The 115,343-nt window shown below is 61.5% G+C and carries 102 protein-coding genes and 4 pseudogenes (1 of these 106 running past the window's edge); 38 read left to right on the forward strand and 68 right to left on the reverse strand.

Annotated features, from left to right (window positions below):
- Positions 1–295 precede the first annotated feature (295 nt).
- The 3 genes and pseudogenes from F561_RS29480 to F561_RS0107340 form a co-directional block, all read right to left on the reverse strand.
- Positions 296–991 (reverse strand): annotated as a pseudogene (locus tag F561_RS29480) (IS6 family transposase).
- 27 nt (positions 992–1,018) lie between these two features.
- A complete protein-coding gene (locus F561_RS25060; protein ID WP_019009302.1) occupies positions 1,019–2,440 on the reverse strand; it encodes a cation diffusion facilitator family transporter in 1,422 nt (473 codons plus the stop codon).
- A 422-nt stretch (positions 2,441–2,862) separates the two neighbouring features.
- The gene (locus F561_RS0107340) at positions 2,863–3,801 is read right to left on the reverse strand and encodes a DUF808 domain-containing protein (RefSeq protein WP_019009303.1); all 939 of its coding nucleotides are present in this window, start codon (positions 3,799–3,801) and stop codon (positions 2,863–2,865) included.
- Positions 3,802–5,273: 1,472 nt separating this feature from the next.
- Between F561_RS0107340 and F561_RS28735 the strand changes: the two genes are divergently transcribed.
- Positions 5,274–5,444 carry a hypothetical protein gene (locus tag F561_RS28735; RefSeq protein WP_157451644.1) on the forward strand — a complete coding sequence of 57 codons (171 nt, stop codon included), beginning with the start codon at positions 5,274–5,276 and terminating at the stop codon, positions 5,442–5,444.
- A gap of 4 nt (positions 5,445–5,448) precedes the next feature.
- Here the strand turns inward: F561_RS28735 and F561_RS0107355 are convergent, their stop codons facing one another.
- The 10 genes from F561_RS0107355 to F561_RS0107400 all read right to left on the reverse strand — a co-directional run bounded on the left by F561_RS0107355 (position 5,449) and on the right by F561_RS0107400 (position 15,057).
- Positions 5,449–5,703 carry a hypothetical protein gene (locus tag F561_RS0107355; RefSeq protein WP_019009306.1) on the reverse strand — a complete coding sequence of 85 codons (255 nt, stop codon included), beginning with the start codon at positions 5,701–5,703 and terminating at the stop codon, positions 5,449–5,451.
- A 455-nt stretch (positions 5,704–6,158) separates the two neighbouring features.
- A complete protein-coding gene (locus F561_RS0107360; protein ID WP_019009307.1) occupies positions 6,159–8,069 on the reverse strand; it encodes a peptidylprolyl isomerase in 1,911 nt (636 codons plus the stop codon).
- Between the two features lie 242 nt (positions 8,070–8,311).
- Positions 8,312–8,734, reverse strand: a complete 423-nt coding sequence (locus F561_RS0107365; protein WP_019009308.1) for a hypothetical protein — start codon at positions 8,732–8,734, stop codon at positions 8,312–8,314.
- The gene (locus F561_RS0107370) at positions 8,731–9,105 is read right to left on the reverse strand and encodes an ArsR/SmtB family transcription factor (protein WP_019009309.1); all 375 of its coding nucleotides are present in this window, start codon (positions 9,103–9,105) and stop codon (positions 8,731–8,733) included. Before F561_RS0107370 ends, F561_RS0107365 begins: the two co-directional genes overlap by 4 nt.
- Positions 9,106–9,122: 17 nt before the next feature.
- Positions 9,123–9,767 carry an SCO family protein gene (locus tag F561_RS0107375; protein ID WP_019009310.1) on the reverse strand — a complete coding sequence of 215 codons (645 nt, stop codon included), beginning with the start codon at positions 9,765–9,767 and terminating at the stop codon, positions 9,123–9,125.
- A 12-nt stretch (positions 9,768–9,779) separates the two neighbouring features.
- Entirely contained in the window at positions 9,780–10,667 is an 888-nt protein-coding gene (locus F561_RS0107380; protein WP_019009311.1) for a cation diffusion facilitator family transporter, read from the reverse strand.
- Positions 10,660–11,277 carry a DUF305 domain-containing protein gene (locus tag F561_RS0107385; RefSeq protein ID WP_342662268.1) on the reverse strand — a complete coding sequence of 206 codons (618 nt, stop codon included), beginning with the start codon at positions 11,275–11,277 and terminating at the stop codon, positions 10,660–10,662. Before F561_RS0107385 ends, F561_RS0107380 begins: the two co-directional genes overlap by 8 nt.
- Positions 11,247–11,747: a thioredoxin-like domain-containing protein gene (locus F561_RS0107390; RefSeq protein WP_019009313.1), complete on the reverse strand. Its 501-nt coding sequence runs from the start codon at positions 11,745–11,747 to the stop codon at positions 11,247–11,249. The genes F561_RS0107385 and F561_RS0107390 overlap by 31 nt, the downstream gene beginning before the upstream one ends.
- Positions 11,747–12,310, reverse strand: coding sequence for a signal peptidase II (locus tag F561_RS0107395; RefSeq protein WP_245556462.1), 564 nt, complete (start codon positions 12,308–12,310; stop codon positions 11,747–11,749). Before F561_RS0107395 ends, F561_RS0107390 begins: the two co-directional genes overlap by 1 nt.
- Positions 12,311–12,573: 263 nt before the next feature.
- On the reverse strand, positions 12,574–15,057 hold the full coding sequence (locus F561_RS0107400) for a heavy metal translocating P-type ATPase (RefSeq protein ID WP_051096850.1): 2,484 nt from the start codon (positions 15,055–15,057) through the stop codon (positions 12,574–12,576).
- Between the two features lie 121 nt (positions 15,058–15,178).
- On the opposite strand from F561_RS0107400, the gene F561_RS0107405 reads away from it, so the two are divergent.
- The 5 genes and pseudogenes from F561_RS0107405 to F561_RS0107425 all read left to right on the forward strand — a co-directional run bounded on the left by F561_RS0107405 (position 15,179) and on the right by F561_RS0107425 (position 21,418).
- Positions 15,179–15,424: a DUF2171 domain-containing protein gene (locus tag F561_RS0107405; protein ID WP_019009316.1), complete on the forward strand. Its 246-nt coding sequence runs from the start codon at positions 15,179–15,181 to the stop codon at positions 15,422–15,424.
- Positions 15,425–16,003: 579 nt separating this feature from the next.
- Positions 16,004–17,335, forward strand: a complete 1,332-nt coding sequence (locus F561_RS0107410; protein ID WP_019009317.1) for a replication initiator protein A — start codon at positions 16,004–16,006, stop codon at positions 17,333–17,335.
- Positions 17,336–18,131: 796 nt separating this feature from the next.
- On the forward strand, positions 18,132–18,590 hold the full coding sequence (locus tag F561_RS0107415; protein WP_245556463.1) for a hypothetical protein: 459 nt from the start codon (positions 18,132–18,134) through the stop codon (positions 18,588–18,590).
- Positions 18,591–18,816: 226 nt separating this feature from the next.
- Positions 18,817–19,565 (forward strand): annotated as a pseudogene (locus tag F561_RS27810) (IS5 family transposase); the annotation flags it as partial.
- 137 nt (positions 19,566–19,702) lie between these two features.
- Positions 19,703–21,418 carry a WD40 repeat domain-containing protein gene (locus F561_RS0107425; RefSeq protein WP_157451645.1) on the forward strand — a complete coding sequence of 572 codons (1,716 nt, stop codon included), beginning with the start codon at positions 19,703–19,705 and terminating at the stop codon, positions 21,416–21,418.
- Between the two features lie 224 nt (positions 21,419–21,642).
- Here F561_RS0107425 and nucS read toward each other — a convergent pair whose 3' ends face one another.
- On the reverse strand, positions 21,643–22,398 hold the full coding sequence (gene nucS / locus F561_RS0107430; protein WP_019009321.1) for an endonuclease NucS: 756 nt from the start codon (positions 22,396–22,398) through the stop codon (positions 21,643–21,645).
- Positions 22,399–22,605: 207 nt separating this feature from the next.
- On the opposite strand from nucS, the gene F561_RS27150 reads away from it, so the two are divergent.
- Both F561_RS27150 and F561_RS0107440 read left to right on the forward strand, forming a co-directional pair.
- On the forward strand, positions 22,606–23,139 hold the full coding sequence (locus F561_RS27150; RefSeq protein WP_211214802.1) for a hypothetical protein: 534 nt from the start codon (positions 22,606–22,608) through the stop codon (positions 23,137–23,139).
- A gap of 410 nt (positions 23,140–23,549) precedes the next feature.
- A complete protein-coding gene (locus F561_RS0107440; RefSeq protein WP_019009323.1) occupies positions 23,550–23,756 on the forward strand; it encodes a hypothetical protein in 207 nt (68 codons plus the stop codon).
- A 692-nt stretch (positions 23,757–24,448) separates the two neighbouring features.
- Here F561_RS0107440 and F561_RS0107445 read toward each other — a convergent pair.
- From F561_RS0107445 to F561_RS0107455, 3 genes are all read right to left on the reverse strand, one after another.
- Positions 24,449–25,078 (reverse strand): DUF6766 family protein, encoded by a 630-nt coding sequence (locus F561_RS0107445; RefSeq protein ID WP_026298684.1) that lies wholly within the window; start codon positions 25,076–25,078, stop codon positions 24,449–24,451.
- 261 nt (positions 25,079–25,339) lie between these two features.
- Positions 25,340–26,116, reverse strand: coding sequence for a peptidoglycan DD-metalloendopeptidase family protein (locus F561_RS0107450; protein ID WP_245556464.1), 777 nt, complete (start codon positions 26,114–26,116; stop codon positions 25,340–25,342).
- A gap of 474 nt (positions 26,117–26,590) precedes the next feature.
- Complete coding sequence (locus F561_RS0107455) at positions 26,591–27,094, reverse strand: hypothetical protein (RefSeq protein WP_026298685.1); 504 nt, start codon at positions 27,092–27,094, stop codon at positions 26,591–26,593.
- A gap of 193 nt (positions 27,095–27,287) precedes the next feature.
- Between F561_RS0107455 and F561_RS0107460 the strand changes: the two genes are divergently transcribed.
- The 16 genes and pseudogenes from F561_RS0107460 to F561_RS0107540 all read left to right on the forward strand — a co-directional run bounded on the left by F561_RS0107460 (position 27,288) and on the right by F561_RS0107540 (position 44,911).
- Positions 27,288–27,863, forward strand: a complete 576-nt coding sequence (locus F561_RS0107460; protein WP_019009327.1) for a TlpA disulfide reductase family protein — start codon at positions 27,288–27,290, stop codon at positions 27,861–27,863.
- Positions 27,864–28,124: 261 nt separating this feature from the next.
- Positions 28,125–29,570, forward strand: a complete 1,446-nt coding sequence (gene lnt, locus F561_RS25070) for an apolipoprotein N-acyltransferase (protein WP_083922369.1) — start codon at positions 28,125–28,127, stop codon at positions 29,568–29,570.
- A 228-nt stretch (positions 29,571–29,798) separates the two neighbouring features.
- Entirely contained in the window at positions 29,799–30,530 is a 732-nt protein-coding gene (locus tag F561_RS0107470; protein ID WP_019009329.1) for a ZIP family metal transporter, read from the forward strand.
- A gap of 124 nt (positions 30,531–30,654) precedes the next feature.
- Positions 30,655–30,882 carry a hypothetical protein gene (locus F561_RS0107475; protein ID WP_157451646.1) on the forward strand — a complete coding sequence of 76 codons (228 nt, stop codon included), beginning with the start codon at positions 30,655–30,657 and terminating at the stop codon, positions 30,880–30,882.
- A gap of 172 nt (positions 30,883–31,054) precedes the next feature.
- Positions 31,055–31,537 carry a peroxiredoxin family protein gene (locus tag F561_RS0107480; RefSeq protein ID WP_019009331.1) on the forward strand — a complete coding sequence of 161 codons (483 nt, stop codon included), beginning with the start codon at positions 31,055–31,057 and terminating at the stop codon, positions 31,535–31,537.
- An 825-nt stretch (positions 31,538–32,362) separates the two neighbouring features.
- Positions 32,363–34,729 carry a heavy metal translocating P-type ATPase gene (locus tag F561_RS0107490; protein ID WP_019009333.1) on the forward strand — a complete coding sequence of 789 codons (2,367 nt, stop codon included), beginning with the start codon at positions 32,363–32,365 and terminating at the stop codon, positions 34,727–34,729.
- 140 nt (positions 34,730–34,869) lie between these two features.
- Positions 34,870–35,121 (forward strand): glutaredoxin family protein, encoded by a 252-nt coding sequence (locus tag F561_RS0107495; protein WP_019009334.1) that lies wholly within the window; start codon positions 34,870–34,872, stop codon positions 35,119–35,121.
- A complete protein-coding gene (locus F561_RS0107500) occupies positions 35,118–35,498 on the forward strand; it encodes an ArsR/SmtB family transcription factor (protein WP_019009335.1) in 381 nt (126 codons plus the stop codon). The genes F561_RS0107495 and F561_RS0107500 overlap by 4 nt, the downstream gene beginning before the upstream one ends.
- A 33-nt stretch (positions 35,499–35,531) precedes the next feature.
- Entirely contained in the window at positions 35,532–36,335 is an 804-nt protein-coding gene (locus F561_RS0107505) for an undecaprenyl-diphosphate phosphatase (protein ID WP_019009336.1), read from the forward strand.
- Positions 36,326–36,865, forward strand: a complete 540-nt coding sequence (gene lspA, locus F561_RS0107510; protein WP_026298688.1) for a signal peptidase II — start codon at positions 36,326–36,328, stop codon at positions 36,863–36,865. Before F561_RS0107505 ends, lspA begins: the two co-directional genes overlap by 10 nt.
- A 14-nt stretch (positions 36,866–36,879) precedes the next feature.
- A complete protein-coding gene (locus tag F561_RS0107515; RefSeq protein ID WP_019009338.1) occupies positions 36,880–38,142 on the forward strand; it encodes a cytochrome P450 in 1,263 nt (420 codons plus the stop codon).
- A gap of 473 nt (positions 38,143–38,615) precedes the next feature.
- The gene (locus F561_RS0107520; RefSeq protein WP_019009339.1) at positions 38,616–39,227 is read left to right on the forward strand and encodes a cation efflux transmembrane domain-containing protein; all 612 of its coding nucleotides are present in this window, start codon (positions 38,616–38,618) and stop codon (positions 39,225–39,227) included.
- Between the two features lie 312 nt (positions 39,228–39,539).
- Positions 39,540–40,286 (forward strand): DUF4386 family protein, encoded by a 747-nt coding sequence (locus F561_RS0107525; protein ID WP_169389496.1) that lies wholly within the window; start codon positions 39,540–39,542, stop codon positions 40,284–40,286.
- 290 nt (positions 40,287–40,576) lie between these two features.
- The gene (locus F561_RS0107530) at positions 40,577–43,417 is read left to right on the forward strand and encodes an NPCBM/NEW2 domain-containing protein (RefSeq protein ID WP_019009341.1); all 2,841 of its coding nucleotides are present in this window, start codon (positions 40,577–40,579) and stop codon (positions 43,415–43,417) included.
- A gap of 300 nt (positions 43,418–43,717) precedes the next feature.
- Positions 43,718–43,999, forward strand: a pseudogene (locus tag F561_RS27815) (transposase domain-containing protein); the annotation flags it as partial.
- A 183-nt stretch (positions 44,000–44,182) separates the two neighbouring features.
- Entirely contained in the window at positions 44,183–44,911 is a 729-nt protein-coding gene (locus F561_RS0107540; RefSeq protein WP_019009343.1) for a YibE/F family protein, read from the forward strand.
- Positions 44,912–45,264: 353 nt separating this feature from the next.
- Here the strand turns inward: F561_RS0107540 and F561_RS0107545 are convergent, their stop codons facing one another.
- The 4 genes from F561_RS0107545 to F561_RS0107560 form a co-directional block, all read right to left on the reverse strand.
- Entirely contained in the window at positions 45,265–48,855 is a 3,591-nt protein-coding gene (locus F561_RS0107545) for an NPCBM/NEW2 domain-containing protein (RefSeq protein WP_019009344.1), read from the reverse strand.
- Positions 48,856–48,918: 63 nt separating this feature from the next.
- Complete coding sequence (locus F561_RS28740) at positions 48,919–49,200, reverse strand: hypothetical protein (RefSeq protein ID WP_157451649.1); 282 nt, start codon at positions 49,198–49,200, stop codon at positions 48,919–48,921.
- 634 nt (positions 49,201–49,834) lie between these two features.
- Entirely contained in the window at positions 49,835–51,124 is a 1,290-nt protein-coding gene (locus F561_RS0107555; RefSeq protein WP_019009346.1) for an Nramp family divalent metal transporter, read from the reverse strand.
- The gene (locus F561_RS0107560; RefSeq protein WP_019009347.1) at positions 51,121–51,795 is read right to left on the reverse strand and encodes a metal-dependent transcriptional regulator; all 675 of its coding nucleotides are present in this window, start codon (positions 51,793–51,795) and stop codon (positions 51,121–51,123) included. Before F561_RS0107560 ends, F561_RS0107555 begins: the two co-directional genes overlap by 4 nt.
- 374 nt (positions 51,796–52,169) lie before the next feature.
- Here F561_RS0107560 and F561_RS0107565 point away from each other — a divergent pair, with 374 nt between their 5' ends.
- Both F561_RS0107565 and F561_RS0107570 read left to right on the forward strand, forming a co-directional pair.
- On the forward strand, positions 52,170–53,324 hold the full coding sequence (locus F561_RS0107565) for a multicopper oxidase domain-containing protein (protein ID WP_019009348.1): 1,155 nt from the start codon (positions 52,170–52,172) through the stop codon (positions 53,322–53,324).
- A complete protein-coding gene (locus tag F561_RS0107570) occupies positions 53,321–54,508 on the forward strand; it encodes a ZIP family metal transporter (RefSeq protein ID WP_019009349.1) in 1,188 nt (395 codons plus the stop codon). Before F561_RS0107565 ends, F561_RS0107570 begins: the two co-directional genes overlap by 4 nt.
- Positions 54,509–54,752: 244 nt before the next feature.
- Here the strand turns inward: F561_RS0107570 and F561_RS0107575 are convergent, their stop codons facing one another.
- The 3 genes from F561_RS0107575 to F561_RS0107585 are packed head-to-tail and all read right to left on the reverse strand — an operon-like array spanning position 54,753 to position 55,798.
- A complete protein-coding gene (locus F561_RS0107575) occupies positions 54,753–55,037 on the reverse strand; it encodes a hypothetical protein (protein ID WP_157451650.1) in 285 nt (94 codons plus the stop codon).
- Positions 55,003–55,458, reverse strand: coding sequence for a MerR family transcriptional regulator (locus F561_RS25075; RefSeq protein ID WP_019009351.1), 456 nt, complete (start codon positions 55,456–55,458; stop codon positions 55,003–55,005). Before F561_RS25075 ends, F561_RS0107575 begins: the two co-directional genes overlap by 35 nt.
- The gene (locus F561_RS0107585; RefSeq protein ID WP_019009352.1) at positions 55,451–55,798 is read right to left on the reverse strand and encodes a hypothetical protein; all 348 of its coding nucleotides are present in this window, start codon (positions 55,796–55,798) and stop codon (positions 55,451–55,453) included. Before F561_RS0107585 ends, F561_RS25075 begins: the two co-directional genes overlap by 8 nt.
- A 161-nt stretch (positions 55,799–55,959) precedes the next feature.
- Between F561_RS0107585 and F561_RS0107590 the strand changes: the two genes are divergently transcribed.
- Positions 55,960–56,289, forward strand: a complete 330-nt coding sequence (locus F561_RS0107590) for a YnfA family protein (protein WP_245556466.1) — start codon at positions 55,960–55,962, stop codon at positions 56,287–56,289.
- Positions 56,290–56,394: 105 nt separating this feature from the next.
- A complete protein-coding gene (locus F561_RS27825; RefSeq protein ID WP_083922373.1) occupies positions 56,395–56,850 on the forward strand; it encodes a putative iron-sulfur cluster-binding metallochaperone in 456 nt (151 codons plus the stop codon).
- A gap of 158 nt (positions 56,851–57,008) precedes the next feature.
- Here F561_RS27825 and F561_RS0107595 read toward each other — a convergent pair whose 3' ends face one another.
- From F561_RS0107595 to F561_RS0107625, 6 genes are all read right to left on the reverse strand, one after another.
- Positions 57,009–58,196 (reverse strand): MFS transporter, encoded by a 1,188-nt coding sequence (locus F561_RS0107595; protein WP_019009354.1) that lies wholly within the window; start codon positions 58,194–58,196, stop codon positions 57,009–57,011.
- Positions 58,196–58,744 (reverse strand): DUF6428 family protein, encoded by a 549-nt coding sequence (locus F561_RS25080; protein WP_019009355.1) that lies wholly within the window; start codon positions 58,742–58,744, stop codon positions 58,196–58,198. The genes F561_RS0107595 and F561_RS25080 overlap by 1 nt, the downstream gene beginning before the upstream one ends.
- Before the next feature lie 211 nt (positions 58,745–58,955).
- Positions 58,956–59,282: an ArsR/SmtB family transcription factor gene (locus tag F561_RS0107610; protein WP_019009357.1), complete on the reverse strand. Its 327-nt coding sequence runs from the start codon at positions 59,280–59,282 to the stop codon at positions 58,956–58,958.
- A gap of 31 nt (positions 59,283–59,313) precedes the next feature.
- Positions 59,314–60,390 (reverse strand): flavin-containing monooxygenase, encoded by a 1,077-nt coding sequence (locus F561_RS0107615; protein ID WP_019009358.1) that lies wholly within the window; start codon positions 60,388–60,390, stop codon positions 59,314–59,316.
- Complete coding sequence (gene arsN2, locus F561_RS0107620; RefSeq protein ID WP_019009359.1) at positions 60,387–60,845, reverse strand: arsenic resistance N-acetyltransferase ArsN2; 459 nt, start codon at positions 60,843–60,845, stop codon at positions 60,387–60,389. Before arsN2 ends, F561_RS0107615 begins: the two co-directional genes overlap by 4 nt.
- Complete coding sequence (locus F561_RS0107625) at positions 60,830–61,282, reverse strand: MarR family winged helix-turn-helix transcriptional regulator (protein ID WP_019009360.1); 453 nt, start codon at positions 61,280–61,282, stop codon at positions 60,830–60,832. The genes arsN2 and F561_RS0107625 overlap by 16 nt, the downstream gene beginning before the upstream one ends.
- Positions 61,283–61,374: 92 nt before the next feature.
- Between F561_RS0107625 and F561_RS0107630 the strand changes: the two genes are divergently transcribed.
- Positions 61,375–61,854 (forward strand): arsinothricin resistance N-acetyltransferase ArsN1 family A, encoded by a 480-nt coding sequence (locus F561_RS0107630; RefSeq protein ID WP_019009361.1) that lies wholly within the window; start codon positions 61,375–61,377, stop codon positions 61,852–61,854.
- Positions 61,855–61,966: 112 nt separating this feature from the next.
- Here F561_RS0107630 and F561_RS0107635 read toward each other — a convergent pair whose 3' ends face one another.
- The 9 genes from F561_RS0107635 to F561_RS0107675 all read right to left on the reverse strand — a co-directional run bounded on the left by F561_RS0107635 (position 61,967) and on the right by F561_RS0107675 (position 71,406).
- Positions 61,967–62,686 (reverse strand): metallophosphoesterase family protein, encoded by a 720-nt coding sequence (locus tag F561_RS0107635; RefSeq protein WP_019009362.1) that lies wholly within the window; start codon positions 62,684–62,686, stop codon positions 61,967–61,969.
- The gene (locus tag F561_RS0107640) at positions 62,683–63,123 is read right to left on the reverse strand and encodes an arsenate reductase ArsC (RefSeq protein WP_019009363.1); all 441 of its coding nucleotides are present in this window, start codon (positions 63,121–63,123) and stop codon (positions 62,683–62,685) included. The genes F561_RS0107635 and F561_RS0107640 overlap by 4 nt, the downstream gene beginning before the upstream one ends.
- Before the next feature lie 92 nt (positions 63,124–63,215).
- A complete protein-coding gene (locus F561_RS0107645) occupies positions 63,216–64,523 on the reverse strand; it encodes an arsenic transporter (RefSeq protein ID WP_019009364.1) in 1,308 nt (435 codons plus the stop codon).
- Between the two features lie 2 nt (positions 64,524–64,525).
- Positions 64,526–64,987 (reverse strand): arsenate reductase ArsC, encoded by a 462-nt coding sequence (locus F561_RS0107650; protein ID WP_026298691.1) that lies wholly within the window; start codon positions 64,985–64,987, stop codon positions 64,526–64,528.
- A gap of 9 nt (positions 64,988–64,996) precedes the next feature.
- A complete protein-coding gene (locus tag F561_RS0107655) occupies positions 64,997–65,317 on the reverse strand; it encodes an ArsR/SmtB family transcription factor (protein ID WP_040380115.1) in 321 nt (106 codons plus the stop codon).
- A gap of 214 nt (positions 65,318–65,531) precedes the next feature.
- Complete coding sequence (locus F561_RS0107660; protein WP_019009367.1) at positions 65,532–67,319, reverse strand: N-acetylmuramoyl-L-alanine amidase family protein; 1,788 nt, start codon at positions 67,317–67,319, stop codon at positions 65,532–65,534.
- A gap of 182 nt (positions 67,320–67,501) precedes the next feature.
- Entirely contained in the window at positions 67,502–68,110 is a 609-nt protein-coding gene (locus tag F561_RS0107665) for a DUF305 domain-containing protein (RefSeq protein ID WP_019009368.1), read from the reverse strand.
- Between the two features lie 353 nt (positions 68,111–68,463).
- Entirely contained in the window at positions 68,464–68,880 is a 417-nt protein-coding gene (locus F561_RS0107670; RefSeq protein WP_019009369.1) for a hypothetical protein, read from the reverse strand.
- An 18-nt stretch (positions 68,881–68,898) separates the two neighbouring features.
- Positions 68,899–71,406 carry a heavy metal translocating P-type ATPase gene (locus F561_RS0107675; RefSeq protein ID WP_040380120.1) on the reverse strand — a complete coding sequence of 836 codons (2,508 nt, stop codon included), beginning with the start codon at positions 71,404–71,406 and terminating at the stop codon, positions 68,899–68,901.
- A gap of 140 nt (positions 71,407–71,546) precedes the next feature.
- Between F561_RS0107675 and F561_RS0107680 the strand changes: the two genes are divergently transcribed.
- Both F561_RS0107680 and F561_RS0107685 read left to right on the forward strand, forming a co-directional pair.
- Positions 71,547–71,759 carry a CopZ family metallochaperone gene (locus tag F561_RS0107680; protein ID WP_019009371.1) on the forward strand — a complete coding sequence of 71 codons (213 nt, stop codon included), beginning with the start codon at positions 71,547–71,549 and terminating at the stop codon, positions 71,757–71,759.
- 34 nt (positions 71,760–71,793) lie between these two features.
- The gene (locus tag F561_RS0107685) at positions 71,794–72,057 is read left to right on the forward strand and encodes a metal-sensitive transcriptional regulator (protein ID WP_019009372.1); all 264 of its coding nucleotides are present in this window, start codon (positions 71,794–71,796) and stop codon (positions 72,055–72,057) included.
- A gap of 191 nt (positions 72,058–72,248) precedes the next feature.
- Here F561_RS0107685 and F561_RS0107690 read toward each other — a convergent pair whose 3' ends face one another.
- The 13 genes from F561_RS0107690 to F561_RS0107755 all read right to left on the reverse strand — a co-directional run bounded on the left by F561_RS0107690 (position 72,249) and on the right by F561_RS0107755 (position 89,237).
- Positions 72,249–73,364, reverse strand: coding sequence for a sensor histidine kinase (locus F561_RS0107690; protein WP_019009373.1), 1,116 nt, complete (start codon positions 73,362–73,364; stop codon positions 72,249–72,251).
- On the reverse strand, positions 73,365–74,030 hold the full coding sequence (locus F561_RS0107695) for a response regulator transcription factor (protein ID WP_019009374.1): 666 nt from the start codon (positions 74,028–74,030) through the stop codon (positions 73,365–73,367). It lies immediately after the preceding gene.
- Between the two features lie 22 nt (positions 74,031–74,052).
- The gene (locus F561_RS0107700; protein ID WP_019009375.1) at positions 74,053–74,550 is read right to left on the reverse strand and encodes a thioredoxin-like domain-containing protein; all 498 of its coding nucleotides are present in this window, start codon (positions 74,548–74,550) and stop codon (positions 74,053–74,055) included.
- Positions 74,547–75,476, reverse strand: a complete 930-nt coding sequence (gene lgt / locus F561_RS0107705) for a prolipoprotein diacylglyceryl transferase (RefSeq protein ID WP_019009376.1) — start codon at positions 75,474–75,476, stop codon at positions 74,547–74,549. The genes F561_RS0107700 and lgt (F561_RS0107705) overlap by 4 nt, the downstream gene beginning before the upstream one ends.
- A gap of 358 nt (positions 75,477–75,834) precedes the next feature.
- A complete protein-coding gene (locus F561_RS0107710) occupies positions 75,835–76,917 on the reverse strand; it encodes an ABC transporter ATP-binding protein (protein WP_019009377.1) in 1,083 nt (360 codons plus the stop codon).
- On the reverse strand, positions 76,914–78,548 hold the full coding sequence (locus F561_RS0107715; protein ID WP_019009378.1) for an ABC transporter permease: 1,635 nt from the start codon (positions 78,546–78,548) through the stop codon (positions 76,914–76,916). Before F561_RS0107715 ends, F561_RS0107710 begins: the two co-directional genes overlap by 4 nt.
- A gap of 168 nt (positions 78,549–78,716) precedes the next feature.
- Positions 78,717–79,715 carry an extracellular solute-binding protein gene (locus F561_RS0107720; RefSeq protein ID WP_019009379.1) on the reverse strand — a complete coding sequence of 333 codons (999 nt, stop codon included), beginning with the start codon at positions 79,713–79,715 and terminating at the stop codon, positions 78,717–78,719.
- Between the two features lie 597 nt (positions 79,716–80,312).
- Positions 80,313–83,114: a tyrosinase family protein gene (locus F561_RS0107730; protein WP_019009381.1), complete on the reverse strand. Its 2,802-nt coding sequence runs from the start codon at positions 83,112–83,114 to the stop codon at positions 80,313–80,315.
- Between the two features lie 507 nt (positions 83,115–83,621).
- Positions 83,622–85,439, reverse strand: coding sequence for an N-acetylmuramoyl-L-alanine amidase (locus tag F561_RS0107735; RefSeq protein WP_019009382.1), 1,818 nt, complete (start codon positions 85,437–85,439; stop codon positions 83,622–83,624).
- Between the two features lie 171 nt (positions 85,440–85,610).
- Positions 85,611–86,240, reverse strand: coding sequence for a DUF305 domain-containing protein (locus tag F561_RS0107740; protein ID WP_019009383.1), 630 nt, complete (start codon positions 86,238–86,240; stop codon positions 85,611–85,613).
- 295 nt (positions 86,241–86,535) lie between these two features.
- Positions 86,536–86,976: a TlpA family protein disulfide reductase gene (locus F561_RS27155; protein ID WP_019009384.1), complete on the reverse strand. Its 441-nt coding sequence runs from the start codon at positions 86,974–86,976 to the stop codon at positions 86,536–86,538.
- Between the two features lie 61 nt (positions 86,977–87,037).
- Positions 87,038–87,814, reverse strand: coding sequence for a peptidoglycan DD-metalloendopeptidase family protein (locus F561_RS0107750; RefSeq protein ID WP_026298695.1), 777 nt, complete (start codon positions 87,812–87,814; stop codon positions 87,038–87,040).
- A gap of 124 nt (positions 87,815–87,938) precedes the next feature.
- On the reverse strand, positions 87,939–89,237 hold the full coding sequence (locus F561_RS0107755; RefSeq protein WP_245556467.1) for a peptidoglycan D,D-transpeptidase FtsI family protein: 1,299 nt from the start codon (positions 89,235–89,237) through the stop codon (positions 87,939–87,941).
- A 174-nt stretch (positions 89,238–89,411) separates the two neighbouring features.
- On the opposite strand from F561_RS0107755, the gene lnt (F561_RS0107760) reads away from it, so the two are divergent.
- Both lnt (F561_RS0107760) and F561_RS0107765 read left to right on the forward strand, forming a co-directional pair.
- On the forward strand, positions 89,412–90,962 hold the full coding sequence (gene lnt / locus F561_RS0107760; RefSeq protein WP_019009387.1) for an apolipoprotein N-acyltransferase: 1,551 nt from the start codon (positions 89,412–89,414) through the stop codon (positions 90,960–90,962).
- A gap of 178 nt (positions 90,963–91,140) precedes the next feature.
- On the forward strand, positions 91,141–91,596 hold the full coding sequence (locus F561_RS0107765; protein ID WP_019009388.1) for a hypothetical protein: 456 nt from the start codon (positions 91,141–91,143) through the stop codon (positions 91,594–91,596).
- Between the two features lie 159 nt (positions 91,597–91,755).
- On the opposite strand, the gene F561_RS0107770 is transcribed toward F561_RS0107765, so the two are convergent.
- The 5 genes from F561_RS0107770 to F561_RS0107790 all read right to left on the reverse strand — a co-directional run bounded on the left by F561_RS0107770 (position 91,756) and on the right by F561_RS0107790 (position 97,740).
- Positions 91,756–92,190, reverse strand: coding sequence for a DUF6210 family protein (locus F561_RS0107770; protein ID WP_019009389.1), 435 nt, complete (start codon positions 92,188–92,190; stop codon positions 91,756–91,758).
- Positions 92,191–92,345: 155 nt separating this feature from the next.
- Positions 92,346–93,641 (reverse strand): hypothetical protein, encoded by a 1,296-nt coding sequence (locus tag F561_RS0107775; RefSeq protein ID WP_019009390.1) that lies wholly within the window; start codon positions 93,639–93,641, stop codon positions 92,346–92,348.
- A gap of 205 nt (positions 93,642–93,846) precedes the next feature.
- Entirely contained in the window at positions 93,847–94,764 is a 918-nt protein-coding gene (locus F561_RS0107780; protein ID WP_019009391.1) for an NAD(P)/FAD-dependent oxidoreductase, read from the reverse strand.
- A 40-nt stretch (positions 94,765–94,804) separates the two neighbouring features.
- Positions 94,805–95,224, reverse strand: coding sequence for a hypothetical protein (locus F561_RS0107785; RefSeq protein WP_019009392.1), 420 nt, complete (start codon positions 95,222–95,224; stop codon positions 94,805–94,807).
- Positions 95,221–97,740: a heavy metal translocating P-type ATPase gene (locus F561_RS0107790; RefSeq protein ID WP_019009393.1), complete on the reverse strand. Its 2,520-nt coding sequence runs from the start codon at positions 97,738–97,740 to the stop codon at positions 95,221–95,223. Before F561_RS0107790 ends, F561_RS0107785 begins: the two co-directional genes overlap by 4 nt.
- Before the next feature lie 164 nt (positions 97,741–97,904).
- On the opposite strand from F561_RS0107790, the gene F561_RS0107795 reads away from it, so the two are divergent.
- The 3 genes from F561_RS0107795 to F561_RS0107805 all read left to right on the forward strand — a co-directional run bounded on the left by F561_RS0107795 (position 97,905) and on the right by F561_RS0107805 (position 100,708).
- The gene (locus tag F561_RS0107795; protein ID WP_019009394.1) at positions 97,905–98,108 is read left to right on the forward strand and encodes a CopZ family metallochaperone; all 204 of its coding nucleotides are present in this window, start codon (positions 97,905–97,907) and stop codon (positions 98,106–98,108) included.
- A gap of 92 nt (positions 98,109–98,200) precedes the next feature.
- On the forward strand, positions 98,201–98,464 hold the full coding sequence (locus F561_RS0107800) for a metal-sensitive transcriptional regulator (protein WP_019009395.1): 264 nt from the start codon (positions 98,201–98,203) through the stop codon (positions 98,462–98,464).
- Between the two features lie 165 nt (positions 98,465–98,629).
- Positions 98,630–100,708, forward strand: a complete 2,079-nt coding sequence (locus F561_RS0107805) for a DUF4396 domain-containing protein (RefSeq protein ID WP_019009396.1) — start codon at positions 98,630–98,632, stop codon at positions 100,706–100,708.
- Between the two features lie 619 nt (positions 100,709–101,327).
- Here the strand turns inward: F561_RS0107805 and F561_RS29935 are convergent.
- The 11 genes and pseudogenes from F561_RS29935 to F561_RS0107875 form a co-directional block, all read right to left on the reverse strand.
- Positions 101,328–101,923: pseudogene (locus F561_RS29935) on the reverse strand (transposase family protein); the annotation flags it as partial.
- Positions 101,924–102,247: 324 nt separating this feature from the next.
- Positions 102,248–104,338 carry an Agd3-related carbohydrate-binding protein gene (locus tag F561_RS25090; protein ID WP_019009399.1) on the reverse strand — a complete coding sequence of 697 codons (2,091 nt, stop codon included), beginning with the start codon at positions 104,336–104,338 and terminating at the stop codon, positions 102,248–102,250.
- A 1,644-nt stretch (positions 104,339–105,982) separates the two neighbouring features.
- Entirely contained in the window at positions 105,983–106,795 is an 813-nt protein-coding gene (locus F561_RS25095) for a TlpA family protein disulfide reductase (protein ID WP_019009402.1), read from the reverse strand.
- Between the two features lie 8 nt (positions 106,796–106,803).
- Complete coding sequence (locus F561_RS0107840; protein WP_019009403.1) at positions 106,804–107,694, reverse strand: urease accessory protein UreH domain-containing protein; 891 nt, start codon at positions 107,692–107,694, stop codon at positions 106,804–106,806.
- A 144-nt stretch (positions 107,695–107,838) separates the two neighbouring features.
- Positions 107,839–108,948, reverse strand: a complete 1,110-nt coding sequence (locus F561_RS0107845; protein WP_019009404.1) for a sensor histidine kinase — start codon at positions 108,946–108,948, stop codon at positions 107,839–107,841.
- Complete coding sequence (locus F561_RS0107850) at positions 108,949–109,614, reverse strand: response regulator transcription factor (RefSeq protein ID WP_019009405.1); 666 nt, start codon at positions 109,612–109,614, stop codon at positions 108,949–108,951.
- Between the two features lie 22 nt (positions 109,615–109,636).
- Positions 109,637–110,134 (reverse strand): thioredoxin-like domain-containing protein, encoded by a 498-nt coding sequence (locus F561_RS0107855; protein WP_019009406.1) that lies wholly within the window; start codon positions 110,132–110,134, stop codon positions 109,637–109,639.
- Entirely contained in the window at positions 110,131–111,060 is a 930-nt protein-coding gene (gene lgt / locus F561_RS0107860; RefSeq protein ID WP_019009407.1) for a prolipoprotein diacylglyceryl transferase, read from the reverse strand. The genes F561_RS0107855 and lgt (F561_RS0107860) overlap by 4 nt, the downstream gene beginning before the upstream one ends.
- 148 nt (positions 111,061–111,208) lie before the next feature.
- Positions 111,209–112,315, reverse strand: a complete 1,107-nt coding sequence (locus tag F561_RS0107865; protein ID WP_425386917.1) for a LysM peptidoglycan-binding domain-containing M23 family metallopeptidase — start codon at positions 112,313–112,315, stop codon at positions 111,209–111,211.
- A 17-nt stretch (positions 112,316–112,332) separates the two neighbouring features.
- Positions 112,333–113,295 (reverse strand): alpha/beta hydrolase family protein, encoded by a 963-nt coding sequence (locus F561_RS0107870; protein ID WP_019009409.1) that lies wholly within the window; start codon positions 113,293–113,295, stop codon positions 112,333–112,335.
- A 207-nt stretch (positions 113,296–113,502) separates the two neighbouring features.
- Entirely contained in the window at positions 113,503–114,555 is a 1,053-nt protein-coding gene (locus F561_RS0107875; RefSeq protein ID WP_019009410.1) for a peptidase C39 family protein, read from the reverse strand.
- Positions 114,556–114,819: 264 nt separating this feature from the next.
- Between F561_RS0107875 and F561_RS0107880 the strand changes: the two genes are divergently transcribed.
- Both F561_RS0107880 and F561_RS0107885 read left to right on the forward strand, forming a co-directional pair.
- Entirely contained in the window at positions 114,820–115,242 is a 423-nt protein-coding gene (locus tag F561_RS0107880; RefSeq protein WP_019009411.1) for a four-helix bundle copper-binding protein, read from the forward strand.
- Positions 115,239–115,343 carry the 5' end (the start) of a DUF305 domain-containing protein gene (locus tag F561_RS0107885; RefSeq protein WP_026298700.1) on the forward strand. Its footprint extends 477 nt past the window's final position, so the window shows 105 of its 582 coding nt (coding positions 1–105); the start codon lies at positions 115,239–115,241; its stop codon lies off the right edge, out of view. The genes F561_RS0107880 and F561_RS0107885 overlap by 4 nt, the downstream gene beginning before the upstream one ends.

The raw sequence follows: 115,343 nt of genomic DNA on the forward strand, positions 1-115,343 counted from the left end.
ATCGGCCTCGGCGTGGGTCTGGTGGCCGGATACGTGGTGATCTGGGTGGTGCAACAGGCCATTCGCCTCTGGAGCAGTTACGGTACGCGCCGCGCGGTGCAGGCATGAAGGTGACCGTCAGCGGCTATTACGGCTTTGGCAACACGGGCGACGAGGCCATGCCATTAACCCAAGCGCCGGGGCCAAACCCGGCCTGTACAGGACGAAGCGTTCTAGCGTGTCCCGTGCAAGAAGACCGGGGGGACTGTGTTGCCTTAACTTGCGCCGAGGCGGCTGGAGGGCAAGGGTGGCCTGGTCAGCAGGCCACTCCTGCGGCAACCGTTGACTCCCTCCGAAAGACGGCTCGTTGGTTGCCTCGTTTGATCAAGGCAGAGACGCTGGTGCGGGTGGGCAGGTTCAGAAGTTTCAGAAATTCTTGAGTGCGTCTTCGCCGTCGGAAGCCTTGGTGCACTCGCTCTTCACGCCCTGTGGGACGGTGGGACTGCAAAGTGACGTTGTGATAGCGGGCTGCAGAGATCACCGCTCAGTCATCGACCTCTGCCAGGCTCGCGCTTTGCCGGATCGCCGCTCCAGAGCTGGCGAGCTTGTCTGTTCACCTCCTTGCAGGGACGTCCTCCTCACCCAGAGGCCCGGTGAGAAACATCTTGGCTGCATCCGTAGCGCGGTGACGCGGAAGCAAACTCCCCTGCACAAGCCCGTGCTCGTCTACCGCCCACCAGAACCAATGGCGGAGGCCATCGACGGCCGTGCAGACCGTATCAAGAAGCCAGTGGGAACCCCGTGGGGGGTCGTGTTGACGCCGCTCCTCGGGAATGAGGGGCCGCATGTCATGCACCATTCGCGGAGGGTTTCATGGCTGTCTTCAGTCCCGCGCTGGTGCAGCAGTTCTTGAACATCACAGGAGCTGAGTGGGGAACGGTGAGACAGCTTGACGGGCACGTTGGATGATGCTCATCGGGAACCGGTGTCTGTAGGGCGTTCCATCGGTCACGGACGGGGGCAGCCTCCCCTCACCCCATTAAGGCAACACAACCGTTTGCGGAACTGGCTCTGCCAGTTCCGGATCTATTCGCACTTGGTTTAGTCCGGGTACCTGCACGCGAAGCTGACGCTCAAGCATACTCATCTCCGCATGCACCGCCGCCAGAGACAGTTCGGGCGCGAACAGCACGCGGACGTTGACCACTGCACCTTCCTCGGTCAGGGCTGCCTCTACCCTGAGGATCCGATCCACTGCGATCTGTTCTTGCAAGGCCAGGCGCACTGCCCGGGCGGTCTCCTGATGCCGCACCGCTGGTCGGGGATGCTCATGGCGTGGCTCCAGATGCACCGCCACCCGCCGAACCTCGGGCAGCATCTGCACCATGTCGGCTTCCAGCGTTTCAGATTGCCGGTGGGCTTCCGCGAGTGTGATAACCGATGACAGTTCGAGATCCACATCTACCTGGAGGCCGTCCGCCATCAGCAGAACATTGACATGATGAACGTCCAACCCCAGTCGGGCTGCAACTGCGCGAACGGTGCGGGTTTGCGTCTCGTACTCGGAACGGCCAGGCCGCACTTCCACGACCACATCCGCCTCCGGGTGTGCCGCTTTGACTGCTTCCTCCACCTGGCGCGACAGGGTATGGGCCCCAGCCAAGGAGGCCGCATGGTCGGTAGTGACAGTCACGTCGACATAGGGCATCTCGCCCACCAAGCGGCTGCGAACTCGAGTTGTTCCAGGCAGCACCCCGGGAACAGCCTCAATCAGCGCGAGCAGTTGGGCACCCAGCTCCTTGGGCACGGCGTCCATCAAATTGTTCACTGCTCGCCAGGCTAGCGTCAGGGCGACTCGGAAAGCCAGGAGCGCGACAACAACCGCGGCCACCGCGTCTACCCGGGACGTGACTGCGGGGGGGATGAACGGCAGGGAGGGCGCCAGGACGATGATGCTCAGCGCAATCAGCACCAATGTCGAGGACAGCAGGTCATTGGAGAAATTGGCAGCGTCAGCTTCGAGGGCTGCGCTCTTATGCGCCCTCGCTGCGGCCCGCAATGCGCGCACGCGGACAAGATCTACCACAATGCTGCCCGCCATCACCACGAAGGACCAGACCCCAACCTCCGGAAGTTCTGGCCGAATGAACAGTCGGCGATACGCCTCGGTCATCACCAGCGTGGCTGTGATGGAGAGGAGGGCCGTCTCCGCGAGTGCGCCGAGTTGTTCTGCACGCGCATGTCCGTAAGGATGGTTGGCATCGGCCGGTTGATCTGAGATGCGCACCACGAAAAAAGTGATAACAGCAGCAATGAAATCAAGCAGGGAGTGCAACGCCTCGGAGAGGATGGACAGAGAACCTGTGGTGAGACCCACGACCAGTTTGGCCAGCGTGAGCCCTGCTCCAGAGGCAATGCTGAGCACTGCCGCCTGCGTCTTGCTGGGGGGTGGCCGCGTCATGAGGCGTTCCAAACGGTCAACCGGGGGAGCAGGAGAAACATGATGCGCTCAGCCTAGCAGTGGGTCTGCGCGCTGGCGCGCGCCGTTGTCTTTCAGAGGGTGACACACCAGCGGTGTCATTGTTCATCAGGATTTTCCCACTCCTCGAGTGAACTCAAAGTGCTGGCTCTGCGTCACTGTGGATGATCGCCTCCAAAACTGAGGAGCAACACACCATACACAGGAGACACCGGGTTCATCACTCCCCAATAGGCTTGCGAGATTCCACGTCTACCACGCCTCTGGCGGGCACAACTGCCGTGATTACTGTCAGCGTCGACTGGCCTCTGCTTGTTCAACACCATGGGCCTCGGGAGGTGTGACCGGCGATCATCCACCATGCTGGAGAACCGGCACTTTGGGTTCAGTTTACAATCTGGCTCTCAGTGATTGCTCTTGCGGGGCAGGAGATGCATGGCGGCGACGAGAATGCCCCCGATCACCACACCGACAAACGCCGAGCCGAGCGTTTGTACCAGCCAGTCAACGACAGCCTCTAAGGCAGGCAACGCACGACCTGCTGCCACGGCCAAGTCATGCAGAAGAGCCGCAGGCTCACCCCAGCCAAACGTTTTCAGCCCAACGACAATGATGTGGCCGCCGACCCACAGCATGGCTGCCGTGCCGATCACTGACAATGCCGACATGACGACGGGCATGCCTTGCACCAAGTTGCGTCCGATGCGGCGCGCTGCACTAGACCTGCTCCCTGTGAGTTTCAGGCCTAAGTCGTCGGTTTTGACGATGAGGCCGACCAAGCCGTACACCAGCGCAGTGATCATCAGGGCCACCACGACCAAAATAAGGGCGCGGGAAATGAGAGGTTGATCCGCCACCTCGGCCAACGAGATGGCCATAATTTCTGCGGACAAAATAAAGTCGGTGCGAATGGCTCCGGCCACCATCGTCTGCTCATGCGCCGCACTGCCGAGGTTGGAGGCTGATTCTGCCGGAGCATCCTGTTGGCCTGCCACCGCTTCGTACAGTTTTTCAGCCCCCTCATAGCACAGGTAAGCCCCGCCCAGCATCAACAACGGTGTCATCGCCCAAGGGAAAAATTGACTCAACAGCAAAGCTGCAGGCAAGATAAAAACAATCTTGTTGCGCAACGAGCCCTTAGCGATCCGCCAAATAATCGGCAACTCCCGGTCCGGACTAAAACCCGTGACGTAGCGTGGGGTGACTGCCGTATCGTCGACCACAATACCGAGAGCCTTGGTGCCCGCCTTACCCGCTGCCGCCGCAATGTCATCCAAAGATGCAGCGGCAAGTTTGGCAATGGCTGCGACGTCATCCAGGAGAGCAATCAAACCCCCGCTCATTGCACTGCACCCGAAGTTTGAGGTGAGGCAACAGACGGCCTGGTGTTGCCAGCAGCGGTGCAGCCAGGTCGAGCAGCTGACAGACGGAAGGAAAGCCGTGGCAAGGTCATCAGACCCACAGCCTAGCAATCTGTAGCCCATGAGGGACATCGCCCTTGCTCACAGAAGGGACTGTTCTGATGCCACATCCTCGAGTGGCCGGGGGTGATGGGGAGTCCGTTCAATTGTCTTGCTCCCCCAGAACCACGTTGTTCTTCGTCACTTGGATCGGTGGACATGGGCGATGAGCACAGGCCCTGAGCTGTTCACCAAGTGACGTCTTGGGAGTCAGTGCTCTACACGCGGTTCTCGGCCATCCAGACGATGGCTGTGCTTGCGTGCTGGACATTTTTTTGCTCAAGAGCCGACGGACTCCCCAGAGAAAGCGCTCCAAGACCTCGCGAAGGTGGTTCAACAGGTGCCACCGATCCAGCACTTGAATGGCCTGTAGGAGGGCCGATGTGATGGCACAGGCAACTTCAGTGGAGGGATGCCGCGTCACCAGCGTGATCTCGCCTGGCTCCTTGAGCCACGCCTCGACGACCGCGGCCGTTCGATCTGGAAAACTTCAACTGGGCAGTGTGATTCCAAGTTGACGATCACCGGGCCATACCGATGCCCCTTGCGAAACGCGACATCATTGATTCCAACGAAGCGCAAGAGGCCAATGACTGGAAGTTCAATCCTGTGAAGGCCGCGCAACAACGTGGCCGCGCTGGTGCGGAGCCCCAACAGGAGGCTGAGTCGGACGCCATTTCGGTCACCCAGGGTTGAAGCTCCCTGTCCTCAAGCCAAAGATGTTCGGCACGTGGCACGAACGTACGGACCGGCCAACGTCGGGACAGGTTCGCCACCGCTGTACTGGGAACAGGGCGGAAGTGAACATCGAAAGCGACAAAGGGTCAAGTGAAGCACGCCCGGCAAACCCCGCAGAGGCGTATCGTGCAGCAGCCAGTCATCATGACTGTAAATGCGTCCGTTAGACTGCCTGGAACAGGTTTCGGGCACCCAGGAGCTCGGCAGGATCAAGGGGAACACGCTAGCCCGCTCTCAACTCTACCCCTGCACCAACTTTAACTCAGAACCGAGAAATTGGGGTCACATCACTCCGGATCCCCGACTGTTGCTACTGAACAATTGCTGCCCCTGCCAAATGGCCAAGCGATGACCACGCTTTACGCTGACCGGAAGTTCATTGGTTGGGCTTGGATTCAAAGGTTGACGGAGTCGGTGTGCCGCTCCCGGTTGGACTCCACATGGAGGCCCGTTTGGATAAGCTGCTCGCGGGAAAGAGGTGTCTAGCCACTGCCACGGTTTTGCTCCGCCTTTTGAGATTATTATTTTGTCTGGGAGTGAGTCCCCCACAGGTCTCCACCCGCGACGACAGGCGCACGTAATCTACTCTCCCCGCACCAGCTCACCAAGGAGCGCCTATGAACGACGAACAGCGACCGTTACCTCAGGAGCCTCAAGAAGAGCGCATTTCGGATGCCGATTCTGATCTCATTCAAAACCCAGCTGAGAACGAGACACCCACTGACCTCTTGGCACGGTTGCATCAAGCAGGCGATTCGCGGTCTGAACCTGACAATGAGGACGGCTAGACCCTCACGGAGCGCCCGCTGCATCCTCAGTTGCGTCCTCCAACGGCGCGTTGACCGCATCTTGAGCCGTTTCGGCAGCCACCCGTGCGGCTGAGGTGTTCCCATCTTCAGGTGTGCCAGCGGCAAACTGGGCGTGGTAGGCGGCGATGGCCCGCTTGATGACACTGGCCTCATCCCCTCCAATGCTGCCGCAGAGCTCATCAAGAAAATGGCGGGTCAGAGAATCTAGGCTGAGCGAAAGGGAATGGGCGTCGGTCATTGGAAGAGCATGACACAAGAACTCACCCAGCAAACCTGCGCCGCTTCACCTCCAGGATCTGGTAACGCCGCTTTCAACCCAGTTGTAAGCGGATGGATGGCGTTATAGCCTCCTCCCTCTTGCACTGCCACGCTGACTCTCATCCTTCCAAGACACGCTGATCACACGGGAGCAGAGGCTCAACGGAAAACAGAAGGGAAATCTGCTCGAGAGATCAAGGTGTATATCCGCTCAGGACAGGATGCCCAGCGCCGCTTTTGGATCACATCCTTTGAACCCATATCAAGCTGTACCTGGATGATCCAAGGCGACAGAGGTTAGACTTTAGGCTTGCGAACTTACGCTGTCGTGAAAGCGCTTGACGCTCAGGTAGGGCTTCTTGGCCAGTGATCACGTGGATAGGAAGCAGGAAGAGGGCGACCCCTCATGAGGGGCCGCCCTCTTGGGACAGGAAGCTATTGGTCTGCGGGTTGCACAGGCGTTTCGGTGGCGGAAGCGGCTGGTGTTTCCTTTGCCGGAGTGCCCGCTGCGGGTGTCGTCGTTCCGCTGCCTGCTGCGGGCGTCGTGGCCGGAGTCGCGGGCTTAGGCGTCACCACCGTGACACGCTTTTCCTGCGCGGCCAAGATGGTTTTCAGGTTGTCGGTGGGCTTCAGGGCAGCCACCTGCTTGGCGACAAAAGCCGATCCGACTTCGTTCTTTTTGTTGCCCAGCACTTGCTGCTCGATCTGGCTGCGAACGGCGCTCAGGGGCTGGGTGGTCGCACGCTTCAGGTCGGGGACATAGGCCACCGAGTAGCGCGACCCGACCTGGACCACGTCGGTCAGGCTGCCTTCTCCGGCAGTCTTGAGGGTCTTGGCCGTGAACACGGCGGCGTTCAGTTCTGTACTCAGTTTGCCGTCGCCGCCTGCTATGGCTCCGCGCTCGCTGACAGTGGCGCCCGCTTTGGTGGCGGCCTGCGTAAAATTGCCACCAGTCCAGCTGTCGCGGAAGGCTACAGCCTGCGCCTTATCCTTAAAGCTGGCTTCGTTGACGGTGCCGCTGGCGGCTGTTTCAAACTGCTTGATGTTTTCCTGGTAGTACTTCTGCACCTCGGCGTCCGTGACCTGAACATCACGCGCACCGTAGGCAGCCAGGGCGGCGGCCAATTCCTGGCGCGTTCCGGCCAGGGGCAACTTCTGATCCTGCGCCACTTTGCGGGCGGCGTAGCCCTGAATCAGTTGCTGAACCACCTGTGGTTTCAGGATGCCGTTGACCAGCTGCGCGGCCTGATCGGCGGGCACCTGCTGCAACAGGCCCGTAAATTGCTGGTTGCCCACCACTTGCCCGATCACTTCCGAGTAGGGGATGTTCTGTCCAGCCACTTTGGCGACCGTGGGGTCTTCAGCTTTCCAGTTGATGTCCACGTACTCCAGCTTCATGTCATTGGCGAGTTTGTCGCCCCACGCTTCTACGGCAGCGTTCTTTTTCTGCTCGTTTACAGCCGTCATGACGTCGGTTTTGGCGTCAGCAAAGGGCTTGGGCGCAGGCGCGAGGTACTTCTCGACCTTCACGATGTAAAACTTGTCGCCGCTTTTGATCACGTCGGTCACGCCGCCCTTGGTCAGGGCAAATGCGGCGGTGCCAACTTCGGTGGGCAGAGCCACCTGCGCGACGGGGCGGGGCGCGCCGTTTTCGATGGGGCCAAGGGCGCCCCCACGGTCTTTGCCTTCGGTGCTGTTGGCGGTGGCCAGTGCAGCAAAGTCACCGCCTGCTTTGACCTGTGCCAACAGGCTTTTTGCTTTGGCTTCGTCGGTCACGACGATCTGGCGGCCCACGATACGGGCATCGCTCTGAAAGTTGGCCTTGTTCAGCGTGTAGTACAGCTGCGCTTCGGCGTCGGTGGCGGGTGCGGCGCTTTTTTGGATGGATTCCACCTTGCGCTGCACGGCCAACCCGTCACGTACCTGCTTGCGGAAGGCGGCGTCGGTCAGGCCCGCGCCTTGCAGGGCGTCCGTCCACTTCTTGTTGTCGGTCAGCTGGTTCTGCTCGCGGACCTTGGTCACTTCGGCATTCACGTCATTTTTGCTGACGTTGATGTCTTTGGCGGCCTGAATGTAGAGCACCTGACGGGCTTTCTGGGCCACGATATAGGTCTTGAAATCGTCGCCCAGCAGGCCCGTATCGGTGCTGCTCAACACGGGATTACTGCGGCGCAGGGCTTCAAGTTCCTCGACGGTTACGGTCTCGCCGTTGACCTTCAGGGCAGGGGTTCCAGTCTGACGGTTAAAGAGGCTGCCGAGGTTCGGCGTGAACTGGTAGGCCATGCCCACCACCAACATCAATGCCAGAACGCCCAGCAGGACGTTCACGACCTTCTTGTTCTTCACTTGATCTCCTTGGGATTGAGTTAAAGATGGTGACCTTTGTGCAGGTTCTGTGCGGCGTTTATGCTTCACCCAGTACAGCAGAGCCGTGGAGTCCGGTTGAATTGAAGCTTCCCGGATGAAACAGTGTTGAGTGAAAGCATACGTTCCAGGGGAACTCCAATCTGATCCCAGAGTCTCTCCTCTACCGGATCAAGGCATCTATCTCTGGTGAAGAACTTCGAGCTTGTCCTTCAGGCGTTGCCTCACGGTTTCCCGCTGATGGTGATCAATGTTGTTGCCCCTTCCTGGGTGGCTAGATACTGCAGCTCCGCTGCGCCCTGTCCTAGGAAAGCGGCGTAATTGCCCGGTGCGATAGGATCGTCGGTCAGTTGACGGTACCCCGCGTCACGGAACAGGGGCAGTAAGGCTTGAGGCTGCCACCCCGGCACCCGGTACATCTCCACCCGGCTGAAGCCCGACCGAATTTCATCCCGGTAGCTGGCGCTGTAGGTAGGGCATTCTGGCGCGAACCCTTCGGGCAGCGGGGTCATGCCGTTCCATAACGTTCCAGGACGCTCGATACAGAACAGCGGGCTTTGCCAGCGGCGCTCATTGATCATCCACCAGCCACCGAGAGCTGCCAGGGCGGTGGTGGCGGCAGCAATCACGATCAGGACCGCCTTCATTCCCGGGCGTGTTCCAGAGCATTTTGGATGAGTCCAGTGACATGATCATCCAGCAGGCGGTAGTACACGACCCGGCCTTCTTTCCGGAAGGTCACCAGCCGCTGAGTACGCAGCAGGCGTAACTGATGGCTGACTGCGCTTTCAGACAACTCAATCACAGCCGCCAGGTCGCCGACACACAGTTCCTGTACCTGCAGGGCGCTGAGCAATTGCAGGCGGGTGGGATCGGCCACCATTTTGAGCAGTGCGCTGGCGTCAGCGACGCAGCTGGGGTCGGGCAACTGTTGGCGCAGCCGCGCCACCGCACTGGGCGGCAGGCGACCGTCTTCAACAGATTGAGAATTGGTTCTCACCTGCACACCATAGCGCACGGGCCAGAGAGCCAAAGTCACTTCATCACCGCCCGGACATCGCGTGCCACGCGCTCGACGTCCGTGAGCTGGGTGTAATCCCAGACCACCCGGCGCTGACCGGCGGCATCAATGAGATAGACCCCCGTGGTGTGATTGATCTGGTAGTTGGTCGCGCTCTTGACGTCTGTTTTCTGGAAGCCCACGCCCCACGCCGCCGCCACGTTATAGAGGGCAGGTTCAGGCACGAAGACGCCCTGGGCCGACGGACTGAAAAACCGGACGTACTCCCGCAGACGTTTGACATCGTCCCGAGCTGGATCAAGAGTCACCAGGACGCTGCGGAATTGCTCCCGCTTGTCCTCTGGCAGCGTTTGACGCACCCGTTCCAAGGCCGCCAGCGTCGTCGGGCACACGTTAGGGCACTGCAAGAAACCGAAGAAGACCGCCACAGTCTGGCCTCTCAGCGTGCTGAGATCAAAAGGGCGGCCGTCTTCCCCTATCCCCGTCAAGGCGGGTGCAGCGGTGTTCAGATCGTAAGCGGTGCCGTAAAAAGCAACCGGGCTCTTCCAGCGGGTATAGCCCCAGGCACCACCAATGAGGAGGGTCACTGCGACGACGCTCCACAAGACGGAGCGCCACCAGGGCCGGGCAACAGGAGTGGGCAATGAAAACTCAGTCATACAACAATTCCTCTAAGGATGAAGGTGGGCCGCGTGATCTCCATGGCGGTTGGCCTCCTCCAATTGGAGCGTTACGTGTTCAATGCCGTACCGGTCGGCGATGAGTTCCACTGCCTCCTGAACGCCCGGGGTGAGGAGCGGTACCACCAGATGGACAGTCATGTTGTGCTCACCTGTCGTGACGCTCCAGACATGCAGGTCGTGAAGTTCGGTGATGCCGGGCACCCCTGCGAGTTCGGTGCGCAAGGCGTCGAGGTCCAGGCCCTCTGGCACGCCTTCCAGCAGCACATTCACGCTGGCTTTGAGCAGGGCCCACGTCCGGGGCAGCACCCACAGGCCAATCAAGGCCCCCAGGATGGGATCAAGCCACGTCAGACCCGTAAAGCGGATCAGCAGGGCACCGACAATGACGGCCACTGACCCCAGCAGGTCGCCCATGACTTCCAGGTAAGCAGACTTCATGTTGAGGCTGTCACCGCTGCCACCCACCAAGATGTGGGCACTGATCAAGTTTACGAGCAACCCCAACACGGCCACGATCAACATCGGTGTGGTCTGTACGTCCACCGGCTCTTGCAGTCGCCGGTACGCTTCCACCAAGATATACAGGCCAATGGCGAACAACGCCCCTGCATTCACGGCAGCGGCCAAGACCTCAGCGCGGCGGTAGCCAAAGGTCCGCTGGCGATCGGCTGGTCTGGCGCCAATGCGGATGGCCAGCAAGGACAGCGCCAGTGCCATCACGTCCGTCAGCATATGGCCCGCATCGGAGAGCAGGGCCAGGCTGCCGGAAATAAACCCGTACACGACTTCAATCACCAAAAAGCTACCGGTCAGAAGCAGTGCTGCGGTCAGTTGCCGGGCGTTGGCCTGGCGTCCGTGGCTGTGCGATTCACTCATGGTTCATGGGCTCCATCGGAGCAGTGTCGCCGGGCAGCGGGGCAGGTGGCTGCCCCCGCTGGGCCAACAGGGCGTCTATAGCCCGCAGTTCGCTGGTCTGAGCCACCACTGTTCGCTCAGCGAACGCCCGAACCTCAGGCCGTTCCACACTGTTGAGAGCGGATTGGGCCATCGCCACCCCGCCCCGATGGTGCGCACGCATCAGGGTCAGGTACTGACGCTCGGCAAGCGCCACGGGGAGACTGTTCAGCTGCCGCACCTCATCAGGAGTGGCCAATCCCATCTCTTTCGGGTTCATGCCAGCCATGGGCGCTTCTGACCCGGAGATCGGGTGCCCCCAGGCCATCAGCCAGCCGCTCATTTGCCCGATCTGGGCCTGCTGCGTCAAGGCAATATCCTGGGCCAGCAGCTTCACGGCCGGGTCGGCCGCCCGCTTGAGGAGCGTCACGCTCATGGTGACGGCCTGGGTATGGTGAGCACTCATGTCCCGGGCGAACTGAACGTCTGAACTGGCTGAATCGGGCCACTTCGGCCAAGCGGCCGCCGCCAGCACGAGGCCGGAAAGGACCACGTACGGAACTAGACCGTACCGTTGTACGCGCCGCTGCACGAGGCTCCGATCTCTGGGGCGTCTCCACCCTGTTCGTATTTCGCCAGGAACGTTTTGATGCGCGGATCCGAAGCGTCGTTGACCGCCAGTTGCTTGTTCCAGGCAGTGACCACCACGGGCGACTGCTGACTTTCGTGTGGGGACACCAGGGTATGCGTGCGGCCCTCCGCCAGTTGTTTCAATTGCGCGACCTGATCACTGGCCAGATCGGTCTTATAACTGAGCCACACTGCGCCGTGCTCCAGGCTGTGGACGGCGTACTCGTTGTAGAGTGCCCGGTCGTAGACCCCGCAGTTTTGCCAGGCGGGATTGTGGGTGCCTCCAGTGGGTGGGGTTTGGGCATACTTGAGCTGCCCCTCTTGATGCTCCCCCTTGTTCTCAAACGACTTCACGCCTTCAATCTCTTTCTCGCCCTGGGAACACGCAGCCAGCACCAGGGGCAACAGAACAACCATCCAACGTTTTTTCATCATGACTCCTTGGAAATATCACGGCGGGCAGAGGCCAGATGTCCGGCTTTCCGATCCTGCCAGAGCGTCTGCACCGCCAACCAAAAGACTCCAGCACATACCAACACGTCGGACAGGTTGAAAATCGGAAAAGGACGGCCTGTCAAGACGCGAGAACCCACATCCAGCAGCGGTGAGGTGAGGTAATCCACCACCGCTCCCCGCAGTAGGCCATCTAAACCATTGCCCAGCGCACCGGTGGCGACAAGCCCCAGTGGCCACCACAGTTGGCGGGACACCCGGTGCGTGAGCAGACCCCACAGCAGCCCGACTCCCACCCCCACCCGCAGGAGGCCTAAAGGGAGCGTCAAGCTGCCCAGGAGTCCCCAGGCCATGCCTGTGTTCAACGTGAACCCCAGATGCAGCAGGCCCGGCAACACCTTGCGGTCCGTGCCTGGAGAGAGCGTCTGAACCGCCCAGTGCTTGAGCCCAGCTTCTAAGATCAGGAGGACCACCATGCTGACCACGACAGGCCAGAGATGGGCGGTGGCCAACCGCGCTTTCGGGAGCGGCGTCCCACTCACAGCATGGCCGTCCGCCGTGCTAAGGCCGCCAGGACCTGAGGCCGTTGTCGCTCAAACGGACCGAACAACACCTGGCCATCAATCACAGTGACCGGGGCAATCCGAACGTCCGTTCGGCGTTGCAGTTCAGGCAAGGCACTGGGATCGGTGCGGAGGTTCCATGAAGGTCGCCCCCTGCTGGACGAGCAACCTCTTGACGGCCTCGCAATCGGCGCAATTTGGCACGGAATACACCAACAGTTCACTGGGGGTAGCGCTTACAGTCATGCGCCTATCGGTGCAGGAACGCTCTGGGGTGCATTCTGGCTTTCTGGAGTGCCTTTCCACCGGAGCAATCTCAAGGCGTTGGCGGTGACCAGGACGGTGGCCCCAGTGTCGGCCAGGATCGCCATCCACAGGTCGGTGTAGCCCAGCAGGGTGGTGACGAGGAAAATGGCCTTCAGGCCCAGAGCAAAGGCGATATTGGCCTTGATGTTGCCCATGGTGGCGCGGGAGAGGGACACCAGATCAGCCACACCCATCACGCGCTCCCGCAGCAGGGCGGCGTCGGCGGTTTCCAGGGCCACATCGGTGCCGCCCCCCATGGCAATACCCACGTCACTTTGCGCCAGGGCTGGGGCGTCATTGATGCCGTCCCCGACCATGGCAATGCCCCCCTGCGCTTTGAGGCCCGCGATAATTTTCAGCTTGTCTTCGGGGAGCAAGTCAGCCTGGACGTCGAGTCCGAGGTCACGCCCGATGGCCTGCCCCGTGCGGGCATTGTCGCCGGTCAGCATCAAGGTGTTGACCCCCATCTGATGGAGTTGCGCCAAGGCAGCTTTGGCATCGGGGCGAGGCTCATCCCGGATGGCGATCAGCCCCAATGGACGGGTGTCATGCAGCACCACGACGGTTCGGCCTTCATTTTCCAGCGCGGCAATCTGGGTGTGGAGGGCGTCTGGGAGCGTGACCAGCGTTTGGGCATAGCGCGGCGAACTGACGTGCACGGTCTGGCCGTTGACAGTAGCAGTCACGGCCTTCCCGGGCAGTGCCTGCGCGTCCGCAATGGAAAACAGCGTAATGCCGCGCGTCTTGGCCTCGTTGAGAATGGCTTTGGCCAGGGGGTGGCTGCTGCCCGACTCCACGCTGGCGGCGAGTTGCAAGACGTCCGTTTCAGTGCCTTGGAGCGGCACGATTCCCGTCACCCGGGGTTTCCCTGCAGTCAGGGTCCCGGTCTTATCGAAGGCCACCGTTTTGATATTGCCGATGCTTTCGAGCGCCGCGCCGCCTTTGATCAGCAGGCCGCGGCGTGCACCAGCGCTGATGCCGCTGGTGATGGAGGCAGGCACACTGAGCACCAGGGCACAGGGGCAGCCAATCAGCAGCAGGCTGATGCCCTTGTAGATCCAGGGGTACCATTCAGCACCGAACAACAGTGGCGGAATCACGGCAACGAGGGCAGCGACCGCGACCACACCTGGCGTGTAATACCGGCTGAAGCGGTCAATAAAGCGGGCCGTGGGCGCTTTGCTCCCTTCCGCTTCCTCCACCAGATGGATGATGCGGGCAATGGTGTTGTCGCTCGCGCCCTTGTCCACGCGCACGGTCAGCACGCCATCGGTATTGATGCTGCCTGCATAGACCAGGTCGCCGACGGTTTTCACGACGGGCACGCTTTCGCCGGTCACCGGGCTGTCGTCCAGATTGGAGGTGCCGGTCAGGATGGTGCCGTCGGCGGGCAGACGGGCGCCGGGATTGACCTGCACGGTCTGGCCCACTTGCAGCGCGTCGGCCGACACTTCGCGGGTCTGGGTGCCTTCGAGCAACAGCGCTGTTTTGGGGGCCAACGCGGCCAGGGCCTGAATGCCTGCACGGGCCCGGCCTGCCGCCACGCCTTCGAGCAGTTCCCCGATGGCGAAGAAGAAGACCACGACGGCCCCTTCCGCCGCTTCCCCAATCAGGACTGCGCCGATGGCCGCGATGCTGACCAAGGTGTTGATGCTGAACGGATCGCCCAACCGCGCACTGGCGTAAGCTTTCCGGGCCAGAGGCCAGACCCCCAAGAGCGTCGCGGCCACGTACCCGTAGACCGACCACTGGGGTTCAATAAACCCGAACAGCCACGCCACGGCAAGCAGCACGCCAGAGGTGACAACCAGCTTGCCCTGTCCGGTGCGGTACCACGGGGTACCCGCTGGCACCGGCTCATGGGTGTGGCCGGGCGCATCGTGGTCATGGTCGGGGGCGGCTGTGGAGGCCGTGACGACTCCAGGTGCGGTGATTGAGGGCGCAGTGATCAGCGAGGGCGTATACCCCAGCGACTTGAGGTTGCGTTCAATGGTGGTTCGGGGGGTCTGGGTCTCGTCCAACGCCAGAGTAAGGGTCTGTTTGCTGAAACTGGTTTTCACCTCCGCCGTTCCAGGCAGCGTGGCCATCATGCGTTCGACCTTCTGGACGCAGGAAGCACAGTCCATGCCGTCAACAAAGTAGGTCAATGACAGGTCATCTGTGCGGCGGGCTGAGGGGGCAGTCACCAGTGAAGGCGTGTACCCCAACGATTTGAGGTTGCGTTCGATGGTAGTCCGAGGGGTCTGGGTTTCGTCCAATGCCAGCGTGAGGGTCTGCTTGCTGAAGCTGGTTTTCACCTCCGCTGTTCCGGGCAGGGTCGCGATCATGCGTTCAACCTTCTGGACGCAGGAAGCGCAGTCCATCCCGTCGACAAAATAGGTCAACGACAGGTCGTCAGAGTGAGGGGGCAAGGCAGTCATGGAAAAAGTATACATGAGTGAATGCTCATATGAAAGACCTTTCAGGGATAAAGATGAATTGTGCTTCTGTTCACCGAAGGTGGCAGAGAGCCTTCTAGGCTGGAATCTCAGGAGGCAAGACATGACTATGCAATCTCAGATCAAAGAACACATGCCCGTCATTTGTGCAGAGGGCCACACCCACGGCCAGGTGGATCACCTGGACGGTGAGTACATCAAACTTACCAAAGACGACGCGGGACAGCACCACTGGCTGCCGATGAGTGCAGTGGATCATGTGGACGAGCATGTCCATCTCAATCTCAAGCACGCCGAGGTACAGCAGCAGTGGCTGAGTGAAGATCCACACCCAGAACACCGGCAGTAAGGGGTTGGAAAAGGGAGTCCAAATGGACTCCCTTTTCTTTGCCCCAGCTGATTTCAGGCACCCGGCGACGCAAAGTTCAGAGGGTTGATCTCGCCGTTTCAGTCAGCCCGCCGCTGTGAGGCACCAGGGCCTTGCCGCCTGATCCCGTTGACACTTTGTGGTGTTGAAGGCTCTCGGCCGTTGACACTTTGTGGAATGGGCCGTTGACACTTTGTGGGATGGTCTGGCGCTCCCCTTGACACTTTGTGGTGTTGAAGGCTCTCGGCCGTTGACACTTTGTGGAATGAGCCGTTGACACTTTGTGGGATGGTCTGGCGCTCCCCTTGACACTTTGTGGTGTTGAAGGCACTCGGCCGTTGACACTTTGTGGAAAGAGACTGTTTTTCCCTTGACACTTTGTGGCAATAATGCAAAAAGCTGCGTGTGGGACGGGATGAGCACGCTGCCTATGATGATGATCATTCATATCTTTTCAAGAGCTTTTAAAAAGATATTGATCAACAACAAGGGCCACCGAGTCGGCGGTGCATGCATTGACATCAACCGTTGACCTTTGACGAATCTGAGTAAACTACTCCTATGCGACCAGCCGAAGACGCGCGCCTGACCCTTCGTCATGACGAGGTCAACCTCGCGCGTCTAAATCTGGTGCTCGCTCAAAACCGCACCACCCTGCAAGAGTGGGAAAAAGAGATCAACCTTGACGCTCTGGGAACCATCAAAGTTCAGTGCAAAGCTGCCCGGGGGAGCGTCGTCCCCCACGGGATCGACAATGACATTCTGCTGGGCATCGTGACGGCTGCTGTCCTGCAAAACACCCCAGTGGACGGGGTGATTTGGGTCACCGTTTTGGAATTGCTGCAGCTCAGCGGCGTCGGAGTGAATTCACGGGCCTATCAAGCTGTGGACGAGTCCCTTGAACGGCTGCGCTCCAGCGATTTCCGAATTGCCGAGTGCTGGTACGACCAGGGCCAGTACCAGTGGCGGACCGTCTCGTTCAGCATCATCTACAAGCATTGGGCCGAGGACAACACCGCAAGTCCCACGAGTGTGGGCCAGTGGCGTGCAGAAACGAAGATTGGAATCCGAATAGATGACGAGTTGATGCAGAGTATCCGGAAAGGGTACATCCGTCCCCTGGACATTGAAACGTTGGAAAAATTAAAGCAACCGATGGCCAGAAATCTCTACCGCACGTTGTCGATTCTCAGAACCAAGGATGAAATGCACTACCAAGTGCCCCTCTCCGCGTGGGCTGTTCATCTGGGTTTACATCACATGCGTGCGGATACGATCATGCGGGCCCTCCATCAAGCACACCAGGCCCTGATTGATACGGGGTATCTAAAAGACGTGGAGAGCACGGGGCGGGGACTGCACCGAATCCTGACCTATGTGTTTGCAAAAGACAGGCACGTAGAGACCGACCCCGAGTCCCTGATTCTCCTGACTGCGCGTCATATTTCCGGGCCACGTGCGCTTCATCTCTTGCAGCAGTACGGCGTCAGTAGAATTGTCGAAGCGACGCAGGCCTTCGATCAGCTGTTGATGACTGAGTACGCCAAGAAGATTCGCAACAAGCCTGGATTCCTGGCAGATTTGATTGAAAACCCGGAGAAGTACGTCGCTGTGCTGAAAGGGTATGCGCCGTTGCCGAAAGCCACACCAAGCCTTCAGGGTGAACCCCCGCGCCAGGATGCCCCTGACGAACTGCCGACGGATAGTGGGGGCATGGTACGCAGCGTCCTCGCATCTCTGGTCACCCGCGAGAAAATCAGTACGGCTGAAGAAGCCGTCGTCATCTCGATGCACGCGCAGGGACGGGTGACCCCGATGGAGGTGACGGGGCTCGTCACTCATGCTCGACCGGCGGAAGTCATTGGGCGCTGGGTCGTGCGCGCTCCGGCATGACGGGACAACCCAGGATGACCTGTGGGCTGTCCTGTACCCGGTGCCAATAACGATCCCCCAGCGGTGGCTGGGGGTGTCTTTTTAGGGCGAGTGACGCGACGGAGGGGCGCACGAGAGGCTTAACCTAGGCCGAGGAGACGGATCAGCTCAACCAACGTTTTGAGACGCCAAGAGAATGGACGCCACGAGGGCGGCCCATTTTTGTGCCTGCGTCAGTTGAACCTGTTTCCTTTTTCTGGTAGCTTTCTTGTGTCGATTCAAGAAGCACCACCTTTCCGGGCCACACTGTATAAGCAGTGCGGCCCGACCTCTTGTACGAGGGGTGGCCTCCCTGATCCCCGTTGTCATGATGCTCGTCCTAACCGGACAGGACGCAGAATACACTGTTTTAAGGCTTCACGGTGGAAGGCAAGGACAGGCTGCATGGATGAGCAGACTGGAACCACTGCTGAAGCCCATCACGAGAACAGAACAACTGCAAGTCCGGAAGGGGGTCCACCCCATCCTCAAGACGTCTGAAGTGCTGAAGCCGTCATCTTGGCAGCCGGTGGCCTGTACCGGAGCCATCTGTGATATAGGCCGTGCTGGAGCGTCCGATGGCGGATGCCTCGGCACCCATTGAGACGCTCCCACGGGCTGCGCATCAGACGGGCGTGCCTGGAGGCGGTGTCAGGATATGTTCACTCCACGCGACATGGCGCCGCAGCTGAGTGCCGAGCGGTTCCGTCAGAGTTCAGCAGCCTCTGAGAGGGAAGTTTGCGGGCAACCTGCAGCCTCGGAGGGCGGTAAATCGACGATGTCCATCTTCAGGCTCTCTCCAGTCATCCGGCCCTTGACCCTCTTTGTGGGCCGCGCCATGCTGCAGGGGATGACCGCTGTGCCTGAACCTCCTCACTTCCAGCTGCACAATCAGCAGGCGTTTGAGACGTGTGTGGCGACGACCTTGCAGGTACTGGCGGCAGTGGGATTCGCTCCAGCGCTGCATCATACGCAGCCGACCCGCGAAACGCTGTTGGCGTTTAGTGTGGAACTGAATCGGCATGCGGGAGACATTGCGGCGTTGGCGGGGGAACGATTCTTGGATTTGCCTGCGCTGGGGCAGGGGTGGTATGAGCGCCTGGTGGCCGAGCGGGATGAACCGCTGCCTGCGGCGTATCACGCGCTGCATTCGGTGGCGTATCTGGGCTTGGAGGGGGGGATGACCACCGCGACGCTCCTCTCGGCCGTGAGCGATCTTTCAAGACCCCTGACCTGAAGTAGCGGATACGCGCCCTTCAGGGTCTAGGGCAGTGACTGCTTCCGAACCATCCCCATTCGGAGTTACCATATTGACTGTTGATTCAGCAAAGGTCATCGTGACCGTCCTGTCCTGATGGTCTGTTTCACCCTGGCGAGTCTCTGAGATCGAACTAGGGTCTGTCCGCAAACGTTCAAGAGACTGCGAGAATGACGTGTGGTACGACGTTATGAGTTGACCGACTCCTACACAACGACCTCGAACGGGCCGTCCGTCTCTGGATCACCGCACCGTCCTCAACGGCCTCCTCTGGATCAAACGCTCGGGCAGTGCTTGGCGCGATCTGCCCGAACGGTACGGCAAGTGGAAGACCGTCAGTTCCCGCTTTTACCGTTGGCAACGTGACGGCCTGTGGAGCCGTCTGCTGACTCAAGTCCAGGAACAACGCGATCAGCAAGGTGAAATCGACTGGGAGGTCCATATGATCGATAGCACCATCATCCGAGCACACCCCAGTGCTGCAGGGGCAAAAAGGGGGATGGTGACGAAGCTCTGGGCAGATCACCAGGGGGCTTTGGAACCAAGCTCCACCTGAAGTGTGACGGTGCCGGAAGGCCCATGGCCTTCCGGCTGAGCGCGGGACATCGCCACGAGATGACGGCCTTTGAACAGGTGCTGGATGCAGGCAAAGTCAAACGTGCAGGTCGAGGTCGTCCCAAAATCCGCGCTCGGTGCGTGCGAGCGGATCGGGCGTACAGGGGCGCGAAGGCACATCGATGCTGTCAACGTCGGGGCATGCAGTGGGTGGTGCCACCCAAGCGAAATCACAAGCGACCCCGGTCGTACGTCCGGGGTCGCTCTCGACAGCGGAACGTGATTGAGCGGCTGATGAATCGATTGAAGCGGTCACGCCGCATGGCGACACGATTTGAGAAACGCGCTTGTCACTTTGAGGCGATGGTGACGTTGGAATGCCTGATGGAGTGGCTATAGGTGTTTGCGGACACGCCCTAGGGAATAAAAAACTTTCCCCGTTCAGCCTCCGGAGCCTTCCGAGCGCACCACATGCCAGTACGATGGGGGCATGCGCTCCCTCACCCACGCTGTGTTCTGTACTGATCGCGTCCCCAGTGGGTGCAGCGTCCATTCCGCAACTCCCGCCACCGCAGGTGGTGGTCGGTGAGGGCCGCACCTCGTCGGTGGCCCTGTCTCCAGACGGAACACTGCTGCTCAGTGGAGGCGCACGGCGTCTGCTGCGTGACCCGAGAACGGGCCGTGTCCTGCGGGCCCTCCCAGGGGAAGACTGCCTCTCCCAGGCGGTCATGTTCTCACCGGATGGCCTGCTCGCCGCAGCCAATTGCTCGGGAGTACCCGACACGATTCGGGTGTGGGATGTCGCGACGGGTGAGGTGGTGGGCCGTCACGCTTACCCGAACTACCCGTTCGAGTTCAGCCTCAGCCGCACCGGCCAGCTGCTGAGCATCAATGAGGGAACCGTCTCCGCCGTAGCTGCCCGCGGAGAAGCACCGCCCGTCGTCCTCAGCCGTGGAGACGCCGCAGAAGTAGGCCCGGACGGAACAACCCTTGTGGTCGTGCAGGACGGGAAGCTCCACCTGCACGACGCCGCAACTGGCGCACGGAAGAAGACGTTTGGGGCCGCATCCGGACAGCCTGTCTTTTCGGCAGACAGCAGGTTCGTGGCCGTGAGGGCAGAGGAGGGGTGGCAGTTGGTGGACCTGCAGACCTCCCGTGTAACCCCCCTCTCCATCGGTGAGGCAGACGTGATGGCCATGTCCGCGGGTGCCCGAACGCTGCTGTTGGCGGTGGGAGACAAGGATCTAGACCCACAACTGGCCCTGCAGGAACGCGCGGGTGTTCTGAAACCGCAGTTGCTCTCACCCGCGATCAGCGCGGTGAACTTCGGGTGGCGGCAGGCAGCCTGGTCTGCGGACAGCCAACGTCTCTGGGTGGCTGGAGCCCAGGGCCTGTTCCAGGTGGACGTCAAGACCAGGCAGGCTCAGGCGGTGAAACTGACGATCTTCGGCCAGAATCAGGGCGCGGTGATCACCGCAGGAAAGCACGCCTACGTGAATCTCGACGAGGGAGCAGTGGTGGGCGTAAATCTCACCACCGGTCAGGTGTCGGGAAGGTATGGCCAGGGTGAGCCAGCGTTGCCGGTCAGCGTGACAGACAGGGAACTGTTGACCCTGGAAGCAGGACGCCTGCTGCGGTGGGACTTCAACGGGGGTGCACCTCGCCTGCTCCTTGAGGACGTCACTGTGGCCGCAGACCGGGGAAGCACCGTGGTGGCCTTGACGAAAGACGCCCTGTACCGCTTTCAGGGCGCTTCCTGGACGCCACAGAAATGGGCGCTGCGCCAGCCTGTGCCCTACGAGTGGATCTCACTGAATACAGGGGCAGATCGACTTCTCGCGGGCTACGTGGGAATAGAAGGCGCTGCGACCGATTTCATCAACCTGAGCGGTGAACAGCCGCGCGTCAACCTCCTGTCTGAAGAGGGCACCCCCGCACGTCTGTCTCCGGACGGCACACGCGCCGCCTGGCTCCAGCCTGACAGAGTGATCTTGACCGACGTGGCGAGTGGCAAGGTGTTGTGGTCGGCCTCCGGCCCGCCCCGGGCAGGAACGTTCACGCCAGACGGGACACACCTGGTGATCACGCGTTACAACGGCACCGTGGTCATCCACGAAGTGACGTCAGGCCGCGTCGTGCAGACCCTCGCTGGGAATGGGGGTTGGGCGGACTCCCTGGCGTTCACTGGGGACGGTCAGCTCGTGACGCTCGGTGTCGAGGGGACTGTGCGCGTGTGGAAGCTCGAGCGCTGAGCGCACGTGACCGAAGCTCTCCCCCTCGGAGGTTGCTGGATTTGAATCAGAAGCACCTGAAGAAAGAGGTTGTGTTCATCACGGCCCTCCGAGGGTTGCCTGGACCTTCCTCCTGAACGGCGTGGGCTGATCTGCAGAGAGCAAGAAGATGGCTTCTTCCCAGCATCGACGGCACGGCCCATCCAGAACGAAGACCATTGACCGAGGCAATCGGGAGGAATGGCTCAGAACAGGCTGGGCTGAGAAGTACGTTTCTCCACCAACGGCAAGGCGTTCACTTCCACAAACTCCAATCCCCGTCCTTCTAGCTCTTTACGCGCAGGTCCCGTGATCGACGGCGCCGCTAGAATCCCCCGCACCACCCCGGTACCCACCACCCGCTGCACGGACGCGACATACCGCCCCAGCTGAGAGACCGCGTCCTGCGTCGCCCGGCCACGCTTCAGCTCCACGACCACGAAGCGCCCCTGAGCATCCTGCGCGTAGAGATCAATACCGCCAGATTCCACCAACAGCTCCCGGTTGAGCACCCGCAGGCCCGGCTCGATGAGCTCCGGGTGCGCCGCCAGAGTCTCCTGCATTTGGGCTTCCGAGCCGGTGAGCAGAAAGCCTGCTTCCTCATTGAGCTCCAGTGCCTGCGCCATCTGAACCTCTAAGAACGTGACCCGCACCAATTCCACCGGACTGCGGCGTGAGGCCAGGAGCACACACTGCTCTTCCTCCAACACCGCCGTGATCTCGTCGGTCTTCGGCTGCCAGTTCATCGGCTTCACGCCTTTCGGGGTATGAATCTGCAAGCTGCCATCCCGCTTGATCATCACCAGGTACGACCCCACCTCGGCCGTACTGGCCGCCCGTCCGTGGTAACTCACTTCTGCCAAGCCGCCCACTTGCACCAGACAGTCTCGGGGGCGCAGGGCCCGCATCAGGAACGCCCGCAGGTCCACAGGAGTTGGGGAGAGCAGTTGTTCACGGAGCATACCCGCAGCATAGCTGACCGTTGACGCGCGGCAGTCAGCGCGCTCAGTCATCCCACCTGCCCACCCCTCAATTCGTAGAGAAGGTGTACCAGCGTTCAGCCACCCTTCTTAACGCTGTTCCCTCATTTGTCTGGCACACTGGGCCTCTCCATGATGACCCTCTTCCTCACTCTTCAAGAGCTCAATACCCGGGGGTGGACCCTGGCGATGATCCGGACGCTCCTGGACCCCCATGATCACGAGCGCCAGACCAACAAACTGGGCCACCAGAGAACCCGGCCCAGCAAGCTGTACCTCGAGACTCGCGTGCTGCAAGTGGAGGCCACCGAAGCGTTTGCCCAGGCCCGTGAGCGTGCGAGCGTTCACCAGGCAACAATGGTCAGGGCGCATCAAACCCGTCAAGCTCGGGACCGCACACTCGTGGAACGCTACGAGTCGCTTGCCCTCCCCTCAGTACGGGTATTCCCCTCCATCCTCAAGGGAACCCCTTCTCCCCGACAGGACCTGTGGCAACTTCATCTGCAGGAGTTTTACCTCTGGCAGGCAGAGCAGGACCATCTGATCCTCGGGGTCTCGCAGGCCACGCGCAAGGCGGCACGACGCCGGATGCTTGAGCGGTACCAGACGGCGGTGGATCGAGCCTACGGCTGGCCCAACGAGCGGGCTGAAGTCCCAGCAAGGCTTATTCCTGTACGGAAGGCTGACACCAGAACTGTAACCGGCGCTGTGCCATCCCCGTGACCCAGACCCGCGCACGGAGCCCAGAGCGAGGCCATGCCTGATGGTGGGTCTCCAGGTCCCGTAGAATTGCCTCGACGGCCCCTTCAGAATCGACTACCTGCGCCCGCTCCGCGAGGGCGAACAGCAGCGGGGAAAACACCTGAAAACAGCTCTGCAAGGCTTCAGGCTCCCCCGTCCGAAGCCGGAGAGGCCGTCCGTCGCCAGGGAAGAGGGAGCCGGGTTCATCTCCGCAGTGTGAACCTGGGTCAGCCAGCTCAGGATTGCCTTCCTTGGGTAAGAGCTCATCCATTGGGAAACAAAGGTGACGCTCTCCCATGGGTGTTTTCCTCTGGACTGAACCCGTACTGTTTTATCTTTTCTCTTATTTGCCTGCCTTGGACCACACCTCGGCGGGTGGAGGACGGCTCTCCATGCCCAAAGACAGAATCCTGACCTACCACCAAACCCATCCCCCTGACCTCGCCACCATCGACGACCTGAAAGTCGAAGGCCTGCAACCTGCTGACAGTCAGGCGGTGGCCGCGCTGTTCAGGGTGCGAAATGATGACCATGAATGGCTTACCGGCCTGTTCCGGCGAGCAGACGCAGTCCCCCTGCAGGTCAAGGAACAGGCATGAGCCTTCCTCTGCACGAGGAGATTCCGGAAAGGCTCAAGCACTCCAGTCGTCTCAAGCCGTTGGGCTTGACCCCAGTGGACGACCGGTCGCCAGCGACCGGTACCGCACCGGACTGTGGTAGGAGCAGTGCGACTTGTGGAAGCAGAGCGGACCGCGCTAGGACTCAAGGCTGAGAAAACCCGCAAGACCGAGTGGCCGCCCAGAAAAGCGCAGCGTATGCCAAAGCGGACTGTGACGCCCTGAGGCTATTTCAAAACGGAGTGAATGCCGCTCAGCAACGCTTTTAGGCGCGGCACATATTACTCCGAACGGGCATCTGAACACCTAAAACCGCAAGCTTGACAGGTGAGGTTATTGGGACACCACTGGTAAACCGGGGTGGCGCGGTGCAGTTTCACAGCAGGTGTGGGCTAGGACTCCAGTAGAGCCGGACGCCTGGGCGGACGGCACTGACCCACCACGGCACTGAAAGATGGATGTGTATGGTGTGCAGTAGATTCAGTGGTCGGACGATCACAACAGTTGGAGCTAAGCGCTACTGCGCTTGGCTTTTCGAGGAGAGTGATGTGGCGCTGGTCGTCGCCACCCACCGGGCGCTTGGTGGAACCTAGACACTGGCATGCTTGGTCACCACTTTGCCAAAAGACTGGTGGAGTGGCCGGGAGGTGAGGCTGAGTTCCTAGGGGTCACTTTTAAACACTTCCCGTCTTTCTGTTGGGATCAAGCACAGCTTTAGACTGTGAGGAGCCGATCTGCCGCAGAAAAATGGTCAAGATGACAATGGCAGCCACCGCCAAAAATTCGCTTTGCCAATTTTGAAATGATTCAAACCAGAAGTCCGGTTGGTGCAGGAATGCTATCAGGCTCTCGGCTCCCTGGCCTCTGGCCTGTTGTTCAAGAGTATAGGTTTCCCAAGAAGTGAACAGATGGATGATCAAGGCCCCTGCAAACATTCCGAGTAGAGCCATCGAGAGACTGTTGCGTCGCCAGAACCCTGGGGGAATGGAGTCCACCTGGTGTTTTTCTGCTTTCGTCTGCTCATCAGGGAAGGGGTTGGACTCTGCTGAGCCACGTTGACGCAGGTAGATGGTCAGGATGACGTAGGCGGCCATCTGCAAGAATTCACTCTCCCAGTTCTCAGCAGTAGTCGACCAGAAGTGGGCGGTGGTCAGATAGCGCGGCCACGTCAGGACCTGCTGCCGCACTTGCTCCAATTCTCCGTTATAAACAGCCCAGCCCGTCAGGGCCTGCGCCAGCCAGAACACTGCAAACAGCGCAATGAGCACCACAGAAAGGGCGTTGTCCGTCCAAAATCGCTTCATGGTAAGGTTATACCGGATGAGGTAAACTGGGAAGTCCCCCAGTCGCATCACCCCTGACCCCTGTGGCTGGTTGACCTTGGCCGATTGGAGGAGATATGGAGCTGATGGTTCTGCTGTCAGCTCCCGCTTAGATTGGATTGAGCGTGGGATGCTGAGGCTCTTGGACCTGGAGATAAACAGAGACGAGACAATGACAGCCCCCACCTGCCAGCTCTGTCCCATGAACTGAGATTCAACCAATGACCGGATCCCACGCGCCACTCAGTACAGGGCGGCAGGATTGAGCGGCTGCCCATTGCGCGAAACTCGGTAATCGACATGCGGCCCAGTGCTGTTTCCCGTGCTGCCGACTCGCGCAATCACGTCTCCCGTGTTAATCCGTGCTCCCAGACGGGCGAGATTGACACTGTTGTGGCTGTAGCGGGTCGTCAGGCCGTTGCCGTGATCCACCACAACTGTCCAGCCCCACCCGGTGCGGCTATCAAACCGGCTCTCAATGACCACACCGCCCAGGGCCGCCCGAATCCGGGTGCCCATGGGAGCAGCCAGGTCCAGACCTTCATGACCCCCCCGATAAGGCGTGGTCACGCGCCCCTGCACCGGCAAGACGGAAGTCACCCGAATCCCCACCGTACGCACGCTGACGGAGGATGAAGCGGAGCGCGCCACCACTGCACCAGGGAGTTGCAGCCGCTGACCAATCTGCAGGGCACGCTGGGGATTGATTCCTGGGTTGGCTTTCAGCAACGCGGTGACCGTAAGGCCCCGCCGTTTGGCCACACCACTTAAGGTGTCACCTGCCTGGACAACCACGCTCCTGGCTGTAGGACTCGGCACCTGCAGCACCGTGCCAACCTGCAATTTATTGGGATTCAGCCCAGGATTCACGGCCATGAAGGCTTGCGGCGTGCTGCCCGCCCGCACCGCCATGCGGGTCAGTGTGTCTCCCGGCTGTACCCGGACAGTCATGGCTCCAGCAAGAGAAAGGGCGGCAAGGAGGAGAGGCGTGAAGGCGCGAATAAACATGAATGCCGCCAAGCTATCAAGAGTTTGTAAAGGTCTGATGAATGAAGCGAACTAGAGATGAGCTGTAGATCCATAGCTGGTGTGAACATGGAGGAGCGCTTCAAAACCCAACAGTCGTCAATTCTACCTGCCGCAACCTGTCAGCCATAAGGGCAGCTATCGGTGAGCGGCCAGCGGATACAGGGTGGGTCTTCCGGGAGTGATGCTAATGCGTCTGGTCAACTGAAGGTGCGGAGGAACAACACTGCTGGAAGAAGGTGTACCTCAATCTCTCTCCGCCACCTCAGGACGTGCTGTCGTTGCCCGCGCGGACTCAATACATCCTTGAGTCAGGAGCCATGCGCCTTTCTGACTCTTCGAAGCCCTGTTTGCCTGGCTGCCACAGGCAGGAACACCCCTCTTCAGTCCGGAGTGATTCTTCGCCACTGGTCGGCCAAGGTCAGGATCTCCCCGATCCGACGGGGTCCCCTGAGTTTGAATCGAACGTTAAGATCTCACCACTTCGAACGTCCCTTGCTGTGCCCGCAGGCGTCCAGCAGCGGTCAATCGGTCCGTCACTTCTTGTGCCTGCTGGGGCGTGAGGGGCGACTGTACAAGCAGATCCTGAAGGGTGAACGCGCCCCCTTTCCGGTAAGCCAAACGCAGCACCATTCGTTCAAGCTGGCCTGCGTGCAACGGCTGTACGGCGCGGCGGCCATACAGCCACCAGACCAGGGCCGCCACCGTCAGGCCGACCAGGCAGGCCACCGGCCACCACTCCAGGGCCTGAGCGGGGGCAGCAATCTGTGCCCCCAGAGCAGCCAGCTGCCGCTGGGCTTCCCTCACCTGTTCGTCGACGGCGCCGCTGTCTGCAAAGCGCCGCACGCGCGCACGTTCACGCAAATACGCCATCACGGCTCCGGTATCGCCGCGCACATAAAACGCGCTGTACGTCAGCAGGGCGGCACTGAAACCAGCGCTGAGAGTGACCGTCCATCGGGGAAGATTCATGGTCTCATCGTACCCCGCGTGCGTGTTCGAGATGGAGCGTTCTGGTCCTGGAAAGGCAGTTTCTACTTGGGTGAACGGTCGTTGCGAAGAAGTGGGGCGGCCCTTCCAGCTGTTGAACATCTGCTAATCTACTCAGGTATGGTTGCCAGGAATCGCTGAGCCACCAGGTTCTCAGGATTAGAAAGGATGCCGGATGACTCAACCGCCCCCCATCAACTCTGCCCCCCACGCCCGCCCGCGCAGGTGGTGGCTGCCCCCCGCGCTGGCACTGGGTGTCACCGGCATGCTGGCCGCCGCTCTCCTCAATCCTGCCCGCAATGCCACAATTGGGGGGCCATTGGTCGGCCGGGAGGCCCCCGTCTTTACCCTATCCACGTTGGACGGCACGGAGCTGGCGCTTCAGACCTTTCGGGGACGTCCCATGGTCTTAAATTTCTGGGCGTCCTGGTGCCTGCCGTGCCGACAAGAAGCCCCCCTGTTCCGTGAGCTCGCTGCGCGGCCCTCCGGCGAGCCGGGGCTGGTTCTCTTGGGCATCCTGTTTCAGGAACCGAGCGATGCCGCGGCCCGCAACTTCATTCGCGACTATGCCCTCGCTTACCCGAGTGTGCGTGATCCCAACAGCAAAACGGCCATCAATTACGGGGTGAGTGGTATTCCGGAAACCTTTTTCATTGACACACAGGGCGTCGTACAGTTCGTGGATCGTGGCGGTCTCACTCGGGAACGCTTGAATGCTGGTCTGAAGAAAATTGGGGTACCCCCATTATGAGCGCGCAGCAACCTGGAAGGATGGTCTGGCACGTCCCCTACAGGCAGTGTTGCTCTTGGCGGCGCCCTGGGTGGGGGGCTGGATGGGAGGGCTGTTGAGCTCAACAGCCCCAACCCGATGAGGCAGCGTTGGTCGATCGGCAACACCACGGTCAAACCGCGCAGGGAAGTCTTCAGAAAAACCCCTCTTTCCCTTCCTTGGCAAGCGGCGTATTGGCCCTGGTGGAGCGACGCCCTTGGGGGGACGGGACTGGCTGTCTTGATGGGCGCTGGTACCTGGGCACCGCTTGCTGCTGTCCCGTTGGCCGTGCTGCATGCTCGCCTCGCTTCCAGTACAGGACTCCGGTCGGCGGCTGCCCGGTCGTTTGTGTTTGCCCTGTTCTTTTTCGCCTGGTTTCTGGCGTGGTTGCCCCAAAGCCTGGCACAGACCTTGGGGGTGGCGGGCGGCTTCCTGACCGCAGGAGTGATCCCAGCGGCCGCCCTGGTCTGGACGCTGGGCCTCTCCCTGGTCTGGCGCGTGACCGGCTCCTGGACGCTGCTGGCTTTGCCCTTCGGGTGGGTGGTGATGGAATGGGGCCGGACCCAGGGCCCGCTGGCTTTTCCTTGGGGGGCGCCGGGATACGCCCTGACCAACTCCCCCATGGCTCAGTGGGCCAGTGTGGGCGGCGTTTCTCTGCTGACGCTGCTCGTCACGGCGACCGCCAGTGTGTTGGCTGGGAGCCTCTCCTCCTCTCGGCGCGCCCGTCTGCCGCTGCTGGGCAGCGCCGGGGTGCTGTGGCTGCTGGGCTGGACTTGGGGCTTGGGTCAACTGGCCTCCACCCCCAGCTCACCTCGCCCCAGCCTCCGGGAGGCTCTCCTGGTTCAGGGCAATATGGATCCGCGGGCCAAAGCGCGGGGCCGCAGCCCGGCAGAGCTGCAGACGTACCTCAGTTTGACGGCCTCTGCACTGGCACGAACAGCTGCAGATCTGGTGATTTGGCCGGAGACCGCCAGTCCAGTTTCACCCAGCGATCCTGTGTTGGCGCGGGCCGTGTCGACCTGGGGCGTGCCCTTCATCACCGGTGCGCCGGGTGACGTGCCGGGGGAGGCCCGCAACAGCGCTTACGGCGTCACCGCAGCGCGCACCGAACGTCAAGACAAACGCGTGTTGGTGCCTTTCGGAGAGGTCTTACCCTTTGAGCGTCCGCTCCGGTCCCTGTACACGCCCCTGTTGGCTGCCCTGGGCTTGCCCGGCTATACCAGCTTGACGGCAGGCCGCCTCACGACCTTGTTGCCACTGGGAGCGGCGCAGGTGGGGGTCAGCATCTGTTATGAGTCGGTGTTCCCGGCCCTAAGTGCAGCAGCGGTACGTCAGGGGGCCAACCTGTTGGTGGTCATCTCCAACGACGCGTGGTTTGGCCGGGGCAGTGGTGCTGAACAGCATTTTCAAATGGGCCGAATCCGAGCGATCGAAACTCGCCGAGCGCTGCTGAGGGCTGGAAATGATGGCATCAGTGCCTCCATCGATCCCTGGGGACAGGTCATGTTCCGGGCACCCCGTGGAATTCGCGGTGCCTTCGCTGCGCCTTATCGCCTGTGGACCGGACGCAGCCTGTACGTCATGTGGGGAGAATGGGTAACCGTGGGCAGTGGCCTGACCCTTTTCCTGACCTTGAGCGTCCGCTTGGCACAGAACCGGCACCGCTCACGACCCAGGAACCCCAGATGAGTCCTGAAGGTTCACGCATTAGCTGGTGGCTTGACCGCCTCTCCCCCGGCGCCTGCTCACGTGCACTGTCCTGGCCTTTAAGCTGACACTGCTCCTGAAGTCCGGAGCACCTGGGGAATGTTTCACAGACCTGCTCGCCCTGTCTTCCATTTCGGTTGCCGGATCACCTGACCCCTTCACTCCACGCCATGCCTTCAGGATGGCGTCCACCAGTCCCAGGAGGACCCTTTGACGACGTCCCTGCTTCAAATTCTTTCGCTGACGGCTATTCCGGTGGTGGCCACCATTCTGGGGGGCACCCTCGCCACCTTCCGTACACCGAGTGCGCGGCTGCGCAGCTTCGTGCAGCATTTCGCCGCGGGCGTGGTCTTTGCAGCGGTGGCGGGTGAATTGTTGCCTGAAATCACCAAGGGCCATCAACCGCTCGGCGTGGTCATCGGCTTTACGCTGGGCGTGGGCCTGATGCTGCTGATCCGTTCGTGGGCAGAACGGCTCGAACGTGCTCCACAGACAGCAAGCAGCCGCTCTGGAGACCTCGGGTTGATCACGGTGGTCGGGATTGATGTTCTCATTGACGGCCTGCTGATCGGCGTGGGTTTCGCGGCGGGCGCACGGGTGGGCACCCTGTTGGTGGTGGCCCTTACCCTCGAACTGCTCTTCCTGGGCATTTCGGTCGCGTCCAGCCTGGGTTCATCAGGGGCGTCCCGAGCCAGCCGCATTTTGACCGTGGTCGGACTCAGCGCCCTGGTGATTATAGGCGCCCTCGTGGGAGGCACCCTCCTGCAGGGGCTGTCTGGTCTGGCGCTGGAGGTCGTGTTGTCGTTCGGTGCCGCCGCCCTCTTGTTCTTGGTCACCGAGGAGCTGCTGACCGAAGCCCATGAAGTGCCTGAAACGCCCCTGATCACGGCCGCCTTTTTCATGGGCTTCGTGGCGCTGTACTTGGTCGAACTGGCGTCGTGACCACGCTCCTTGCCAGGCGGGGCGCACCGCTGTCTGGGCTGATTCCCTCTTCGGTACACCTGCTGAGCTCAGCTCCAGTGGGTCCACGCTGATGAAGGGCAAGCGTTCACGAGAGCGTGTCGCATTGTTGGTTCAGGCCCATGGCCTGACGGATCTGGTGGCCGCCTTCAGCGCCCTGCGTCACGACCATGTGCTGTTGGGCCTGTTGTTCAGCGCCTTCGGAACCATGTGGCTGGTGGGGCACGTTCAAGGGTGGCGCTGGTATCCTCAAGCCAAAGACCGGTTCCTGTTGGTCACCGGCCTGATGTTGTCTCTGTTGTATGTTGCAGCAGAATGGGCCGCTTTGGCGTAGGCTTGAAGACACCCATGGATCCTCTCGTCGGTGAGCGCGCCTCCCAGATGGTGTCTGGCGCTGTTCTACACAGGTGAGGTCTAGGCTGTCGGCCAGCCCGGCGGCCCTGAGTGCGCCGTTTTCCTCGAAACCATCTCCCCTCTGTTCCAGTCCCTCCCCTCAGGAGAACCCCATGAAGCGTTGGCTCAAGGTGCTTGGTGTCGTCGTCGCTCTCAGCGTCTCTTCCGCATGGGCTGGCGGAGGCGTCTCTCCGTCCCGCGCGGCACCGCCGTTCAGCTTCACCGAATTGAGCGGCGAACAGGTCGGATTGGCGCAGCTCCGGGGACAGGCGGTCATCGTGCTGTTTGGAACCTCCCGCTGCGCTCCCTGCCGGGAGAATGACCGCTTGCTGCGCCAGTACCAATTTGAGTATCAAAGTCACGGCCTGGTGGTTCTGAGCCTTCAGGCGCAGACCCCACGGCGGGAACTGCAGCGCTACGACGCTCGATTTCCCTTCAGCCTCCTCACAGGACAGGATCAAGTGGTTGCCCGCCTGTACGGGGTGACGACCTGGCCCACCACGGTCTTCATTGACCGGGAAGGGAACATTCGGGCCGTTCACCGGGGACGCCTCACGGAAGAGCAGTTGCTGCAGCTGCTGCCTGGTCTTCTCTGAATTCAATGGGGAGCGCGGAATCTCTGTGACGCCACTGTGCGTGTGATGCGGCTCAGCTTCTTCTGGAACCATGTCTGCTCAAAAGGCCTCGTCGCTAAAAGCCGAACCTTTCCACAACGTTCTGAATACCACCGCCTGTTTTCCCCAGCCTCGGCCTCAGGGCAACTTGAGAGTGACATCCACCCTGTGAACGTCAGGTGACCTCTAGAAACCAATCTAGCCCTGCAACGCAGAGGAGCGGCGCTCCTGCACAGCCCTACCGTCCGCCACCCCGGCTGAGCACTGAAGAGAGCCTATGACGCCCAACTCTTGCCCCAGAGACCGCCCACGTTGCTCGTCCAGCTCTTCGGAAAGGACTCCGACTGTTGGAAAGCTCAGAGGTTGTTGTGGTGAACTGCTCTCACTCTTATGTCGTACTGAACGTAGCTTCTAGGGTTTGCACCCCACTCTATGGGCGACCTCTCGATGTTCCAGAGCAGTGATGCACCCCGGAACTGCTGTTGCAAAAACAACGCCTGTCTCCCAGAACGACCCCATTTTGGCAAATAGAATTCAAATCATTGACTTCACTATCAAATTTCGCAGTGGCCCACAGAGGCCTCTAAATCTGAAGAGTGCAGCCAGACCATGGGCATCTTCATCAGAATGACCAGCATCGGCGGCGTCAGGCGAGCGGTGGCGCACGGCCGTCAGGGCCAGCAAAGCGCCCAACAGGACAGAGATCAGGAGCGTCAAACCCACATTCTAAATCCCTGATCCTCCTGTCAGCATGCACGACAGTTCTCTGTGATTGATACCTGTACATTCATACAGGTATCATAAGGTATGATCGGTTCCCCGACCACCTCCGGCACCCCACTGCGCTACTTCGTGGAACGCATGGACTGCGCTGACTGCGCCCGTACTGTTCAGGGGGCCCTCAGCCGCCTGCCCGGTGTGGGGGACGCCCGCATCAACTTCACCACTCAGACGCTGAGCCTGAACCTGGACGAAGCCCAGTTGCCCCGGGAGAAGCTGGAGAGCACGCTGCGTTCTCTGGGCTACCCCCCCACGCTGGAAGCTGCCCCCACTGCTCCTCCCCTGCGCTACTTCGTGAACAACATGGACTGCGCCGACTGCGCCAACAAGGTTCAAAGCGTGGTCAACCGCTTGCCTGGGGTCGGAGAGGCAAAAGTCAACTTCACCACGCAGACGCTGAGTCTCACGCTGAACGAGACCCAGACGTCCCGTGCCCAGCTTGAGCAGGCCCTGCGTTCTATCGGTTACCCCCCCGACCTGCAGGCGGACACGCCAGCGACTCCAGGCGCCCCTGCCGCACCCCGTCCAGTGCGGGTCGAGCTGCCCTGGTACCGCACCAGTAAGGGCCGCAATGTCTTGCTGACCGGTGGCCTGCTCGTCCTCGCGTTCCTGCTGAGTCTGGTGGCGCCTGCCGCTGCGCCCTGGGCCTACACGGCCGCCACCCTGATCGGCGTGTGGCCGCTGCTGCGCAAAGCCTGGGCCTCAACGCGCCTCGGGGAGCCCTTTACCATCAATACGCTGATTTCTGTGGCCGCCATTGGAGCGGTTGCCATTGGAGAGGCGCCGGAAGGGGCCCTGGTCGTGTTTCTGTTCGCCATTGGGGAACTGCTGGAGAACGTCGCGGCGGGCCGCGCCCGCGCCGGCATCCAGGCCCTCGCCGCCCTCGCTCCGAAAACGGCCCTGCTGCTGGACGGTGGCTCTACCCGCGAAATTGCCGTCGATCAACTGCAGGTCGGCCAGTTTGTCCGGGTGCAGCCCGGGGGCCGCGTCCCTGCGGACGGCACCATTATCGATGGCAATTCCAACCTGGACGATTCTCCTGTCACTGGGGAGAGCGTACCCGTGCACAAAAGTTTGGGGGACTCAGTCTACGCGGGCAGCATCAACACCGACGGTGTTCTGACCGTGCGGGTGGATAAAGGCGCGTCGGACAACACCATCGCCCGCATCATCCACCTGGTCGAGGAAGCTGAAAGCAGCAAAGCCCCGACCGCCCGCTTCATTGACCGGTTCTCGCGCTGGTATACCCCGGCTGCCATGGCCGCCGCCTTCCTCTTTGCCGTGATCCCGCCCCTGCTGTTTGGTGGGGCCTGGGACGAATGGATCTACAAAGGCGTGGCCCTGCTCCTGATCGCCTGCCCCTGCGCTCTGGTGCTCAGCGTGCCAGCCGCCGTCACCAGTGGCATCAGTGCAGGCGCCCGGCAGGGTTTGCTGATCAAGGGGGGCGCCGCGCTCGAAACCATCGGCAGCGTGAACACCATTGCGTTTGACAAGACGGGCACCCTGACCGAGAACAAGCCCCAGATCACGGACATCATTCCGCTGGGAGCTGCAGAACAGGACGTGGTGACGCTGGCTGCCGCGGTGGAAACCGGCAGCGCCCACCCCCTGGCCAAAGCCATTCTCGACCGGGCCAAGGGGTTCACCATTCCGGCCGCGGAAAACGCGAAAGCCATTGCGGGTAGAGCCGTGACCGCGACGGTCGCTGGCCGCTCGCTGGCGGTGGGCTCGCCCCGATACGCCCAGGAGTTGGCACCACTGGCACCGGACGTGCAGGCCCGCATTGAGGCCCTCGAGCACCAGGGCAAGACCGTGGTCGTGCTGCTGGACGGCGCCGCCCCACTCGGTCTGCTGGCCATCCGGGATGAACCCCGTGCAGATGCCAAAGCCGCCATCGCCAAACTCAAGGCGCTGGGCGTGCGTTCCCTGATGCTCACCGGCGACAATGCCCGGACGGGCCGCGCCATCGCGGGTGACCTTGGGCTGGACGTAGAAGCAGAACTGATGCCCGAAGACAAGCTGCGCCGGATCGCGGAACTCAAGCACAGCGGCAAGGTGGCGATGGTCGGTGACGGGATCAATGACGCCCCTGCTCTGGCCCAGAGTGACGTCGGTATCGCGATGGGGGGCGGCACGGATGTCGCTCTGGAGACGGCAGACGCGGCCCTGCTGCGCCACTCGGTGACGGGCGTAGCCGACCTCGTGCAGCTGTCCCGCGCCGTGATGGGCAACATCCGTCAGAACGTCGCCTTCGCCTTGGGGCTCAAAGCCATCTTCCTGGTCACCACCCTGATGGGCATCACCGGGTTGTGGCCCGCCATCCTCAGTGACACCGGTGCCACGGTGCTGGTCACCGCCAACGCCCTGCGCCTGCTGCGCTTCCGCCCCAGCTGAGAGGGGAGGCCCACACCTGCCGGTCCTCCCCCCCTGCCTGTGCTCGGTCACCTCCGTCGCCGCCCCTGGGCTGGCACACCCCCTCGGTCGGTCTGAAGCCGAGCAACCTGAGCATTCCCCTGCTGTTTTGGAGGTTCTCTATGAAAACCGTTACCGTCTACACCGTGCCTGGCTGCGCCTCCTGTGAAGCGATCAAACGTTTTCTGGGGGCACGTCAGGTGCCTTACACGGAGAAAAATGTCCGTGAGGATCCCGCGGCCCTGGCGGAGATGCAGGCCAGAGCGAATGTCCGCATTGCGCCCGTCACAGTCATTGGGGAGCAGGCCTTTTACGGCACCTTTGACGATCAACGCCCGCTCTTGGAGGCTGCCCTGCGAGACAATGAAGCATGACCTCGACACCTGAAGAGAAACTCGACCGCGCTGCCGACTGCGAAATTCACTGCGTTCACCCAGACGCGGTCGCGCGGGTTGAAGCGCAACTGCCGGACGACGCGCTGATCGAGCGCGCCACCAACCTCACGAAAGTGGTGTCCGACCCCACGCGGCTGCGCATCCTCTCTGCCCTTGCGCTTGAGGAGCTGTGCGTGTGTGACCTCGCGGTTATTGCAGGCATCAACGAGTCCACCATGAGTCACCAGCTGCGCTACCTGCGCGCGCTTGGTCTGGTCACCTTCAAAAAAGTGGGCCGCATCGCCTACTACCGACTGGCCAGCACCCACGTCACGCGCTTGATCGCGGACATGCTGGAACACGCCCGTACCATGTGAGAACTGCTGCCGGTTCTCCTCTTCTCTTTAAGGATGTTTCTCTTGAACAACACTGTTACCGCTGCGCTCCTCGGTCTCGTTGAGGGCATCACTGAGTTCTTGCCGGTATCCTCTACTGGCCACTTGATTGTCGCTGCCGACCTGCTGAACTTCCGGGATGCAGGCGGCACCTTCGAAATCGTCATCCAGCTTGGAGCAGTACTTGCCGTGATCGTGTATTACGCGCGGGACCTGCTGGGTCAAGCCCGCGCATTGCCAGAACGTCCTGAGGTGCGCAGATTGTGGCTGGGCGTTGCTCTGGCCTTTCTGCCCGCCGCTGCGTTGGGTTTTTTATTCAGTGACGTGATCACGCGCTACCTGTTCTCCCCGGTGACCGTGGCCATTTCCTTGATCTTGGGCGGCGCCGTACTGTGGATCATTGAAGGCCGCGTGTTTGTAGCGCGCACAACCACGCTGACCCAGGTTACTGCCCGACAGGCATTGGTCGTGGGGTGCGCACAGTGCCTCGCATTGGTGCCAGGCGTATCCCGGAGCGCTTCCAGCATTATTGGCGGCCTGCTGACCGGACTTGACCGTCCCACCGCGACCGCGTTCTCCTTTTACCTGTCCATTCCAACCCTGGGCCTAGCCACTCTGTACGCCCTAATCAAGGGGCGGGAAGCGCTGGACGGGACACAGTTCGGTCCATTGCTCGTTGGACTGGCGGTATCGTTCGTAACGGCGTTGCTGGCCATCGGTTGGTTGCTGCGCTACGTCTCTCGGCACGACTTCCGGGGCTTTGCGGTGTACCGCATCCTGGCAGGCGTCGCCATTCTGGGGTGGACACTATGGCGCTAAGGTTGGCTGGCCGCCGGGTGCCTTGGCCCGCGTACCTTACCGGCGTTCTGACGTGCATCCTGCTGGATCAGGCCTTGAAGTTCTGGACGGTGCAGACCTTCACGGAGGGAGTGTTCCGAGACTTCATTCCAGGTGTCCTGAGTTTAGGTCTGGTGTACAACACCGGCGCCGCGTGGAGCTTGTTTTCCGGTGCGGCCCTGCCGCTGGCGGCGCTGCGCCTGCTCGTGGGAGCCGGGCTGGTTGTCTACTTGGTACGTCGTCCGGTGCCGCCGTTGACGGGCGTGGCGCTCATGCTCATCGCCAGTGGCGCGCTCAGCAATTCGCTGGATGGCTGGCGGCTGGGCAAGGTGGTAGACACATTGTCGTCCGAAATCTTCTCCGTGGTCACGCGCCTGGTCGGGCAGGGCGACTTCCCGATCTTCAATCTCGCCGACGTCTGGGTGGTGTCGGGGGTCGCGCTGCTGCTGCTGCTCAGCTGGCGCACCAAGCCCGCCTCTCCGCCGAGTACCTCACGCCCCCCTTCCGTATAAGCAGGAGGTTCCACATGACCACTCAGAGCCGATTTGGTGACAGTAGCCTGGCATTTGTGCGCGACGGCTACGCCTTTATCCTGCGCCGCAGTGAGCGGGACCACACAGACGTGTTCAAGACCCGGTTGCTGCTGATACCCGTGGTGTGCTTACACGGCGAGCAGGCGGCGGAGGTGTTTTATGACCCTGAACGGTTCCAGCGGCGCGGCGCAGCCCCTCCCCGCGCTCAGAAAACGCTGCTGGGTGAGGGCGGCGTACAGGGCTTGGATGACAGCGCGCATCAGGTGCGCAAGGGGATGTTTATGTCGCTCATGACGCCCGCACGCCTGCGTGACTTGGCAAACCTCACGACGGCGCAGTGGCACGCAGCAGCCGTGAAGTGGGAGATGCAGGCTGAGGTGGTCTTGCTGGACGAGGTGCAAGAACTGCTGTGCCGCGCCGTCTGCCGCTGGGCGGGCGTGCCGCTGCGCGCTGCGGAAGTTCACCTGCGAACCGCAGACTTCGCCGCCATGATCGACAGCGCCGGTGCGGTGGGTGTTCGGCACTGGCGGGGACGGTTGGGCCGGGCCCGCGCGGAACGTTGGGCCGCAGGATTGATCACCCAGGTCCGGGCCGGGACGCTGACGCCAGACGAGGAAACCGCGCTCTCCGTGATCGCGCACCACCGGGATGGGTCGGGTGCTCTGCTGGACGAGCACACCGCTGCTGTAGAGCTGCTCAACGTCCTGAGACCGACGGTGGCGGTGGCGCTGTACGTCGTGTTCACTGCGCTCGGCCTCCATGATTTTCCGGAAGCGGCGAGGAGCCTGTCGGAAGGCCACCGGGCAGCGCGGGAGAACTTCGTTCAGGAAGTGCGGCGGTTTTACCCCTTTTTTCCTTTTGCTGCCGCCAAAGTCCGTCGGGATTTTGAATGGCGCGGGCAACAGTTCTTGCGGGGACAGCGGACCCTGCTCGATCTGTACGGCACCAATCATGACCGGCGCACTTGGGGTGACCCGGAAACGTTTCGACCGGAGCGCTTCCAGACGTGGAACGGCAGTGCGTACAACTTCATTCCACAGGGCGGTGGGGATCACTTTCAGGGGCATCGCTGCGCTGGAGAGTGGATTACCATTGAGTTGATGCAGGGTGCCCTGCGCTTCCTCACTGAAGAACTGACATACACGGTGCCGCCCCAGAACCTCCACGTGAACCTCAGGCGCTTTCCCGCACGTCCGGCGAGCCGCTTGGTGTTGAGGGACGTGCGGCGCAGCGGTCTCACAGCAGGTTCACGGTAAGGGCCTCATTCAGCAGACTCCCCAGCAGGTAGAGCTGCCGATTCCTCTGCTCGCCAAGACCTGCCAGAGCCAATTCTGCCTGATGAAACGGCCGTACAGATGCTCCGACGCCTTGGACAATAAGTGCCCAGAGTGCTTGTATGACGTGGGAATGCATGTTGTCCCGCAATGTGCACAAGGCAATTAAAGAGAGGGTCAACTGTGTTTCTGGTACCTCATCCGGCCGCCACCGCCTTGCCTCTGGCCTACGGATGGACCGCGCCCCTCCTTCTCCCCAGGTGCACTGGTGTGACTTAGAGCTGCTGAGAAGTGTCCAGCCCCGCTGGGCAGTGTGGTACCGGCGGCCCACCGCCTCTGGGCAGGCCACGCCACGCCACCCTGGTCTTTTCTTAAGTTTGACCTGATCCCGGCACGCCGTGCAGATGGCCTGTGCGTCCACCCTCAACGACTGTCCTGACCACAGGAGAACTTCAATGAGCGACGAAGACCATAACTTGGACGCCAATCAGGCCGCCGACCGCCGCATCCTGTGGCTGGTGCTGCTGATCAATCTCGGCCAATGCTTGGCTGGAGTCACGGTTGGCCTCTGGGCGTCGTCCACGGCAGTGGTTGGCGCGGCCCTCGACAATCTGGCCGACGCGTCGGTGTACGGCGTCAGCCTGTATGCGGTGGGCCGCTCAGCCACCATCAAAGTGCGTGCGGCCCGGTTGTCCGGATGGCTCCTGATCGGCTTGGCCGTCCTCCTGTTCGTAGAGGTGCTGCGCCGGTTTTTTGGCGGCGAGGCGCCCATTGGTCCGGCCATGATGGCCATGGCAGCGGTAAACGCGGCGCTGAACCTCGTTTGCCTGCGCCTTCTCAAGCGTCATCAGGGCGAGGACGTCAACTTCAAAGCGTCGGCGATCTTTACCAGCAACGACTCCATCGTGAACCTGGCCATCGTGCTGTCCGGCGCACTGGTCCTGTGGCTGGACTCGAACCTGCCTGACCTGATTCTGGGGTTGGTCGTCTCGGCGATTGCCGCCAATGGAGGCCGGGAAATCTTGTCGGAAGCGGCGGAAGCAGATGAACGGGTTCCCTCGGAATGACCCTGGGAGCAGTTGGACCCACCTCAACGTGAAATGGGGCGTCGTCCGGATAAGAGTTGACCAAGCAGCAAGGGATCGGCAGGTCTTTCAGAAAGTGTGAGGCTCACCGTGAACACAGCCCTCCGCAGTGCCGTTGCGTGCAGGTGTCTCAGCCAGACCAGCTTCTACTCCCCCTAAATCTCTGTACTTCTGTACAGAGATTCCTCCAGTATTGCTACAGTTGAGCGTGTTTCGTTCTGACCTGATGATATTGATGGCCCGGTGTGTCGCCCTCGACCCTGCACTGAAATCTGGGTGCACAGAGAACTGCGCGTGACGCTATCAACGCCTGCTGAGTCTGCTGCCGCAAAGGCTGCTCCAGATGCAGCTCTCGCCCGATTCGGCGGAGTGGGGGCGCTGCTGGCGGGCGCCCTGTTCTTGTGTTCTCTGGTCTACGTCTACGGCGTTCTGGCCCAAGCTGGGCTGGACGTGGAGATGTTCAACGATCAGGCGCGGTTACTGCCCTGGGTGGCCGAACATGCCCGCGCCTACACCGGCCTGTGGTGGTTGACGCTGCTCTCGACTCTTGCTCTGCTGCCAGCACCAGTGGCGCTGCACGACCGCCTCCGGAGTGGAGCAAGGGGAATCTCCCGAGTGGCTGCTGTAGCGGGCGTCGGCGGCGTCATTTTCGGCCTGGCGGCGCCGCTCGTCCTGGCCGCCGCGTCGCCGGTACTGGCTCAGGGGTACGTGGAGGCCTCCGGACAGACGCGTGACGCGGTACAGGTGATGGGCCGGATGATCGGTGACCTGGCTCTCCACCTGCGCCTGGGGTCGGACCTGCTTCTCGGCGTATGGCTGGGCGTGAGCGGAGGACTACTGCTGCGCCTGCAGCGCAACACCCGGTTAGGTGGTTGGTTCCTGGTAACCGCGGTGCTCACGGGGACCGTGATCGCCACCAAACCACTGGGAATCGCGGATCTCGAGCCATTCCTGGCACCTGTGCTGAGTCTGGCGTACCTGGGGCTAGGCACGGTGCTGCTACAACATTCGAGGTCCAGTCTCTCCGATCACGCAGGGTGAACATCCGAAATCTTACCCCCAAGGACTCGCAGGTTTGATTGATATCTGTACAGACCTCGTTCCTGCAACGAAACATTGACGCTTGATGGTTCAGGTTGGAGCGTCCGAAGAGATGAGCTTCACAGGCATCAAAGAAGTCCTGAACGATGGGTGGATCGGCCCAGTGGGGAACAGCAGACATGAGAACAGCAGAGCGCATGGAGGAACAAATGGGAAAGAGAGCAGCACAACCTGTAACGGCACCGTCAGGCGCCAACCCCCAGATCAAGATCAGAACCCGGGCAGCTCTGATGGGACTGGCCCTGACCTTGGCCGCCTGTTCGCAGAACACGACTGAGACACAGGCGGTGCAGGATGACCCCTACGCCGGAGGGCAAAGCTATCCGTGGAGTGACCGCCTCGATCCCGTGACCGGAGACCCCTACGCCGGCGGCCAGACCTATCCCTGGACAGGCGTGCGGGCCGCGGCTCCTGGGCTGACAGCCTTGGCACAGGGGAGCAACGACAATTTCTTGTCTGACCTGAGCTGGACGAGCGCGACCAACGCCTGGGGACCCATCGAAAAGGACCGGAGCAACGGTGATAAAGCCGCGGGCGACGGCCTTCCCATCACGATAGGCGGGCAGGTGTTTGCCAAGGGGTTGGGCATTCATGCGGCGTCTGAAGTCAGTTACGCGCTGGGCGGGATGTGCAACACCTTCACGGCTCAGATCGGCATGGATGAGGAAGTGGGTGACCGGGGCACCGTGGTGTTCCAGGTGTGGAACGGCACGGCGGCCAAGCTCTACGATTCTGGGATAGTGCGCGGCATTGACGCGGCCAGACCGATCAGCGTGAATGTGGCCGGGGTACAGAACCTGCGGCTGGTGGTCACCAACGGTGGCGACGGTATCAGTTTCGACCATGCCGACTGGGCCGAGGCCAAAGTCAGCTGTCCTGCTCAGCAGCCCAGCGGTGAGAACCAGCTCTCCGACTTGCCGTGGACCAGTGCGACCAATGCCTGGGGGCCCGTGGAGCGCGACCAGAGCAACGGTGAGAAGCTGCTGAACGACGGCCGGCCCCTCACGATAGGCGAACAGGTCTTCGCCAAGGGCTTCGGCGTTCACGCCAATGCCACCCTGACCTTCGGCCTGGCGGCCCGCTGCAACGTGTTTACTGCGCAGGTGGGCGTAGACGATGAAGTGGTCGAAAAAGGCAGCGTCGCCTTTCAGGTGTTCGGTGACGGGGTCAAACTCTACGAAAGCCCAGTTCGGCGCGGCACCGACGCGGCCCTGCCGATCAGTGTTCCGGTCAGCGGCGTGAGGGACCTGCGGCTGGTGGTCACCAACGGCGGCGACACTATCAGTTTCGACCATGCTGACTGGGCCGATGCCAAAGTCAGTTGCACCGAGGACACCAGCCCGCCCGTCACCCCCAAAGCCCTGAGTGCCGCCCCTGCCCCGGATGGTATTGCCCTGAACTGGGCCGACAATACGGAACCCGATCTGGCAGGCTACCGGGTCTACCGCTCGCCATCGGCCAACGGTCCTTACGGTCTGTTGACGCCGCAGCTCCTCACGACTTCTGCCTACAGTGACCCCGCGCCGGAGGGTGTGCAGTCCTACTATCAGGTGGTGTCAGTGGACACGGCGGGCAATACGTCGCTTCCGGCGACCACCAACGCCACGCGGCCCAACAGCGGCGGCAGCCCGGTGCTGACCATCGAGAATCTGGACAGCGTTCCCTTCTTCGACCGTCTCGTATTCAGCCGGATCGGTAGCCTCACTGCTCCGCCCAGCAACGGCGTGCATGACCGCGTGACCCTGCGAATCAGGAACACAGGGACGTCTTTGCTGCGGGTGTCCGACCTGCCTATCTCTGGCCCATGGGTGCTTGACCCCGCTCCCGCTTTTCCCGCCGATCTCGTGCCCGGCAGTTCCATTGACGTGCGCGTGCGGTTCGTCGCCGAGGCCACCCGCTACAACACCGGGACTCTCACGGTGGTGTCCAACGATACCAGCAAGCCGAACCAGGCTGTCCAACTGGTGGGACTGTGGCAAAGCGTGTCCGAAGGCGGACAGGAACCCAATCCCTTCCAGATCCGGGACGCTTTCGGCTACACGCTGAGCCTGGTGGGCAGCGAACCTACCCTTGACCAAAAAGGTCTGGTGCGGGCTCAGGGTGACGAAGTGCTCTCCGCTTACTGGCAGCGGGCCGATGAAAGCCTGCCTGTCACGGTGAGCCAACTGGCGGCCTACCACACCCAGCCCAACACGTCGACTCTCTTCTGGCACGACAAGAGCAATAGCACTTCCAACACTGTTCTGACCCATACAGCCATAGACGGTCAGACCGTGCTTCCGCGACTGAACGGCTCGCTGGCCCCTGGCAGCGCTTCTTTCAGCCCACCTGCTGGCGCCACCTTCGGCCTCCGCATGGACGGCGAATGGAGTGACCCGCGGCGCAACGGCCAAACTGCAGACCGCAGCGCGGGTTGCCAGCGGCCCTGCGGCCAGCACATCCGCTTCTGGCCTGCCAAAGACCGGGCTGGCGTGCTTCTGCCCAATACCTACTTTGTCATCATGGATTACGCAGGCATCAATTACGACTACAACGACAGCGTGTATATCGTGACCAACCTCAAGCCTGCGCCGGTCTTGCTGAACGTAGGCGGCGCGACCTTCACTGACCCGCAGACTGGCAATGTTTGGCTGTCTGACCAGGATCAGAACGGGGACGCACCGTTCCTGCCTTCTACGGCCATCAATGAAGGCAGTGCCAGCAGCACCTACGATATCGCTGCGACCAACAATGACCTGCTGTACCGCACCTACCGCGGTAATGTCGGAGGCGCCACCCCGCAGGAATCGCGTCAGATCAGCTTCAATATCCCGGTGAACAACGGCACCTACCTGGTCAAGCTGCACTTTGCTGACCTGACCTGGACGACTCCTGGTAAGCGCATCTTTGATGTCAGTGCTGAAGGCGTGGTGCGGGTGCCCAATCTGGACATCGTGGCCCAGAGTGGCGGCGGTAAGACTGCGCTGGTGGTGCCGCTCGAGGGCGTGCAGGTCACCGACGGCAAGTTGACGCTCAACCTGAAGGCCAGCGTGGATTTCCCGGCCATTTCCGGCATCGAAATCGTGCGCTAAAGGTGGAGAGCGGGGCCGCTGACATTGGAAAGCGGCCCCGCTTTTTTGGCTTCATACTCTAGGCTGGAAGGAGCATGATGAACACAAAAGCCGTGCTGGGCACGTTGCTGCGCTGACGGCCTGTTCGCGTCCTGATGGGGACCCATCTCAAAGCGGTCAATACCCCCTACCGGATCCTTATGCGGGAGGGCAAAGCCATCCATGGAGTGACCCTCGATCCTGGACCGGAGACCCCTACGCCGGCAGCCAGACCTATCCCTGGACGGTTCTGGCAAGTTAAGCGAGATAGGCTGAGCGTCCGTGACTGATCGCAAGCCCGACCGCCACTATTTCCCGCTGAGCATCATCCAATACGCTCTTTGGCTGTATCACCGCTTTTCTCTGAGCCAACGTGATGTTCAGGAATTGCTCTAGCAGCGCGGCATCCAAGTCAGTCACGAGACCCTGCGTCAGTGGAATATCAAGTTCGCCCCGCTCTTGACCGAAGAGTTGCGCCACTGGGAACCCCGCCCCTGTTCCCAGTGGTTTCTGGATGAGGTATGCATCGAGATCAGTAGCAAGAAATTCTGGTTGTGGCGAGCCCAACTGTCCTTCTCCTCGGACAGCTCAGCAGAGATGATTCCATCACGGTCTGTACCACTCTCCTGCTACGCCGCTCAACATTTCTTCTCTAGCCCCTAAATGCATCAAGCAACTACACACGAATCTCGAGGTGTAGACGCAGCGGGTTTTTCTGGACAGGGGCCATCCTCATATCCTACGCCCGTGACAAGTGACCCACTAGGCAGCGGCCTGACCCTGGTGGCGCTGTGGATGTTTATTCTGCCGACTCTGCTCTCCGGTCACAGCAGCCCGCTCCTCACGATCCCCGCCCTCATGCTCGTGCTGGCCGTGTGCGTATATCTCCTGCATGGTTGGAACTGGAAAAGCCATGCGTCTCTGACCGCCCTGTCCAGCGCGACCATTGCCGGGTACTTCATCACGCTCTGGGTTGCGCATGTGACGCACTTGAGTGGCCAGTCGGACACTGCAGCGACAGTGGCTCAGAATTCATACGGCCTCAATGCCCTGAGTTTATACATTGTGAGCGTGGTTCTGTCGGCGTTGGGCGCCATGAATGACATTACGGTCACGCAAGCGTCCGTGGTGGAGACGGTGGCAGAGAGCCAACCCGGTTTGCCCTTCCGCCGCCTGTATGCCCTGGGCATGCAGGTCGGCGGCGACCATGTGGGCAGCATGATGACTGTTCTGGTGCTCGGCTACGCGGCCAGCGCTCTCCCACTGCTCCTTTTGCTGCGGGCCAACCAAACCACACCCATGTGGGTCACTCTCAATGGAGAAGGCATGTTTTCGGAACTGGCAGGCCTATTGATTGCCCTCATCACCATGCTGCTGGCGGTGCCCCTCAGCACGGCCTTGGCTGCCTGGTGGGTCAGCGCCCGGGAGCAGACTCACAAGCAAAAAAGCAGTCAAGGGAGCCGTGAGCTGAACTGACGGAGTACTGCCGGTGGACAGAAAAAGCCTGGGTCAACAGCAACTCCTGGCTCCAGTCTTGACGAACGCCAAAGGCCTCATGTTCCAGCACCTACCAGCTGAACCTCACTCCGAGCGCCTGAGCTTCTTTGGGTGACAGCAGCACCCTGTAAGACAGCTCTGCCTTACCGCTCCACCGCGTGGAGTCACACCAACGGAACCGAGACTGAATTGCCTCCCTCGTGTGCCTGCACCGCGAGCAGATCAGGGAGGCGTCACCTGAGGTCGCACACAAGTGAAATGGCCGCCTGATTTCAGGCGGCCATACAGGCATTCTGGGCTTCACAAAGGTGAAGGGCTGAAGGACGAGAGGGTTACTTGACGCGGACCAAGGTCAGCTTGCCTGCACCCGTCTGCTCATCCAACTGGGCGACATACAGATGTCCGGTCGACCGGTTTTCGGTGAGATCAAGGGGATTGGGCGTGAAGTTGTTCAGGCCCGTCACGTAGGTCTGGGCTGTGATGATGTCCAGATTGGGGCCACCGGGCGTCAGCACCACGATGTCTTTGCCCGCGCTGTACCGCACCACCAACAGCTTGTTGCGCAGAGCCGAGGTGGGGGCGTTGGTGTACTCCTCAATCACGCCGTTGGCCGAAGCGTGCTCGCCAAAGTCGTACGCGAAGCCGCGCCAGTTGCGGTCAGGCAGGGTGCCCACGGGGTAGGAGGCCACTTCGGCCTTGTCGGCACCTGAGGTGGGGTTGCCGCCGTTCAGCACCCACTCGCAGCGCAGGGGGTTGGGGTGGCCGTAGTAGCCGCCGGGCAACACCCGGAACAGGAAATCGTTTTGTCCCGTGACGCTGGTCAGGGCGGGCACGGCGGGGCTGGTGTAAGGACCATCCGCGCGGTTGTTACAGGCCGCGGGCAAGGTCGCCGGGGTGCCGGGGGTGTTACCGCCCGCGGCCGAACCGTTGGTGGGCACGTACAGCTGGCCGTTGGTGTGCCACACCATGTCGTACGCGTTGCGGATCCCGCTGGCATAGATGGTGACAGGAGCGCCGGGGGCGTATGGATCGTACAGCCCGCCTTCAGACGTTTTGACGCTGATCGGCGGCGAGGGAATCCGGTTCAGATCCACGCGCAAGAGCGCGCCAGTCAGCAGGCGTTCGGGACGGTTGCCCCAGGCGTTGTCGGGGGCACCCATGGCCGCGTTGCTGCCCTGAAGCACGTACAGCGCATTCGGGTCGCCGGGCCGGAACGAGACGCTGTTGGTCTGGTGATCGCGGATCGAGCGCGGCAGGCCCACCACGTAGTCCTGCACATTTTCCAGATTCGGACCGCTCAGACGGGTGATCTTGCCGCTCCAGTCCGGCGAGTTGGTGCTGCCGTCCCAGAAGTGGTTGTTGCTGATCCAGGCGATGAGGTTGTCGGCGGTGGACGCGGGATCAAACTTCAGGCCGATGATGGTGCGGGGACCACCGTTGGCCGTCTGCACGGAGGTGATGGTCTGCGGCGCAGTGACCGTGCCGTCAGGCTCGACGCCGAAGCGCAGGATTTCACCGGTCAGGGTGGCGGCGTAGAGCTTGCCGTCCGGCCCCATTTCAACCGTGGTGTAGGGCATGACGGGCGCATTAGGCAGCGCGATTTGCTCGAACGCCACGCCGCTGGTGTCGGTGGACGTTGCCCCGGTCACGAAGGTGGAACGTAGGGGCAAGAACGCTGCGCCATTGATGTCCTTGAGGTCGGAGGTGATCTCGAAGAGGTAGCGGTAGTTGGCCTGCAGCGGCGAAGTGGGCTTGATCACCACGGCGTCGCCGCCGCCTGACGTGTTGACGGTCGCGGGAATGATTTGACTGGTGCCCGGATCAATGAGGTGGACGGCCGCAGAGGTGAGGGTGTTCAGGTCGATGGCATTGTTGGGCAAGTTCACGTCAGCAGTGACCGATACGGTCGGATCGACCATGGTCTGGTGATCTTGCGGTGAGTACCCGCGCACGCTGGGCCGGTCGCCAGGCTGGATGGTCACGTAATTCAGCTTGGTGTTGGTGCCACCTTTGGCATCGATGGTCAGGCGTCCATCCGTAATGTTGGCCAGCAGGGTGCTGGACATGAATTTGCGGTTGGCGACGGGGACAAAGCGGGCAATCGCCAGCTGGCCCTCAATGTTGATCTGGTGGGCACTGTCGAAGCTGTTGCTGGCGTCGCCCACACTGACGGTCACGTTGTAGACCCCGTTGGGCAGCGCATATTCCCAGGCGGCCGGTGTGCGCACCGCCGTCGTGCTGGACACGCTGTCGGGGAACTGCAGGTGCATCAGGGTGTTCAGACGGGCATCGACCCCGACCAGGGCACGGTCACGGGAATTGGGCGTGATGTCCAGAGGGACCGGCGCCCCAGTGCCCGCACTGGCCTGCGTGATCCAGCCGAAACCGCGGGTGCTGGTGTACGCCGCGCCGGTATCGGCGGTGTAGCCCGCGGGCTTGGTCGAGGCTGCAGGTTGGAAGTTGATCAGAATGCCGCCCGCCGGGAGCGTCGAGGCGGCGTTGACGGTGACCTGAGCGCTGCCGGACTTGCTGGGATCGAAGGTGGAGGTGGCCTTCACCGTGGCGGTGCCGGTGCCCACACCCGTGATCAGGCCGGACTGGCTGACAGCCACGACGGCCGTGTTGCTGCTGGACCAGGTCACGCCGGGGCTGTAGCTGCCCTGTCCGCTGACTTCGGCGGTGAGCTGCTGCGTGCCGTTGACATTCAGGCTGACGGGCGCCGGGCTGACGGTGACGCTGCTCACGGCAGGTTGCACCGTCGAGCACACGATCTTGGCGCTGGCCCAGTCGCCGTGGTCAAACTGCACGCTGTCGCCGCCATCATTGACGCGCAGGGTCAGCTGCTGCTTGCCTGCCACGTTCACATTGACGGAGCGGGCGGGGTCTTTGCCGGTCATCAGGCCGCTGTCGAAGAGCAGCGCGCCATCGGCCAGCACCTGAAAGACGAGGGTGCCTTTGTCGCCGACTTCATCGTCGACGCCCACTTCGGCGCTGAAGGCCGAGCAGGTGCCGCCCAGCGCATAGACCAACTGGGACACCGCATGAACGCCGACGCCCTTGGAGTAGACCGTCCCGCCGATGGTCAGGGGGCGGCCGTCGGCGGCGGGACGTTCGCCGTTGCTGGTGTTGACTTCGTAAGGTCCGTAGCCATTGGTGGCCGAGAGCGGCGTCAGCTCACTGATCAGCTTTTCACCAGACGGTTGAGGCGTGCTGCACGTCACTTTGGCGTCGGCCCAGTCGGCATGGTCAAACTGCACGCCGTCGCCGCCATCGGTGACGACCAGGCGCAGGCTCTGCACGCCGGTCACATTGACGCTGACCGCTTTGGCGGCATCCGTGCCGCGCACCGTGCCGGAATCGTAGAGCTTGGTGGAGACCCCGTTCCAGACCTGGAAGGCCACGCTGCCTGAGCTGCCGACTTCGTCGTCGACCCCCACCTGAGCGGTGAAGACCGTGCAGGCGCCGCCCAAGGCGTACCGCACATCCGAGAGGGCGTGCACGCCCAGACCTTTGGCGAAGGTGGTGCCGCCGATGGTCAGCGTTTGGCCGTCGCCGCCCGTGCGGGTGTTGTTGCTCTTGTTGATCTCGATGGGCCCGTAGCCGCTGGTGGCCGAGGTCCAGGTCATGTCGCTCAGCTGGGTGTCGGTGGGGGTATCCAGCGCGGACACGCCGACGCCCCGCCACGGAGAGCCGAAGCCGCCCGGGTAGGGATCCGAAGAATCGGACACATCGGACCAGGAGTAGTCCACGCCACTGGCGTAGGGATAGGCCGCGTCCGGGCCAGTCTCACCATTGCCGGAAGACTGGGAGGAACAGGCCACCAGGCTGGCACCGATGATCCAGAGCAGGCCAGCCTGAAGCGCCCGCCGTGGAGCGAACCGGCGCGACGTGAGGTGAAGTGTTGACGAACGTTGTTGCCTCATTCAGTTTCCTCCGAAACATTCTCTCTACGATGGAGATGTCGGGCTACTATCTATGTGAGGACGTTAATTAAACGTCTCTTGCTCTGTACCGGATAACTTCAGGTTGAGGTTGTGCTGGATGAGGGAGTCGTGAACGTGTGAATGGTTGCGAAGCGGTACGACAAACGGCGGTGTTTGGGGATGTTGGCGACTCCAAAACCCGGCGATCTCCAGCGTACCCAACTCACCCATCACCTCAAAGCCTGTGTTGCTTTCCTCCGGTACGACACGCTGCAACGTGTCGTGGACGTCATACTCGCGATGGTCACCACCCAGAGTGTGAACCAGAGCACTCTTTGCATCCATCTCCACGCAGCCAGCTCTGCAGCAGCGAAGAAACGCTGGGTGGAATGTGGCTGCCAGGACCCACAACTCACTGAATCGCTGTTCCTCGCGTTTTGACTGGCCCTGCTGCCCCCAGGGAAGCTGCTGCTCAGCTTGGACCACACCACGTGGGAAAAAGGGGCATCACCGCTCGATCTTCTCGTGCTCGGTGTCGTCCTACACGATGCCCTTGGTCTGGATTGCCCTGGATCACGATGGGAGCAGCGACACCGCGAAGGGCCTTCAACTCGTTTCACGACTGTTGAAGGCCCTTCCAGCGTCCCGCTGGAAGGGCTTGGTTGCCGACCGGGAGTTCATCGGCGGGGAGTGGTTCCGCTTTCTGAAACGAAAGAGGATCAAGCGGGCCATCCGCATCCGGGAGGTAGACATCCCGAGATGTATGAGCTGCTGGTACGTGAAATTATGCGAACTTGTTTCGCTGTATAGCGCTCTTAACTTTCCTTCGGCTCAATTGGCCAAGGTCTTTCTGTTCACACTTGACCGTCCAAGCACAAGAGAGCAGCTCCACTATCAGCAGGACAGCGGCGGCGTCATGCTTGTCTGCCCAGTGTCCGGTGACGCTCTGGCTCTTCTGACATTGGTGTTGACGCCAACTTCAAGCCCCTACAAAGGTCTGAACAAGCAAGTAGGCGTTCAGGCCAATGATCAGTGCGGCGATCAGCCACCCCAGGACCTGCACCGTGCGGGTGCTGGTCAGCTCCCCCATGACTTCACGGCGTCCCGTAAACACCAACAAGGGGACCAGCGCAAACGGAATGCCGAAGCTGAGGATGACCTGCGACAAGATCAGCGTACTGGTGGGATTGAGACCCAACAAAATCACGGCGAAGGCCGGGACCATGGTGATAGTGCGCCGCAACCACACCGGAATGCTGAAGCGCACGAAGCCCTGCATCACCACCTGGCCTGCCATGGTGCCCACCGTGCTGCTGGAGAGCCCCGAAGCGAGTAGCGCCAGCGCGAACGCGATAGCCGCCCCCCCGCCGAGCAGCGGCGTCAAGGTCCGGTAGGCTACGGTCAGGTCAGCCACGTCCGAGTTCCCCGTCGTGTAAAACGCCGCAGCTGCGGCCGCCAACATGCTCAGGTTGATCAGGGCCGCCAGGCCCATGGCCATAAAAATGTCGGTGCGGGACATCCGGGCCACCTGCCGTTTCTCGGCTGGAGTGGTCGCTGGAATGCGGTTCTGGGTCAGGGCGGAATGCAGGTAGATCACGTGCGGCATCACGGTCGCGCCGATAATGCCGACCGCCAGGTACAGGCTATCCGTCCCTTCAAACCGGGGAATGAACCCGCCCAGCGCACTCAGGCTGGGACGGCTCAGCACGATCTGGACGAGGTAAGCCACGGCGATCACGAAGACAAACCCCGTAATGGCAATTTCAATGGGACGAAACCCGCGTTTCTGAAGCGTCAGCAGGCTGAAGGTGACGATGGCCGTGAGGACGGCGCCCCAGAACAGCGGGATGCCGAACAGCAGCTGAAAGGCCAGCGAGGCCCCCAGGAATTCGGCTAGATCGGTGGCCATCGCCACCAGTTCCGCCTGGATCCAGTAAGGCCAGGCCAGCCGGGGCCACCGCTCCCGGATCATCTCTGGCAAATTCTTGCCCGTCGCGATGCCCAGGTTGGCACTGAGGTTCTGAATCAGCATGGCCATCAGGCTGGCCCCCAGGATGACCCACAGCAGCAGGTACCCGAATTGCGCGCCGCCCTGAATGTTGGTGGCGAAATTCCCGGGATCCATGTACGCGACAGAGGCGATAAACGCAGGCCCCAAAAAAGGAGTCAGCCGAGCGAGGCCGCGCCGCTTGGACGTGTTGGCCAAGATAGAGACTGCCTCGGCGTTGAGCCGCTCATCGAGACTGGTTGGAGTCGGGGCGCTGCTCACGCAGACACCGGCGCGTCCACCAACAGGTGTTGGGCGACGGACAAGGCCAAAGTCAACTGCTGTGCGCTGTCCAATGCCTCTAGGGTGACCGTGCCAAGGGCGTCCTCTCGCGACACCAGCCGGACAGTGACTCCAGGGGTTAGGCCCCGGGTCATCAGGGCTTTGAGAAGCTCGGTTTCCCCCGGCACCCGCACGATCTGCGCCATTGTCCCCGTGGGCAAATCGGTCAAACAGACTTCAGGCCTCACCGGCACAGAGCCGTCCAGCGCCGGAATGGGATCTCCATGCGGATCGAAACTCGGCTCACCCAACCAGGCCGCCATGCGTGCTTCCAATGTTTCGCTGATGACGTGTTCTAGGCGTTCGGCTTCAGCGTGAACTTCATCCAGGGGATACCCCAGCGCCCGGTGCAGGTAAAGCTCAAGCAGGCGGTGATGGCGCAGGATTTCCAGGGCTACGGTTTGGCCCGCGGGGGTCAGCGTCGCGCCTTTATAGGCCACATGTTCCACCAAACCGTGGTCAGTGAGGCGGCGCAGCATGCCAGTTACGCTGGCAGGATTGACGTTCAGCGCGTCCGCCACTGCCTGGGTACTGACGCTACCGTCCCCTCCGAGCAGGTACAACTGTTTGAGGTAGTCCTCAATGGCTGGTGAGTAGGGCCGGTCTGTCATACACGAAGTTTAGCCGAAACTAATCCCTAAACTACATATACCGAGAAAAGGTAAGGATTCAGTACAGTCATCTGGAGATATACGTACCACTTAGGCCTCTGCCCGTTCCCCTTGACCCCTGTTGAACCCATCCATTTCAACTTCCTTCGTCTTGAGATTATCTCTCCACTGGAGGAAAACATCAGTGGAAGGCTTGGAGAAAAAGACGGGCAGCCATGAACTTTACGTGTTCAGCATGTTAAGGAGCGCAGTGATGCCCCCACCTTTCCGCTTTTTCCTCCCCCTCTTGACGAACAGCAAAACCAGTTGACTTTTTTTTAGGAATGCCTAATATAAGATATGTACTCCTTCCACTTCTATTTTCGGAGCGTTGTATGAGTCACTGGTTTCAGTCGCTGCTTTCTCGCCGCGACCTCCTGCGGGTAGGAGCAGGCAGTGCGGCGGCCCTGGTGGGTGCACAGGCGCTGGGTCAAGCGCCCCAGCCCGCAGGAATGGACCACAGTCAGATGGGGGTGACCCCAGCCGCCCCCCCCAAAGGCCACGGTGGCCACGGCGGCAACCTCATGGTCGGCACCGTGGATCACGCCCGCAACGGCTTTGATCCCATGCAACTGCTGACCGACTGGGATACGGGAAAAGTCAGTCAACTGCCGGACGGCCAAACCCTGCGCGAGTACACCATTACCGCACAGGAAAAAGACATTGAGATCGCGCCCGGCGTGTTTTTCCCCGCCTGGACCTACAACGGCCGGGTGCCGGGGCCAACCCTGCGCTGCACCGAAGGAGACCGGCTGCGGATCCGCTTCTTCAACCACACCTCGCACCCCCACACCATTCACTTTCACGGCGTCCATCCGGCCGAGATGGACGGCGTGCCCGGCGCAGGCCCAGGAGAGATTCTGCCGGGAGGCAGTTTCCTCTACGAGTTCGACGCCGAGCCGTTTGGCTGCCACCTCTATCACTGCCACGCGACCAGCCTCAAACGCCATATTCACAAGGGCATGTACGGCGCGTTTATTGTTGACCCCAAGGAAGGTCGGCCCCCCGCCCGCGAATTCATGATGCTGCAAAACGCCTTCGACACCAACTTTGACGGGGCCAACGAGATCTACGCGGTCAACACCGTGGGCTTTGAGTTCGCGCGGCGACCTATTCCCGTGAAAAAGGGTGAACTGATCCGCATCTACCTGATCAACATCATCGAGTTCGACCTGATCAACGGCTTTCACCTGCACGCCAATTTCTTCAACTATTACGACACCGGCACCACTCTGGATCCCACCAGCCGCATCGTCGATACCGTTACGCAGGGACAGGGCCAGCGCGGCATTCTGGAATTCCGGTACAAGTTCACGGGGCAGTTCATGTTTCACCCGCACATCAGTGAATTCACCGAGTTGGGCTGGATGGGCGTCTTCAACGTGGTGGAAGGGGCCGACTACGCTGCCGCTCTGCAGGAGGTCGGGCTGGACGCCGCGTGGGACCGCCGCGCCACGCAGGGCAGCACCATCAAGGGGCAGGGCGCATGAGCACCGATATTCCGGCCAAAGCGGCCAGTGCCAGCAGCCTGTGGGGACTGGCCATCTTGCCGATCTTGCTGCTGGGAGCTGTCTTAGCGTATCTGGTGGCCACTGGTGGGGGCCTCCAGGCCTTGACGGGTCCGCCCGTTGAGCAAGTCAAGATCGGCCGTATTACCTTGCCTGAACGCGGCGTAATCCAGGTGCAGGTCGTCAACGACGGTCCGCAGACCATGACCATTCCGCAGGTGATGGTGGATGACGCCTTCTGGGCCTTTACCGCCGATCCCCCGGGGAGTATTCCGCGCCTTGGGTCTACCACCCTGACCATTCCCTACCCGTGGGTGGAGGGCGAGGCACACAAAGTGGCCCTGCTCAGCGATCTCGGCAGTGTGTTTGAGGCGGAGATCCCGGTGGCCACCCTGACGCCGCAGCTTGACGGCAACCTGTTTGCCCGCTTCGGCCTGGTGGGCCTGTATGTCGGCGTGGTGCCAGTACTGCTCGGAATGCTGTGGTTTCCCTGGATGCGCCGCCTGAGTGGCGGGGCCATGAACTTTATTCTCTCGCTGACCGTGGGCCTGCTCGTTTACCTCGCCATCGGCACCTGGTTGGACGCCCAGGAATTTGCCGCGGCACTCCCTGCGTTCTGGCAAGGCACGCCTGCGGTGGCCCTGATCGCTCTGCTCTCCGTGGGCGTGTTGCTGGCCATCGGCGGCAAGCGCAAAACGGAGGAGCAACCGCTGGGCCTGTCGTACCGGATTGCCACCGGAATCGGGCTGCACAACCTCGGGGAAGGTCTGGCCATCGGCGCGGCCTTCGCCCTGGGACAGGGCGCGTTGGGCACGTTCCTGATCCTGGGCTTCACGCTGCACAACATCACCGAAGGCGTGGGCATCGTGGCTCCACTGGTCAAGCGCAGCCCCGGCCTCGGTCAATTTGCTCTGCTCGCCCTCCTGGCAGGCGGCCCAGCCATCCTGGGCACCTGGATTGGGGGCTTTGCCTTCAATCCGGTGTTGGCGACCGTCTTTCTGGCCATTGGTCTGGGGGCCATTGTGCAGGTGATCTGGGAAGTGGGACGCCTGGTGATCCGCAATACCAGCAAGTTGGGACTGCCTGTGGCAGGCTGGTCAAATTTGGGCGGCTTCACCGTGGGCGTGGCCCTGATGTACTTCACGGCCTTCCTGGTCAAGTTTTGAACGCGGGCTTTCCCAGTTGGAGCTTCGCGCACGCGTCCTTGGCCAGACCCACCACGCCCTCTTCGGGACGGTCTGAAACCCGTCCGCTTGAACACAGTCGTCAGGGCGCAGGTTGGGCACTCCTGATCACTGAAGCTTTGCCCCCAGCGTTGCCCTGAGTGAACTGGACAAGCACCCGAGCGCTCCCGCCTGTGGGGTGCTTGCCCCATTCATCCCTTTACCGGTGGGATGAATGGGGCGCTTCTCAGCAACCGCACTCGGCATCAGCGCACGACTGATCCGTCTGGCCAGACGCGCTTTGAGCTGGCCTGGGCTTCAACCGCAGATACACCAGCACACTCATCCCGGCCAGCAGAACTCCGCCCTCGGCGATCCACCCCAGCCAGCCTCCCAGCAGTCCAGCGACGCTGCCCACTGCGCCGCCTGCCAGCACCATCGGGATCAGGCAGGCGGTGCACCCGACCACCAGCGCTGCCATCATCCCAAGAGCCGTCTTAAGCTGGTGTTGAGCAGTTCCGCTTTGTTTCATGTTCATCTCCTTTCCCCTGGTCATGCAGCGGGCAAGCCTCTCCGCCGGAGCAGGCCAGGAATGAGTCGCACTCGGCTTCGATCACCCGTTCAAGGGCAGCACGCATCTCCAGAAACAGGGCGATCTTGCGATCGATTTCACTGATCTTCGCAGTGGCCCGTTTCTGCACGTCTTTGGAATTGCCGCGCCGCACCGTGAGTTCCGTCAGCTCCTCGATCTCAGCAAGCGAGAACCCTAGACTCTGCGCGGCCTTGATGGCGCGGATGAGTTTCACGGCGTCCATATCAAACGCCCGGTGTCCCCCGGTACTTCGTGCAGGACGCTCCAGGAGACCCCGACGTTCGTAATACCGGATGGTTTCGACATTCACGCCTGCCTGCTGGGCCAGTTCTCCAATGCGAATGCTGCTCACGTCATCCATTCTCACGCTTTGGGAGCTCACTTGTCTTGAATCCTGCCTCGAGGAACGCGTGCACCTGCTCATCACCTCCCAGTTCAAACGAGAGCGGGCCACCCGCAGGCTCAAAACGGATACTGATCTGGAGAAACGGGCAGCAGCGCAGCTCTAAAGCGGCCAGTTCCGCCAAGTCCTGTGCCAGGGGCGTGCTGGACTCAAATGAAAAGGTGAGGCCATGTGACGTTGGGGTCGGTAGGGGGGCCAGAGTCCGAAGGTGGCTCCACAGCTGCGCGTGTCGTCCACGTTCTTCGGGCGTCAGGACGGTCAGGTCACAGGCGAGAGGACGGGCGTGGGTGGCGGTCATAGGGGCCTCCGGAGAACCGCTGGATCAGCGGTACCCTCACGGTAAACCCGTACCTAAGTCCAGTTTGCAAGAGGGGGTGACGTCCATGGGACAACGCTGCATGCCACCCAGGTTGGACAGATGCAGAACCGAAGGCCTCAGCGCAACGGTATCTTTACGTGGTGCTGGCCTCTGTTGCGCTTTTTGTCCTCGCCGGTCTCGCAGAGATTGGGGGTGGATATCTGGTGTGGCTGTGGCTGCGCGAAGGCCGCCCTTGGTGGGTCGGTCTGGTCGGCGGTCTGGTGCTGGTGCTGTACGGGATACTGCCCACGTTGCAGCCTCCATCGTTCGACTTTGCCCGAACCTACGCAGCCTACGGCGGGTTGTTTATCGTGCTCTCGTTGGTGTGGGGCCGCGCCGTGGAAGGAAAGACACCTGACACCCCGAGTCTCTGGGGGGCTGGACTGGCGCTGATCGGCGCACTGATCATTGCCTACTGGCCGCGAGGCTAAAAAATCACACTTCACTCTGACTCTGGTCTCCCAGGCTGAGTCTTTCGAAGGGCTAAATTCTGGCCAACCCACCACCATCGCTTCCACTTCGGGCTACCGTGAAGCATGAATGCCCTGCAGCTCACCTGTCCGCTCAACGGAAGGCCGGGGAAAGTCGTCAAGCTGATCACCCTCAAGGCGCTGCTGACGCCGCAGGCCCTGACGAGGCTCGCGCCACTGGACACCTATTACTTTTGTTCGGATCCAGTGTGCCCAGTGGTGTATTACAGCGCGTCACACAGCTACCGTGAAGGGGACCTCAAAGTGCCGGTCTTCCAGAAAGACTCAAACAGCAACGTGCCTGTTTGCTACTGTTTCGCGTATTCCCGCCGTGATTTAGCTGGCGAAGGTACCCATAAAGATGCCAAGCACATTCCCGAGGTGATCCGTGGGCATATTCGGGCCAATCGGTGTGGCTGTGAAGTGAATAATCCGCAGGGCTCCTGCTGTTTGGGAAACGTTATACAGACAATCGACGCTATACCAACATCGGCCCCCGACCATCCCACGACCACGTGTTGACGAGCCACTCGTCTTGTTTCTTGAAGACAACTGCGGAAAGGCGCTGACAGTAGGTTGAGTCAGGCAGAAACGTTCCCTTTCAACGAGAAGACACCGTTATTTTCCTTTCTGAAAGAGACCGAGAGGTACAAAAGAAGCGGAAAGTGGAGCCCGCTGCTCTAACCGAGACGGTCACTGGCTTTCACCACAGGCCAGCTCAACCGCCTTGCGCCCAGACTCCACACCGACAGCGCCGCCAGCCCTGCCATCAGGGTCAGTGACCAGCCGTAACCGCCTGTTCCGGCGAACAACAACCCCATGCCGAACGGCGTCAACGCCTGCGCCAGATTGACAGGCCGGGCCAAGCGACCATTGACCGTGCCGAACTGGGCTGGGGGATACCAGGCCACCAACAATTCACTGCGGGCCAGAGTCAAGGCTCCATTGGCCAGCCCAAACAGGACGATCCCGAGAGCTGTCAGCGTCAACGAGGCGCTGAAGTGCAGGAGCGCTGCACCGATTCCCAAAAGGCCCAACAGTGTCCCCGTCAGGCGTTGCACCCCCAGACACTGAAGGAGAGGGGCAAAGATCACCCGTCCTGGAAGCGCCGCCAACCCCATCAATCCTGTGAGCGCGGCCGCGGTGCCGGGAGCATGTCCCGAGGCCAACAGCAATGGAGCCAGTTGTAACCCGACCCCGACCGTCACGATCCGCGACAGGGTAAAGGCCCAGACCAACCGGGAGAAGGCAGCATCTGGGGTGAAGGGGACAGGGGCAGAGTGAGCCTCAACAGGTGCGCTGCCAGGAACCACCCACCACACCAGCATCCCCACGCCCACCAATAGCCCAGCCAAACTCCACAGCGCCGTCTGAAGTCCGCCGTCTCCCAACAACGCGGTGGTGAGCGGAACAAACACCGTGCTGGCCAGCCCCGCGATCAGGGTAACGGTCAGGGTGGCCGAACGGCGGGCCGATGCGTTCACCTGTTGCCCCAACACCGTAAAGACGGCTTCGTAGAAGGTCAGACTCATGGCCACGCCTACCAGCAGCCAAGCAGCCACGAAGAGGACGTAGTTGTCCGTCCAAGCCAAGAGCCCGAAGGCCACAGCGCCGAGCACGGCTCCCAGGGCCAGCCAAGTTCGACCCTGCCCCCGGTCGAGGACTCGCCCGATTCGGGGTGCGAGAAAAGCCGTGGCCAGCAACGCCAGAGTGAAGGCCAAACTGGTCTGGGTGCGGCTCCAACCATAGGCCTGCTCCGCCGCGACCGCCAAGAGCGGCTGGGCGTAGTACAAAGCGCCATACGCGACGGTGGCCAAAAGAGCCAGCACCCAAATCATCAGGCGCTGGCGGCGGGCAGAGGGGGACATCAGCCCAAGGTCATCAACTGGACGGGGGCGGGCGAGCAGCAGCCACTTTCGGGAGCGCAGCCTGCTTCGGTGCTGGCTTCGCTGGGCAGGCCACAGGCGTCTCCAGCCTTGCACTGCACACCCGGCGTCCGCAGGTGGACGATGACGCGCTCAGCCTGAGCTTCAACGTGGCTGACGTGATACTGCATGGCTGGCGTCACGCTGTTGCCGTATTCAAAGCGAACTTCCGCCTCATCCCGCACCGGAATCTTTTGCACGACCCGGTCGTAGATCGCCAGGAATTTACGGTTGGTCATGAAGCCACCGGCGGCGTCTTCCGCACTGCCGTCCATCAGTTGAATGACCGTTTCGCGCCAAGTGTTGGCTTTGCCTCCGCAGTCCATCGCTTCAATCGTGACGGCTTTGACCTCGGTGACGTGGTAGCCCGCCGGAACAAGCGTCTCTCCATGTAAGTGAAACTCAAGTGGCCGCTGAGGCGGAGCACGCAGTTCGCTGAGGAGGGTCACGGTCGTGGTCTGGTCGCTGAGGCCGGGAATGGTCTGGGTCATAGGGAGCTCCTAGTCGAGAAAGAGGGGTGGGTTGAGGCGAGCAGTCAGCAGGTGACGCAGGGAGGGGTGGGGGCTGGGTGAGTGAGGCGAGTCCACGGCCAAGAGGCGGGTTGATGAACGCGAACCACCAACTCAGCCTGACGCTGCTGCTCAGCGTCCTGCCGCAGTTCACGCTGATGTTCCAGAGCCAGACGTTCGAGAGCAATCCAATTCATACGGCCTCCTTCTGAAACGGCGGCACCGCGGCCAGCAGCTGATCCAGGGCGGTGCGGGCGATGAGCATGCCTCTGGCGCTCAGGGTGTAGTAGGTCCACTTGCCACGTTTCTCCGCCCCGACCAGACCCGCGTCCACCAGGATCTTCATGTGGTGGCTGGTGGTGGGCTGACTCAGGCCCAGCATCTCCTGAACGTCGCAGGTACAGACCCCCTGTCCCGTGGAGCAGCACTCGGCATCGGCGGTCGCCAGGAAGTGCAGCGCTTTGAGGCGGTGCGCGTCTCCCAGCGCCTTGAAGACGGCTGCTGTCTCATCGAAGTTCATGGATGTATCTTAGACAACGCATAGAAGATTGTCAATGGGAGAATTGTTGTTCTCTGGCGTTGCTCCTCTTGGTCATCTGCCCAACCACCAGCGCAGCGTCCTGCCCCGCCCCCCGCAAGGTCGCTGACGCCAACGCCCGCTGCCCACTCAGACCGACAAAATACAGGCCCGGTACCGTACGACTCACCCCCAGACGCTGGATGGGTTCTCCCCGACGGTCCAGCGCTCCGGTGCCCCGCAGGAAGTCCAGGTTCGCCCGGTATCCGGTGGCGAACACCACAGTGTCCACCGCTTCCTCCTGACCGCTGGGCCACACCACTCCCTGCACGGTGAACTGCAGGAACATCGCCCGCTGATCCAGCCGCCCTTGACGGAAGGCTGCACGGTACACGCCGTGGTCAAACACATTGCGCGGGGACGGCAAGCGCCGGATGTGCCCCAGGGTCAGCTGATCTACCCTCAGCCAGGTGATCCAGTCGTGGATGTCCCGGCCCAGAATCCGTTGCGGCGTGAACTGCACCGGGGTACGGGCCGCCAGACTCACCCGGGCCACCTGGGCCAGTTCCGCTGCGATCTGCACCGCCGAGTTGCCCGCCCCCACCACCAGGACGCGTTGCCCGCTGAAGGGTGACGGTTCCTGATAGGCCAGGGAGTGCAGGATGGTGCCCCTGAACAGCTCCTGACTCGGCACAGCGGGAATGAAGGGGCGGCGATATGTTCCGGTGGCAGCGATGACCGTTCGGGAGAAGAAGGTTTGCCCGTCTGCCGTCATTACCCGGAATCCCTCATCGTCCGGCAAGACCTGAGTCGCTTCCGCGGCTGTGACCACGGGGAACTGGAAATGCGCCGCATACGCGTTCAGATAGGCGACCACCTCATCCCGGCTGGGGTAGCGCTCTGGATCTCCAGGAAACGGCAAGCCCGGTAGCGCCGCGTGCCGGGCTGGGGAGAACAGTTTCAGGCTCTTGTAGTGCAGGGGCCAGGAGCCGACCGGCCGGTGACTAGCCTCCAGCACTTGAAAATGCAGGCCGCGCTGCTGCAGGTGGTAAGCCGTGGCCAGACCGGCCTGACCAGCACCAAGAACCAGAGCGTCGTACCGCAGGCTCATCGGAGTACCCCAGCTTGGAGTGCAAGGTGCATGACCACCGCTGACGCTGGACAGACCCCCTGAAGTTCCCGTGAGGCCAACAGACCTGGGGGCAAATCCTCGCGTGTGATGGGAACGAAGCCAAACATCGGGAAGAAGCGCTCCGCCGTGGTCGTCAGCAGAAACAGGCTCGAGAGTCCAGCGTCACGCGCCCGCCGGATCAGTTCGCTGGTCAGGGCCTGTCCAGTGCCTTGGCCCCGCTGATCAACGCGGACAGTCACCGAGCGGAGCAGGCCATGCGCTCCATACCGCTCGGTTCCAGCGACCCCCACCACCTCCTGGCCACGGAGAGCCAACACAAAGCCGGACAAGTGGGCCTCCACCCCTTCCAAGGGCAGCGCCGCCGTCCTCAGGAACGTCTCGATCACCGTCAGATCCTCTGCTGTGGCTTGCCGGAAGGTCACGTCGCAACGCATGCTTGGCTCTTTTGGGATTCCGCTTCCAAAGCGGCGGCCAGCAGTTCAAGAGCCCGCAGCACGCCCGCCTGTTCCTCCTGTGGAACGTGACCGAGGAGGCGCACTGATTGAGCCGCCAGTTCCGCATTGAGGGCGGCGACCTGCTCCTGTCCCTGAGCGGTGAGCGTGAGTTCAATCGCGCGCCGATCCGTGGCGCGGGGCTGCTTGCTCACCAGGCCGTCTTGCACCAGTTCATCCACGTTGCGGCTGAGCCAGCCTTTATCGGCACCCAGCCTGCGGGAGAGATCCGCGAGGGTCAGGGGACTTTCCCGACCGAGCGTGGTGAGCATCTGGCAGCGGGTGAGGCTCTGGATCCCGCAGCAAGTGGCCGTGCGTTGCTGGAGAGCCGTGTGGAGGCGGGTGATGCGGCGCAACAGATCGCCAGAATTTCGGGTCATCCATGCTCCTTTCGTTGACCTTGACAACGGTCTGAAAAAACCGTACACCTAGGGACAACTCGTTGTCAACATCAACGATCAGGAGACACCGCATGTTCACCACCCGCCTGGCCACCCCTACCGACGCTCCAGCCATCGCACTCATCTACAACCAAGGCATTGAAGATCGCACCAGCACGTTTGAAACCCAGCCCCGAACCGAGCAGCACATTCAGGCTTGGTTTGATGGCGTTCACCCCACCGTGGTGGCAGAGCGAAGCGGAGGGGTCATCGCGTTTGCCAGCACGAGTGGGTACCGTCCCCGGGACTGTTACGCCGGGATTGCGGAATTCAGCGTGTATGTGGCCCAGGACGCGCGGGGCCTGGGAGCGGGTCGGTCGGCCATGACCGCTCTGATCCCGGCGGCTCAGGACGCCGGGTTCTGGAAACTGCTCTCCAGAGTCTTTCCCGAGAACACGGCCAGCCGGAAGCTCCTGGCTTCCCTGGGCTTCCGGGAAGTGGGCACGTACGAACGCCATGGCCAGTTGGACGGCGTCTGGAAAGACGTGGTGATCGTCGAGAAGCTGCTGTGACAATGGGCCTGAGCCTTTAAAAGCCAGGTGGCGGATGCGTCGTGTCAGTTTACGGTGCAGGTTCGCAGCCAATCGCCCACCTGCACCGCCGATCTCAACAGTGAAGCGTACTCTAGTGACCTACTTTGCCGGTCCGGAGCTGGGCCGCTTCCTTGTCCCCCTGATAGGCATACTGTTCCGCCCAGGCTGCGGCCGCGTCCACGTCATACGCCACCCGGCGGAAGCTCACGCTCCAGCAATCACCTTCGCCTTCGAGCAGTACCCAGCGGGCCAGAGGGGAACCATCTTTCTGGCGGCTCACCGCACCGACATTGACCACCGTCAACGGGCCCATCTGCCGCAGGTGTTCCTGATGCGAGTGACCCACCACTACGACTCTGGCGGCCCCCAGGTCGCCCAGACGTTCCAGCACCAGCGCGTCACTGGCCCACGCTTTCCCGTCCAGCAGCAGATACGTCCAGGCACTGTCCGGCGTCCCGTGGGCCGCCACGACCTCGCCGTCCGCCAGGGTCACGGAGGTCGGCAATCCGGCGACGGTGGCTCCTGTTCCTCCCGGCAGAACCCCATGCAACCACGCCAGCATGGCCCGCTTCTCGGTGGTCTCGGTCAGCGGCTCCCCCAGCCGTTCATCGGTGTTGCCGCGCACTTCCAAGACGCCGTGCTGGGCTTTCAGGGCCTGCTGAAGCTGCCACGCGCCCGCTGGATCGGCTCCACCGAAGACCTGATCCCCCAGGTTGACCCACGCATCGGGGGCCTGCCGCTCGATGTCCTGTACAACGGCTTCTAGGGCAAAGCGGTTGCCATGCACGTCTCCGAAGACAGCGATCTTCATACGGTCCCCTTGAGCCAGTCCAGAATCTTGGCGTCGATCTCCTCCCGCACCCGCCGGAAGACCGCCAGCCGCTCCTCGTCACTCCCAACGGCTGCAGCGGGGTCTTCAAAGGGCCAACTCAGGCGGTAACGGGCATTCGGGAAAATCGGGCAACGGGCTTCCGCCCGGTCGCAGACGGTGATGACGTAATGGAAATGCTCGGCGATCAGGGGTTTGACCCCCTTGGCCTCCAAGTGGCCTGTGGGCAAGCCCAGTTCCTCCAGAGCGGTGACCGTCAGTGGGTGGACCTGACCCGGTTCCAGGCCTGCGGACATCACTTCAAAGCGGGCCCCAGCCCGGTGTTCGAGGAGGGCCTGAGCCATCTGAGAGCGGGCAGTATTGCCGGTGCAGAGGAACAAGACGCGGAGCCGACGGGTCGATGCAGTGAGATCAGTCATGGTGGTTCTCCTACGCGCTTCACTTCCTGCGCTGAATGAGGGTCCTGTTCCAGTGGACCGGTGGAAAGGTGGGCGACCACCCGCGTTTTGCCTTAGCGCCCGAGAGAAAGACGGAGCGCCAGGGCGACCAGCGTGACGAACAGCACAGGAATCGTCAGCACGATCCCAACTTTGAAGTACTGTCTCCAACCGATCCGGATGCCTTTTTGTGACAGGACGTGCAGCCACAGCAGGGTGGCCAGAGAGCCGATGGGGGTGATCTTGGGACCCAGGTCGTTGCCCACCACGTTCGCGTAGATCATGCCCTGCTTGATCAGGCCGGTCGCGGCACTGTCATCAATGGCAATCGCGCCGATCAGAACGCTGGGCATGTTGTTCATCAGGCTGGAAATGACGGCCATCACGAAGCCCGTGCCGAGTGTGGCGGCCCACAGGCCACCCTGGGCCAGACGGTCGAGCAGGCCCGCCAGCAGGTCGGTCAGGCCCGCGTTCCGCAGCCCGTACACGACCAAGTACATGCCCAGAGAGAACACCACGATCTGCCAGGGTGCGCCCCGGAGGACGGTGCGGGTGGAGATCACGTGGCCCCGCGCTGCCACGACATACAGCAGGGCGGCGCCCAGCACCGCCACCGCACTGACTGGGACGCCCAACGGCTCCGCAGCGAAGTAGCCGATCAGGAGCAGGGCCAGCACCGCCCACCCGGTCTGGAACACCTGCTGGTCCCGGATGGCGAGGGCAGGAGCCTCCAGTCGGGCCGCGTCATACACGCGCGGCAGGTCACGGCGGAACAGCAGGTACAGCATGCCCAGACTGGCCAGGATGGCGGCCAGATCCACAGGAAGCATCACGGAGGCATACGCCCCAAAATCCAGTTTAAAAAAGTCAGCGCTGACGATGTTGACCAGGTTGCTGATCACGAGTGGAAGACTGGCACTGTCCGCAATGAAGCCGGTCGCCAGGATGAACGCCAGGGTGGTGGCGGGCCGGAACCCCAGCGCTGTAAGCATAGCCAGCACAATGGGGGTCAGGATCAGCGCGGTGCCGTCGTTGGCGAATAACGCAGAGACGGCAGCACCCAACAGCACCACCAGCGCGAACAGTTTCGGACCGTTCCCCCCGCCCCAGCGGGCGACATGCAGCGCCGCCCACTGGAAGAACCCAGCTTCATCCAGGATCAGGCTGATGATGATCAGGGCCACGAAGGTGGCAGTTGCGTTCCAGACGATGTTCCACACCACCGGCACGTCCGCGAGGGTCACGACGCCGGTCAGCAGGGCCAAAGCGGCCCCTAGGGCCGCACTCCAACCGATGCCCAGACCACCCGGTTGCCACTTGAATTTCGGTTGCCAGATGACCAGCGTCAGGGTCGCCAGAAAAATCAGGAGGGCTGGCCACATGCTCAGGCCACGTCGACGGCGGGACTGTCGCTGTAGGTCGCGGGGACTTCAGAGCCCTGCGCCAGAGCCTGCACGAACGCATCAAACTGGACCTGGAGTTGATCGCGCACCGCCCGCCACCGGTCCAGGCTGCCGCCGGACGGATCCACGAAGGGGTAATGGCGGCGGGTGGTCTTGCCAGGATAAACAGGGCAGGCTTCGGCCGCACTGTCACAGACCGTGACCACGTAATCGAAATTCTGCGCGTCAGGCACGTCCCAGAGCGTTTTGCTGCTATGGGTGGACAGGTCCAGGCCCAGTTCAGCCATTACGGTTGTGGCGTCGTCTTTGACACGGGTCGCTTCGGTCCCCGCCGAATGAACCTCCAATTTCACCCCAAGCCGTTGGGCCGCGTGGCGGGTCAGGGCCTCAGCCATCTGGGAGCGGGCAGAGTTGTGGGTGCAGAGGATCAAGACTCGGATCATGCGTCCAAGCTAACACATCGACTTTACTTGATCTATTGCGAGGGGTTGATCTGGAAACAGGCTCGTCAGGAGTTGACCGCCCAGCAGGAACATCGGCTCACGTTTCAACGTGTAGTACATGTTTTTCCCACGCTGCTCCGAGGTGATCAGGCCAGCATCCTTGAGAATGCCCAGATGATAGGACACTTTGGATTGGGGCAGATCCAGCAGTTCTTCTAGATCACAGACGCAGCGTTCGCCCTGAGCCAAGTGCCGCACCAATTCATAGCGGGTGTCTTGAGCCAGGGCTTTGAGTTGGTCCAAAACCGTGGGGAGCGCGAGCATCGTCATCCAGCTATTCTATTGATTCAACCCACTGGAAAGCTCTGCCGCGGGCAGCGAGTAAAACTCTATCTCAGGGCGTTCAGATGGCATCCACCCACAACGCCAAACAGAAATTCAACGAGGTCCCTCAATCATCTCTTGCTTGATCCTTCTGGAGACCCTTGACCAACAAGGCTTTAAGAAGCCCTTTTTGGTTTCTGGGCAGTTGGAAAATCTGCCCTCAACGTGAGTTTCCAGCGTTTTGCAAAGCATTCTCAGCGCCTGTGCCTGAAGTCAGGGCGTTCCGAATGCCCTGTGCAATCCCCAAAGCCACACGGTCCAGATAATTGTTATTCTGCAGGTTCAACCCATCTACCGGATGACTCGTGTACCCAATTTCGACCAGCGCTGCAGGCACTCGGTTGTTTTTTAAGACTGCCAGGGGTTGATTGGATTTCAGACCGCGCGAGAAGCTCCCAGTGGTTTCGATCAATCGGCGTTGCAGCAGGCTGGCCAGGTTGTCAGACAACGGATGGTTGGGATTCCACCACGTTTCGATGCCGTACCCGCGCAGCGCCTTCTGAGGTTCGAGTGCATTCACATGAATACTGACAAACAACTGGGTTCCGGATCCAGCCAGTTGCGCCCGCGCTTCCAAGTCCTTACTTTTCACGGGGTCCAGCGCCTGATCGGTGCTCCGGGTCAAGACCACGTCCACTCCCGCTGGCCTCAACAGATCACGGACACGCAGGGCCACGGCCAAGGTCACTTCTTTCTCCATCACACTGGCCACTGCGCCAGGATCTTGTCCGCCATGACCGGGATCGAGCACCACCCGGGGCCGGATCACGGCAGCGCTCAACGCCAGAAGCGCGGCACCGCTCGTGGCCCGACTGGGAGGCACGGCCGCCAGTCGGCGTTCAGCAGCGGGCAATGGAGTCAGGTTGGCCAGGGCTGGTGAGAGATCAATCGCCAACTGTGCCTGCAGGTTGCCTGGCATGGGAGCCAGCACCTGAGCTCGCCACCCACTGCCCGGGGTCGTCGGCAGGCCGGTGACCAGATCCAGCTGACTCCCCGTAGGGGTCGGCTCCAACCGCCAACTGCGGAGCTCAGGACTCAGGTCTTGAGCGTTCTGAGGACGAACACGGATATTGGAGAGATGGATTCGCACCCCCAGGGCATGCGGCTCAATCCGGTAGCTTGTTCCTGGCGGCAAGTCCAGCACCACGCGGGTGAAGCCCGGAGCTGTGCTAAAGCGCGGCGCACTGAGTGGGACCCCCAGCGGCTGACCGGACACCCGGCCGGTCAGCGCACTTGGGCGGGCCGAGTCCAGGCTTGACGAAGCCGGTGCCAGTGGGGCCTCCACGCTTGACTTGACCAGATCGCCCGGAGGCAACTGATTGAGACTCCCACTTCTAGCCAGCGCCGTAGAGGTTGGCTGCACTGGAGTGGGAGCGGCACTTAGAGGGGCCGGAGCAGCGACAGAAGCTGTGCTGGGCGGCCGCGTGAGGGCCCGCAGGGACTCACTGGCGCCCCCCGTCACCGCTGACCCAACATCAAGGATCAGCACCCGGTTGCCCGAAGCGAGCGTGGCTTCACTGGCCTGCCAACCTGCAGTGGAGGACAAGGGGAATGGAGTGTTGACCGTGACCTGCCCACTGCCCGCCCGGTACCCACTGACGCTGGAACCCAGCGATGCAGTCAGCATCGGTACGACCCGGGCGCCTTGAATGCCCAGCGTGAGCCCTGCTGCAGACGGGACCAGCGTGTACGTCACGCCAGGACTCAGGTCGAACACGATCCGGGTCTGGTCTCCACTGCTGCTGCTACGGGGATTGCCAAAGGTCGCATTTTGCGGCGTTGCAGCCAAGTTCACGCTGCTCGGGGTGGACGGCGCAGTTCTGGGCACCGCAGGCAGCGCGCGCAAGGTCGGCGAGGTTTGGGTCGGCATCTGCCGCAGAAAGGGATCCGTACGGGTTACACCTTGTGCCCCTCCATTTCCACAGATGAGCAGAAATGAGAGGAGCATGTAGGAACTTTTCACATATTCACCCACGGTACGACAATGAAAGCAAAGACGCTCTTACAAAGCTCATTCTTCCCATCTGCCTGATGCCTTATTCGGAAGAACACACCTTCATTGACGTTTTCCAGAGTAAACCAAAAAGCAGCCAGCATCCCTCCCAGACGCTGGCTGCTTCTCACTTGGGTTTACATTCCGCGCTTCATCAACCAGACGCGGAAGTCATACATTTCCTTGGCCTGGGCGGTCACGATGTTGCGGGCCAGGGGCAAGATTTTCGAATTGGAGGTCTTCTGCAGGGCTATGGTGGCCATCTCAATCGCTGAAGCGTGGTGGGGGATCATGCCCTCGACGAAGGCCACATCTGGATTCTTGGCTTTCTTCACCATATCCGCCATGCCAGCCATGCCTTTCATCATGCTGGCCGCCATCGCCGCGTCCTGGCCGCCGTAGGTCTTGAGCAGGGCGTTCATCTCGTTGATCTCGCGGTTCTGATCTTTGATGATTGCCGTGGCCCACGCTGTGACAGTGGTGTCTCTGCTCCCCGGCAACACGGCCCGGGCCATATCGACCGCGGCCTGGTGGTGCGGCACCATCATGCTCAGAAAAGCCCGGTCGAAGGCCTTCCCACTCAGTTTCTCCAGTCCACCCATGGCCATGCCTGCCATCGGGGCTGAGGTTTTCGCTGGTGTGCTACCCATCTGGCTGTGGTTCATCCCACCCAGCGTGTTCTGGCCGAAGGCGTACGCGCTGATACCCAAGGCCGCGGTGACAATCACAACAGGAATGCTTTTCATGCCGGAACTCTAGGGGGACCCTGTTAACTCCGTGTAAAGCCTGCCACTCCTCAAGTGTTCCTGAACGGTGCCCTGTAGCCCCGCGAACGATGGCAGCGTCCAAAAGAGGAAAACGAGACCGAGACATTCCCTTCCTAAGAGGCGCGTGTGGACGTCATACTCCGAACTTCAGGTGAACAGCTCCTCTGATCGGTGGCACCCGTACGCCGGGTCTTCCAAGAAACAGACGACCTCTGCTGCACGCTTCCTACTCGGCAGAGCTGCTGGATCGAAAAGAACAACCAGGGTAAGGCTGGAGGACAATGACGCGGCCCCCACCCAGAGGGGAAGGGGCCGCAGATGACCTCTGGTTGTTAGGAAACTTCTGGAGCCAGCCGGTCCCGCAGAGTGATCAGCAATTCCTCTGCTCGCTCGTAGCCGGGCCGCAGGTACACCATGGCAAAGGTCGTCCAGTCCTGCACGGCGGCCACTTCCTGTTCGCCGTCCAAGAGCTTGAGATGGGGATAGACCCCGTATTCCACGAAACAGTCAAAGTCGTGGGCAATCTCTTCTAAGGCCAGTGTGTTCGTGTCCGTCCAGGTCAGGGTATAGGGCAAAGCGAAGCAGGGCTTGCCGCAACTTCCACCGAGGCCGATCAGGGGCAACCCGGCCACCTCCTGCGGAATCTGGCGCTGCTGAGTCCGCTCCAGGAAGGCGGCACGGTCACGGGCAAGGGCTTTGCTGGGCAGTTTCTGGGCAGCGAGCCAGGGACCGACAGTGAGTTTGGTCATGGGAGTCTCCAGGGAGAATTAGGAATGAGCAGGAAGAGGAACGAGGGCGGCCTCACCCGCAGAAGGAGGTGGCACGGGAGGCCGGAACCCGCGCAATCTGAGAGCATTGCTCAGCACGAAAACGCTGGATAGCCCCATGGCGGCGGCAGCCAGGACTGGACTCAGGAGCCAGCCCAATGTTGGATACAGCACGCCAGCGGCCACTGGAATCAGGATGATGTTGTAGGCAAACGCCCAGAACAGATTGAGGCGGATGTTCCGCAGGGTGGCGCGGGAGAGGGCCACTGCATTGGGAACGCCACGCAGATCGCCCGACATCAGGATGACGTCGGCGGTTTCGACCGCTACGTCAGTCCCGGTTCCGATCGCCAGGCCGACATCGGCTTGAGCCAGAGCGGGGGCGTCGTTGATGCCGTCTCCGACAAACGCCACCTGTTGCCCTTTGGCTTGCAACGCTTGAACGGCGTCACTCTTGCCGCTGGGCAGGACTTCCGCCAGAACCTCATCAATGCCCAATTGACGGGCAATGGCCTGCGCGGTGCGGGCGTTGTCGCCGGTGATCATGGCCACTTTCAGCCCCTGCTGATGGAGGGCCCGCACCGCTTCCAGGCTGCCTTCTTTGATCGGGTCAGCGACGGCAATCAGGGCCGCCAGTTGTCCATCAATGGCGGCGTAGAGCGGACTCTTGCCTTCATCTCCCAGTCGTTGGGCTTCTGAAGCAAAAGGACTGACGTCCAACCCCAACTGCGCCATATAGCGGTCTGCACCCACCTGCACGCGGCGCCCCTCCACCCCTGCGTCAAGACCGAAACCAGGCACCGCCTCAACCTGTTCGGCAGCCATCACAGCAATGCCTTCCCGCTTGGCCGCGTCCACGATGGCGCGGGCGATGGGGTGTTCGGACTGGTCTTCGGCCGCGGCGACCAGTTTGAGCACGGTTACCCGTTCAAAACCAGGAGCCAGCACGAAGTCGGTCAATTCAGGCTTGCCTTTGGTCAGGGTGCCCGTCTTGTCCATCGCTACGACCTGGACAGCCTGCAGGCCTTCCAGCGCGGCACCGCTGCGGAAGAGGACGCCCAGCTCAGCGGCTTTGCCTGTGCCCACCATCACGCTGGTGGGTGTGGCGAGGCCCATGGCACACGGGCAGGCGATGATCAGCACCGCGACCGTGTTGACCAGAGCAAAGCTGAGCGCCTGCTCACCCCCAAAGATCAGCCAGAGCACGAAGGTCAGGGCGGCAATGCCCAATACGACCGGGACAAAGACAGCGACGACGGCATCGGCCAAGCCCTGAATCGGCGGCTTGGAGCCCTGGGCCCGCTCCACCAGTTGGATGATCTGGGCCAGGGCCGTGTCCGCGCCAATCTTGGTGGCCTTGAACTGAAAAGCGCCGTTCTGGTTGATGGTGCCGCCCACCACCGCTGCACCTGCGCCTTTGGACACGGGCACGGGTTCCCCGGTGATCATGCTTTCATCCACGAAAGACTGGCCGCCCGTAACCTCACCGTCCACCGGAATCTTCTCGCCGGGGCGCACGGAAATCAGGTCGCCCAGCAACACTTCATCCACCGGAAGCTCCAGTTCCTGACCACCGCGCAGAACCCGCGCGGTTTTGGCCTGCAAGCCCAGCAGCTTCTTCATGGCCTCACTGGAGCGGCCTTTGGCCAGGGCCTCAAAGTATTTGCCCAGCAGAATCAGCGTAATGACGACGGCTGAGGCTTCGTAGTACACGTGCGCCGTCCCCACAGGGAAAATCTGAGGGGCCAGGGTCACCAGCAAGGAATAAAAGAAGGCTGCTGAAGTCCCGATCATCACCAACGCGTTCATATCCGGCGAGCGGTTTTTAATCGCCTTCCAGCCCAGGCGGTAAAAGCGGATCCCGGGGCCGAACTGCACCGGCAGGGCCAGGGCCAGCATGATCCAGTTCAGGGCGTTCATGCCGACCCGCTCCATCACCCACATTTCGGCAGGCGAGTACAGCATGGGCAGCATCGCCAGGATCAGCAGCGGCACGGCGAACACGGCGCTGAAGATCACCGCGCGGCGCAGGCCCAGCACTTCTTTCGCGCGGGCTTCACGTTCCTGGTCGCTGCGATCCTGACCTGCCTCCGTGTCCAGCACTTTATACCCTGAGGCCCGAACCGCCGCCTTCAGTTGCCCGGGACTGACACTTGACGGCACATAGGTGATGCTGGCCCGCTCGGTAGCGAGGTTCACGCTGGCGCTCAGGACGCCGTCGACCTTGTTCAGCGCCCGTTCCACTCGCCCCACGCAGTTGGCACAGGTCATGCCCTGCACACTCAGGTCAATCTGACCCACCAAGGGCTCGTAGCCCACGTCCTTGACCTTGGCGATCAGGGCCTGCGGGGTGGTGAGCGCCGGATCGTAGGTCACGGTGGCCCGCTCAGTGGCCAGATTCACGGCGGCACGTTCTACGCCCTCGACCTTGCCCAGCCCCCGTTCCACTCGCCCGACGCAACTGGCACAGGTCATCCCCTGCACGCCCAGCTCAATCGTTTTACTCACGTTGCCTCCTATCCCCCCAGAGAGGGTACGGATGCAGCATAGAACAGAGGTTTTTGTTTTTCAAGCTCTCAAGCCCTGATGGGGCGTATTTTCAACAGAGAAGTCTTGACACCCCCCCTCCTGGGATTTACAATTCAGGCATGACAAAGCAGACCATTGAACTGACGGTATCGGGGATGACCTGTGGCCACTGCGAGAAAGCCGTGCAGGGCGCCCTGAAGAGCGTGCCCGGCGTGCAGGACGTGCGTGTCGATCTCAAAGGCGGGACGGCGACGGTGCAGGGAGAGGCGGATCCTCAGGCCCTGATCGCGGCCGTGACCGAAGAGGGCTACCTTGCCCAAGTCCGCGCCTAAGGTGACCACGCCTCATGTCCATGGGCATCTGTGCATGCCCGAAGACGCCCGCAAACGGGCCGCCCGGCGGCTGAAGATCGCCCGCGGCCATCTGGACAGCATCGTGACCATGCTGGACAAAGAAGACGCCTACTGCGTGGATGTCCTGCGTCAGCTCAAGGCCGTGCAAGGGGCCCTGTCGGGGGCCGGAGAAGTGGTGTTGCGCGGTCATCTTGAGGCCCACGTCGCGACAGCGTCGACCCGCGGTGACAGCGTTGAAATCGTGGAAGAGCTGATGGAAGCCCTTAAATACACCTGAAGGACGACAGCTTGAATTCGGGGCGGCCCTTGGGCCGTCCTTTCGTTTGGCCCAGGGAAGGCCCACAGGCCTCCTGTTCATACCGGGTGCAGCTTCCCGTTACGCCAAGATCACCGAGACGCCTGTGGCCGCTCCACAGCTCGCCCATCCGCTTGCGGCCAACAGCACCCACCTGAACCCCACAAACGTGTTCAAGCGACTGGATGCGGAGCCCCAGTGGTCTGTTTGGTGAGCGGAGCCATCCAGCAAAACGTGCTGCCCTGAGGTGTCGTGGACACCACCTGTACGTCTCCCTGCATGGCGCGGGCCAGCCCACGCGCGATCGTCAGCCCCACGCCGCTGCCCTCACCGCGCCTCCGGGAGGCGTCTGCACGGAAGAAGCGCTCGAACACCCGTTCCGTATGCTCTGGGGCGATTCCCGTGCCGCTGTCCTCCACCAGGAAAATCACTTGCCCAGGCTGAACCGTGACCCGCAGCTGAACACCGCGGCCTTCAGGGGTATGCCGCAGGGCATTGCCCAACAGGTTCGCCAGAATCTGCTGCCCCCGCTCCGGATCAATCCAGACCCAGAGCGGCGAGTCTGGGTAAGTCACCTGCAACGTCACCTGCCTGCTTTCAAAAGGCAGTTCATAGCGCTCCTGGGCTTGCCGCAGCACTTCATCCACCGCCACCGCACGCGGATGCAGATCGACCTGACCCGCTTCAACGCGGCTGACGACGGTCAAGTCCTCCACCAAGCGTTCCATGACCGCCAGTTCCCGCTGAATGCTGGTGATGGCCTGTGACGTGGGAAAGATGCCGTCCTCCGCAGCCTCCGCATAGCCGCGCGCAGCCGCCACAGGCGTCCGCAACTCATGGCCGACGTTCCCGATCAATTCCACCCGGCTCTCCTCCACCCGTTGCAACGTCGTCGCCATCATGTTGAATGACCGTGCCAGATCCGCCAGTTCGTCATGTCCTGCCGTTGGCAGGCGCCGGGCATACTCACCGCTGGCAATGGCCCCGCTCCCCGCCTGCAAGACCCGAACCGAAGCAGTTACCCGCCGAGCGGCCACCCAGGCGGTCAACGTCGCCACGATGAGCGCCACGGGCAGCGCCACAATCAGCGCGCGCGTCAACGTTGCCCGCATGCCTGCCGCCAGATCCGTCCGCAAGCTTTCGCCCTCAGGACCGATCATGGCGGCCATCTCCTCCACATGGTGGCGAATAAACGGAAGGGCGGCCAATTCAGCGGCTGAAATCAACACGGCCCCCATGATGACCACCACCACCAGATGGTGAAGCAACAGGCGTGCAAACAGTTTCATTCAGCTCTCCCGAAACCGGTAACCCAACCCCCGGAGGGTCTCAATAAATGTGGGTGCGTCGGCATCGTCTCCCAGTTTGCGGCGAATAGCCGTGATGTGCACGTCCACGACCCGGGTGGTGCCCAGGTAGTCTGGACCCCAGACACGTTCCAGCAGCCGGTCGCGGGACCATACCATCCCGGGATGCTGGGCCAGCGTGATCAGGAGGTCAAACTCTGTCCGGGACAGGTTGACTGTGTCACCGTTCAGGGTGATCTGGCGTGACGATACATCCACATCCAACGGGCCGACCACGATCCGTTCACGGATATGAACCCGCCGCAACAGGGCCCGAACCCGCGCCACGACTTCCCGGGGACTGAACGGCTTCACCATGTAGTCATCCGCCCCGGCATCCAGACCCTGAAGGCGGTTCTCAATTTCTCCCCGGGCCGTCAGCAACAGTACGGGGAGATCCGGGTGGGTGGTCCGAATGTACTGGGTGAGCTCCACACCGCTGAGGCCCGGAAGCATCCAGTCCAGCACTGCAACATTGGCCCGTGCCAGCAGGGGAACAGCGGCGATGCCGTCCATGGCGGTCTCAACGATATGCCCTTCCGCACTCAGGTAGGCCTGCAACACTTCGACAATTCCAGGATCGTCGTCCACGATCAAGATGGTTGCCAAGTCCAGATCACCCCTGTGCCCCTCACGCTGTGCCCGACGATCCGCCGGTACAGGGTGCGCCGCGTTCCGGCGTGGTTGATCCCTGTTCATAGAGCTTGAGGAACGCCCCAATCCGGTCGTCTTGCACGCCATCGACTTTGAGTTGTTTGCCCCAGGCACTCAGGACAATGTCTGAGGACGATTGAGCCAGAGGCGACACCAGAACGTGGGTTCGGCCCCGCGCCAAGCCTTCCAAGACGGCGACGTCTGCGGCATCCACCTGCGAACCGTAGGTGATCCAAACGGCTCCATGCTCCAGGCTGTGAACCGCGTACTCGTTGTACACCGGCGCCTGATAGACCGCGCAGTTTTGCCAGGAAGGATTGTGCGGGCCACCCACAGGAGGCTCCTGAGCATAGATCAGTTTGCCTGGACGGTGGTCACCCGCCGCAAACGAAAACGTTTGAACGCCCTGAATGTTCTGAGACGAGCAGGCCGACAAGAAGAGCAGGAGGCCCAGACCCAACGTGGGGTGGTTCATTGTGTTTCCATCCTTTGTGTGAACACCGGGTCTACCCGCGTATCGGGCCGTCTGCGAAGTCTCATCAGCAGCCAAATACTGACGAGAATCAGCGGAATGGAGATCAGATGGGTTTCCGTCCACAGGCCGATGCCAGGTTTATCGAGGCCCTGGCTCAGGTAGGCTTTGGGAATCAGGGGGTTAAGGCGGAAGGTTTCTTCCAGACCCGCACGCAGGATGGAGTACCACAGCCAGAACTGCCAGAAGGCCCAGCCGGGCTTGCGTGATTTCAACCAGAAGTAGGCGGCGATGCTGAGGATGATTCCGATGAACACGCCGTAGAGCTGCGTGAAATGGACAGGCGCAGTCATGACCATCTGCCCGCCCACCTGCTGGCAATACTGAGACAGATCCATATCCGGGTTGGCGTTTTTGACGCACATCCCATCATGAAAGGCGCGGGCCGAAGCGGGCCAGTGATAACCGATAGGCCAACCCGTGACGCGGCCCACCGTATCGGTGCCGTTCATGATGTTGCCAATGCGCCCACCGATGATGCCAAAAGCCACGCCGGGCACACACAGGTCAGCGTACTGGTAGAAATTGAGCTTGTATCGGCGGGTGTAGTAGATCAAGACCAGAATCCCGCCAATCAGCCCACCGTGAATAGAAATGCCGCCCTGACGCAGATTAATGATGTCGAGCAGGATGCGGGGAAAGGGAATGTTCTCGAACTGGCTCCATGAGGTCGCAACGAATACAGCCCGCGCTCCCACCAGGCCCCAGACGATCATCCACAAGATGATGTCGTTAAAGAGATCGACGTTCAGGCCACGTTGCCGGGCCATGCGTGTGCCCACCCACACGCCCGCGACGATACCCAGCGTGATCAGCACGCCGTACCAGGCAATAGTAAAACTGCCGATTTGCAAGAAGACAGGATCCATGTGGCCTCCGGATGGCGCTGGGCGACTGAAGAACCCGCTTTACGTTAGATGGCCCGTGTAAACCTTGTGTAAAGGTCTGACCGTAGACAGCGCTCTGGGAAACCATCCCCACTCAGGTGTTCTGAATCCTGCACCAATCAGGAAAGCACCAGGCCTCCCCCTGTGGTGAGCAGACAAAGGTCGGTTGTCCTGGCGGAACTCTTCGTCAGGTCAGCTCTTGCGTTTCTTCCACGACCAGACGAAGCAGTCACAACCGAGCGTTCCACAGGTGATTCACAGTCGCAGCGGGGGTGACTGGGTCTCAGGTTCCTCCTGCCCTCCGTATCCCAGGGATCCAGTTCAGGCGACGCAACCGTTTTTATGTCTGCTTCCCCAACTCTCGCACCACCGTGGCCCCCTGCATCACCCGCACATACGCCAAGCTTCCTTCCGATCTTAACAGGCTGCCCGCCTCGTGCACCAACAGTTCCTGGCTGCCCAACTGCACGGTATAGCTGGTATCCCGCCCCCGAAATTCGCGGGAGATGATCCGGACTTCTCCGCCCTCTGCGGCGTCGCAAAAGGCCAGATGTTCGGCCCGAACACTGAGGAGAACAGGGCCGGAAGCAGGCTGCATCAACGGCACCACTCCCAGCACGGTGCGGGCCGTTTTGCCTGAAGCGGTGCCGGACAGCAGGTTGCTGCGACCCAAAAAGCTGGCGACAAACGCGGTGCGGGGGGCCGCGTACACTTCCTGCGGCGTGCCGATCTGCTCAATGTGGCCGCCGCGCATGAGTACCAGGCGGTCACTGAAGGCCAACGCTTCTTCCTGATCGTGCGTGACCAGAAGGGCGGTCGTGCTGCTCTGGCGCAAAATGGCCCGGACTTCCTGGCGGGTCGAGTGGCGCAGTTGCGCGTCAAGGTTGGAAAAGGGTTCGTCGAGCAGCAGCAGGGCGGGACGCGGAGCAAGCGCTCGGGCCAGTGCCACCCGCTGCTGCTGCCCGCCGCTGAGTTGATGCGGCATCCGCGAGGCAAAGATGGTGAGACCCACGAGGGCCAGCGTTTCCTGAGCACGCGGCAGGCGCTGGGTACGGGGTAGATGACGGAGGCCAAACAGCACGTTGCCCAGGACGTTCAGGTGCGGAAACAACGCGTAATCCTGAAAGACCAGCCCCACGCCCCGGCGTTCGGGAGGCACGAACGGCGCGGTCATCGAGCGGCCCAGAATCTGGATGCTGCCGCTGTCGGGCTGTTCTAGTCCCGCGATCAGGCGCAGGGTGGTGGTTTTACCGCAGCCGCTCGGCCCCAGCAGGGTCAGCAACTCTCCGGCCCGCACTTCCAGCGAGATGCCGCCCACCACCGCAGGCAGACCCGGCGCGTAGCGTTTGGTCAAGTCAGTCAGGGTCAGAGGGCCGTGCTGGGCAGCGGGCACAGGGCGAACGGGTTCCACAGTGGCAGTCATAGCGGGGTTCCTTGCTGGGGGCTGGCTTCAGGGAGGCGGTGCGGTGTGGACTGTTGGCCCTGTGGGCTTGCCTTACCTGTTTCGCGGCGCAAAATAAGCAGGGTCAGTAACGCTCCGCTGAGCGCCAACGCCAGCGCGTAGGGAGCAGCGGCGGCGTACTGGGCTTCTTCGGTGTACGTCCAGACATTGCGGGCCAGGGTGTCGAAACCAGTGGGCGAGAGCAGCAGCGTCAACGGCAACTCTTTGAGCACGCTCAGAAACACGAACGCCGCGCTGACCCACAGCCCTGGACGAATCAGCGGCAGCGTAACCCGGGTCAACGCCTGCAGGGGCGACAGCCCCAGCACCCGCGCCGCTTCCTCCAGTCTGGGAGTGGCGTGGGCCAGACTGGTGCGAATCGGCCCCACGGCCTCGGCTACAAAATGCAGCGTATAGGCCGCAATCAGCAGCGGAAAAGTCTGATACAGGCTGGGCGTGACCCGCAAGGAAAAGAACACCAGTGCCAGCGCGAACGCCAGCGGCGGCGTGGCATAGCCCAAGTAAGCAGCCCGTTCGGTCAGGCGTGCCCAACGGTGTTGTTGCCCATACCGGCTGCCAATGTAAGCCAGCGGGAACGCCAGCAGCGTGGTAGTGATGGCCGCCACCGCAGCGGCTCCCAGCGCGGTCTGGGCAGCCTCCCACAGGTCAACCAGCGCTGCAGGATCAAAGTCACGGGTCAGCCAGTACACCACCGTGCCCAGAGGCACCACCAACGCCGCGCCTGTCAACAGCAACACCAGCGCCCAGGCTGGAATCACTCCCCAGCCCAGGCGCACTGTCGTGGGCTGCCGCGCTCCACCTGGCGAGACCCGCGATAGGGAAACGCCGCGCATCAGGCGGGCTTCCAACAGCAGCACGGCAGCGGTCAGCACCAACAGCAGTAGCGCCAGCCACGCCGAGTACACCCGGTCATAGGCGGCGGTGTACTGCTGATAAATGGCCGCGCTGAAGGTGGGATACCGCATCAGACTGACCACACTGAAATCCCCCAAGACATGCAGTCCGGTCAGCAGCGCCCCTGAGAGCCACGCCGGGCGCAAATGCGGCACAGTGACGGACAAGAAGGTCTGCCAAGGCGTGCGTCCCAGCAACCGCGCCGCCTCTTCCAAGCTTGGGTCTTGCGTCCGCAACGCGGCGTGCAGATTCAGGAACAGGTACGGAAAGGTAAAGAGCGTCAGCACGCCCAGTGCTCCCCAGAATCCACTCGGTCCCGGCCAGTTGATGCCGGTCAGGGCCTGAATGGTGCCGCCGAATCCACTGGCCGCAATGAGAGCGTAGGCGCCCACATACCCCGGAATGGCCAGCGGCAATACGCCCAACAACATCAGGAAGCGTCGGGGCCGAAAATCAGTCCGGGTCGCCAAAAAAGCCAGTGGCAGGGCGACGGCGGTGGTGCAGGCCAAGACCGCCGCCGTTAACCCCAGCGTGTTCCCTGCCAACTCCAGATTGCGGGTGCGGAACACAATTTCCCGCAGTTCGCTGGCCTCTGCTCCGAAGGCCCGGAACACCAGGTAGGCCAGCGGCAACAGCACGCCCAACACCGTCAGAACGGCGGGCAACAGCAGCAGCAGGGGGGGACGGCGCGAGATCACAGAGAACTAAGTTATCAGAGCGGGTTAATAAGGAATGCGGGCGAGATGTCCCGTGGGTGCCGCTGCTGAGAGCAGGCAGGACGGAAAAGCGGCTCTCTCCCCGAATGGGACAGAACCGCCTGGAATTTAACGCTTGAGGGCCGGAGTCATCTCTCCACCCCAGTCCGCTTACAGCAGTCCAGCGTCGCGCAGCAGCTTCTGCGCCTTCTCGATGTTCTTGGGCAGCACGGTGGGATCGATGCGGGGGCTGCGCTTGATAATGTCGGCGTAGGGCAGCATGGTTGTAGGCTGCAAAATGTTGCCGATCACGGGGTACTCAAAGTTCACGCTCAGGAAGAACGTCTGGGCGTCCTTGGACACCAGCGCTTGCAGCAGCCGCACGGCGGCCCGCTGGTTCTTGCTGGTCTTCAGGATGCCCGCGCCTGTCGCGTTCCCGAGGTTGCCGATGTCGCCGTTCTTGAAGAAGTAGGTTTCGATGGGGTAGCTCAGCCGGTTCACGCGCTGGATGTAGTAATGGTTGGTGAGGGCCACGTCGATTTCTCCGGCCCGCATGGCTTCCAACATGCCCACGTTGCTGGTTTTGTAATCCTTGGGTTGCAGCGCCTTCATGCCCTCGATCCACGTTTTGGTGGTCGCTTCGCCGTATTTAGAGATCATGGCGGCCAGGAAATCCTGAAAGCTGGGGTAGCTGACCGTCCAGCCAATGCGTCCCTTCAGGCTGGTCATCTTGGGCAAGTCCAGCACGCTGTCGGGCAGGTCGGCGGGCTTAATTTTGGCGGTGTTGTAAGCCAGCGTTCGGAACCGGACAGTCGTGGGCAGCCAAGTGCGGTTGTCGGGCAAATAGTCGTCTGACACGTTGCGGGTCAGCGCAGTGCCCAGCTTGGAAAACTTGCCTTCAGCGGCCAGTTCACCCAGTGCGCCGACGGAGTTGCCCCAGTAAACGTCGGCTGGACTGCGTGCGCCCTCTTCCCGAATGGCGGCCACCAACTGCGCGTCGGTACCGTAACGCACGTTGACCTTGATGCCCGTCTGCTTTTCAAACTGCTGCACGACTGGATCGACGAACGTTTTGGCACGGCCAGAGTAGATGGTCAGGCTGGTGTTGGACTGGGCAAGGCTGGTTCCAGCCAGGAGCAGGGCGGTGGTGGCGAGTAGGACAAGCTTCATGCGCCAATCCTAAGTAAAACAATCGGATTAGTGAGGGATGAATGTCCCGAACTTTGGTTGATGCCTTCCGAAGGGGCGGCTGTAGACCGGAGGCCCTTGACGAATCAGGCGGAGCGTCGATGACAGGACAGAGCAACTTTGGGGACGCGGACCTCCAAGACTGTTCCAGCCACCGTGTTGGCAGGCTCAGGTGAACTTGTTGGCTTGCAGTTACACAGCATCCGAGCACCGGTACAAGCCACTGAGGTGTTCACGGTCACCTATCCGGAGCTTGAAGAGGGCGGCTACGTTTTGACTATCGGCTGGTTGCAGGCTTTCAAGTTTTAAGGCTTCAATGGTAGCGAGGTCGGACGGATAGGTCTGGTGGTGGGTGGGGATCTTGTCTTTGGGCATGTAAGGGTTCTTCCGCCGGCTCCAGTGGAGGCTCAGGCGGGCACACAGTATTGCTCAGAACCGTACGCTGGGGATCGCTCAAGCACCCGAGACTCAGCCCGGACAGTCTGCGTTTTGACCCAGAGACCAGTCTCCTCGCCTAAGACTTGCCCTCACCTCAAGGGGGCATCGCTGGAGATGCCCCCTCTCCACTTCAGGCTGGCCTTACTGCGGCGTCCTTTCTTGGGAGTGCCGGTGTCCAGACTTCTTCATGCAGGTTCGAAGGGCGTCCAGGTCGACTCCCCAGCGCTTCATCAACTCCGCAAATTCCGGACGCAAGACTTCCTCGCTCAGGAGGCATTTCCAGAGCTCACAGCCCTCCGTCTGGTCTGATCCTCTGGGGGGACGAACGGGCTGGTCACCCCCTTTCCAGACGGCCAAGCTGACTGTTTGCTCGCGGGTGAACGGCGTGCCCCGCAGGGTCACGCCCCTGGCCAGCACGCGCCCGACATACACCCCCGAAGAAAGGGCAACGCTCTGCACCTGATACGTTCCCGGTTCCCCTTCCAACAGATCCAAGGTGGTCATGCCACCCCCTGGGCGAGTCAACTCCAGCTGCAGCATGGCCCGCTTCTCCACGGGCAGACCGTACTCAGACAAGGTCGCCTGGAACGACAGGGTGGCGCCCGGCTCAAAGCTGCTCTGCTGGGCCTGCACGTCAAAGCGCAGGTTGGAATAGGTCTGCACCACGACGCTGTAGCGCGGGCCATGCGTCACGAAGCTTTGAAAGTGCTGTTTGTTCTCGCCTCGCCGCATCCGGATAGCCGTCTTCTTGAATTCATCTGGGTTGACCTTCAGTATGGCGAACCAGGTGCCCGTCTGCTGGCCTGTCCCGATGGCAACAGGCAGGGTAAAACGGAAATGGCGGGTCTGGTCGCCCCGGTTGACGCTGAGTCCCAATCCAGGCGCTGTGGTCTCGGTAATCACGGTCCCGTCCGGAGCTTCCAAGGCCAGCTCAATGACGTTTTCATCTGTCAGCAGCAGCACGGTGCAGTCCATATCGGCTTCGTTGACGAAAAAGGGCACGCGCACCGTGGCCTCAGGGGCCAAGTGACCTGAAGGATCGACGATGACGTCATGGTGGGTCACACCTGCCAAGATTTGCAGGAAATACTTGCTCAGACGGAAATAGTCGTCGATCGACGCGCTCAGGAGTCCCGTCAGCAGCAGGTACCCACCCGCGCTGTGGGACAAGCGCGTGAGGGCAGCGGTGTCCACCTGAGTTTCGCTGCCCAGACCGATCGCAAAGGTGCGGTCATCAATGGATGCCCCGACATCAGCAAGCCACAGCGGCGCATTTTCCAGGCCATCAGTGAGCACCACCAGCGCTTTATGGTCATACTGCCCCGCCGGAACCGCATTCAGCACCTGCCGGGCCCGTTCCACTCCGTCTCCCACGGACGTGTTGCCGTTGACATTGGTCTGGTGGCTGTTCACGGCACCGATAGCCGCCACCCGCCCAGGATCGAAGATGTTGTTGCTGAGCACGCGGGTGAGGGCCAGTCCAGGGAAGGCCGGATCATCGACGGCGTAGGCGTCGTGATCAAAGCGCACCAGCCCCACCGCATTGTTGGCCGGCACCAATTCCATGAACTTGCGGGCGGCGTCTTTGAGCACCTCCAGACGGGTGGCGCCGGAGCTGCCTGCCAGCCAAGCCATGCTGCCCGACTGATCCAGGGCCAGCATCACGGCCACCGTGGGACGCGCAATCGCCGTCGCCTTGAGGACAAAGGAGAACGTCTGACCCGATTCGGGGCATTCGAAGGTCACGCTTCCGTCTGGCACGGCCACGCCCGCTGCCCCCGCCGTAAAGGCCACCCAGAAGCGGGCCACCGCGTAAGGCTGAGCGCCCCGGTGAACGCTCAGCGTCCCGGAAGCCGGATGCAGCACGGAAAAGGGTGCCGCAGGCCCTGCCCCAGCCCGGACGCGAACGGTGACGTCTCCACAGCCATAGACATGGAACACCGCCGCCCGGACGGCCGTTTCGCCGGTCGGAACGCCCGTGAAGTCGAGGGTCGGGGGCATGGTGGCGTTGCTGACCTCGACCAGGCCGTGCGACGCGCCGTTGGTGTCGTAGCACGGGGGCGCCACGACCGAGGCGCGTTTATAGGTGTGGGGGTCGCCTTGAAATTCAGGGGACGCCCAGGGCCGAATGGGCAGTCCACCTGACCAAGGCTGAACATCGCTGTTGAGCGTGGGGTCGTCACTCGCCGTGCCGTACACGAATGCTGGATCCAGGCGCGGCGACTGTCCGGCCCGAGTCTGCCAAGCGGCAAACAGCCGATCCACATTGGAGTGCAGCAAGAACACAAAGGGATCCCGGAAAGAAATATGTTGCCCGCCCATATTGACAAAGCCGTGCATCTGATTGTGCAGGGCTTCGAGGAGCAGACTCATACTGGTGTAATCGGGGGCTCCGACGACCGCGTCGTCCTGCGCCGCCGTGGCCGGCGAGCCGGAGACAGAGCGGTTCACGGTTTGTGGAGGATCTGCGGCGTTCCCCGTGGCGTCTCGGTGCTGCGCCGCACTGGGAACGTAAAAGCCAGCGCTTAGCCAGGGTTCCCCGATCGGCGCTGGAGTGGGGCCGCCATAACCCATAAAATCCGGCGTGAACAGGTTGAGGGTGCCGGTGGTACTGCCGCCCAAGTTGGCATTGGGGATATTGCGGGGGTCTTGAGTCCAGTTCCAGTAGTGCAAGGAGAGCTGTGGATTGATCTCCCGCAGCAGCGTCTCCAACCGGTTCACAATTTCCCGGTGCCAAGGCACAAACTCCAGACCATCATGAACATGGGTGGATTGGTGCGTTTCATCTTGCTTAAACCACCACGTGACTCCGCCCGGCAAGGGGTCGCCCCGCGTGCCGGGGAAATAGCGGTGGTTGAGCTCGAGTAAGGCGTCACGCAGCAGGGCCCGTTCCGCGGGGTCAACAGAAGCGATGTTTCGGCGAATTCCGTCTCCAAGAGCCATAACGTCCCCCTACACAGGTGAGGGCCTGTGTATTCACTTTCAAGAGGCTGACGGTGAGTGGCGGTGCGGCAAACAACGTAAGTAGAGTTTCTGGGCGCCGGGTCGATCACCTCCTCACGCCCAGATGAACACGACGCACTGTCCTTTTCTTAAGAGCGGACGAGTTACTTCTAAACTGCATCATCTCCACGGCACGTGATCAACCCATGATCAAGGTGAACCGGCGAGGACAGCACGCCGACTAAGAATGAGCTGATTCAGGTCCCAAGGAACTTCCGCCGGGGAGAGGCTCCACGCGATCAAACCAGCCGCAGTCACCTCGCTGCCGAGCTGCTCAGGTTGTTCATGCCTGCGCTGTCCTGAGGTGAGGGGACGCTCTAGCTGCTGACATCATCCGCCGCACTGCCAAACTCTGGACATTACCAAGCCATCTGGCTCACTGGACAGAGCTGGCCAACGTTCGAGTACAGCTCGGGAGTGTACACGGCCGTCGGCCTGCTCTCGACGCTACCTCCCGGCCCCTAGGTCTGAAGTCAGGGCGTCCCGAATGCCCTGCGCGATGCCCAAGGCCACACGATCCAGATAATTGGCGTTTTGCAGGTTCAGTCCATCCACAGGATGACTGGTGTAGCCAATTTCGACCAAGGCGGCAGGCACCCGGCTGTTCTTCAAGACGGCCAAGGGCTGGTTAGATTTCAGGCCGCGGGAAAAGCTTCCGGTCGTTTCAATCACGCGGCGCTGCAGCAGGTTGGCGAGGTCATCCGACAGCGGGTGGTTCGGATTCCACCACGTTTCGATACCGTACCCGCGCAGCGCTGTCTGGGCTTCGAGCGCATTGACATGGATACTGACAAACAGCTGGGTGCCGGGGCCAGCCAGTTGCGCGCGGAGTTGTAAGTCCTTACTTTTTACACCGTCCAGTGCCTGGTCCGTCGTTCGGGTCAAGACCACGTCCACTCCGGCTGGCCTCAACAGATCGCGGACACGCAAGGCCACCGCCAAGGTGACTTCTTTCTCGATCACGCTGGCCACTGAGCCGGGATCCCGTCCGCCGTGACCCGGGTCGAGCACCACCCGGGGCGGCGCAAAGGCGGCGCTGAGGGCCAAGAGTGCGGCCCCGCTCGCCATCCGAACAGGAGGCACCGCGGCGAGCCGGCGTTCAGTGGCGGCCAACGGCGTCAGGTTGACCAGGGCGGGCGAGAGATCAATCGCCAGACGCGCCTGTGGAGTGCCCGGAGTGGGGGCCAGCAACTGGGCCCGCCACCCACTCCGGGGGGTGCTGGGCAGGCCCGTGACCAGATCCAAGGTGCTACCAGCGGCCGTTGGTTCCAGCCGCCAGCTGCGGAGCTCTGGACTGACGTTCTGAATGTGTTGAGGCAGAGCATTCACGCCGGTAAGTTCGATCCGGACTCCCAGGGCGTGCGGCTCGATCACGTAGCTTGTCCCTGGCGGCAAATCCAGCACCACACGGGTCAGGCCCGGAGTCGTGCCAAAACGCGGTGCACCCAGGAGCCCCCCAAGCGGCTGACCGGACACCCGGCCCGCCAGAGCGCTGGGACGGGACGAATCGGCGGTGGGCAAGGCCGGGGCCAGGGGCAATGCAGCGCCGGGCGAGACCGTATCGCCCGGCGGTAATTGATCGGCGTTTCCTGCTCGGGGCACAGCCGTGGAGGCCAGCGGAACCGCAGGCGTGCGGGCCACGGGAACAGAGGTCACGGACAACGCCCCCGCAGGACTCAGTCCCAAGGGGGCAGCCGCTTGCCCGGCAGCTGTGGTGAGCACTCCAGGCCGCGCCACTGCCCGCAGGGACTCGCTGGCGCCGCCCGTCACCGTTGATCCGAAATCGAGAATTAAGACCCGGGTGCCTGAAGCGAGCGTGGCTTCACTGGCCCGCCAACCCGCGCTGGCGGACAGGGCAAACGCAGTGCGAACCGAGACCCGCCCATCGCCGGCGCGGTACTCACTGACGCCAGAGCCCAAGGCGGCCATGAGCATCGGAACCACGCGGGCTCCCTCAATGTCAAGCGTCAATCCCGTCGTGGACGGGACGAGCGTATACGTGACGCCGGGACTCAGATCGAACACCACGCGGGTCTGGGCTCCACTGCTGCTGGTTCGAGGGTTGCCAAAGGTCGCCGTTTGCACCCCACTGCCATTCAGGCGACTGGGGGTGGGTGAGGCGGCGCTGGGCACCGTGGGGAGAGGCCGCAGTATCGGCGAGGTCTGGGCGGGCGATTGCCGCAAGAAAGGATCCGTACGGGCCGCGCCCTGTGCCCCTCCAGTTCCGCACAGCAGCGCACCTAACAGGAGCAAGGAAATCTTCATTGATTTTTCCACTGTAAAGCCAGGAGAGAAACAACGCAGTTACAAAGCTCATGGGCCGTTTGTCTGGACTTCCTGATGCCGAGGGTTCTTCTCGTCCAAGGGGACGCTGAGAGATCACCAGACCAAAAAAGCCGGTGCCTGTCAGGGGCACCGGCCACAACTCGAACGGATTTACATTCCGCGTTTCATCAGCCAGATGCGGAAGTCATACATCTCCTTGGCCTGAGCCGTCACAATATTGCGGGCCAAGGGCAAGATTTTTGAATTGGTGGTTTTTTGGAGGGCCACATTCGCCATGTCGATGGCGGAGGCGTGATGGGGAAGCATCCCCTGAACAAAGGCTACATCCGGGTTCTTGGCACTCTTGACCATGTTGGCCATGCCTGCCATCCCTTTCATCATGCTGGCGGCCATCGCCGCATCTTTGCCGCCGTAGGTCTTAAGGAGCGCGTTCATCTCATTGATCTCCCGGCTCTGATCCTTGATCACGGCATTCGCCCACGTTTTCACAGTGGCGTCCTTGCTCACCGGCAAGACGGCCCGCGCCATATCGACGGCCATCTGGTGGTGGGGCACCATCATGCTCAGAAAGGCGCGGTCAAAGGCCTTCCCACTCAGTTTCTCTAACTCACTCATGTCCATGGCGCCCATGGCCATGCCAGACATCGGTGCCGACGTTTTGGTGCCCATCGGCATGGCCCCCATCTGACTATGATCCATCCCGCCCATACTGTTCTGAGCAAAAGCAAAAACGCCGAGCCCTAAGGCTGCCGTGACGATCACAACGGGAATACTTTTCATGGGGTGACTCTAGAGGTGCCCTGTTAAGTTCGTGTAAAGCTGGGAGAGCCTCAAGTGTTCCTGAATGCAGGCTCGTTCCCTCAAGCTCAGTTGAAGCGTCATAGAGCGGAACCAAGAGGTGTCGATCTTTTTTCTCCTCTCCCTTCTGAGAGGCCGGTGTGGGTGTGATACGGGATGAAAAAGAGTCTCGTCCATGTTGGTGTTGCCCTCTCGACTTGTGGGAGAGGGCCCAGGGGGCATACCAATGGCCTACCCGCCCTGGGTCAAGGATTCATGGGAGTTCCGTAGGATTGGATTACTTCTGCACAGGCGCCAACAGCCCATTGCCCGGATGCAGTGGGCCGTAACGCCGCCCGGTGTCGCGCCAGCCGGTGCCGACGCGCACGCTGGTGGGCAGGCCCGGAATGATCCAACCTCCCACATCGGTGGCGCGGGCAAAGGCCACATTCAGCGCTGTGAGGCCTTCGCGCTTCAGGAAGGCCCCAGCCGTAGCAGGCGTTTCTCCGATGTTGACAGCCAAAACTCGCACCCGGCCCGCACGCTGCGCCGCGAGCAGCAACGGCAATTCAGCGCGGCAGGGCGCACACCAACTGGCCCAAAAGTTAACGATTAAAGGTTTTGAATCGCTGGGGGCAGCGGCCGTGCTGACCTTCAGCGTGGGCAAGGTAGCTCCGGCGCTGGCCTGCCCTCCGGCAGAAACCAAGCTGATACAGAGCAACGCAGACAACTGGCGCATGTGCTGGTCAGCTTGAGCGGAAGACGTCAGAGAGACGTCATACGGGATTAAACTGAGTTCTTCAGTACAAGGCTGCAGGATTGACCGGTTGACCATTTTGGGTGATCCGGTAATCCACATGCGGGCCGGTACTGTTGCCTGTACTTCCCACGCGGGCAATCACGTCCCCCATCTGCACCTGCGCGCCCAAGCGGGCCAGATTGGCGCTGTTGTGACTGTAGCTGGTCTTGAGCCCCCCACCGTGGTCGATAACGATGGTCCACCCCCACCCGGTGCGGCCATCAAAACGGCTCTCCGTCACCACACCGGCGCGCGCTGCGCGGATCAGTGTGCCGGTGGGAGCGGCGAGGTCAAGCCCTTCGTGACCCGTCCGGTAAGGCGTGGTCAGCCGCCCCTGCACAGGCATCACGGCAGTGACCCGGATCCCTGTCGCCTGGATTCGGGGAGCTGGAGAGGCCGAGCGTCGAATCAAGACCGGTGCGGGGGGGAGAGTGAGCTTCTGTCCCACCTGCAGGGCGCGGCGCGGGTCGACTCGGGGATTGGCCGCCAACAGGGCACTCATGCCGATCTTGTATTGCCGGGAGAGGCCACTCAAGGTGTCGCCTCTTTTGACGACCACGCTGCCCGAAGCCGCTGAAGGGCCAGGAACTTGCAGCACCGTGCCCACCTGAAGCAGACGGGGATTCAGCCCGGGATTGAGTTGCAGCAACGCTTGAGACGTGGTGCCTGACCGACTGGCCAGTCCGCTCAGGGTATCTCCTGGACGCACCTGAAGCGTGGCCGCTCCCGCAAAAGCAATCGTTGTCAGTAGTACAGTGGCGAGGGTTCGAATTGGCATGGATGAAGGCAACCTAGCAAGCTTGTGTAAAGATCGTATGAACCTCAGTCGCCCAACATGAGAAGAGACGGCAACACTTGAAGAGGGGCTCAGGCTCCCAGACATTCAGGGCTGGGCCGCCGACTCACGGAGCCTCAGGCTGACGTGGCACAGGGGACTGAGCAGGGCTCATGGCATACAGGGAAAACAGGGCTGCGGAGATCTCTTTGAACACAGGCGCGGCCAGCTGCGACCCTTGATAATCGCGCTGCGCACCGCGCACCATCACAGCCACCGTAAATCTGGGCTGTTCGGGAGGACTAAATCCCGCAAAAGTACTGGTGAAGACGTTTGGACTGTAGCGGCCACCGACTACCACCTGGGCGGTACCGGTCTTGCCTGCCACGTGATAGCCAGGCAGTTCCGCCTTGGTTTTGATGCCGTCATCGATGACGGCATGCAGCATCGCTTGCATCTGGCGGGCCGTTTCCGGTTTGATGACCTGATACCTGTTGAGCGGCTTGCTGCCCTGTAGCAGATACGGCGGCAGAAAGCGGCCACCTGCGGCCAAGACATTAAAAGCGGCCGCCATCTGAATGGTGGTTGCCGTCATGCCTTGCCCGAAGGCCATGGTGGCCTGCCCCAGAGGCGTCCACGAGGCGGGATCACGCAGCAGACCATTCGAGGTCGGCAGGCCCAAGGTTACGTCTTGTCCCAGACCAAAGGCCGTGAAGTACCGGTACAGCAGCGCGGACGGAACACCCTCGACCAAATGCGTCATGCCCACGTTGCTCGAGTAGCGCAGAACCTGCTGTGTACTGAGCTGCGGAGGATGCGGCACGATGTCATTGATAGTCGCTCCGGCATACCGCCGCGCCATCGGGGTGTCATACAGCGTCTCGGGCGTCGTCAATCCCGCGTCCAGCAGGGCGGCGACGGTGAGCGGCTTGATGACACTGCCCGGCTCATACTCATCCAAGACTGCCCGGTTGCGCCACCGTGTGGCGGGAGCCGTTTCCCAGGCGTTTGGGTCAAACCCTGGTACAGACGCTGCGGCAATCACGGCGCCTGTTTGACTTTCCAGCACGACGGCAGAGGCAAATTCCGCGTTCGTCCGGGCCACAGCCGCCATCAAAATTCGCTCTGCTGCTTCCTGAATTCGGGCGTCCAAGGTCAAGGCCACGGTCTTCCCTTGCCGGAGCGCTGCCTCCTGGGTTCGTTCCAGGCCTTCGAGCCCTTCGGTGCGGCCCACAAAACCCACGATGGGCGACATGGTCGTGCCGAGTGGATAGACCCGCGCTGTCACGGGACCGGACGCGAGCAGAGATCCGTCCGCGCTGACCACTCGCCCGCGCTCCTCCACTGGGCTGGGCCACCGAACCAACGCCCGTTGCGGGAAGATCACCCGGACAAACGTGAGGCCCACAAGCAGGAAAGAAAGCAAAAAGACCGTCCCTAAGAAAAAAAAGCGGTGGGTCACTGGTCGAACGGAGAAGAACGGGTTCATATTAGCTGTTGATCACCTCAGGAGCTTGCTTGCCGGAAGTGTAGGAGGCTCTTGTTTCCGTTGTGTTAAGCGGTTAACGGAAATTGAACACTGGAGGCCTACCGTAGCCACGTGACAGACCGCATTTATTTTCGCGCCTGGCGGCAACGGCTTGGCAACTCGGCCTCCTGGCCGTGGCTGCCTGACAGTGCAGCAGGACTCACCTTTGCACTGTTCCTGATGGTCCCTGTTCTGGCGGCGCTGAGCGTCTTGCCTCTCACGTGGCTTCATCTCCGGGTCGCCCAGAGCCAGACCGTCCGCCAGAGTGCGGGGCGGGGTTTTGCTTTCGCGCTCTCTTTCTTTGCGGTGCACCTGGCTTGGCTGCCGCAAAGTATGGCCACGACCCTGGGACCTTTGGGTGGGAGCCTCACCCTCCTGGTCATTCCGTTGAGTGCCCTGACCTGGACCGCTGGACTCGCGCTCACGCGGCGTTTGGCGGGGTCATCCACCCTGCTGGCGCTGCCTTTTGCCTGGGTGATCATGGAATGGCTCCGGACGCAAGGCAGCTTGGCCTTTCCTTGGGGCGCTCCAGGGTACGCGCTCGTTGACACCCCTTTGGCTCAACTGGCCAGTCTGGGGGGCGTGTCCCTGTTGACCTTTACGTTGACGGCGGGGGCCAGCGCCTTGGGGTATGTCGTGGCCCCCGCGCGCCGTCTCCGTGGACGATTGGCTGTCCTCTTCGGCTTGCTGTCTGCCTTGACCGGTGCGGCCGTCTGGGGATCCGTCCAACCCCAGAGCCTCACCACCTCCCAGACGGCTTTGCTGGTTCAGGGCAACCTCGATCCGCGCCTGAAGATGCAGGGCGCAGATCAAGACGCAGTCAATCTCTACTTGAGGCTCACCCAGACGGCTCTGCGTGGTCAAGCGGCCGATCTCGTGGTGTGGCCAGAGACTGCTGTCCCACTGCAGCCGACCGCCCCTGTTCTAGGAGCAGCCCTCCAGCGCTTGGGTGCGCCGCTGATCTTGGGCGCTCCAGGAGACGTGCCGGGACAGCTGCGGAACAGCGCTTATGGGGTGACGGCCAGCGGCGTTGGCCGCCGACAGGACAAACGGGTCTTGGTGCCGTTTGGCGAGCAGCTTCCTTTTGAAGGTCTCCTCAGGCCTCTCTACCGCTCCGTCCTCACTGCCTTGGGGTTGCCCGGATACAGGAGTTTGACCCCGGGCCAGCTGACGACGGTCCTTCCTGTGGGCTTGGTTCGTGCTGGCGTCAGCATCTGCTACGAATCCGTCTTTGCTCGGCTCAGCCGACAAGCGGTCCAGCAGGGGGCCAATCTCTTGATCGTGATCTCCAATGATGCGTGGTTTGGCACCCGGGGAGGGGCAGAACAGCATTTTCAAATGGGGCGGATACGCGCCATCGAGACCCGCCGCTATCTGCTGCGGGCGGGCAATGATGGCGTCAGTGCCGCCATCGATCCTTGGGGCCAAGTTCTGAACCGTGCTCCACGCGGCGTTCAGGGCGCCTTCACTGTGGCTTACCGGTTGATGCAGGATCAGACCCCTTACGTTCGGTGGGGAGAGTGGGTGGGGTGGAGCAGCGTGATGGTGCTTGCCGGAATCGTTCTGGTTCGCCGTTGGGGCCCCCGCCGGAAGGCCAAGCACGTAGACTCCCCGGAGGCTTGAACGGAATGGGGCGTGCCGTTGCGCCCGCAGTCCAGCCGCTGCGGTGTCTGGGAGAGCGTAGAACAGTAGGGAAGCCGGAACCACTTCAACATTCAAAGGGGCGTCAGCGTGTCAACTCGCGATTCCGTCGTGCTGATCTCCAGCAGAGCCAGACAGTTGAATAGAGTACTGTCCATGCATGCGGCACCTCTTGCTCACCAGTCTGATCGTGTTGAGCGGACTCACTTCCTGCAACACCCTCACCGCGCCAGCGAAAGAATGTTCCACCTTGACACTGCCACCTGAACTCAGTCTGAGTCAGATGGAGGTTCGTCTCGGTCAGCCGGTCAACATCAAAATCACGGTGCCCAGTCCCCAAGCCTGTGGGGGCTATGAGACATGGAGGGTGGCCACTTATTTCAACACCTCTGGGCGAACCTTGTTCAGAAAGGATGACTCTCCGTTGGTCTTTGAGACCACCTGGACCCCGCTTCCTGATGAGGTGATCCTCCCGCCATCAGGCGTGGCCGAAGTTCCTATTTTTGCTCGTGCTGATACCAACATGGGAACGTTCTGGGCCTACCCGAAGCCAAACCCCATGGAGGCAACACGCAGGCCCTCCAACGTGATCCTGCTCAGGGTCACCGCCCCTTGAGTTCAGGCGTTTGAGTAAGAAAAGCTGAAGTCTGGTACCAGGTTTTTATCTTGGACCCGGTCTGAAAGCTGACACGAATTGCAATTCGGCATACCAGCGCGACTTCAAAGACTGAAGTAGTGGACCGTCCACTTTGGTCTATCAAAGCAACAGGAGCCCTCAGTCGCAGTTCTGATGGGTCAAAATGCCTGGGCCATAGGGGGTCAAAATCGGAATCCACCCTTCCGTGAGCTCCTGAAGACGTGCTGAATCAAATTCAAGGGATGCAGGTTCGTCTTTGTCTCGGTTTGTCTGCCACAGTGGAATTCGCCCGATAATTTCTGCCAACGCTTGGAGATCACGCTCTTGCCATCGTTCGTAGGATGTTCCTGGGTATATCGGATTCCCGCTATACCCACCAAAGAACAGTTTTAAGACGTTGAGGTGGTGAGGGTTAAAAAGCGGAATCGCAAACCCTTCTACCTCCCGCTCTTCATTGGCGTAGCCACCGACCTGCGAGGCATACACCACGCCGGTCGGGGCCTGCACGATAACCACCAAACCAGCCCCCTGAGATCCGTCAGGGTCGAGAAACACATATGCCCGTTCATCCATGCAAACCTATTTTGATCCTGAAAAATTGACAGAGCGAAGTGGACGATCCAGGAGTTACAGTTCTATGGACTGAGCTGCCTCAGCCCAAGCCGAGTGGGATCCAGGGACAGGTGAGCCAACCCGTGTGGACGTCGCAGAGCGCAAAGCGTTTTCTACTACTCCAGGTCTCGCAGTGGCCGGGCAACCGCTTCGATGGCCCGTAGGCCTTGGCCAAACCGGGCCATGCTGTCCCGGTGCCGCTCCAGTTCTCCATACGGCAGATACCGGACATCCAGATCCCGAACCCGGCTGAAAGCGGGACGGCGCAGTTGATCCATGACGCTGTGCTCCCGGCCATCAGGAGCGACAAGATAGAGCCGGGCCACCGCCTGTTCCGGCGCCCCCAACGCCAAATCCAGCATCCGTACAATGCCTGAATAGATGCTGGTGGTGTGTTCCACCTCGAACGCGGCGCTCACCTCAGACGAGACGTTGTCCAACCAGAGCACGTCAATCAGCCGCACCGCATCGGCACCCGGGCGCCCCGTAATGCTGGCGGGCAACGTGGTCACGCAGCCGTCTCCCAGTTTTCCTCCGGCGTAGGGACGCGAGACATCATTGGCTGCAATCCACACCCCGAATCCCAAGGCGAGACCCAAGTCACGCAGCCAGCCCTGAACTTCTGTGTGGGTGCGGTCATTTTCGTTCGCAGTACTTCTTGCTTTGGCTGCTGCCGCCGTCTCTTCGCGGACAAGGGCCAGATCCATCTGCCAAGCGTGGAGGGCGGCGCCGTCCTCTGCCGGAGGAGGTGGACGGTAGCGCCCACTGCCCAGATCAAACATCAGGCCAGCCACGGCGCCCAAATCATTGGACAACAGATGCCGGTGCTCCGCCGTCAGCCGGAAGAGGCCCCGTCGCAGCGCCAGATACTCTTCCCAACTTCCCAATTTCACTTTGGCACCAGTTAAAGCGTTGTACCCATTGACGATCGCCGTATTGAAAGGAGGCATGTGGGTAGGATGCAGAAAATACATCAGGTTCGCGGCCGCGGGTCCGAGGCCTTTAATGCGGTGACGGTCGAGGGTCCGAACCGCCTCAACCAGTTCGTCCGCTTCCGTGCAGCAAACGCAGGTATCAAGAAACTGTCCGAAAGCTCGCTGATTGGCTGGACTTTCGTAGATATCCGGAATACGCAACTTGGGTTTCCACAAAAAGGCGTGATCCGCCCCCTTAAAAATCTGGCGCTGTTCAGCAATCGAATGCACGACAGTCTCGAGACTTGAGCCGCGGTACTGGGTACCGAAGGTATCGTCGCGAATATCGCGGACGACAGTTTGAATGCCGCGCCGAATCGAACGGAAATTTTTAAGCCGCTCTTCCCATAAAAACCAAGTTTGGTAGGTCGCGCCCGGGTCACTGCGCCAACGGCGCAGGAGGGCGTCGAGGGGCAGGCTGGCAGTCGGAGAAGTCACGTTGCCGTGTAGGGTAGCATTCCAGCCCGGATCGCTCTCAAGCGGCCTCTTCGGGCATCTCAGTCAGGGGTGGCGGCACTGGAAATCGTCCGCCGCCCCTGGGCAGAGGCCACACATCCTTCTGAAGGAGGGTTGAAGAGCGGATGGAGGAACCCTCGCCCGTACCCCGCGCTGAACTCCCGTGACGTGGCGTTCGCGTCACATGTCAGGTGGACAGTTGCTGTCTGGGTGGGTACAGCGCGTAGTTCGCAGCTTGGGCCGCCTGCGCGCCCCCGTGCACTGCGGAGGCCACCTGATCGCTGTGGTGATCGGTCACGTCGCCTGCCGCGTAAAAGCGCGGCAGATTCGTGTGGTATTTCGGGTCAACGTTGATCATCCCACGTTCGGTCAACGTGATAGGCAGGTGCCGCAGCAGTTCAGTGTTCGGATCAGAACCGTACAGGCTGAAGATCAGGTCTGCGGTCAGGCTCTCTCCAGAGGTCAGGAGGACGCGCTCAATCTCCTGGCCTTTCAGCCGCACACTCCGCACCTCCCCGGTCCTCACCTGAATGCCGCCCGCCTGGAGCTTGCGGCGTGCCCCAGGCGACAATTCGTCTTTCCCAGGTTCGACCAGCAAAGTCACGCGGGAGGTGTAGGTCAGGAACTGCAGGGCGTCCTCGGCCGCAGCGTCAATATTGCCGAGCAGCAAAATCTCCCGGTCGAGTGTTCGCCAGCCGTCACAGACGATGCACCAGAACAGCTGTTTGCCGACCAGGCGGCGGGCTCCCCGGAAGGTCGGCCAGCGGTCGCGCACTCCCGCCGCCCAGATCACTGTCCGCGCGATTGCCTGCCCAGACGTGGTCGCCAACGTGAAGCCTTCTTGCCCCGGCAGGAGATCGATCTGCTCGACCCGGCCCTGATGCGGAACCACCCCAAAGCGCTCTGCCTGCGCCACCCCGAGGGCACGCAGCCGCCGGGCACTGACCCCCTTAGGGAAGCCCAGATAGTTCTCGTTGTGCTGCCCGTACACCCAGCGCCCTTCCCCACTGTCAATCAGCAGGGTCGTGCGCCGGAAGCGCCCCATGTACACCGCCGCGGACAGCCCAGCCGGGCCACCCCCGACAATCACGCAGTCATACGTCATGGACTGCTGTGGCACGTGAGTTGGAGGCGACGCGACCGAATTATCCATGGAAAGGTGGCTGAAGCGTCTCACGAAGTCGCACGAGAAGTTCTTCCGCCTGCTCATATCCAGGCCGTAGGTAGACGGTGGCAAAGGTCGTCCAGTCCTGCACCGCCGCAACTTCCTGACCCCCGTCATGCAGCTTGAGATGCGGATACACGCCGTATTCCACGAAGCAGGCGAACTCAGCCGCCAGTTGTTCCAGTGCCAGCGTGTTGGCGGGTGTCCAGTTGAGGGTGTAGGGCAGCGCGAAGCAGGGTTTGCCGCAGGAGCCACCCATCCCGATCAGCGGGAGTCCCGCCACAGTGGGCGTCGTGGCGCGGGTTCGGGTTCGCTCCAGGAAAGCGAGTCGGTCAAGCGCGAGGTCTTTGCTGGGGAGTTTCTGGGCTGCAATCCAGGGACCGACCGTCAGTTTGGTCATATCAGGTTTCCTTTCGCGGGAGGTGCGGCGAGCAGGTGGGATGAGGGGCTGGCCGGGCCGGGCTTGACAGGGGGCTTAAAGCTGCGCAGGCGCAGGGCGTTGCTGAGGACAAAGATGCTGGAAAAGCCCATCGCTGCCGCGGCCAGGACAGGGCTGAGCAACCAGCCGAGCGCGTGGAACAGGGTTCCTGCCGCGACCGGAATCAGCACGATGTTGTACGCGAAGGCCCAGAACAGGTTGAGGCGGATGTTCTTCAGGGTGGCCCGGCTCAGGGCAACGGCATTCGGGACGCCGCGCAAGTCACCACTCATCAGGATGACGTCGGCGGTCTCGACGGCGACGTCGGTTCCGGTGCCGATGGCGAGGCCGACATCCGAGACGGCCAGCGCGGGCGCGTCGTTGATGCCGTCCCCAACAAACGCCACCCGCTGCCCGCTGGCCTGAAGCGCTGTGATGGCGTCGCTTTTGCCGCTGGGCAAAACCTCGGCCAGCACGGTGTCAATGCCGAGCTGCTTGGCAATCGCGTTGGCCGTGCGCCGGTTGTCTCCCGTGATCATGGCCACCTTCAGCCCCTGAGCATGCAGCGCGCGCACCGCGTCGAGGCTGCCTGCTTTGATCGGATCCGCCACGGCCAAGATGGCGGCCAGCTGGCCATCGATGGCCGCGTACAGGGGACTCTTGCCTTCATCACCCATCTGGGCTGCCTGCGCTTCAAAGCGGTTGACGTCCAGGCCGAGCTGCGCCATGTAGCGGTCTGCACCCACCTGAATCAGACGGCCCTGAAGACTGGCTTCTAGTCCGAATCCAGGCACGGCCTCGAACCGGTCGACCTGCTGGAGAACAGCTCCCTCCTGCTGGGCGGCCGTCACGATGGCGCGGGCGATGGGATGCTCGCTCTGCTCTTCGGCTGAGGCCACCAAGGCCAGCACCTCAGTACGCTCAAAGCCCGGCGTTAACACAAAATCGGTCAATGCTGGATGGCCTTCTGTCAGCGTACCGGTTTTGTCCAGCGCCACCACCTGCACCTGCTGGAGTCCCTCCAACGCCGCGCCGTTTCTGAACAGCACCCCGAGTTCAGCGGCCTTGCCCGTGCCGACCATCACGCTGACCGGAGTGGCCAGACCCATCGCGCAGGGGCAGGCGATGATCAGCACTGCCACCGTATTCACCAGTGCGTAACTCAGCGCCTGTGGGCCACCGAAGAGCATCCAGGCCAGGAAGGTCAGGGCGGCGATACCCAGCACGATCGGGACGAACACGGCCACGACCTGATCCGCCAGACCCTGAATCGGGGGCTTGCTGCCCTGGGCACTCTCCACCAGTTTGATGATCTGGGCCAGCGCCGTATCTGCACCGACCTTGGTCGCGCGGAACTGAAAGGCTCCGGTCTGATTGATGGTACCGCCGACCACAGGTGCCCCCAGCTGCTTACTGACGGGCACCGGCTCACCAGTAATCATGCTCTCGTCCACGTAACTGCTGCCGCCGGTGACCTCGCCGTCCACTGGGACTTTTTCGCCGGGCCGCACCGCGATCAGGTCCCCGACCAGCACCTCATCGGTGGGCAGTTCCAGCTCCGTCCCGCCCCGAACCACACGGGCGGTTTTGACCTGCAGGCCCAGCAGCTTCTTCATCGCTTCGCTGCTGCGTCCTTTGGCAATGGCTTCAAAGTACTTGCCCAGCAAAATCAGGGTGATCACGACGGCAGACGCTTCGTAATACACGTGCGCTGTGCCTTCCGGAAAAATCTGCGGCATCAGCGTAACGGCCAAGCTGTAGAAGAACGCGGCGCTGGTGCCGATCATGACCAGCGTGTTCATGTCGGGTGAGCGGTGCCGCAGCGCCGCCCAGCCCTGACGGTAAAAGCGTCTGCCGGGGCCAAACTGTACGGGAACGGCAAGCGCCAACATGATCCAGTTCATGGCTGTTCCCAAGCGCTCCATCAACCACATTTCGGCAGGCATCCAGAGCATCGGCAGCATGGCAATTAGGAGCAGGGGAACGGCAAACAGGGCGCTGAACAGCACGGAGCGCCTCAGTTCCTGCACTTCTTTCTCTTTGGCCTCGCGTTCCGCGTCGCCGCGGGTTTCCCCAGCTGCGGTCTCCAGCACCGCGTAGCCGCTCTCCCGCACCGCCGCTTTGAGTTGGCCGGGGCTGACGGCGGAGGGCAGGTACTGCACGGTGGCCCGCTCGGTGGCCAGGTTGACGCTGGCGTCCAGCACTCCGTCCACCTTTTTCAGGGCCCGTTCCACCCGGCTCACGCAGTTGGCACAGGTCATGCCTTGTACCCCCAGCTCCAGGGAACTGGTAACCGGTTCATAGCCGACGTCTTTGACCTTGTCGAGCAGAAGTTGCGGCGTGGTCAGGGCCGGGTCGTAGGTCACAGAGGCGCGTTCGGTCGCCAGATTGACCGTCACCTCATCTACCCCTTCTACTTTTTTCAGGCCGCGCTCGACTCGGCCGACACAACTGGCGCAGGTCATGCCCTGCACCCCCAGTTCCAGTGTTTTAATCATCCTTGCCTCCAAATCCCCCCTGGGGGGTTTAAAGGAAGCATAGGACGAATCTCAGCAGAGATCAAGCCTAAAATATCCTTTAGGCGGTCATTCTGCTCTTTAGAGGGCTTCATGAGCTTCGATTCAATCTTGACACCCTCCTGGATAGGGTATAAGATTTGGGTATGAACACTGAACTCAACATCAGCGGCATGACCTGCGGGCACTGCCAGACCGCCGTGACCAAGGCCCTCCAGAGCGTTCCCGGAGTGCAAAACGTCCAGGTCGACCTGAAGACGGGTAAAGCCACCGTCGAAGGTCAGGCCGACATCCCCGCCTTGTTGGCCGCCGTGACCGAAGAAGGGTACGGCGCGCAGGTTCGGCAGTAGCGTTAGTGGTGGCCAAGACTCCCGCACCGCCGCTCAAGCTGACTGAAGCTTCCGCTCCAGACGCATCGTCCCTTCCCCACACGCACCTGTGCATGCCGGAAGACTCGCGCAAGCGGGCGGCCCGGCGGCTCAAAATCGCCCGCGGTCACCTTGACAGCATCGTGACGATGCTCGACAACCCAGCGGTCTACTGCGTGGACGTGCTGCGGCAGATCAAAGCCGTTCAGGGCGCCTTGTCCGGCGCGGGCGAAGTGGTGTTGCGCGGTCACCTTGAAGCTCACGTGGCCACCGCCCATGAGCGTGGTGACGGCACCGAAATCATTGAGGAACTGATGGAAGCCCTCAAATACACCTGAATTCAGGTCAAAGTTCTTCGTGGGCGGCATCACTGCCGCCCCGTTTTGTTTTCGGTCACCGGCCCTGCGAACGCCCATCCATTCTCTTGAGGACACAGCGGTGTCCTGCGCCCCGCGTCAACGAACGTCAGCTGAAACGGGTCACTACTTCAAGGAGATGCCCCTATGATCGTGCAACCCATTGACGTGTTTGTCTTCATTTGGCTGGGCCTGGCGCTGGCCAGTGCCCTCTATGTAGGCATAGACCAGTTCAGGAACAATCCCGAACCCGCTGTGATGAAATGGGGCTTCATTCTGGTCACGCTGTACATGGGACCGATCGGCCTCCTGCTGTACGTGATGGCCGACAAGGAGCCTGTTCCCGGCAGCCATGAGGACTTCACTCGTCCGCTGTGGAAGCAGGGAGTTGGCAGCACCATCCACTGCGTGGCAGGCGACGCGACCGGCATTATTCTCGCTGCTGTCATCACGGCCCTGCTCGGGCTGCCGATGTGGTTGGATTTGATCGTCGAATACCTCGCTGGCTTCGCCTTCGGCCTGTTCATCTTTCAGGCGCTGTTCATGCAACGCATCATGGGCGGCTCCTATGTTCAGAACGTCCGCAAGAGCTTCATGCCGGAGTTCATCAGCATGAACGCCATGATGGCAGGCATGGCGCCCACCATGACGCTGCTGATGATGGGCCGCGATATGCGGGCCATGCAGCCGACTGAGCCACTCTTCTGGATGGCCATGAGCATTGGCGTCACCGTTGGCTACGCCTTCGCCTATCCAGTCAATGTTTGGCTGGTGTCCCGGAGCTTGAAACATGGCCTGATGACCGAGCGTCCCCAGGGCAGCCGCTTCGACCTGGCAATAATTCAGCGCCTTACACCGCGTGGTGCCGCAGATGCTCATGCTGGACACGGCGCCATGCAGGCCCTCGCTGCCCGCCAACCGCCAGATCCAATGGCTGGGATAAACCACACCGCTGGAATACAGGGGAGCGATATCAGCGCTTCCCAGCAGGGCACACCGACGACCGTGCCGACCGCGAGCATGGCCGGGATGGATCATGCCTCCGGAATGCAGCCGAACGTGACGGTGCCGCAGCTTTGGGCCGTCTTCATGGTCACCGCCCTGATGCTGATTGCGGGCATGACCCTCCCCAGCACCGTGGTGAACATGAAGCTGAGTGCCCGTGATGTCGGCGCGAGCATCATGCCTCCCGGCATGATCATGACGCGGGAGACGCCGGGAGAGGCCATGCGTGACATGGCTGCTATTGATCCACGGACGGTGTCCTACACCGCTCCCGGCACCGCTCGTGGAGACCAACGTCTCGTTCCTCAACTGGTGGACGGCGTGAAAGTCTTCCAACTGGATACCTCAGTCATCCAATGGAACATTCTGCCTGACAAGCAGGTTGCTGCGTATGCCATCAACCGTCAGGTGCCGGGGCCGAGATTGGAAATCAACCAGGGCGACCAGGTTCAGTTCATTGTGAAAAACAACTTGCCGGAGGCCACCACCTTGCACTGGCACGGCCTGATCCTCCCCAACGAGATGGACGGTGTCCCAGGACTGGAACAGCGTCCCATTCCCCCAGGAGGCACGTTTACCTACGCCTTCACCGCGGTTCAGGTGGGCACGTATTTCTACCACTCCCATCAGGATTCTGATCGCCAGCAGGGACTGGGGGAGTATGGGGCGCTTATTATCCGCCCCACCACCGAGCCTGCCAACCTTGAACGCATCCGTACCCTAACGGTGCCGGGAGATCGGGCCACTGCGGCCGAGTCTGTTGCCCAAGACCGCACCTCACTGGAATACACCCTCCAACTTCAGGAATGGCTCAACCGCGATGGTCTCACCTATCCCGCCATGATCATGGAAGGTGGCCTGCCGAACTACTTCACCATCAACGGGAAAGCGTATCCCTCCACTGACACCCTGCAGATGCGGGTCGGGCAGACCGTCAAACTGCGCTTTATCGGCAGCAACAACAATTTCGTTCATCCCATGCACGTGCATGGTGGGCCCTTTGAAGTCGTCGCCCGTGATGGCGAAACCCTGCCAACCAGCGGTCGATTCCTGGCCGACACTGTGAATGTCGGCCCCGGCCAGCGCTATGACGTGGTCTGGACAGCGCGGCAACCGGGCAAGTGGCTCATTCACTGTCACATTCCCCACCACACCAAAAACAACAATGTGGAGCAGGAGGGTGGAGGCGGGCTGATGATGGTCATCGATGTGCGCACCTGACCAAAAAAATGCTGTCAATGCCAGCGCGTGTTCTGGTGGGCGATCTCGACAGAGCCATGAAAGAAGGGACCGAGCTTGAGTCTGGATTCCCCTGGCATTACGTGGAATCCAGTCGGCAGCCCCCAAGCTGGTTGGTGAAGAGAGTTTGACATGCACCAAGCGGTGCTTGAAGCCTCGATGGAGCAGCCAAACGCCCCTGAACTGTACGCTTGTGAGCGCGTTTCACGAGATCCTGCCACAGGTCTCGTGATCGTCGGATACCACGTCGGTCACGCGATTGAAGACGCCAGCACACACTCTATTTCGAACCCAAGGTTGGCGTGATCTGGCGCACGAGCGCAGCTTGTTGGCGTGACGCAGGACGACTCTCTCTTTGTATCCAACAACAACGAAGAGCCTCTTTAAGAGGCGCGGGTCTACTGGATTCGTCAGATGACCTTGGCCCGCCGCACCACCCGGATTCCGATCCAGGCACGTTGCGGGTGTGGGGAGGTCGATTTCTTTGGGCAGGGAATGACATTTCATGAACCCACGCTGATACAGGTCAGTCAGGTAGACGGCTGTGACCTCTTCTTCAAAACTGTCTTGCTGAAGGGAAACATTCAGTGGGCAGAGCGTGTTCCGGGGGAGTCTTTCCCTGACGACCCGTCAGAAAACCTCCAGTTTTCAGAGCGGAGTGCAGATTTTCGGCCTGAAAACGCAGCACACAGCGGCGGAGATTCACCGTGGCATGGCCCCGATGCCAGGGACAGCACTTCTCCGGCGGCATTCTTGGTGGCACACAGGCGCAACGACACACCATAGACAACCATGCGGCGATTCCAACGACGGATTTCGCCCGCTTGGGGTTTTTTAAAGCATGCTCAGAGGGGCAAGTTGTCTCTTCCAACCATCGCCGTAGTGGGCAGGCGGATACAAGGAACAATGCTGTGTTGATTCAGCAACGAGAATCACGACTTCCCGATAAATTTGCGGTCTGCTTTTCAGACGACTCACGGAGCGCTCTGGACAACAGTGCAGGAAGCGTGCCAAAAGTTCTTCGCGGATCTGTTGGAAGCTGCGGCCCTCCTGGGGCAACAGCGTCCACATCAGCGGCATATTGAAGCCGTCCCAAACGGCGAACGGCAGCAGGATGTTGACAGTCTGGTTGCCCAGCTTTCAGTTGGTGCGATCTAGAATCAAGTGCAATTGGCCTTCGGGGAGGAACGACAGCGCCTTAGAGCTCTTTTTGTCCCTGATCTGGATTGAAGACCCTGCCCCTTTGTGCAGCAGCGCAGCTCCCCAAGACCGTTGGTCCCCCCACTACACCGCAACTCGCGCTGGCCATGTTGAAGTGGGCCTTAACAGGTGGCAGGCATGCGAACCGGGTGACCGGCGACGATGGCCGAGGCTTGCGCTGCCATGCCCGATGTTCACCGCTGCTACAACCAGGGGAGCTGTCAATCGGCGCCCCACTCTTTCACGCCTTGGCCTCCACTCATCAGCGAAGGTGCGCAACACCGCTGCAGAAATTTTGGAACATCCCCAGTGGCGCATGTCCTAAGGCAAAGAAACCGTAACGACCTGACCCGCCGTCAACGCAAAGGTAGTGATGGTGTTGCCGCTGTAACTTTCACTGGTGCCGAGGCCACCTGCTGCCGCACCCGTGACGAAGCCCGCACCGCCGCTCGGTGAACGCAGGGTCAAGCTCTTGGCCGCCCGATCCCAATTGCCGCTCATGCCGCTTTTCATATAAGAGGTTCGGGCCTCTATATAGGCTCCCAGGCTGTCCCAGCGCAAAGTTTTGAGGGGTAAGGTGCTGTACTTTGAATATTTGGCCAACAGCGCCGATTCCCAGTCGGACGCCAGACTGCGGCCTGAGGCATACTGACGCAGGTTGCCCTGATGCATGTAGTGTGGATAGGCGCTGCCGCTGAGGACATGATCGAGAGCCAAATCGGTCTCTTTATCGAGATACTGGGTGTAGGTGAGATCAGCTGGCCAGTACGGGGCACTGCCGGTCGGGCCGTATACTCCGTTATAGGCTCCAACAGCCTGCGCGGGCGTAGTCACATGATAAAAAACGTTGGTGGGCCACCGCGGGATCAGGAAAATACTGGAGTTCAGCGGATGGGTCAGGCCACAGTTCATGCAGCTCGGATCCCACTGACTGGGTACCGAACGGTTCGAAGACAAGTAGCGTGTGCCTGAAGTCTGTGCTGCCAACAGGAAACTGCTGTTGGACTTACCTAAGCCGAAATCTGTTTTGAGGCCGTCGCCTCCTGGGTTGTAGTAGCCCAGCCCAGACATATCGCCCGTGACCAAACTCTTGACACTGATATTCAGGCCCAGTTGGGCTCCGATGGTCAGGTTGGGCTGCAACTGCGCGAACGAATCATCGTAGTTCAAGAAATCCATGTACAGGTGATCGCGGGTGTGGCTCACCCAATCGAAAGTGTTGCCAAGGCAGCGGGACATGCTGGTCAAGCGATCTGGACTGACAGCATTGGGGGTACAGCTGAGGGGTGCGGCCGTATTGGCTCCGCTGCCGTTGTACACGATGGCAAATTTGAATTCTGGGGACACGGGATAGCGCGTCTGGAGTGACGTCTGCTGCGCAGAAAGCGACAGAGCGTCGCTGGCCGAAATGCGGAAAGCGTCGGGGCTGATGGTTTTGGTAACGGCATCGTATAAATCGCCAGGCAGGAACCAGTCGTCTATATCTAATTGATTGAATCGGCGGTATTCGCCCAAATGCACGCCTTTGGTCAACCATTTGACGAGGCTGTAACCCAACAGTTCGGAGTGCAGCAGATCGGGATTCTGGGCGAAGGTCAGGGCCAACCGTTCGCGTCCGCCGGTGTCCGAGCGAGCCGCCAGTACACGCCCGCTGGCATCGCTGAGCAGCGGCGTGGTGATCACACCCGGCACAGCGGCGATGGTCGCCGGGTAGTTGTAAGCGTACTGAATAGGTAAGGTGACCCCTGCACGCAGGTCAGTAAACACGCTTTGGCCCGCCGCCGTAAGAATGGGATTGGCGGTGCCCGAAGCCAACCCAGCGTCACGCAGGCCGTAATCTTCGGGCCAAGAGCTGGGATAGGTGTAGAGCGAGACCTGCCGCACCTTGTAAGTTTGTTCGTATTGCCACAGCAGATTCCAGCCTGCCCAGTCCAGTGCACTTTGCCAGTTGCCCGGACTGGCCTCATACGCCAGATTTCCGGTGGTCAGGATCACGCCTTGATACTTGCCTGTGCCGTCTTCGGCCACCAGTGTACTGGCTGTAAAGCTGCCTGGCACACTGGGATTGACCACGTCGTAAGGCACCCCTGCCTGCGCCAGCATGGTGGTCGCGGCGCTTTGGGTGCCGTCATTGGCATTGGCACTTAGCACCAGCACTTTTAAGGCCACGACATTCGGATTGGGCATGACACTCAGCGTTTGCAATGGCAATCGGGGTTTGGCTCCACGAATATTGGGCAGTGGCGTGAGGTTGTGGGCGTCAGGTTTGGCAGGCGGCGCGAGCACAGGCGCACGAAGGTGAGAGGACGGATCAGCTTGAAAGGGGACGGGGGGTTGAACCGCTGCTTGGTCGTTCTGCTGGCAGCCGTTCAGCAGCAGCACACCTGCCATGCTGAGAAGCGCCTTGGTCATCGTTCGGTGGCTGCGGTGACTCATGGGTTGACTCCTTGTGTGTCGCTCAGAGCCCCCTGGACAGCCAGAGAACACCTTGCGTTGAAAGGCGATACGCCTCGTCGAGGCACCACTGGGAAAGCCGTTCCAGGGAAGTGGGCAGATCTAAACTTCCCAAACCCATACGAATGTTCACCCAGTAGGGACCGCGTCCAAGCGCCAGATGAGCACTGAAACAAGAAATATTGCGAAATGTTCCCTAGCACTTTATTGTTGAGGAGCTTTCATGAACGTTAAAAAAGTGTGAAGAACGTTTCTTATTCATCAAAGCAGCCTGCTGAGCGATACCGTCTCTGCCTCTCCACCAGTGGGCGCACCAGTTGTTAAGGCCCGAAAAGGCCAAAAAAGGGCGAAGACACCCATCAGGAAGGCCTCTGCGGATGGAGACCCCAACTGCGCTTTAGCACCAGCGCAACGTTCAAGGGTCCGTTGAACCCCACCATTTCATTGATTTTGGATCAGAGGACCGTCATCCCCATCTCGGGCCTGAAAATACTGCCTGCAGGGCCGAGGCGCTCTTCAAGACAGGGTACTGCTCCTTCCTGCTGTGCGGTCCTGTGTTGATCTTTTTGATAGCGGCAACCTGACGCACTCCAGTGAACACCGAAGGCCGTCCTAGGATTGACCTTGTACAACTGGCGCTGGTCACGCTGGTGCGGCTCACTGAAAACCTCAGCGATGAAGGTGCTGCGGATGCGGTTCGGGCATACACCAACCTCAAATCCTGACTCGCGCTGCCTCTCGGTCATCCTGTATTGGCCCAGGCGTGCATCCACAACCTATTTGGGATCATGCCCTATTCTGTTGGTCTATATTTGCTGTTGCTGGCGCAATCAGGTGCTTTTCAATCCTTTGAGGAGGGCCAGCGCCAACGCTTCAACCGGTGCGGGGGCGTTCTCAAGATATGTTCTTGCTCCGAGGGTCACCGACGCGCTGGCTGCAACAGGCCCTTCGCTGCTGCCCACGCACCATCCCCAGCCCCGCTCCTCACATGTCTCCCTAAGTGAGGCCTCCAGGAACAGTAGACCACTCGACGTTAAAGGCACCAGTGTGTCCGTCAGCTGGCCGATCGGGACCCAACCCTCAGCATAAGGATAGTCGGTATAGCGCACTTGAACGGAGGTGGAATCCCCGGAAGAGGAGAGCCGCACCCGATCCGGCAACAGGATGGCCAACTCAACTATCACCTCTGTCCAGGCCATACCCCCCATTATCATTCACTTCCCTGTGCGGGAGATCAACGCTGAAGTTCCCCTGCATGGTTTTCAGCGTTCGCAAAACCTTCCAAGACAGGGACCAACGATCTTCACCCTCCACCACTGCCCCATTGAGGGCTTGATGGCAATGAGTTGTCAAGGCGCTCAGACAGTACCGAAAGAAACGGGAGCTGGCCAGATCGTCTGCACAACAGGAACTTAAACCCTGATCTCCCCCCCGCTCCCCCCGTCTGGTTGGTGGTCAAGCGGGGCCTTCATCTCTTAACAATTCTGTCTCGCCCAGGAGCCAAGCGCCGTCAAGCCTCCCAGAGGTGAGCTCCAGCTTGTCGGCATTGCTGGCTTGTCACTGCAACTCAGGCAAGGTCTTGTTTCAGCTCAGCGGCTGGCTTCAGGGCACCGGCACAATCTGATGCCGGGCAAAAAGAGCCGTCAACTGGGCACGGTCAAGCGGACCGAAATGCCGTTCCAGCACTTGGCCATTGTTCCCCACCAGCAAGGTGGTGGGAAATCCGATGACGCCGAGGGCACGTCCCACCGCACCCTGGTCGAGATACGAGGGCCCCTGGTAGCCCAGGGAAGTCATGAATGCCTGCACAGTACCGGGAGACTCCCGGGAGTTGACAAAGGTAATGGGATATCCCCGCTGAGCAAACTCGGTCAGCAGAGGCATCTCCAGGCGGCAGGGCGGGCACCAGGTGGCCCAGACGTTCACCAGGGTGGGCTGATCAATGCTGGCGAACGTGACAGTTTCGGTGCCAGTGTCAGAGAGCCGGACGAGGGGCAGCTGCTGAGGCACCAGGGTGACGCTGCTGGCGGGGCGAAGGATCAACGGCGCCGCACCCACCACGAGGGCACCCAGGGCAGGCGGGATCAGCTGCCAGGCTGTGCGGCGGGCCAGCAGGGCCGCGGTCAAGCCAGCCGCGGGGAGCGCCCAGACCCATGTGAAGCCCCCAGTGCGCACATCCAGCATTGAACGCAGCATGCCCCCGGCACCCAGCCCACTCAGTCCGCTGCGGTAGTTCCAGAGGTAGCCTAGCCGTCCAAACAAGAGCGCAGCCAAGAGCACCCACCAGGCTGTTCGCTCCAGCGCGTTTCCCCGGCGGGCCGCCAGAAAGGTGAACACCACCGCGCCCAGGAGAAAGCCCACCCGCGACCACTCCAGAACCAAAGAACCCAACCTCAATGCATCTGCCGTGAACATAGGCTCCTTTACATCAACCAGTACACGAACGTATCAAACAGTCCGGCGAGAAGAAAAGTGAGTCCGGCAAGCGGCGTCAACAGGCGGTTGAGCTTGACCGTAGAGCGGGTCAGGGCCGCCTGTTGCGTGGGGGACTGGGTGAGCGCCAAGGTGGAGAGGGCCAGCAGAGGAAACGTCATGCCCAGGGCAAAGAGGGCGGGATAGCTGAATCCCAGGGGGGCCGTCAGGGACAGCGGCACCGTAATCCCGAAAAACAGAAAGAACAAGGTGGGACAAAAAGAGAGACTGAAGGCCAGGCCCAAGAGAAAAGCGCCCACCGTGCTGCCCTGAGCCTGCTGAAACTTGCGCCTGGCTTGACGCTCCGCCCACTGGGACAGGAACGGCCCCAGCGGGAGAGACGGCCGAAACCATCCGAGCAAGACCAGACCTCCGAGCAGCATCAGGGGCCCGATGAACCGGCGGACGAGCAGCAGTCCTTCTCCGGGTGCCTCAACACGGCCCTGAAAAAACACCACCGCACCGAACCCCATCAAGCTGTACATCAGCACCCGAGCCACCAAAAAAGCCGAGGCCTGGGGCAGCGCTGTGCCCGATGTTGAACTCTTCATGACGTAGGCCAACGCCGCTGTTCCCGTGGAGAGTTGACAGGGTGCGGTGACCGCCATCATCCCCAGAAGAAAGGGGGCGGCCAGAGAACTGCCCGCCTGAAGCCGCAGGGTGTTCAGAGCTGCATTGAGACCGGATCCAAAGGTGGCCGCCCCGCGGTAGAGCTCACCGGCCAGCGTTTGCAGGAGCGGATGAAGCGTCGGCCAGAAGACGGTGACCGCGAGCAGGACGGCGCCAGCCAGCGCCAACTTCACCCCGCGTGTGAGCAGTGGAGGATGTCGCCAGGCCTTCATAACAAACAAGGTAGGCGTGAGGTGTTTAAATTGTGTTAAGCCCTCGCCGTGCGGAGTAACCTTGATCCCGCGGCTGAATAAGAGAAGCTCTCCATCCTCTCAGCCAGAGTGATGCTCCAGGCCAGGCGAACCAACCGCACTCACTCACATGGAGCCCGTTGCTCTGGCCGGTGTGGTGAGAGGGGTCATCCAGCACAGGGTGCTGCCCTGCGGCGTTGATGACACGACCCGGACGTCTCCGTGCATGGCGCGGGCCAGCCCACGCGCGATCGTCAAACCGACGCCGCTGCCCTCCCCTCGCCGGCGGGCCGAATCCGCACGGAAAAAGCGCTCGAACACGCGCTCCAGGTGCTCCGGGGCGATGCCAGTGCCTGCATCCTGCACCAAAAACATCGCGTGGCCCCCCTGGACGGTCACGCGCAACTGGACACTGTGACCGGGGGGGGTATGCCGCAGGGCATTGCTCAGCAAGTTCGCCAGGATCTGTTGCCCCCGCTCAGGATCAATCCACACCAGCAGAGGCGAGGCTGGGTACATCACCTGCAAGGTCACCTGGCGGCTTTCAAAGGGCAGCTCGTAGCGCTCCTGAGCTTGCCGCAGCACCTCATCCACAGCCACCGCACGCAGGTGCAACTCGACTCGCCCCGCTTCGACTCGGCTCACGACAGTCAAATCTTCGACCAAACGTTCCATGACGGCCAGTTCCCGCCGAATACTGGTCACGGCCTGCAGCGTGGGCAAGATCCCGTCTTCTGCCGCCTCTGCATACGCGCGTGCCGCCGCCACCGGGGTGCGCAGCTCATGGCCGACATTCCCGATCAGCTCCACCCGGCTTTCTTCGACCCGTTGCAACGTCGCCGCCATCAGATTAAAAGACCGGGCCAGGTCTGCCAGTTCATCCTGCCCCGCGGTGGGCAGACGCCGGGCATATTCACCACTCGCGATGGCGCTGCTTCCCGCCTGCAAGACCCGCACCGACGCGGTGACCCGCCGAGCGGCAAACCAGGCGGTCAAGGTGGCCACCACGAGCGCCATCGGCAGGGCCACCATCAACGCCCGCGTCAACGTCCCCCGCATCCCGGCCGCCAGATCACTGCGCAGGCTCCCCCCCTGAGGGCCGATCAGGGTGGCCATCTGCTCGACGTGATGCCGGATAAAAGGATGAGCGGCCAATTCAGCCGCCAAGATCGAGACGACCCCCATGACGCTCACCACCACCAGGTGGTGCACCAGCAGGCGCGCAAACAGTTTCATTCAGGTCTCCCGGAACCGGTACCCCAGGCCCCGGAGGGTCTCGATAAACGTGGGCGCGTCGGCATCATCTCCCAGCTTGCGCCGAACCGCCGTGATATGCACGTCCACGACCCGGGTGGTGCCCAAGTATTCAGGACCCCAGACGCGTTCCAGGAGTCGGTCACGTGACCACACCATCCCGGGATGCTGGGCCAGCGTGACCAGCAGGTCAAACTCTGTGCGGGACAGATTGACCGCGCTCCCATTCAGGGTGATCTGGCGCGACGACACATCTACATCCAGCGCGCCCACCACAATCCGTTCCCGAACATGGACCCGGCGCAGCAGGGCCCGCACCCGCGCCACCACTTCCCGGGGACTGAAGGGTTTCACCATGTAGTCGTCGGCCCCGGCGTCCAGGCCCTGAAGGCGGTTTTCGATCTCACCGCGGGCGGTCAGGAGCAGCACAGGCAGGTTCGGGTGAGCCGTCCGAATGTAGCGGGTGAGCTCCACCCCGCTGAGGCCCGGCAGCATCCAGTCCAGCACCGCGACATTGGCCCGCGCCAACAGCGGAACAGCGGCAATGCCGTCCATGGCAGTTTCAACGATGTGCCCTTCCGCAGTGAGGTAGGCCTGCAACACTTCGACAATTCCGGGATCATCGTCCACGATCAGGATGGTGGCCAAGTCCAGATCACCCCCACGCCCCTCATGTGGTTCCCGACGATCCGCCCGTACACGGCGCGCCGCGTTCTGGGGTGGTTGGTCCCTGTTCATAAGTCTTGAGGAACGCCCCAATCCGGTCGTCTTGCACGCCATCGACCTTCAGTTGTTTGCCCCAAGCACTCAGGACAATGTCCGGGGACGGCTGAGCCGTAGGCGACACCAGAACGTGGGTTCGCCCCCGCGCCAAGCCTTCCAAGACCGTGACATCTGCAGCGGCCACCTGCGAACCGTAGGTGATCCAGACGGCCCCATGCTCCAAACTGTGAACCGCGTATTCGTTGTACAGGGGCGCCTGATAGACCCCGCAGTTTTGCCAGGACGGATTGTGCGGGCCACCGACCGGAGGCTCCTGAGCGTAGACCAGCTGGCCTGGGCGGTGGTCACCCGCTGCAAACGAGAAGGTTTGAACGCCCTGAATGTTTTGAGAGGAGCAGGCCGACAAGAAGAGCAGGGCGCCCAAGCCCAGCGAGCGGTAGTTCATGGTGTTTCCATCCTTGGTGTGGGGACCGGATCAACCCGCGTATCGGGCTGCCTGCGAAGTCTCATCAGCAGCCAGATGCTGACCAGAATCAGGGGAATGGAGATCAGGTGTGTCTCGGTCCAGAGGCCGATGCCGGGTTTATCGAGGCCCTGGCTCAGGTAGGCTTTGGGAATCAGGGGGTTAAGGCGGAAGGTTTCTTCCAGACCCGCCCGCAGGATGGAATACCACAGCCAGAACTGCCAGAAGGCCCAACCGGGCTTGCGCGAACGCAACCAGAAATACGCCGCAATGCTGAGGATGATGCCGATGAACACCCCGTACAGCTGCGTAAAGTGCACAGGCGCAGTCATGACCAGTTGCCCACCAACTTCCTGGCAATACTGCGACAGGTCCATGTCGGGGTTGGGATTCTTGACGCACATCCCGTCATGGAAGGCGCGGGCCGAAGCGGGCCACTGATACCCGATAGGCCAGCCCGTCACGCGGCCTACCGTATCGGTACCGTTCATGATGTTGCCGATGCGCCCGCCGATGATGCCGAAGGCCACGCCGGGCACACACAGGTCGGCGTACTGGTAAAAATTGAGCTTGTAGCGGCGGGTGTAATAGATCAGCACCAGAATGCCGCCGATCAGGCCGCCGTGAATAGAGATGCCGCCCTGCCGCAAATTGATGATGTCGAGCAGAATGCGGGGGAAGGGGATGTTCTCGAACTGGTTCCACGAGGTCGCCACGAATACGGCCCGCGCCCCCACAAGGCCCCAGATGATCATCCAGAGAATGATGTCGTTAAAGAGGTCAACGTTCAGGCCACGTTGCCGGGCCATGCGTGTGCCGACCCACACGCCCGCGATGATGCCCAGCGTGATCAGCACGCCGTACCAGGCAATAGTAAAACTACCAATTTGTAAGAACACAGGATCCATGCAGCCTCCGGATGACGCTGGGCCACTGAGGAACCCGCTTTAAACTAACTGCCCCGTGTAAAACTTGTGTAAAGGTCTAGCAGCCCGCGGTGGAGGGCTGTACCCCACCAGTCGATTGATGAAGGTCTTGGATCAAGGAAGAGCCACCTCACCGTGGCCACAGGCGGTTGAACCACTCTGCCGGATCGGTGGCTTCTCCCCTCACCCGGACTTCCAGGTGGAGGTGTGGACCCGTGCTCAGACCCGTCGTTCCGACTTCACCAATCTTTTGACCCCGCCGAACGCGCTCGCCTTCACGAACCAACAGCTTGCCCTGATGAAAATACAGACTGGACACGCCCGCGCCGTGATCAAGGACCACCAGACCGCCGCGTACAGGAAATTGTCCCACCAACACGACTGTTCCGTCATTCATCGCCGTGACGGCGGTGCCCGCCAGGGCCGGGTAGTCTATGCCGTAGTGGTATTGAACGGGGCCGCCCACCACATAGATGCGGGGTTGGCCGAAAGCGGTACTTTGCCATCGCACATTCACTGCCGGTTGAAAGGGTCGGAACCAGGCCTGGGGCGTCCGCCGGAGATAGGCCCGCTCCATCGCCGCCTCCTCCGCTTGGCGGGCAGGGTCTTGCAGCTTGCTGCTGAGACTTGCGGGCAGATTCAGGCGTTGGAGTGGCTGCGGAAGTGGATCCACTTCGACTTTCCCGCGGAGGTGCTCTCCTCCCACCTCAATGTCATAGACGAGCGGCGTGCTTTTCCCCAGCACGACCCGGCCCAGCACCACAAACTCGTTTCCGAAGGCGACTGGCCGCAGCGGCTCATTGGGGCGCCGCACATCTTCGCCGACTTCACTTGGAAAGCGCACTCTGGCCTGCGCGGCACCGGATCCACGGAGCCGCAGGACAAACGCGTCCCCCATCCGCAGTGTGGTGGGGGCCACCACGGTCAAGCCGACCAGTGGCCCGGCCTGGGCGGCCACTGGGGGCTCAGCTGGCGCCTCTCCTGGCAACTGCAGGGCTTGTTCAACGTTGAGCTCCGTGCTGGGCAGGCGATTGAGCCGCACCCATTCCGCCACAGTCGTCCCCTGAGACCGGGCGAGACGGTACAAGGGATCGCCCGGCTTCCCTGTGTAGGCGCTGGCCCCACTGGTGAGCAAAGCGAGCGCCAGGAGACTGCCGCGCGTCCACGGCCTGCGGGCGCTGGGTACCCTGGCCTGCCGGAGCGTGGCGTGGACAGGACACAGGAAAAGCTTGGTCACGGCGTTCCCTTGATCACTCACAAATTCTGCTTGAAAAACGAGACAGAACGCGCCAATGCCAGCGTCAAGTTGTTGCTGAGGTCATGGTTGTCGTTGGCATAGGTGAACAACGTATGGGGCTGCTTGGCCTGTTTGAGTGCCGCGGCCAGGACTTGAGAAAACCGGTAAGGCACGTGCGTATCTGCCGTGGCGTGGTGAAGCTGCAGGGGACGTCCCTGCAAGTTCTGGAGGAAGAAATTTGGCGAAATGGCTTGATAGGCTTTGGCATTGCTCTCTGGTCGGCCGTATTTCGCCAGCAGTTGGGCCCGCGGATCCGCAGGGCTTTCACTGCCCCAGCGGGGCAAGCCCGTGAACAGCAGGTCGTACGGCGCGACGACGCCAGCCCAAATCACGCCAGCCTTGATCGTCGGGTTCACTACCATAGCCCGCAGGGTGATGTGTCCGCCCATCGAATGCCCCCACATGCCGATGCGTGCAGCGTTCACGCTCTTGAGCGTTTTCAAGGACGTCAGGGCGTTGAGCACGTCTACCGTGTATTCCGGTGACCAGTACGACGTGCCGACCGGTTGGCCCTGGGAACTCCCGTGCCCCCGGTAATCGGGTTTGAGTACCACAAATCCAGCGCGCGCAAAGGCGTCAACATACGCGACGTAGCGCTCTGTCGTCCGGTATTGCTGCGGGGGAATGAAGCCGTGGTTGAAGATGATCGCGGGCCAGCCCCCTGCGGGTGAGGTGCCGTTGGGAACCGTGAGCAGCGCGTTGATCCGCAGGCCATCCGACTGATAGGAGACGACGCTCCGCTGGTAGTTGCGGCCAGCGCCCAGCTTCTGCTGGGTTGTCAGCACACTGCCGGGGTAAGACCGGCCCTGCATGTTCTTGATCTCGAGAGAGGGAGGCGCGTTCTGAATCCCCTGGGCACCCACCGGTGCGCCCTGGCCCAAGGTGAGACACAGCAGCAGCGTTTTCAGGACGTTCAACATAGCGTGACACCTCTGAGGACAACGCGCCGAACATCAGCAGGATTGAGACGTGTTCAGAACGGCAAGAGGGTGGAAACCAAAGATCGCCTGGAGTTGCCGGGCGATCAGCCAGGTCCAGAGACTGGCCCTGTCGGCTGTACCGCTTCAGGCCCTGAGGTGGGCCGACCCCCAGGTCATTGTTACGAAGCAGCCTCCCGAAGGGCAAGCTCAACTTCTGGGCGTGATGACATAGGTCATGCCCCCAGCATGGTTGAGCCACAGGCGTTCAAACACGGCGCGGGGGTAGGTCCGTCGTACGCCCGCATCATTTTTGGCCGCCGGGTCGTTGACCACAGGATTGCCCTGTGCATCAAATCCGATCAGCACCATCAGATGTCCGTTTGACCAGGACAGGGGCGCGCCGGGCAGCTCACCGGGCCGGAAGCGCACACTGAGCGCGAGAGGAACCCCGCGCTGCAAGAAGGCCTCGGCATCCCGCAGACTCCCGAGGCGAGTGACAAACGCCTGCATCCCCTGGGTCGCCGCGTAGGCCGTGTTAAACGGCCAATTCCCGAAGCCGTCGTAGGCCGAGTCATAGGTGGCCCGGGCCGCGTCGGGTACCCGAACCGGTTTGCCCCAGAAGCCGAGCAGCATGCTGACACTCGTCGGGCTGCACCAGACTTCACCTCCACCGGGGTAGATCATTTGCGACAGGCCGGGCACGGTCAGGGTCTTGTTCCAGGTTTGAAGCTGTCCGGCCCGGCCCTGCTCCCGCAGCTTGAGCGCCGTATCGGAGGTATTGAACGACAACAGGGTGACCTGTTGTCCCGCCGCCACTGCGGCCCGGTACTGGAAGGCGGTGCTCCGGTACGGCAGGGTCAGGGTATCGGTGTTGACCATACCGTCTGCTGTCTGGGGGCCAGAAGCGCTCAGGCGTTTTCCGGCCGCACGCCAGACACCAAAATTGAAATAGGGCGTCCACTGACCGGTCGGCCGACGAACACGGATCTCAAGGGTAAAAGCAGCGTCCGCAGCTCCAAGCACATTCCAACTCGGAATCAGTTCATTGAAGGGCGCAACAGTGATAGGCGCGCTTTCCAAGCGTCCACTCTGAAGGGCGGGAAGAGCTTGCCAGGTACCGGCCACACCCGTCTGTGCCTGCGCGGCTTGAACGGCGGCCACGGGTACGCCGAAGCTGGTCTGCTGGGCATAGGGCGCGGCCTGGGCCACGGGGGCAAGAAGCAGGGCCGCACAAGTTATCCAAAAAGGCTTCACAGCCATCACCTTAAACGCGCTGTGTTTCCGTGGTGTTAAGGTGCCGCCCGGTTGTATGGGCACTGCCTAACGGTCCCATAAGCCCCGTTCTCAGAGAACGTTGACAGGGGACTGCCAAGGTGACGGCAAGCAACGCGGCGTTCAGGTGAGTGCGCTTACCCGTCCAGGGGCGGAGACAGGGCGTGCTCTGCACTTCCCTGGGCTGCTCACCACGCAGTCGTTCCTTCGTTCATTCAGCCCTCCGCCTCTCGTCCCGATCAGGAGACCTTTATGACGCAGCGTATTCAGGCCATGCTCGCCACGCACCCACAGCCCCACAGCCCCGTTGATTCTGGCGTCCTTGCCGAGTGCATCGCCGCCTGCATGGAGTGTGCGCAGGTGTGTACGTCCTGTGCCGACGCTTGTTTGGGCGAGCAAAACCACCTGATGCATCTGGTGAAGTGCATCCGGCTCAACCTGGACTGTGCGGATATCTGTGCGGCCACCGGAAGCGTCCTTTCGCGCCTGACCCAGAGCAATCCAGAGGTTCTCAAGGCCCAGATTGCGGCTTGCTTGACCGCCTGCAAGGCGTGTGGCGACGAATGCGAAATGCATGCCCGCGAGATGAACATGCAGCACTGCGCCGTGTGTGCCGAGAGCTGCCGCCGCTGTGAACAGGCCTGCGAGCAAGTCTTGCGGGGGATGAACGCGTGAAAACGTGGTTGGTGAGCGCGGCACTGATGGCGCTTCCTGTGGGAGCAGCGCAGGCAGGAGGGACAGAGCCGGTCACCAGGTCTCAAATGGAGATGGGGATG

The sequence above is a fragment of the Deinococcus aquatilis DSM 23025 genome (genome assembly GCF_000378445.1).
GTDB lineage: Bacteria > Deinococcota > Deinococci > Deinococcales > Deinococcaceae > Deinococcus > Deinococcus aquatilis.

Bases quoted from the DNA above. Each gene is read 5' to 3' on its own strand.
- F561_RS25060 (WP_019009302.1), bottom strand. From the start codon at position 2,440: ATGACGCGGCCACCCCCCAGCAAGACGCAGGCGGCAGTGCTCAGCATT.
- F561_RS0107340 (WP_019009303.1), bottom strand. From the start codon at position 3,801: ATGAGCGGGGGTTTGATTGCTCTCCTGGATGACGTCGCAGCCATTGCC.
- F561_RS28735 (WP_157451644.1), top strand. From the start codon at position 5,274: ATGAACGACGAACAGCGACCGTTACCTCAGGAGCCTCAAGAAGAGCGC.
- F561_RS0107355 (WP_019009306.1), bottom strand. From the start codon at position 5,703: ATGACCGACGCCCATTCCCTTTCGCTCAGCCTAGATTCTCTGACCCGC.
- F561_RS0107365 (WP_019009308.1), bottom strand. From the start codon at position 8,734: ATGAAGGCGGTCCTGATCGTGATTGCTGCCGCCACCACCGCCCTGGCA.
- F561_RS0107375 (WP_019009310.1), bottom strand. From the start codon at position 9,767: ATGACTGAGTTTTCATTGCCCACTCCTGTTGCCCGGCCCTGGTGGCGC.
- F561_RS0107380 (WP_019009311.1), bottom strand. From the start codon at position 10,667: ATGAGTGAATCGCACAGCCACGGACGCCAGGCCAACGCCCGGCAACTG.
- F561_RS0107390 (WP_019009313.1), bottom strand. From the start codon at position 11,747: ATGAAAAAACGTTGGATGGTTGTTCTGTTGCCCCTGGTGCTGGCTGCG.
- F561_RS0107400 (WP_051096850.1), bottom strand. From the start codon at position 15,057: ATGACTGCCTTGCCCCCTCACTCTGACGACCTGTCGTTGACCTATTTT.
- F561_RS0107405 (WP_019009316.1), top strand. From the start codon at position 15,179: ATGACTATGCAATCTCAGATCAAAGAACACATGCCCGTCATTTGTGCA.
- F561_RS0107410 (WP_019009317.1), top strand. From the start codon at position 16,004: ATGCGACCAGCCGAAGACGCGCGCCTGACCCTTCGTCATGACGAGGTC.
- F561_RS0107415 (WP_245556463.1), top strand. From the start codon at position 18,132: ATGTCCATCTTCAGGCTCTCTCCAGTCATCCGGCCCTTGACCCTCTTT.
- nucS (WP_019009321.1), bottom strand. From the start codon at position 22,398: ATGCTCCGTGAACAACTGCTCTCCCCAACTCCTGTGGACCTGCGGGCG.
- F561_RS27150 (WP_211214802.1), top strand. From the start codon at position 22,606: ATGATCCGGACGCTCCTGGACCCCCATGATCACGAGCGCCAGACCAAC.
- F561_RS0107440 (WP_019009323.1), top strand. From the start codon at position 23,550: ATGCCCAAAGACAGAATCCTGACCTACCACCAAACCCATCCCCCTGAC.
- F561_RS0107445 (WP_026298684.1), bottom strand. From the start codon at position 25,078: ATGAAGCGATTTTGGACGGACAACGCCCTTTCTGTGGTGCTCATTGCG.
- F561_RS0107455 (WP_026298685.1), bottom strand. From the start codon at position 27,094: ATGAATCTTCCCCGATGGACGGTCACTCTCAGCGCTGGTTTCAGTGCC.
- F561_RS0107460 (WP_019009327.1), top strand. From the start codon at position 27,288: ATGACTCAACCGCCCCCCATCAACTCTGCCCCCCACGCCCGCCCGCGC.
- lnt (WP_083922369.1), top strand. From the start codon at position 28,125: ATGGGCGCTGGTACCTGGGCACCGCTTGCTGCTGTCCCGTTGGCCGTG.
- F561_RS0107480 (WP_019009331.1), top strand. From the start codon at position 31,055: ATGAAGCGTTGGCTCAAGGTGCTTGGTGTCGTCGTCGCTCTCAGCGTC.
- F561_RS0107490 (WP_019009333.1), top strand. From the start codon at position 32,363: ATGATCGGTTCCCCGACCACCTCCGGCACCCCACTGCGCTACTTCGTG.
- F561_RS0107495 (WP_019009334.1), top strand. From the start codon at position 34,870: ATGAAAACCGTTACCGTCTACACCGTGCCTGGCTGCGCCTCCTGTGAA.
- F561_RS0107500 (WP_019009335.1), top strand. From the start codon at position 35,118: ATGACCTCGACACCTGAAGAGAAACTCGACCGCGCTGCCGACTGCGAA.
- F561_RS0107505 (WP_019009336.1), top strand. From the start codon at position 35,532: ATGTTTCTCTTGAACAACACTGTTACCGCTGCGCTCCTCGGTCTCGTT.
- lspA (WP_026298688.1), top strand. From the start codon at position 36,326: ATGGCGCTAAGGTTGGCTGGCCGCCGGGTGCCTTGGCCCGCGTACCTT.
- F561_RS0107515 (WP_019009338.1), top strand. From the start codon at position 36,880: ATGACCACTCAGAGCCGATTTGGTGACAGTAGCCTGGCATTTGTGCGC.
- F561_RS0107520 (WP_019009339.1), top strand. From the start codon at position 38,616: ATGAGCGACGAAGACCATAACTTGGACGCCAATCAGGCCGCCGACCGC.
- F561_RS0107530 (WP_019009341.1), top strand. From the start codon at position 40,577: ATGGGACTGGCCCTGACCTTGGCCGCCTGTTCGCAGAACACGACTGAG.
- F561_RS0107545 (WP_019009344.1), bottom strand. From the start codon at position 48,855: ATGAGGCAACAACGTTCGTCAACACTTCACCTCACGTCGCGCCGGTTC.
- F561_RS28740 (WP_157451649.1), bottom strand. From the start codon at position 49,200: ATGGATGCAAAGAGTGCTCTGGTTCACACTCTGGGTGGTGACCATCGC.
- F561_RS0107560 (WP_019009347.1), bottom strand. From the start codon at position 51,795: ATGACAGACCGGCCCTACTCACCAGCCATTGAGGACTACCTCAAACAG.
- F561_RS0107565 (WP_019009348.1), top strand. From the start codon at position 52,170: ATGAGTCACTGGTTTCAGTCGCTGCTTTCTCGCCGCGACCTCCTGCGG.
- F561_RS0107570 (WP_019009349.1), top strand. From the start codon at position 53,321: ATGAGCACCGATATTCCGGCCAAAGCGGCCAGTGCCAGCAGCCTGTGG.
- F561_RS0107575 (WP_157451650.1), bottom strand. From the start codon at position 55,037: ATGAAACAAAGCGGAACTGCTCAACACCAGCTTAAGACGGCTCTTGGG.
- F561_RS25075 (WP_019009351.1), bottom strand. From the start codon at position 55,458: ATGGATGACGTGAGCAGCATTCGCATTGGAGAACTGGCCCAGCAGGCA.
- F561_RS0107585 (WP_019009352.1), bottom strand. From the start codon at position 55,798: ATGACCGCCACCCACGCCCGTCCTCTCGCCTGTGACCTGACCGTCCTG.
- F561_RS27825 (WP_083922373.1), top strand. From the start codon at position 56,395: ATGAATGCCCTGCAGCTCACCTGTCCGCTCAACGGAAGGCCGGGGAAA.
- F561_RS0107595 (WP_019009354.1), bottom strand. From the start codon at position 58,196: ATGTCCCCCTCTGCCCGCCGCCAGCGCCTGATGATTTGGGTGCTGGCT.
- F561_RS25080 (WP_019009355.1), bottom strand. From the start codon at position 58,744: ATGACCCAGACCATTCCCGGCCTCAGCGACCAGACCACGACCGTGACC.
- F561_RS0107610 (WP_019009357.1), bottom strand. From the start codon at position 59,282: ATGAACTTCGATGAGACAGCAGCCGTCTTCAAGGCGCTGGGAGACGCG.
- F561_RS0107615 (WP_019009358.1), bottom strand. From the start codon at position 60,390: ATGAGCCTGCGGTACGACGCTCTGGTTCTTGGTGCTGGTCAGGCCGGT.
- arsN2 (WP_019009359.1), bottom strand. From the start codon at position 60,845: ATGCGTTGCGACGTGACCTTCCGGCAAGCCACAGCAGAGGATCTGACG.
- F561_RS0107625 (WP_019009360.1), bottom strand. From the start codon at position 61,282: ATGACCCGAAATTCTGGCGATCTGTTGCGCCGCATCACCCGCCTCCAC.
- F561_RS0107630 (WP_019009361.1), top strand. From the start codon at position 61,375: ATGTTCACCACCCGCCTGGCCACCCCTACCGACGCTCCAGCCATCGCA.
- F561_RS0107635 (WP_019009362.1), bottom strand. From the start codon at position 62,686: ATGAAGATCGCTGTCTTCGGAGACGTGCATGGCAACCGCTTTGCCCTA.
- F561_RS0107640 (WP_019009363.1), bottom strand. From the start codon at position 63,123: ATGACTGATCTCACTGCATCGACCCGTCGGCTCCGCGTCTTGTTCCTC.
- F561_RS0107645 (WP_019009364.1), bottom strand. From the start codon at position 64,523: ATGTGGCCAGCCCTCCTGATTTTTCTGGCGACCCTGACGCTGGTCATC.
- F561_RS0107650 (WP_026298691.1), bottom strand. From the start codon at position 64,987: ATGATCCGAGTCTTGATCCTCTGCACCCACAACTCTGCCCGCTCCCAG.
- F561_RS0107655 (WP_040380115.1), bottom strand. From the start codon at position 65,317: ATGACGATGCTCGCGCTCCCCACGGTTTTGGACCAACTCAAAGCCCTG.
- F561_RS0107660 (WP_019009367.1), bottom strand. From the start codon at position 67,319: ATGCTCCTCTCATTTCTGCTCATCTGTGGAAATGGAGGGGCACAAGGT.
- F561_RS0107665 (WP_019009368.1), bottom strand. From the start codon at position 68,110: ATGAAAAGCATTCCTGTTGTGATTGTCACCGCGGCCTTGGGTATCAGC.
- F561_RS0107670 (WP_019009369.1), bottom strand. From the start codon at position 68,880: ATGACCAAACTCACTGTCGGTCCCTGGCTCGCTGCCCAGAAACTGCCC.
- F561_RS0107680 (WP_019009371.1), top strand. From the start codon at position 71,547: ATGACAAAGCAGACCATTGAACTGACGGTATCGGGGATGACCTGTGGC.
- F561_RS0107685 (WP_019009372.1), top strand. From the start codon at position 71,794: ATGCCCGAAGACGCCCGCAAACGGGCCGCCCGGCGGCTGAAGATCGCC.
- F561_RS0107690 (WP_019009373.1), bottom strand. From the start codon at position 73,364: ATGAAACTGTTTGCACGCCTGTTGCTTCACCATCTGGTGGTGGTGGTC.
- F561_RS0107700 (WP_019009375.1), bottom strand. From the start codon at position 74,550: ATGAACCACCCCACGTTGGGTCTGGGCCTCCTGCTCTTCTTGTCGGCC.
- lgt (WP_019009376.1), bottom strand. From the start codon at position 75,476: ATGGATCCTGTCTTCTTGCAAATCGGCAGTTTTACTATTGCCTGGTAC.
- F561_RS0107710 (WP_019009377.1), bottom strand. From the start codon at position 76,917: ATGACTGCCACTGTGGAACCCGTTCGCCCTGTGCCCGCTGCCCAGCAC.
- F561_RS0107720 (WP_019009379.1), bottom strand. From the start codon at position 79,715: ATGAAGCTTGTCCTACTCGCCACCACCGCCCTGCTCCTGGCTGGAACC.
- F561_RS0107730 (WP_019009381.1), bottom strand. From the start codon at position 83,114: ATGGCTCTTGGAGACGGAATTCGCCGAAACATCGCTTCTGTTGACCCC.
- F561_RS0107735 (WP_019009382.1), bottom strand. From the start codon at position 85,439: ATGAAGATTTCCTTGCTCCTGTTAGGTGCGCTGCTGTGCGGAACTGGA.
- F561_RS0107740 (WP_019009383.1), bottom strand. From the start codon at position 86,240: ATGAAAAGTATTCCCGTTGTGATCGTCACGGCAGCCTTAGGGCTCGGC.
- F561_RS27155 (WP_019009384.1), bottom strand. From the start codon at position 86,976: ATGCGCCAGTTGTCTGCGTTGCTCTGTATCAGCTTGGTTTCTGCCGGA.
- F561_RS0107750 (WP_026298695.1), bottom strand. From the start codon at position 87,814: ATGCCAATTCGAACCCTCGCCACTGTACTACTGACAACGATTGCTTTT.
- F561_RS0107765 (WP_019009388.1), top strand. From the start codon at position 91,141: ATGCGGCACCTCTTGCTCACCAGTCTGATCGTGTTGAGCGGACTCACT.
- F561_RS0107770 (WP_019009389.1), bottom strand. From the start codon at position 92,190: ATGGATGAACGGGCATATGTGTTTCTCGACCCTGACGGATCTCAGGGG.
- F561_RS0107780 (WP_019009391.1), bottom strand. From the start codon at position 94,764: ATGACGTATGACTGCGTGATTGTCGGGGGTGGCCCGGCTGGGCTGTCC.
- F561_RS0107785 (WP_019009392.1), bottom strand. From the start codon at position 95,224: ATGACCAAACTGACGGTCGGTCCCTGGATTGCAGCCCAGAAACTCCCC.
- F561_RS0107790 (WP_019009393.1), bottom strand. From the start codon at position 97,740: ATGATTAAAACACTGGAACTGGGGGTGCAGGGCATGACCTGCGCCAGT.
- F561_RS0107795 (WP_019009394.1), top strand. From the start codon at position 97,905: ATGAACACTGAACTCAACATCAGCGGCATGACCTGCGGGCACTGCCAG.
- F561_RS0107800 (WP_019009395.1), top strand. From the start codon at position 98,201: ATGCCGGAAGACTCGCGCAAGCGGGCGGCCCGGCGGCTCAAAATCGCC.
- F561_RS0107805 (WP_019009396.1), top strand. From the start codon at position 98,630: ATGATCGTGCAACCCATTGACGTGTTTGTCTTCATTTGGCTGGGCCTG.
- F561_RS25090 (WP_019009399.1), bottom strand. From the start codon at position 104,338: ATGACCAAGGCGCTTCTCAGCATGGCAGGTGTGCTGCTGCTGAACGGC.
- F561_RS25095 (WP_019009402.1), bottom strand. From the start codon at position 106,795: ATGTTCACGGCAGATGCATTGAGGTTGGGTTCTTTGGTTCTGGAGTGG.
- F561_RS0107840 (WP_019009403.1), bottom strand. From the start codon at position 107,694: ATGAAGGCCTGGCGACATCCTCCACTGCTCACACGCGGGGTGAAGTTG.
- F561_RS0107845 (WP_019009404.1), bottom strand. From the start codon at position 108,948: ATGAAACTGTTTGCGCGCCTGCTGGTGCACCACCTGGTGGTGGTGAGC.
- F561_RS0107855 (WP_019009406.1), bottom strand. From the start codon at position 110,134: ATGAACTACCGCTCGCTGGGCTTGGGCGCCCTGCTCTTCTTGTCGGCC.
- lgt (WP_019009407.1), bottom strand. From the start codon at position 111,060: ATGGATCCTGTGTTCTTACAAATTGGTAGTTTTACTATTGCCTGGTAC.
- F561_RS0107870 (WP_019009409.1), bottom strand. From the start codon at position 113,295: ATGTTGAACGTCCTGAAAACGCTGCTGCTGTGTCTCACCTTGGGCCAG.
- F561_RS0107875 (WP_019009410.1), bottom strand. From the start codon at position 114,555: ATGGCTGTGAAGCCTTTTTGGATAACTTGTGCGGCCCTGCTTCTTGCC.
- F561_RS0107880 (WP_019009411.1), top strand. From the start codon at position 114,820: ATGACGCAGCGTATTCAGGCCATGCTCGCCACGCACCCACAGCCCCAC.